The organism is Labilibaculum sp. K2S (assembly GCF_030372765.1).
GTDB lineage: Bacteria > Bacteroidota > Bacteroidia > Bacteroidales > Marinifilaceae > Labilibaculum.
Genome location: NZ_JAUCMW010000002.1, coordinates 186,299 through 301,641 on the forward strand (window position 1 = coordinate 186,299; position 115,343 = coordinate 301,641).

Here is a 115,343-nt window from a genome sequence, read left to right on the forward strand (position 1 = left end):
AACGTTTTTTATAATTATCTTTAACCTTTATACACAATAAAAATAGCAACCAATGAGCACTTTCGAAATTATTGGAGGTAAATCGTTAAAGGGAGAATTAACCCCGCAAGGGGCAAAAAATGAAGCCCTTCAGATTTTATGCGCCACTCTTTTAACTGAAGAAAAGGTAACCATCCACAACATACCAAACATACTCGATGTTAATAAGTTAATCGAATTGCTGTCGGAACTTGGAGTTAACGTTAGTCAGGAATCTAAAAACACTTATTCTTTCGAAGCAAAAAATATTAATCTTGACTATCTAAATTCTCCTGAATTCGCAAGCAAGGGATCGTCATTAAGAGGGTCAATAATGATTATCGGCCCTTTATTGGCACGATTTGGCAAAGGATATATTCCTCGCCCGGGAGGAGACAAAATCGGAAGACGACGTCTGGACACACACTTTTTAGGCTTTGAAAAATTAGGTGCCAAATTCAATTTTAATCAGGATGAAAATTTCTATCGTGTTGAAGCCAAAGAATTAAAAGGCTGCTATTTACTCCTCGACGAAGCCTCAGTTACCGGAACTGCAAACATTATTATGGCTGCAGTAATGGCCAAAGGCACAACAACAATATACAACGCGGCCTGTGAACCTTACATACAGCAATTGTGTAAAATGCTGATATCGATGGGTGCAAAAATAAACGGTGTTGGTTCGAATCTTTTATCGATTGAAGGAGTTACCTCTTTATGTGGATGTGAGCATAGAATTCTTCCGGATATGATTGAAATAGGCAGTTTTATTGGACTTGCGGTAATGACTAAATCCGAAATTACAATAAAAGATGTTGCCTACCACGAACTAGGGATGATTCCTGGTGCATTTAAACGCTTAGGTGTGAAAATGGAATTAAGAGGCGACGATATTTACATTCCAAAGCAGGAAAATTATCAAATTGAAACCTTTATCGACGGTTCAATTCTTACGATTGCAGATGCTCCCTGGCCAGGGCTTACTCCGGATTTACTAAGTGTATTTCTTGTTGTAGCAACCCAAGCAAAAGGGAGTGTATTAATTCATCAAAAAATGTTCGAAAGTCGTTTGTTCTTTACGGATAAACTAATCGACATGGGAGCTCAGATCATTCTTTGCGATCCGCACAGAGCTACTGTTATTGGTTTAAATCAAAGACAGGGTTTACGACCAACAACCATGGTTTCTCCGGATATCAGAGCAGGTGTTGCCCTTCTTATTGCTGCACTTTCTGCCGATGGAAAAAGTACAATTCATAATATAGATCAGATAGACAGAGGTTACGAAAACATTGACCTGCGATTGAATGCAATTGGTGCCAGCATAAAAAGAATCAGTAATTAACTATTTATTAACATTTTAAATAAGGATATCTAATTAATTTAGAGGAATAGAAATTGTTAGTTACAGTTAAAATTATGAATTATGAAAAAAATAAAATTAAGCTTGATATTATTCTCCTTTCTTTTTTCTTTATCCGCATTTGCTGGGACGTTAAAATCTGCTGAAGGAAAAAATATAAAAGAAGGCTATGAAATTGGTGATAAATTACCGGATATTACAGCAAAATCAATCGCTGGAAACGACATAAAATTAAGTTCATTGGAAGGCAAATTGGTTTTAGTTGATTTTTGGGCTTCATGGTGTCCTCCCTGTCGTGCAGAAAACCCTAGAATTGTAGACGCATACAATAAATTTAAAGACGCCAGTTTTAAAAATGGAAAAGGCTTTACAATTTATAGTTTTTCTCTTGATACCAAACAAGCAAACTGGAAAGCGGCAGTAGCTAAAGATAAACTTGACTGGGATTATCACGTTAGTGAACTTAAGGGGTGGCACTCTCCTACATCCAACAAATTTGGCATTAACTCAATCCCGTCCAATTTTTTAATTGATGGGAATGGAATTATACTAGCGAAAAACCTAAGAGGTGAAAAATTAGAATTAATTCTTCAATACTATCAAAAAAAGTAATAATCTCTATGATATATAATGCGCCATTCATGAATTTGAATGGCGTTTTTTAATCCTGATATGTCATTAAAAACATCTTAATCTCTTCAACACAGAAGCCTTTACTTTCAATCCACTTAATAGCTTTATCCTCCCGACTAAATACATGTGTCTTTAAATTTGTATCCCTTAAATAAAAAGAAAAGACATACGCTCTTACAATTTGTCCAAACTTAGGACTAACAATCACTGCATTATACTTATACTTTAATTTACAGGTGAGCTTACGAATTGCATTATTTATTATTAAAGCTATTTCAGGTGATGATATAATTATATCGCTCAAATCGCAAACAGACGCCAGGTCTTTGTAAGAATACTCTTCCAACATTTGATCAATTGCACTGGAAAAAAAATAAGCAGCCTCCACGTCCTGCATTCCCATAACCTTAAGATACGCTACATTAGAGTATACTCGAATACAAAAATCATCATTATCAATTACAATTTTCATCCTGGCAAATTTTCGGTTATTATCGCACTCTTATTTAACAGCCTAAAACCTAAATATAAGATTTCCGAAAGAATTTCGAACAATTTATTTGAATAATGCTACATTTTGGAGTAGTAGGACACAAAACTCCCAACATAGGCTTATCGATTAATAATCACAACATACAATAAGGCACCCTCATTTTGCAAAAAAAATAAAAATGAAAACTTATAATTACAAATTCTATCTTTGTGCCAATTTGTCGGAAGGCAGCACATTGGCAGACTATTTGTATTTATTGCCGGGTAATAAAAACTAAAACGATAAAAATCATTGAAAAATGACAAAAGATAAAAGCAAATCAAACAAAGAAGAATTGAAAGACAAAGATATAGAAACTACTGAAAACCAAACAGTAGAAGAGACCTTCGAAAAGGAAGAGTCAAAGATTGAAGAAAATAAGGAAACCAAGAAAACCAAGAAATCTGCGAAAGAAAAAAAAACAGATGAACTTGCTGAATTAACAATCCAACTTCAGGATATTAGTGACAAGTATGTACGTTTGTCAGCTGAATTTGACAACTATCGTAAAAGAACTTTAAAAGAGAAGATGGAACTGACCAAATCGGGCGGAGAAAAAATTCTTATCAACATTCTTCCTGTAATGGATAACTTTGAACGCGCCTTGCAATCAATCGATGCAGCAAAAGACATCGATGCGATAAAAGATGGTGTTCATTTAATTTATGGCAATTTCAGAGAATTTGTCACTCAAAATGGAGTGAAAGAAATTGAAGCAGTAAATCAGGCTTTTGATACCGACATCCACGAAGCAATTACTAAAATCCCTGCTCCAACCAAGGAGCTGAAAGGAAAAGTTGTTGACTGTGTTGAAAAAGGATATTTCCTTCACGACAAGGTAATTCGTTTTGCCAAAGTTGTTGTAGGAGAATAAGGAAATTCAAAATATAAGCGGAGAAAAGATGTCAAAAAGAGATTATTATGAAGTGTTGGGAGTTTCCAAGTCAGCCTCGGAAGCCGAATTAAAAAAAGCATACCGTAAAAAAGCCATTCAGTTTCACCCGGATAAAAATCCGGATAACAAAGAAGCTGAAGAAAGTTTTAAAGAAGCAGCTGAAGCCTATGAAGTTTTAAGTAATCCTGAAAAACGTCAGCGATACGACCAATTTGGTCATTCGGGAATGAGCGGTTCAGCCGGAGGTGGTTTCGGTGGTGGTGGAATGAACATGGAAGATATTTTCTCTCATTTTGGCGACATCTTTGGTGGCGGTGGCGGCTCTTTCTTTGGCGGTGGATTTGGCGGTGGCGGCCGTAGCTCAAGAAGAGTAAACCGTGGCAGTAACCTGAGAGTAAAGGTTAAGCTGACATTAAAGGAAATTGCAGAAGGTGTTGAAAAGAAAATAAAGGTTAAAAAGCAGGTTGAATGTAAATCCTGTAAAGGTTCAGGAGCAAAAGACGGATCGTCATTTTCTACTTGTTCTACCTGTCATGGTTCTGGTCAGGTAACCCGAATTCAGAATACAATTTTGGGTCAGATGCAAACAGCTTCAACTTGTCCGACTTGTGGTGGTGAAGGAAAAATTATCACCAATAAGTGTACCCGTTGTGCCGGAGAAGGAATTGTACAGGATGAAGAGGTAATCACAATCAATATTCCTGCCGGAGTAGCCGAAGGAATGCAGCTGTCGGTTAGCGGAAGAGGAAATGCTGCCCGCCGGGGTGGAGTAAATGGTGATTTATTAATTCTTGTTCATGAAGAAGAGCATCCGGAATTAATTCGGGATGAAAACGATCTTTTATACAATCTGTTTATTAGTATTCCTGACTCGATATTAGGCACTGCTGTTGAGATTCCTACAATTGAAAACAAGGTGAAAGTGAAAATTGATGCAGGTACTCAATCTGGAAAAATTCTTCGATTAAGAGGCAAAGGTTTGCCTGATATTAATGGATACGGTAGAGGAGATTTACTGGTTAAAATTAATGTTTGGATACCGAACTCCATTTCCAAAGACGAAAAGAAAATTTTAGAGAAATTGCAAACCTCTGAAAGTTTTACGCCTAAGCCTACGGCTCATGAAAAAAGCTTTTTCAAAAAAGTGAAGAACTTTTTCGATTAAGAATTAAGATATAGAATCCATAAAGAAAGAGATCATCCAATACCAGGTGATCTCTTTTTTCATCTACCCAAATTGCAAACCCGAAGAGCAAATTCATGAACAAAACAGCAAACTTTCTGCTTCAGGTTGCGGGAATCCTGTTTCGAGAGTTCAGCGCCACTCTTTCCTCAGCAATCATTCTATATGATAAGGCATGCATTCTGTCTGGAGAGGCAAGTTTCTCCAAATCAGTAGCATGATTCCCTCTCAGTGTGGGAATATTCCTTTCGCCATAGGCAAGTTGCTGTGTTAAAAGAAGAAATTTCCCTCTAAAAGTGAGAACCATCCTTAATCAACGGGAAAAATTCCTATCCGAAAAGGGAAATTTATGAGTTAAACACAACCAAATCATATCCGAATATTTATCTGACTTTGATCAAAGCAATCAGTTATAAATTACATCGTACAAAACCAAATTAAAAACCTGTCCAATCTTCTTTACATCGATTTTATATGTTGGATTTCTCTAAATTGATTACTTTAGTTTCCAATTGAAATTTTAGTGTCACCAAACCAAAATATACATGGCATTTTTCGAAGCAAAAGACATCGTTAAACAGTACGCAGGGCACAAAGCTTTAAATAAAGTAAGTATCTCCGTTCCAAAAGGAAGTATTTTCGGTCTTCTGGGACCAAATGGTGCAGGAAAAACGACCTTAATCCGAATTATAAACCAAATAACCGGCCCCGACTCAGGAGTGGTTTTATTTAATGGGAATCCTTTAGTTCCCAATGATATTACCCGAATTGGATACCTTCCTGAAGAAAGAGGTTTGTATAAAAAAATGAAGGTTGGAGAACAGGCTGTTTACCTGGCTCAACTGAAAGGAATGAGCCAAAAGGAAGCGACAAAAAAGCTAAAGGTTTGGTTCGATAAGTTTGATATTCTTCAATGGTGGGATAAAAAAGTTGAAGAGCTCTCGAAAGGAATGCAACAAAAAATACAGTTTATTGTTACCATTCTGCATGAACCCGAATTACTGATCTTCGACGAACCATTTAGTGGTTTCGATCCTATCAACACCAATCTGCTTAAAAAAGAGATTCTGGAGCTTCGCGACAAGGGAGCAACCATCATCTTCTCTACACACAATATGGGATCTGTTGAAGAAATTTGTGACCACATTGCATTGATCAACAAATCGGAAAAAATACTGGACGGACCGGTTGACCAGATCAAAAAGAAGTATAGAACCAATACTTATGAACTAACTTATACCGGTGAATTTGACAAACTGGAGCAAGTTCTAAAATCGGATTTTGAAATTGTTGAGCAACAAAAAGGAGTTGAGCACAACACTCTTACCGTAAAATTAAATAATGGTTCTACATCCAATGAGTTATTGGCACAATTACTCCCCTATTTAAACATCGTTTCCTTTAGCGAAATCATTCCCAGTATGAATGACATCTTCATTCGCGTTGTGAATGAAAACAAAAAAATCTAACCCGAAACACCTTTAAAAATGAATAAAATTTTCATCATTATAAAAAGAGAATATCTTTCCCGAGTAAAGAAAAGATCATTCCTCATTTTAACCTTTTTAACCCCTGTGTTAATAGCCGGTATTTATGCATTCATGATTTGGATGATGCTTAAAGACGATACTGAGAGCAGAACTATTGCTGTGATTAATGAATCGCAATTAGTTGAACCGGTACAATCCAAGGACTTCACCACCTTCAAATACTTAAACAATACTAGTTTTGAAGATGCTAAAGCTCAAATGGAAGAGAAAGACTACTATGCAATTCTGCTGATTCCCGAAAATATTTTGGAGAGCAAAACGGCAGAATTATTCTCTTACAAACAGGTAACAATGGAGGTAAAATCGGAAGCAGGTTCACAACTTCGAGATCATATCGAGCAAATTAAACGATCAAAAATTATTGCTCAGGCTAATATGCCCGATTTAGAAGAGAAACTGGCTGCAACCAGAACTCCTATTTCCATGAAAACCATCAAATTTGGTGAAGGCGGAGAAGTAAAACAAAGCTCTACGGAAATTGCAATGGCCATTGGATTTATTTCCAGCTTCATTATATACATGTTCATCTTTCTGTATGGTGTGCAGGTAATGCGCGGGGTAATCGAAGAAAAAAGCAATCGAATTGTTGAGGTAATCATTTCATCGGTAAAACCATTTCAACTGATGATGGGAAAAATAGTTGGTGTTGCCATGGTTGGATTAACTCAATTCATTATGTGGGTAATTCTTTCCGGCATAATTATCACTATTGGTACTGCAGTAGTATTGCCAGGTGTTGATATGGATTCGTTACAGCAAGCTAAAACTCTTTCGGAATTGCCTCAGGGTGCCGCTTCATTAAATGCTGACCAATTAAAAATGGCTCAGGATTTACTGGGTACTTTTGACTTTGGATATGTTGCCGGAATTCTTGGTGCATTTGTCTTCTTTTTCCTTGGCGGCTATTTATTATATTCTGCACTTTTTGCCGCCGTTGGCAGTGCAGTTGATAATGAAACTGAAACACAGCAATTCATGCTTCCCATAACGATTCCTCTGATATTGGCTATGTATATCGGTTTTGCTGTTGCAAAAAATCCGGAAGGTAGTCTTGCCTTTTGGGGATCAATTATCCCATTAACCTCTCCGATAGTGATGCTTGTTAGAATTCCATATGGAGTTCCGGTATGGGAATTGTTACTCTCTATGGTAACACTAATCGGAACTTTCCTTTTTGTTACCTGGATTGCAGCAAAAATATATAGAACCGGAATTTTAATGTATGGAAAAAAAGTTTCCTACAAAGAAATTTGGAAATGGCTTCGCTATCATAATTAGAAAGAAACAAATAATGACCTTTGTAAATGCCTCATTTTATGAGGCATTTTTTACAAATAGATAACAGGCATGATCTTTGGAGAATCCTTAAACGTTAAAAAAACTTATTCATCGCAATAAGCCAATCAAAAATTGCAAGCCGAGAACAAAGTTTTTACTATCTTCGGTTTCAAATTGAATCTTGAAAAGTTAAATAGTTTTTTCAGGAAACACTAGCAAATCAGACAATTAACTCAACCAAATAGTAATTCATGCGAATTTCTGTAATAGATTTAGGAACGAATACATTTAATTTGCTTGTTGCAGAATGGGATGAAACCGGAATCCCAAAAATTCTGAACCGTTCAAAATACGCAACAAAAATAGGGAAAGGCGGCATCAACAATAATATAATTACTGATGAAGCAATTGAAAGAGCTAAAAATGCCTTTGATACGATAACAGAAATATCGAATCAATTTGAAGTATCAAAAACCCTTGCATTTGCCACCTCTGCAATTAGATCTGCCGAGAATGGTAACGAATTTGTAAAATTAATTGAAGAAAAATACCATGTCAATATCGAAATTATTTCGGGAGACAGAGAAGCCGATTTGATTTTTTCAGGAACAAAAAAAGCCATTGAATTAAATCATGAAGTTGTAGCAATTCTTGATATTGGTGGTGGCAGTAACGAGATTATAATTGCAAATAATGAAAAGATATTTTGGAAAAACAGTTATCCTTTAGGAATGACTCGTTTATTGGAGAAATTCAATCCTACAGATCCTATTAACAAAAATATGATAAGGGATATTGAAGAGTATCTCAAATCTCAGATGACTGATTTATTTGAAGCTCTGGACATCCACTCTGTAAAAACATTAATCGGTTCTTCCGGATCATTCGACACATTCAAACAAGTATTGGTAGCTAAGAGTCCTGAACTAAATGTCTTTCCAGCAACACATTTTGAAATTAAACTAAAAGATTTTTTCAAATTGCACCAATTATTTTTGGCTTCGAGTCTTGAAGAAAGAGAACAAATGCCGGGAATGGATCCTGTTCGTGTTGAGCTGATTGTTATCGCCAGTATCTTCATTAATTATCTGATTAAAGAATCAGGAATTAGTAAATTATTCCAATCTTCTTTTGCACTAAAAGAGGGTGCTCTTTTTGAGTTTATTGAAAAAAACAGCAGCCCTTCTGACGAAGACATAATTACAGAACAAAAAAAATAAGCATGTCAAAAATTCTGATCATCGACGACGAGAAAAGTATTCGTAACACTTTGAAAGAAATACTGAGTTACGAAGATTATGAAATAAGTCTTGCCGAAAATGGCCTTGAAGGAATTGAATTGGCTAAATCAGATGAATTTGATGTTGTTTTGTGCGACATAAAAATGCCACAAATGGATGGAATTGAAGTTCTTGAAAAAATACAAGAGCTTGGATTAGATATTCCTGTTATCATGATTTCGGGACATGGAAATATTGATACTGCAGTAGAATCCATTAAAAAAGGAGCTTTTGATTTTCTTGAGAAACCCTTGGATTTGAATCGTATTTTGATCACGATTCGAAATGCTATGGACAAATCAAAACTGATTACAGAAACCAAGGTTCTGAAGCGAAAAGTCAGTAAGAAATATGAAATGATTGGGTCTTCAGGAGTACTGGAATCAGTTAATAGTATGATTGACAAGGTTGCTCCAACCGATGCCAGAGTTCTGATTACCGGTTCAAACGGAACTGGCAAAGAATTGGTCGCTCACCGTATTCATGAACAAAGCAACCGTTCTAAATGTCCGTTTATTGAAGTGAACTGTGCGGCCATTCCTTCAGAATTAATAGAAAGAGAACTTTTCGGTCACGAAAAAGGATCATTTACTTCGGCAATTAAGCAACGTAAAGGTAAATTCGAATTGGCCGACGGCGGCACTCTTTTTTTAGATGAGATTGGTGATATGAGCTTATCTGCGCAAGCAAAAGTTCTACGTGCTTTACAGGAAAACAGAGTTACCCGCGTAGGTGGAGATAAAGAGATAAAGGTAAACGTTAGAGTTATTGCTGCCACAAATAAAAATTTAGCTGTAGAAATTGAGAACAACAATTTTCGGGAAGATTTATATCATCGATTGAGCGTTATCTTGATATCTGTGCCACCTTTAAACGACAGAACCGAAGATATACCGCTGCTGGCAAATCATTTTATTGAAACAATCTGCGACGAAATGGGTGTGCCTCAAAAAAGTATTGATGATGAAGCAATCAAAGAATTGCAAAAAATTAACTATACCGGAAACATACGTGAATTCAGAAATATAATTGAACGATTGATCATTCTAGGCCAGGAAAGAATTTCGGTAGAGGATGTAAAATCCTATACCAAATCTTCAAGCTGATCATGAGAACCGAATCTGATTTTATAGGACAAAGGGAAATTCCAAAAGATGCTCTTTGGGGAATTCATTCTCTTCGGGCCAAAGAAAATTTCCCCGACCAAACTGCTTTTCACAAAGAGTGGTTTATGGCCATTGGCATCGTAAAACAAGCTTGTTACAAAACTTATTCAAGCTTTTTAAAAGCGATACAGAACAAGTTTCCAAATGAGCAATTCCCCTTTCAATTGATCGAATCTCAATTAATTGAAGAATTAGAAAATGTCTCGATTGAAATTAATGAGGGAAAACATTTTGAACATTTTATAATCCCTGCAATTCAAGGGGGTGCCGGTACAAGCATCAACATGAATGTAAACGAAATAATTTCCAACCGGGCTCTTCAAAAAATGGGAAAACCTGCAGGATCATACCATGATATTGATCCTTTTGAACACGCCAACGTATTCCAGTCCACGAATGATGTTATTCCCACTTCTTTAAAAGTAGCGAGTATTCGTCTCTTACAAGAACTGGAAGAATCAATCAACACGCTTCGTATGGAAGTGGAAAAGACTGAAAGCAAACACCGAAATGTATTGCGACAAGCTTATACACAAATGCAAGCGGCAGTTCCTTCCTCTTACGATAAATTATTCAGCACTTATAACAATGCTCTTTCGAGAGATTGGTGGAGAGTTTCGAAATGCTTCGAACGGATAAAAGAAGTTAATTTAGGTGGCGGAGCCATTGGAACAGGCTTATCCATTCCACGATTTTTCATTATGGAAGTGGTTCCAAATCTTCAAAAATTAACAGGTCTACCTATTACCCGATCAGAGAATTTATCGGATGCGACCGCAAACCTGGATTCTTTTGTTGAAGTTCATGCTACGCTAAAAGCTCATGCTGTGAATTTGGAGAAAATGGTTTCCGATCTCCGTTTACTGGGATCTGATTTATTTGTGAACCGGGAAGTATATTTGCCACAAAAACAGGTCGGCAGTTCCATTATGCCCGGGAAAATAAATCCGGTAATTCCTGAATTTGTGATCAGTGTTGCTCATAAAGTTTACGCTAACGATCTGATGATTAGTAATCTTTCAGGACAGGGCTGTCTGGAATTAAATGCTTATTTACCTTCAATTGGTCATGCTTTACTTGACAGCATTAAACTACTGATTGCAGCCAACAACAGTCTGGTCAGGAATTTGTTTCGGAAATTGGAAATAAAAACCAATCCTCTCGAAGAAAGTATCCTGAAAAATCCATCTATAGCAACAGCTTTATCACCTTACATTGGCTATCATCAGGCAACCAAGCTTGCCAAAGAAATGAAAACCAACCAAATATCAATTCGAGAAGCAAATACCAAACTAAATTTAGTTACGGAAGAATTACTGAACAAACTAATTCTGCCGGAAGAATTGCTAAAAATGGGATTTCGTATTGGAGAAACTCTGAACAGATAACCGATTACTGATAACTGAAAAACAATGGGAAGAGAAAGACGTCCTCATATTGGAATTTTTGGAAGAAGAAACAATGGGAAAAGTACTCTCATCAATTTTTTGGCCGGACAAGATATTGCAATTGTTTCGGATGTTGCAGGAACAACAACTGATCCGGTAAAAAAGTCTTTTGAAATTACCGGATTTGGCCCGGTTATTCTGATTGACACGGCAGGAATTGATGATACCGGTGAGTTGGGAGAAAAGCGGATCACAAAAACCAATCAGATCATAAAAATCATAGATCTTGCTGTTCTTGTAATCGCTCAAAATACTTTTGGTGATTTTGAACTGGGGCTTATCGATAAATTCAACAAACAAAATGTTCTGTTCATAGCGGTGCACAACAAAGAAGATATTGAGCTTTTGAATCAGCAAACAACTGATTTATTGAAACAGTACGGATCAAAGGACATTCTTCATTTTTCCAATTGCAAAGCCAATATCGAACCTATCGTTAAAAGTATAAAAACAACAATTCCTGAATCGGCTTATACGACCCCTTCTCTCTTAGGTGATTTGATCTCATACGGCGACATCATTCTTTTAATAACTCCAATTGATATTGAAGCCCCTGAAGGCAGATTGATTTTACCGCAAGTTCAGGCAATAAGAGATATTTTGGATAATGATGCCGTGTGTATTGTTTTAAAAGAGCGGGAAATAGACGCGTTTTTACGAAAAACAGGAATTAAACCAAAGCTGGTTGTCACCGATAGTCAGGTATTTTTAAAAGCCGGAGCTTCCATTCCTTCTGATATTCCATTAACAAGTTTCAGTATTATGCTGGCACATTTTAAAGGAAATTTTAATGCATACTTAAAAGGAACACCAAAAATATCCAAACTGGTTGATGGCGACAAAATTATATTACTGGAAAGCTGCACTCATCACAGCTCTTGTGACGATATTGGAAGAGTGAAAATTCCTCGTTGGATTTCTAACTTTACCGGTAAGAAACTGGAATTCGTGGTAATTGCAGGTTTGGATGAAATCCCGGGAGAAATATCGGATTACGCTCTTTTGATTCAATGTGGCGGATGTATGATTACCCCAAAACAATTGGGTAATCGTCTGCAACCTGCCATAGATGCCGGAATACCTGTCACAAATTACGGAATGGCAATCGCCTACGTTCAAGGAATTTACAATCGAGCAGTTGCTCCCTTTGCAAAAATTGAAGATTCAAACTCAGACTATTTATAGCGAATTTTAGATAAAGTGATTGTACTATGAAAAAATTATTTGTTACATTTTTATTCCTATCAATCAGTATTTTAAACACTTACTCTCAAGAAAAAGAATTTGTACTAACAGGAATGATAGGAGGAATTCAGAACGAAACTCTGTTTCTTTATCAGGAAACCGGAGAAAATGTAATTCTTCTTGACTCTGTAATTACAAAAAACGGTGAATTCCAATTTACAGGAAAAACGGATCACGCATTTGCTGGACAACTCGGATTATCTAAAAACAGACGGGCAAAAATTTTCATATCTCCATCCAAAATGAATCTATTGGTTCATAAAGATGAGTTTAAACATAATTTCCTGATCAAAAAACTCACTGGCTCCAAAGCTCAAAACCGATACGAAGATTTTCAAGATAAATTGCAGAAGAACAATCAGCAAAAATTAAAAATAGCCAATGATCTTGATTTACCGGAAGTAAATTCCGATTCAATTAAAAAGAAAATGCTGCTTGCAGAGTACAAAAGACTAAATAAATTCAAGAAAGAATATTTTCACAATTATGCATCTTCTCCTGTTGTATCCTATTTAATTTTTCAGGAATATTTTGGCGCCAAATGCAGTTTAGACGATGTGAAAAACTACTTAAAAACTCTTAACATAGCCAATCCAAACGGAATTTATGTGAGAAATTTAAACAAACGTGTTGAAACAATTGAGCAGATTTTCACCAGAAACGAATTCCCTGACTTTAGCTCCATTACACTTAAAGGGCAAAAATACAATTTTGCAGACCGGAAAGCTCAGTATTACTTATTTTATATCTGGAGAGCCTGGACTCCGGATAAAAATGAACCGAATTATCAGGCTTTGGATCAATTACAGGTCAACTGTAAAGAAAATGGGATTGAACTGGTAAGCCTTATTCGAAATTCATCTTACAATCTGCTTCCTGTTAAAGGAACAAAAAAATGGAAACAGTGGCGGCCTGCTGCTGATTCCTCACATGAATACATCGAAATAGAGAGCATAGACAACAGTGTTGACCTTATTAAGTATCTGGATCGCCAATTTCACGCATTTTTAGTCAATCGAGAAGGCAAAATTATTTATCATCAGGATATTTTTGATACTGACTTACTGATATCTGAACTGACTAAGTTTGTTTCAAAGCCTTAAAGAGTTTATTTTAATTCTGATTAACTATATTTATCTGCTTGCTAACAAAAATAAAGCTGGATACGATACCCTATAATTTACTGAATTAGAACAGATAGTCCGAAGGAAAACTGTTCGGATTAATTCAAACATGAAGATGTGAAGAGGAAGGATTTGAATTATTTACAGGCTTCAAAGACATGGGAAATATTCTCTTTGTATGTTTGTACAAAGAAATAAATAGTAAAGAATGGACGATTTTATTAAAGTTACTGATGATTTAGGAAGAGAAGTAAACATACCTTTTCCTCCCAAAAGAATTATTTCTACGGTTCCATCCACAACCGAATTCCTATTTGATTTAGGATTGGGAGACCGGGTTATTTCCAAAACAAAATTTTGTAAATATCCGAAAGATCAGATCGCTAAACTCCCAAATATCGGAGGAACAAAAGATTTATACTTTGATAAGATTAACTTACTCGATCCGGATATAATATTTGCCAACGAAGAGGAAAACAGTAAGAATCAGATTGAAGCCTTGATGGACAAATTCACAGTTTATGTATGTAAAGTCCGCAATTACGATGAAGCTCTTCAAAACATACTGAATACCGGTAAAATTGTAGGAGCCGAACCCAAAGCATTTGAAATTGCCAATCGTATTCATACCAGTTTCTCGCAGTTGCCAATCAAGCAGCATTCGCAAACTGTACTTTATCTAATTTGGAAAGATCCGTATATGGCAGCAGGAAAAGATACATTTATCAATTCGATGATTGATAAATGCGGATTTAAAAATGCAATTGAAGATGCAGGTTCAAGATATCCACAACTAACTCATGAAGAAATTCAGGCACTTAATCCTGATCTGATCTTTTTATCATCGGAACCATTTTCTTTTACTCAAAAACACATACCGGAAATTCAGAACTTATTGCCAAATACAAAAATTGAACTGGTTGATGGTGAAATGTTTTCCTGGTTTGAATCTCATCTGCTTAAAGCAGGAAAGTATTTTAAGGATTTAATTCTAAAAATAAACTCTTAACCAAAGCAAAAATCATTACGATAATTCTTACTATTTTTGTTTAGTATTTAAAATCTATTTAATGAAACACATTGCCATATTCCCGGGTTCATTCGACCCTTTTACAGTAGGCCACGAATCAATTGTGACCAGAGCTTTGCCTTTATTTGATAAAATCATTATATGTATCGGATACAATTCAGAAAAAAAACAATTTTTCCCTATTGAAAAGCGAATACAGTGGATAAAAGAGGCATTTGAGAACAATCCAAAGATTGAGGTAGAAACATTTAGCGGATTAACGGTAGAATATTGTCAATCTAAAAATGCAAAATTTATACTACGCGGACTTAGAACTGCCGCCGATTTTGAGTACGAAAGAGCCATTGCTCAGATCAATAAAAAAATGGTTTACGAATTGGAATCCATATTTCTTTTAACCACCCCTGAACATACTCCTATTACTTCCACCATTGTAAGAGATATCATCCGCCACGGTGGAAATGCCTTGCAATTTTTACCCAAAGTGAAAGATCCAGAAGCCTATCAATACAACAAATAGCCTTATGTCTAAATTCATTAAAATTCTTATCATTGTTTCAATCCTTGCAGGTGCATGGATGCTAATCGCTCCCAATTACCTTAGAACCAGTCTAATTTATTGGTATGCCAACATTGATGACTATACCATCTTTGAAAATAGAGAAGTATCGGTAGAAAATGGTAAAGACTGGCCGGAAGATGCAGATTATAACGAATATACGCTTGATTCCTCAGATCGAAATTATCTTGAAGACAATGAAACCGTTGCTTTTTTGGTTATTCAAAACGGCACTGTTTTATATGAAGAATATTGGGACGATTACGGTACAGAATCACTTTCCAATTTATTTTCCGCTACAAAAAGTATCGTTAGTTTACTAATTGGTATTGCTGTCGATCAAGGGAAAATTAATTCTATAAATGATCCTATTGGTAAATATCTTAAAGAGTTTTCGAAAGATGAACGTGGCAACATAACCATTAAAAATCTACTTACCATGAGCTCTGGATTGGATTGGGACGAAGCATACAGCAGTCCAACATCAATTACTACAAAAGCTTACTATGGCAAAAACTTAAGAGAAGTTTCCACCAATCAGCAACTGGTTGAAAAACCCGGTGTTCGTTTCAGATATCAAAGTGGAAACACCCAACTTTTATCGTTCATTGTAGAGGAAGCTACAGGCGAAACAATTTCAAAATACGCCGAACGCATGCTTTGGAAACCAATGCAGGCAACACAACCTGCTTTGTGGAGTTTGGATAAAAAAGAAGGAGATGAAAAAGCATTTTGCTGCTTCAATACAAACGCCAGAGATGCAGCCCGTTTCGGACAACTGGTTTTGAATAAAGGAAACTGGAATGGCGTACAACTGGTATCGGAAGAATATATTACAGAAGCAACTAAAGCCGCTTCATATCTCTTAAATGAAGAAAAAACGGAGCCATTAAATTTCTATGGATTTCAGTATTGGATTCTTCCTTACTCAAGGATGAATATTCCCTATATGAGAGGACATCTCGGTCAGTACATATATAGTATTGCTGAAAAAAATGCAGTTGTTGTTCGTTTAGGGAAGCAAAAGGACAAGATTAAGCAAGGTCAGATCACTTTAGATATTCCAAAGTATATAGACATTGCCCTGAAAATAATCAAGTAAAATCATCACAAAGCATTTGCCCCAATGAGAATTCTTTTATTATTGTTTTTATCGCTTATCTCAATTTCTGTCTCTTTGGCAGATACTGTGCGTATTCATGGTACAAATACAAGCTACGCAGGATCAAAAATTGAGATCAAGTATCATACCGATGTATTTACCTACTCAGAAAAAACAATAACAGAATTTACTGTTCTGGCTGATGGTTCCTTTTCGATCAATTTAGATCTCGATGAAGTTACGTTAGTATTTCTACCTCTTGGTATTTACAAAGGATTCCTCTATTTAGAACCTGGCAAAGAGTACGAAATCAAATTACCCCCTAAAAAAGATTTATCGCCCGTTCAAAAATTAAATCCGTTTTTTGAACAGGAAGAACTTCTCATAGGTGTTGCGAACGCCGATCTAAATGATATTAATGTACTGGTTCGCAAATTGGACGACAGAATTGATCCTTTTGTGAATCAGAACTTCAATAAGATTTACCGAAAAAAAGAGAATTCACCGGGAATTAAATTCTCAGAGGAATTAAAACTGGAATATAAAGATATAAACAATCCATTTTTTCAAGATTATTTGACCTATCGTTTGGGGTTTATCGAATACTTGGCCTACCCTGCTTCGTTTGCAAAAATTGAGGAAAAGTATTTCGAAAATCAGGAAATCAAGCTAAATAATTCTGCTTATACGAGTCTTTACAAAAAACAGTATGGCAATTTTCTAACCGGATATTTTAGTCAGTTAGAAAGTTCAGAACTTTCCAATGCTCTAAAATCAGAAAACACTTATCGTGATATTTATGAATTAATGCGGAATTATCCTGCTTATAAAAATATTCAATTTAGAGAATTGATTATTGCAACATCGGTATTTGATGCCTATACCCGAAAATTCTACAGCAGAAACAAAACGGTTGAGATACTATCACAATTAAAAGATCACAGCACAACCCAATACAATCAGGATTTGTGTGAAAATTTCATCAAAAAAATTACCCATTTACATACAAATTACCCCGCTCCTGATTTCTCTATTGGAAAATACCAATTGGCAAATTATAAGGGAAAATTCTTATATCTGAATTTCTGCAACACAGAAAGTTATCCTTGTTTGCAGGATTTTAAAGAAATGGCAAAGCTGAAAAAACAATTTGGTGAACATATCGAATTTTTAAGTATTGCCTGTGATTGGGACGTAAGTAAATATCTTGATTTTACATCAAAAAAGACTCTTGACTGGCCAATAATCCACATTGGAGACCAACAACATTTACTTGGAGAGTACAATGTGAAAGCCTTTCCAACTTACATTCTTATTAATCCCGAAGGTAAAATCGTTAAAGCTCCTGCTCAGGGTCCAAAGGAAAATATTCAATTGGAATTTATCAAGATTGCCAGAGATGCAACAAGAAAGGCTTATAAGAAATAAGCCTAAGGAATTACTCCTCACTCATCACTTCTAATATAGAGGCATAAGTATTTGTTTTGAATTCGTCCAGATTATCAGACGATAGCCACTTGGCTTCCTGTATGTCTTCTTCGGTTTGAGGGACCAAACTTTCTGCACCTGAGTAGCTCATTTTGTACCAGTAGGTTCGTTTTAGTATGTGTTTGCCTTTCATCCAGTAGGTGTGATAGGTAGAATTCAATTCTTTCTCTATTTTCAAATCAGTAATACCACACTCTTCCTCTACTTCACGAACTGCAGCCTCACGAACCAACTCACCTTTTTCTACTTTGCCTTTGGGCAAATCCCATTTTTCGAGTCGGTAAATTGCCAGAATCTGCTGATTGGAATTGAACACTTTTCCACCCGCCGCTTCGATGTATTTAAAACAAGCGGCAAAATGTTCAAAAAGCTGTTCTAAATCTTGCCCAACAATAAAAATCGCCTCCCTACTTTCCTCTTCATCAAACTGAAGAATGAGACCTTCTAAAGACTCCCCTTCGATCCAGGCATAAACCATTCCTTCAAAATTTACACTCTCGTCCTTATCTCCTAAAAAAATGATTCGATCTTTAAAAAATACTTTATACATTTGCGCTAGAAATTTAAAAAATGCTTTGCGAAATACAATCAACTGAATTTCCGCTTTTTGAATTCATTTAACAATCCATAAATCCATTGAAAGAATGCAAGATACTGCTAAACAAGTCGCTGAATATTTGTTGCAAATAAAAGCAATTAAACTAGAACCAACAAACCCATTTACATGGGCTTCGGGATGGAAATCGCCAATTTATTGTGATAATCGTAAAACACTTTCGTATCCGGAAGTTAGAACTTACATTAAAAAAGCTTTTGCTGAGGCAGTATTGGCAAAATATCCTGAGGTGGAAGTAATTGCCGGTGTAGCGACAGGAGCAATTGCACTAGGAGCTTTAGTGGCCGAAGAGATGAATTTACCAATGGTTTATATCCGTTCATCGGCGAAAGCCCATGGGATGACAAACCTAATTGAAGGTGAAATTAAAGCCGGACAAAAAGTTGTAGTTATTGAGGATTTAATTTCGACAGGCGGCAGTAGTTTAAAAGCTGTTGAAGCACTGCGTGAAGCAAATTGCGAAGTGTTGGGAATGTTAGCAATTTTCACTTACGGTTTTCAAACTGCGGTTGACAATTTCGCAGATGCAAAATGTAAATTAGACACATTAAGCAATTACAACGTAATGATTGATCGTGCTCAGGAAATTGGATACGTGAAAGCTGAAGATGTTGATCAGTTAAAAGAATGGAGAAAAGATCCGGCTAACTGGAGAAAATAACCGCCGCATTTTTATAAAAAATAATTGTCGAAAGAGAGTATTCCAATGCGAATACCCTCTTTTGCATTCTAAAGGAGGAACAGACAAATGTCGACAACAAAAATTATTAGTGAAGTAAAAAAGATTCCACATACTGTAAGTGATGTATATGGTTTCTTTTCTGATTTCAGAAAAATTGCCAAGCTATTCGAATTGGCTGCCAACAATCCTCAGATTCAGGAACAAATTGAAGCTCAGGCTAAGAAAAAAGTAAATTTCAAAGAATACGTTGAGCATTGGGAAGCTACCGAAAACAACTGCACTTTCGTGATCAAAGGTTTCGGTGAGGCTGGATTAGAGTTTGTGGAGAAAGAAGAAAATAAAGTATTGAAAATGACAGGATATGGTAGAAGTCCTTTCGAATTCTATATTTGGATTCAACTGGTTGAAAAAGATGCATATGACACACGAATAAGACTAACCGTTCATGCAGAATTGAATGCCATGATGAAAATGATGCTAAAAAAGAAATTGGAAAAAGGAATTGATCAGTTGGCCGAAGGTCTAACCCAAATTCCTTACAATATGCTTCAAAGTATTGAATAGGGATTTATCAATCTCATGAAAGCTGTTGAAAATCTCAACAGCTTTTTTTGTACATTTCGTTTTTTTAGATAGCTTTGCGTTGAATGATTCTAAATAAAAACCATAGAATTCTTGCATGGCTATTATCGATAGCCTTTGTTCTGCCAATTTTAATTAAGGCAGAACACATGATGTTCCCCAATCACGAACATCACAAATATTCGTGCGATCATAGCACATCAAGTATAGAAGATATTTGTGAGATTCAGGGATTCGACTATTTCTACTTTACTCCGGCAAGTATTATAAGTATTCCAACCATTGTGATTTTCAAATTTGAAGTCCCAATTGTAGAATCAACTAAAAAATCTTATAAAAAGTCCAAACTTCCCTATTGCCTAAGGGCTCCCCCATTTACTGTATGTTCAATTTGTTGATCTTATTTAAGAATAGATCAGAAGGTATAATGTCGATAGGTTCACGAAAACTCATCGATTATATCTATGTATTTCAAATTTTCCTACATCAATTAATATAACTCAGAGTTATCATGATACGATATATCTTGGCAATACTATTACTATTGCCCCAATACACCTATGCCTTAGGTGAAATAAAAAACAATAAAATTTCTGGAAAAATCACCGATTTTGATAATGGAACAGCTCTTCCCGGTGTAAGCATTTTCATTCCCGAACTGCAAAAAGGAACTGTTAGTGATTCTAATGGAAACTATGCCTTAGAAAACTTGCCCAATGGCAAAATTAAAGTGCAATTTTCATTTGTCGGTTACGAAAGTTCAATCAACACCATATCAATAACAAAAGAAAACACAGAACTAAATATTAGCATGCCATTCACTTCGGTCACTACCCAGGACATTGTTGTTTCGGGAGGTTTTCCTTCTGCGCAGCACGAAAATGCAATTAAAATTTCTGTACTTGCAAAAGAAGATCTGAAAAGGCTATCGACACCGTCCTTAGGTGAAAAATTAGCAACTATACCAGGTGTAGATGTGATTTCACGGAGCCCAGGAGTCAGCACTCCCGTAATTCGTGGTCTTTCCTTAAATAATATTCTTTTTTTAAACAATGGAGTGCGTTTGGAGAACTTTCAATTCTCAACTGATCATCCATTTTTAATTAATGAAGAAGGAGCTGATCATATCGAAGTAATTAAAGGTCCTGCATCTTTACTTTACGGATCGGATGCCATGGGAGGTGTAATAAATATTGTACGGGAGAAACCTGCACCTGCCAATAGTTTAAAGGCAGATATCTCAAGTGAATACCACAGCGTAACTCAGGGATTGGCAACAACTGTTGGAGTAAAAGCTTCTCAAAAAAATTGGTTCTGGATGCTGCGAGCCAACAAACAATCTCACAAAGACTACAAAGATGGCAATGGAGAATATGTTCCCAATACACGCTTCAATTCAAAGGGATTGCAGTTAGGTATGGGAATGGTTAAAGATTTTGGAAGTTTTAAAATTTACTACGATTACTTGCAGCCCAAACTTGGCATGACCAATGAGGAATCAATAAATTTAGTGAATGCAGGAAACCGAAAAAATAATCGTTGGTATCAAAACCTGACTCAACATTTAATTTCGTCGAGAAACAAATTGTTTTTGGGAAACTATAAATTAGAATTGAATGCCGCTTATCAATTCAACCAAAGAAGATTGAATGGAAACCCTGAATCAACTGTTTTCCGATTGGTAGATATGGATTTAAACACCTTTACCTATGATAGTAAATTATATTTCCCAAGCTCTGAAACAACCGAATTCCTTATCGGAATTCAGGGAATGCATCAATCCAATACCAATCACGAAGCACCAAATCATATCATCCCAAACGCTCAAATTGATGATTTCTCAACATTTGCTCTTTTAAAAAAGGAGATCAATACTGTGGGGATTCAATTAGGTCTAAGATATGATCATCGGTCATTGTATGTTCCGGAACAAAAAGCCGGCGGACATTCGCATGCTGAACCAGGAGTACATGATGACCATGAAGAAGAAACTGTTCACATCAACCGACAATTCGACAATCTAAATGCATCAGTTGGAGCAACATTTCATCTATCAGAAAAATTACTTATGCGAACAAACTTTGCAACCGGTTATCGGGTACCAAATTTGGCAGAATTAACGCAGCATGGCTTACACGGAAACCGTTTTGAGGAAGGAAATGCGGATCTTGATCCACAAAAAAGTTTGGAATCCGATTTGGGAATTCATTACCACACACGTAATTACAATATCGATTTTTCTGTTTTTTACAACAAGATTTACGACTATATGTATTTGGCTCCGACCGATGAAGTTGCGCCTGAAGGAAGCGGATTTGTTTATGCATACCAACAACAAGATGCCAAATTGTATGGTGGTGAACTTGCTGTTAATTTAGCACCAACATCTTTTCTAAAATTACATTCGGACTATGCTATGGTAATTGCAAAACAAAATGATGGTGGACATTTGCCTTTTATCCCTCAGCACAAGCTAAATACTTCTGCACGGTTATTTGCGAAAGGAAATCAAACATTTAAATCTCCTTTCATCGGCTTAAGCTGGAAACATGCCTTTGAACAAAATCATCCTTCACAATTTGAAAGTGAAACATCTGCTTACGATCTAATTGCCATTCAGGCAGGAAGCGATTTTCAATTAGCAAAGTATCAAACTAGTTTAGTTCTTAGTGTAAATAACCTTTTCAATGAAACATATATAGATCATTTATCCAGTTTAAAACCCTTAAATTTCTACAATCCAGGAAGAGACATTAGTCTTAAATTTTCTTTAAAATTCTAAACAACAACAAAGAGGTGGGCTAATTAATAAAGCTCACCTCTTTAAAATTGTAAATTCTCTCTATACCATCAGCTTTAATTCGCAACTGTCCGTATTCTGTAACACCAACAATTACCCCCGTGAACTCACCATTTTCGTCCGAGAAAAAGTGTTCTTCATTCATCCAATACATGGCATTTAAATAATCCTTTTCCAATTGGTCCGACTTCCGATCCACCAACTGAAAATAACGATTTTCAATGCAGGCTAACAATTTTGTCAGTTCTTCGTCCAAATTGTACTCTTTATTGGTACAAATTGCCAATGAAGTAGGATTTGGCGCATCGGATACGAATTCTAACTGATTAATATTTAAACCTAACCCACAAATACTATGACTCAAAGCTGATCCCATAATGGAATGTTCTATTAATATGCCGGCAATCTTCTCATTTCCAACATAAATATCATTAGGCCATTTTATAGAAACATTCTTTAAATATCCCCTCAAATAATCGTAAACACCTAGAGAAATAACCATGGAAATTTGGAATTGATGTGGTATTGGCAAAAATTCCGGCATAAGAATGATACTTATGGTAAGGTTTTTGCCTCCTTCACTTTCCCAAATATTTGCACGCTGTCCTCGGCCTTTTGTCTGACTTAATGTCAAAACGACAGTCCCAGCTGACGGTTTTTGAGTTTTTATCAATTCTAAAGCAAAATCATTTGTAGAATGTATTTCTTTTTTGCGGATTAATAATTGGGGAGAAAATAAACATCTATTCATGAATGAAAATTATTAGTTTCAACGAGATAAATCTGTTCTGTTAACAATTTATATTTTGGTAATCTTTGGTGAAATTAATCATTACCTTGCATAATGAAAGACAAATGTAAAACTTTGATTTCGCTTAATCACCCTTGCAAGCTTAGGATGAAAGAAAAATTTAATAAACATTACAATCAGTTAAATCGAAATAGGAAGCAAAAACAACAAGGATAAATAACTGATTTTTATGAAATTAAGCCTAAACCCAAAAAATTTAAAGCTTATTTAAATCAAATTGAAAAACAAATTTTATTCATTTGAAAAAAAATTATCTTTGTAATTAAAATAGTAAGAATGGCAGAAAAACAAGGAAATACAACAGAAGAACTCGTTGAGTCCTTAATTGAAGGATTGCAAAAAAATAAAGCAGTAGAAATTGTTAAGATTGACTTAAGAAATATTGATAGTTCGGTTTGCAAATATTTCCTTATTTGCCATGGAACATCATCCACTCATGTAAACGGAATCGCCGCATCGGCAGAAAAATATGTAAGAGAAAAAATCAATGAAAAATTATGGAGAATAGAAGGATATCAAAATTCTCAATGGATCTTATTGGATTATGCTGATGTCGTAGTTCATATTTTTCAAAAAGAATACAGGGATTTTTATCGACTTGAAAGTTTATGGGCAGATGCTACTGTTACTAAAATTCAGAACGCTTAGCCAATACAATAACCTTTAACTAAAAAGAATGACAGAAAATAATGATCAAAATAAATCTCCTTACCAAAAAGGAAAGAATGGCAACAGTATGCTTAAGCCTCCAAAATTTAACGCATACTGGGTTTACGGATTAATTGCCGTAGCGTTTATTGCTCTTAATCTTCTAAACATTGGCCAAAAACCTCAGGAAACCAGCTGGCAAAAGGTGAAAAATGACATGATTCACAACTCAGATGTTGAACGAATTGTTGTGATCCGTAATCTTCTTGCGGTGAATGTTTATCTTAAACAGGAAAGTCTGAACAAATACCCGGCTCTTTTCGAAAGTAATTTTGATTCTCCTTCAAAAGCAGGTCCGCACTACACCTTCCCTATTGGATCGATCGAACAATTTGCAGATCAATTAAGCGAAGCTCAGGAGAATGTATTAGAAATAAACCGAATTGAACCTGAGTATACAACTCAAGAAAATTATTTCGGTGATTTTATTGGATGGATACTTCCATTTGCCTTAATTATTGGTATTTGGTTTTATGTATTCCGACGAATGAGTAAAGGTGCCGGTGGTGGTGGCGGAGGTGGTAACATCTTTAATGTTGGTAAATCGAAAGCCAAAGTATTCGATAAAGAATCTAACATTAGCATCAATTTTAAAGATGTTGCAGGCTTAGCAGAAGCAAAACAGGAAGTGGAAGAAATTGTTGAATTTCTTAAACATCCGCAAAGATACACCAAATTGGGAGGTAAAATCCCCAAAGGAGCTCTACTTGTAGGACCTCCTGGAACTGGTAAAACCCTATTGGCTAAAGCTGTAGCCGGCGAAGCAAATGTTCCTTTCTTTAGCATGTCGGGTTCCGATTTTGTGGAAATGTTTGTTGGTGTTGGAGCAAGTCGTGTTCGTGATTTGTTTAAACAGGCAAAAGAAAAATCGCCTTGCATTGTATTTATCGATGAGATTGATGCAATTGGTAGAGCACGTGGTAAGAATCCTAACATGGGTTCGAACGACGAGCGTGAAAATACATTGAATCAGCTGCTGACTGAAATGGATGGTTTTGACACAAATTCAGGTGTAATTATTTTGGCAGCAACCAACCGCGCTGATATTTTGGATCGTGCCTTGATGCGTGCCGGTCGTTTCGATCGTCAGATTCATGTTGAGTTGCCGGATTTAAATGAACGCAGAGAAATTTTTGGTGTTCACTTGCGTCCTCTAAAATTAGATCCAAATCTTGATAAGGAATTTTTGTCCAAGCAAACTCCTGGATTCTCAGGTGCTGATATTGCAAATGTGTGTAATGAATCAGCTTTAATTGCAGCAAGAAAGAAAAAAGAATTTATTGAGAAACAAGATTTCTTAGATGCAATTGACCGTATTATTGGTGGATTGGAAAAGAAAAATAAAATCATATCACTTCAGGAAAAGAAGACCATTGCTTATCACGAAGCTGGTCATGCTACTATTTCATGGATACTGGAACATGCTCATCCTTTAGTGAAAGTAACAATTGTGCCGCGTGGAAAAGCCTTAGGTGCAGCTTGGTATTTACCCGAAGAAAGAAGCATTACAACCAAAGAACAAATGCTGGACGAAATGTGTTCTACATTGGGTGGACGTGCTGCGGAAGAAATTACTTTTGCAAAAATCTCAACTGGTGCTCAAAACGATTTGGAAAAGGTAACCAAGCAAGCAATGGCGATGGTTTCAATTTTCGGTATGAGTGAGAAAGTGGGAAATGTAAGTTATTACGACTCATCAGGACAATCGGATTATGGGTTTTCAAAACCATACAGTGAAAAAACTGCTGAACTAATTGATTCTGAGATTAAAATCTTAATCGACACAAGCTACAAAAGAGCCAAACAAGTTCTTTTAGACAATATGTCGAAACACAAAAAACTTGCAGAATTACTTTTGGAACGTGAAGTTATTTTCAGTGAAGATTTAGAAGCAATTTTTGGCAAAAGAAAATTTGGCGAGCCTCAAGGTTTTGGAGAAAAGAAAATCACCCCAACACCTGAAGTTGAAAACACAACTAAAGACAATGAAAGTCAGGCTGTTTAATCAGCTCTTACTGTTCTAAATTCACTTGCTAAATTATTGAGGAAACTCAATAATTTAGCTTTTTTTTAATCCTGTTTTTTCTTATCTCCTTAAAAAAGCTAAGCTCAAACAACCCGATTGTTATTAGTGCTGAAAAAATACTATTTTTGGAATCGAATAATTACAAAAGCAAAATCTGCTGGTTTAAATCAGATTCAACTATTAAAATATATCAAGTGGGGAACTTTATCAAGAGAACATTATCAGCTGCCATTTTTGCAATTGTTTTAATAGCGGGAATTACCCTGCACCCAATTGGCTTTTTAGCCGTTTTTCTTGGAATTACCCTGTTAGGTACTTTTGAATTTTACAAGTTGGCAAAGAAAGCCAATAGTTCTCCTCAATTTATAACTGGTATGCTTGCTGCAGGATTTTTATTCTTAGCCTGCTTTGCTGATTTGTACCTTAACATTACAAGTGTTTTCCTTCTGTTAACGGTAACCATTGTAATGCTGCCCATTATAGAATTGTACCGAAAAAAAGAAAATCCATTTGCGAATATCGCATTCACATTATTGGGCTTATTATATGTGGCACTTCCCTTCTCATTATTAAATTATATGGTTTTCCCATTTAATGATCAACAATTTCATTACGAGATTATTATGGGTGTTTTTGTGATGATTTGGGCGAATGATACAGGAGCCTATTTAGTTGGTGTAAATTTTGGAAAACACAGACTTTTTGAGCGGATTTCGCCTAAAAAATCATGGGAAGGAAGCATTGGTGGTGCAATTATAACATTAGGAGCCGCTTGGTTATACTCCAATTACTCAGACGATTTTACTCCGGTTCAATGGCTGTTAACCGGAGTAATTGTTGTTGTTTTCGGATCAATTGGTGATTTAGTTGAATCTCTTTTCAAGCGAAGTATTAACATTAAAGATTCAGGAAATATCCTGCCTGGACACGGCGGCATTCTTGATCGCTTTGATGCCATTTTACTAGTATCTCCTATGGTTTTTGTGTTCTTGCAAACAATCAAAGAATTTTTTCATTAAATTTGCCAAAAATTAAATTCAAAGTATGACCATTCACAAGGAAGGATTCGGAATTATCGCAGTATTTTTTATCGCTATTGCAGTTATAGATGCAATACTGTTTTTCACCATTGGTTTCGGACTTCTATTCAATATCTTCTTGGCGGTAAGCATCGCGTTTTTCTTGTTAGTCGTATCCTTTTTTAGGGTTCCTAAACGTACTCCTGTAGTTGGGGATAACTTGATTATTGCTCCTGCAGATGGAAAAGTGGTTGTGATAGAAGAAACTGAAGAATTGGAATATTTTAAAGACAGAAGACTTCAGGTTTCTATCTTTATGTCGCCCTTAAACGTTCATATTAACTGGTATCCTGTACAGGGATTGATAAAATATTTTAGACACCACAACGGCTTATTTTTAAAAGCATGGTTGCCTAAATCATCTACCGAAAACGAAAGAACTACAATCGTAATCGAGAAAGATGAAAACATTACCATTTTAATGAGACAAATTGCCGGTGCTGTTGCCCGTAGAATCGTGTCTTACTCGGTAGAAGGCGAAAAAGTTGACCAATCTCAGCAGGAAGGATTCATTAAATTTGGTTCGAGAGTTGATCTGTATCTTCCCTTAGGGACAAAAATTGATGTGAAATTAAACCAAAATGTAACTGGTTCTCAAACTATCATTGGTCGTTTCTCCGATTAAATTAACAGCAACATATCCTTATCGCGAATAATTTTTCAGGTCTGATCTGTAAAAAGTCGTAACTTCACATTTGCGAACTTTTAACCAATATATCATGACAAAAATTATTCGATTTATAGCCATTGCCTTAATTTGCATACAAAGCTCTGCAAGTTTTGGACAACAAACAGATGTTCCCGCATTTCTCAGCTCAGAACTTAAATTTGTTTGGGAAAGCGAAAACTCTCTTGAAGTACCTGAATCGGTATTTTTCGATGCTGACAATTCCTGCATATATGTTTCGAATATAAAAGGAACACCCGGCAATCAGGATGGTAATGGATACATTTCCAAGCTTAACCTAAAAGGGGAAATTACTACTCATAAATGGATTACCGGACTTGATGCTCCTAAAGGAATGGCCAAATACGGCAATTTCCTTTTTGTTAGTGATATTAATGATTTGGTTGTTATCGATATCCTTAAAGGAGAAATCACTAAAATATATCCTGCCCCGACAGCCATTTTTCTTAATGATGTTGCAGTAAATCCCAAAACCGGGACTGTTTATGTTTCCGATAATATGACAGGGAGTATTCACCGTTTAAAAAATGGAAATTTTACCGTCTGGTTAAAAGACGATCAACTCGATCATGTAAATGGCCTGACCTTTAAAGATGATTTTCTTTGTGCCGGTGTTCTCAACAAAATTCTAAAAATTGAGACAGACACTAAATTGATTACAACTCTTGCTGATAACACCGGAAGCATAGATGGATTGCTAAGTCTTGATGAAAACACCTGGGTAATATCAGATTGGGTCGGCAACATACAAATGATTGAATCGGGGAAAGCTAAAAAACTGCTAAGCTCGGCCGAACAGCAAATAAACGCAGCCGATTTAGGCTATATTCCCGAACAGAAAATCATTTTAGTTCCTACATTTCACAACAATAGGGTAATTGCCTATCAGTTAAAAAAATAATTTTATGGATTTACACATTAAGAATCAACTCTTTGTGGTTTGCGGTGCCACATCGGGATTTGGAAATGCCGTATTAAAAAATTTAGTCGCTGATGGTGCTAAAGTGATTGCCATTGCCCGCGGACAGGAAAAACTGGATGAATTGCAAAAAACCAATCCAGATCAAATAGAAAGCTTTTGCGGTGATATCACTCAATCGGAAACCATCCATCTGTTATTGGAAAAAATAGGCAGTAGAAAGCTCTCTGGAGCATTTATAAATGCAGGAGGGCCACCTGCAATGAAAACCATGGAAACAAAACTTGACGATTGGGATAATGCCTATCATCAGCTACTGCGATGGAAAGTAGAATTGACCCAGACTCTTGTTCCTTTGATGATAAAAGAAAGTTACGGAAGAATGGTTTTTTTGGAAAGTTCATCGGTAAAACAACCCATTGATAATTTGGTGTTGAGTACCTCGCTGCGTCTTTCGGTTGTTGGTTTTGTAAAAACCCTTTCGCAGGAAATTGCCGAATCGGGAGTAACACTAAACATTGTTGGACCAGGATATCATGAAACCCCAGCCATTAATAGATTATTAGAGAAAAAAGCTGAACAGGAAAATATCACTTCACAGGAAGCTAAAGATAAAATTGCCTCGGGCATCAGAATGAAACGAATGGGAAATCCCGAAGATTTAGGTCAGCTGGCAACTTGGTTGCTCTCTCCTTCGTCAGGCTATATCACCGGACAAACCATCAGCGTTGACGGGGGACAAATATTAGGAATTCACGGATAAAAACAAACCCCAAAGAATAAAGTTCTTTGGGGTTATTATTTTTCTTTCATATGTTATTTCCATATCCCCTACAGGGAAAATTTATTTACTGAAATATCTTACTGCTACCGGCTTAAATCACACGTAAAATTGTACGTTATTCACTTTACAGTGTGCCATCCCTCTTATTTTCCTCTGGATTCCAAAATCTCAAAATACCCGGAAGTATAGATGTAATTACTCTTGTCTGTCACCCAAAACTCCATTTCTTCGGCTGTTGATTTTTTTGTCTGATATCGAGAAGAATCATATTTTAATTTCTTTCGCATTTTCGGACATAAATATTCAATATCCATCTCCAGTGCGCAAGTATCTTTTTGATTTAAGACCACAAGTGGAGCCTCTTTTAATTGATCGGGATTCTCCAAATAAGAATAGTAGGCAAGTAACTTTTGAATGTTAGCATGATACTCTTCCAATTTCGACAGATCTATTTCTATTAACTTCTCACCGGATTGAGAATGTACATTCAAAAAATATTTGTCTCCCTCTTTCATCACCTGACCATAGTCGTAAGTAGAATCATCAACATCAGCAAACAACAAATAAGTTTGTTTCTCGGTCAGGTCAATGGTGTCTCCCACAACCGGATGAAGGATTACAACATGTTTTTGGGCAAATGCAGAAATACTGCCAATTAAAAACAGAATACTTACGATTAGATTTTTCATAACGCTTACTAGTTTACTGAGACTACCAATTTATTAACTACATGAATCTAATCAATTTAATCCTTATATGCACTTATAACATTTCAAATTATGATCATATACATTCAATTTAGAATGAAATAATATTCCAAAAAAAAATCAGGATAAGACATTTCCACAAACAACATACTGAATCCCAACACTTACATTTTCATTCGCTTGGCTTACATTCAAATTCCCAAAAGAAACATTTGAACTCCCTTTATCTACATTCAAATTCCCGGAAGCAACATTAGAAGTGTTTTGAGTTACATTTTTGCTCCCGAAAACTACAATCACATGCCCCACAGCTGCAATTCTTACTCATTCCTGCAAAATTGACACTGTGCGCGACGTATTAGGTCAGGTAAAATCTACATCTTACAATGTAGTTAGTAAAATTTATCTTATCTCTTTCTGCGAAACCACGACCGAACTTTCCTTTTCTGAATAGAAAGTTTCAGTTTGGTTATCTTAAAGTATTTATTTGTTCTTCCAGTTAATTTTTCTTTGAATGTTAAGCGTTCGGAGAGAATAAACTCATTCAGTATTTTAGAAAATTCAGGCGTGCGCAAATAACCATAGGATTTGTGAGGATTCGCGACTCCATTTATTTCATAGTTGTTTACTACTAAAAAATCGACTGGCTTTACACCATATTTATTCTCGGAAAAATCATCAGCCAATTCATGGTTTAAAGCTACATTATCCAAAATATCAGAAAAATTGTACCAATTGTTCTTAACACCTTCCGGCGTAATCATGAAACTTTGCCCGTTTAATTTTTGCCTTTGCTCTGCAGCAATTTTACTAACAACTATTGGCAAACCTAAAGGAGAACCAATAGTAATTAAAGTATGAATTTTAATTTGATCAGCTAAAAAAGTCAGAACATCGAAAGCCACAATCGACCCCATTGAATGCGCGATTAACATGATCTTATCATTCTTGTACTTTTCGAGTACTTTTAATAATCTCTCTCTTATCAGATCTTTCGTTTTGGCGGTGGATGTTGCTTCTACAGTAGTTTCTTCTTTGTAGTAGGTCTCTAAATCTGTAAAGTAATTACTTAAAATAGTGTCCGTTATAAAAGAATAATTTAAAGAGAAGTCGTCATTTAGAAAAATTCGGTTTAGTTGCCGGTTTAAAAAACCAATGATCCTTTTTCTTGTATCATGATTCTCCGGCAACAGTTCTTTGCTTGGCTTTGCATAAATTTCATCCAAATAATAAGGACTTCTTTTATCCTTTTCGAACTGGTTTAGTGGTTTATCATACAAAACGTCAGCCCAATAAACCATTTCATGTTTTGGCAGATCAATTTTGTAATTGTTCTTTTTTAAGCCTTCAATCATGGCTCGTTCCCACCAACGTTCCAATAAGTTTTTGGGTGGTTTGTTGCCTAAACCATGAATTTGGATAATAACATTTGCCATGCGTTATTGTGATTCTATTAAAATGATTGTAAATCTTGTCTAATCAAAAGCATAAGACAAGGAAAATACGTTGGAATATTTTGCAATTGACTGATCTCCAATATCCGTTAAGGCATAATCCAACCTAAAATTTTTATAACGAATCCCCAAACCTAAATTGGGTTGAAAAGTCCAGGACTTGCTTTGGTCGAAATCGGTCTCTTCCTGAAAATTACTTAGTCCGGCTCGAAGAAATACAAATTGTTTATAGGAAGCTTCCAAACCAATGTGCGGATCTATACTGATAGGATCTCCCTGAATCAAAACATTTCTCTGTCCATCAAAAGTCATATCCATATCGAGCTCGGTTAACAATGAAAATTGATCGGAAATGGAGAATTCTCTGCTCACAGCCAGTATTAATCTGGGCAGAGTAATTTCGGTGGAATTCTCTGGTATTTCGTTGCCTGTTAGTTCAAACACTTTTTCAAGATCTCCGGTTTTAAACACCCATGCATTAAAAGTACTTGTGGCATCTCTAAGAACTGCTCCCATCCGCCATTTCCCTTTTCGATATGTTCCTGCAATATCAAATCCAAAGCCGTAAGCCGAAGCAAAATCACCCGTGTGCCTATAAATCAGTTTCACATTTCCTCCTATGCTCAATCCTTCAATTCCTGTTTTTCGCGAATACGAAAAAAGAAATGCATAATCGGCCGCCGAGAAAGTTGTCACCAAATCGTAGCGGATGTTTCCATCTTTATCAATTAATTCAAGAGTATTCGGGATATCATCAACACCGTAGCGCAACAAACTTAAGCCAACCGCACTTTTCTCATTTATTTTCATGCCAAAGCCCAAATAATCGTATGCTGATAAGCCTCCGAAATATTCAGCATGCATTGCCGAAACATCAAACTTTGTTCTTAACTCTACTAAATTGGCCGGATTCCAATAAGACGATTCAACATCATTTTGAGAAGCGATGGTGGCATTTCCCATTCCAAAAGATCTTGCACCTACTCCTATAGACAGAAATTCATTACTATATATTGGAGCTGAAGTCTGGCCGAGCACTGCCCCTGCGAGACATAAGCAAATAAAAAATGCAATAATTCTGGACATATAGTTGATTTTCTTTGACAGGTAAAAATACTATGCTTTTTTTAAACTTATGCATCGAAGCAAAAGAAATCATAAGTTTCGAAAAAATCCATTATTTTTGTGGCGTACCATACAAAATCAAATTTCATGTCAGAAGCAAAAGGGATTATCAAACACATTCCAAATTCAATTACTTGTTTAAACTTACTATCAGGATGCACTGCGAGCCTTATGGCGATGGAAGGCTATTTAGTGAATGCCGCTTTCCTGATTCTTGTAGCTGCTGTTTTCGACTTTTTTGACGGTTTAGCTGCCCGGGTGCTAAAAGCTTATTCGCCTATGGGCAAAGAACTCGATTCACTTGCCGACATGGTTAGTTTTGGTTTTGCTCCGGGGGTTATTGCTTTAGCTTATTTAAAAAATGCTGTTTTAGGTAGTGCTTCCGCAGATTTTGTGCCTGCAGAATTAAGTTATCCACAAATTGCAATATTACTCTCGGCATTTATTATCCCAATATTTTCAGCTTTACGTTTGGCCAAATTTAATATTGACACCCGGCAAACTTCCTCATTTATTGGCGTACCAACTCCGGCAAATGCAATGTTTTGGGCTTCTCTCCCATTGGTGATGTTCTTTGGAGATTATCCGGTTATTAAAGAATGGCTATCCAATGAATTCATTCTTATTGGAGCTATCCTGATAACATCTTATTTATTGGTTACAGAAATTCCAATGTTTGCCCTTAAAGTAAAAAGCTTAGCCTGGAAAGAAAATAAAATTCGATACTTGTTTCTAATCACCTTATTGGTTTTAGCTGTACTTTTAAAATGGCTGGTGATTCCAATGATTCTGTTTGTTTACATTATCTTCTCGTTGATTAACAACATGATCAGTAAAAAATAAACGACCACTTTTTGCAGTTACAAGATAAAAAGAAGACTAAAATGATGATTTAATTTTAGTCTTTTTTCTTTGCCTATTCCACCAGTTTACTTTTACTAAAAAAATCCTCGAAATAGCGGTACGAACCCCAAAGAATCAGCGAAGCAACAACAAACAATCCTATTCGTTCAAGAATTCCTATGTCAAAAAGCTCGGCAAGATCGAACGAATCGCTATAACGAACCATCAAATAAAAGGCAATGCCATTGTTCAAAGCGTGAATGAGCATGCATAAAAACAACGATTTGGTTTTCCAATAGAGGTACCCAATAGCAATTCCCGCAATCATGGCGGTAATAAATTGCCATGGGTTTAAGTGTATCACTCCGAAAAATACCGAAGACCAAATAATGGCTTTCCAGGGCGAATAGTTGCGCAACAAACCATCCAGCACTATACCGCGCATCAAGAGTTCTTCCAAAATGGGTGCAGCTACCACAACAGTTAAAAATCCCCAGATATTTGGCTGCAGCATTTCTTTAAACATCTCCATCAGAATATCGGGCATGGGTAACCAGCTGCCAATTTCAGAATCGATAATAACAATTGCCAATGTCATAACAACTACTACAGGCAATAGTGCCGACGGAAAAGATCGAAGCTTGAAAACCTCAGTATTCCGAGGATTCTTTTTCCACCATCTTCCTGTGATAAAAATTAGAATAATAACAGGCACAGCATAATTTAACACAAAAAAAGGACCGTGCTGAATATCAATACCGAAAAGGCTAATCATCGTTAATGGAATAAAGTAAGCAAAGGTAATTGCTAAAAATAATCCAAGAATTCCCCATCCCTGTTTAATTGTTGGATAAGCCATTTCAGCTTCAAACTTCCCTTCGTCTTCTTCTGTTTCTGTTGTGATTTGATTCATTCTTTAGATATTTAGTTACTCCTTTTTATGACCACCTTCGATCCCATCATTTTACTCATCTGACTATAAAACTCGCGTAAATCGCCATAGTATTCTTTTGAAAACGATGTTGCATTTATAGAAAATGATGTTCGTATGCAAAGTTCTTTCCCAATGATCTGAGAATCGAGAGTATATTTCCCTGTTTCTCCTGACAAAATAATTTTCTTTCTTTTTGGGAAATCTTCAAACTGATAACCTTCAGGTAGAATAATCTTCACTATATATGATCGGGATCTTGGATAATTATAGTCGACTCTATATTGTCTCGATTCTTTTAAAAATGGATTTTTCAGATCCTTTTTATTAAATAAGTTAACGTATATGTAATCACTTTCCTGATCCAAACTATTCTCCAATTTAAGATCACACTGCATTTTCAATGAAAGATTTACATCGTCTCTATTCTGAAAATGGAGAGAATCTTTCTGAAAATCACACTTCTCCAAATCAAATAAACTCGTCATCCAGGACTCAGAGCCAGCTTCAGTCAATTCCTTGTGGCTTTTGGCAGCAAAATATCCGTTTTCCCTTACTCTAAGCTTACAAACAGGATTCTCTGAATTTGAATAATCATAGGTTATTAATACATCCTGATGGTTCTTTTCGTTTGGTTTTATTTCGGCCCAAAAAGGATTTCCTTTCTTCAATACAAATGCATGATAATTCAAATCCTTTTCTGCAATTAAATCAAAAGGGCGATAAGGGGATGTTGCATTTAAAAAAATTCTTTTCCCGTACAACTCAACAAAAGCAAGAACCTGATCGAACTGACTTAGCAATGGATAAGCCTTTTGAATTAATCCTCTGGTATTGGATCTGGCTAAGGCAGGATTGCAATCGAAACCTGCTTCCTGCAAGAGTAAAACGAGTAAATAATTTATTTCTGAATTTGTTCCGGATTTCTCGTCCAATACATTGGGTGGCGAATTTCCCGGATATATTCTATATTTTCCATTCCATTTTACATTGGTTCTTACAAAATCATAAATCTTCTGTAATTTCTCCCATTTGTTTTCGTTTCCATCCAGAATTGTTTCCAATTGCTTTTTCGCAAAATTTGTTCGTCCCAAAAAATTCACTTTTTCACTATACTCTTTTGCCAATTCTTCATAAGTGGTCATGGAATTTACAAATATCGGAGAACCGCTTAAAGTAGATTCATCCCGTGTAAAATAGCCGGCTAACTGAAAGCGCAGTTGTTCCACAAAATCATGATAATTATTAACATGAGATTCCTCTTTTATGGAAGGCATATTGGTCAGAGTCCATTGGTTATTCTTTGATTCGGGATACTTTGCTTGTATCTGACTCCCAAACATTACAATATTGTATCGAAATGATTCAGGCATATTCACCTTTAACGAACTATTTAAAGTCGGAATTTCATCTTGAAAATACCATGTATCCAAATAAGAGTAAAAGTGTGAATTAGTTGTGTATTTGTATTCAATTATGGATCCAACCTTTACATCAGGCATAGTAAACCGAACTTCACCATAATTTTCATCAACATCCACATCAAATATTAAACTGTTTGCGATCTCTGCAACCTCTTGCTTTCCCTGTTCATTCAAATTAATTGTATGCGCTTTTACACCGGAAATATTTTCTATATTATTATTTCTATAGTATGCCAATTTAATATTGGCTTGATCAATTCCCTCCTCCTTCAATATTTTTATCCGTACATGATAAAAATAACGAATTATAGAGTAACTCAAATCAACAGAGCATGTTCTGCTAAGAATAACTGCAGACGCATCCTTTTCATAAGGACACTCTTTTAAAGCAAACTCATCTTTAGATACATTTCCAAACTTTATTCCCTTTGCGTTTGAATTACTAACAATACTCAAAATAAATATGATGAGTAACAAGAATTGTTTTATATATTTCATAAACTTTGAATTAGGTGCTTCAAATTAACAAAATATATTTATATCGTATAATTAAATTTTCCATTTTTACTCAATTTTACACATTGATATTACTTATATAGATTTATTTTAAAGAATAGCATGCTTATCTCCAACAAAAAAAGGCTAAGATGTTTATCACATTCTTAGCCTTTTCTTATTTTTTTGATTGGTACTATTTTCGATTCATTACCTCATTTTGTTTTAAAATGGCTTCCTTATGAATCATTCGCAACAATTGCGCAACGAATGGCTCTGATAAGCCCAAGGATTTTCCCAATTCAATTCCTTTTTCACGAACCTTCTCCCATCGTTGAAGCTGAAGAATTGTCATATTCTTTTCTGCTTTGTATTCACCAATTCCCTCAACAATATTCATCCGTTGCGCAAGTAATTCTATCAACTGCGAATCCACAGAATCTATTTGATCCCGATACTTTTCAAGTCGGTTTTCTGCAACATCATCAACGGAAGGTAATCGGCAAACCAAACTCCTTACTATCTGATCTAAATCTGCAGGTGTTAATTGTTGTTCCTGATCATTGATTACTTCTGCTGCATTAAAATGGCTTTCTATCATCAAACCATCCATATTCAGATCCATTGCCTTTTGTGCCATTTCCTGCACATATCTGTTTGCTCCGGCAATATGACTGGGATCACAAATAATGGGAAGATTATGAAATCGTGATTTCAATTCGATAGGAATTTCCCATTTAGGAATGTTACGAAGCCTCGTTTTCTCGAAAGGATAAAATCCTCTGTGAATTGCAGCTAATCTGGAAATACCAGCTTTATTGATGGTTTCCAAAGCCTCAATCCACAAATTAATATCAGGATTTATTGGATTTTTTACCATAACAGGGACACTCATTCCTTGAAGAGCACTAGCCAATTCCTGAACCGAAAATGGGTTGGATGTAGTTCTGGAACCAATCCACAATATATCAACATTATGCCTTAAGCACATTTCAACATGTTTCGGAGAGGCCACTTCAACCATTGTCAGCAATCCGGTTTCCTGCTTAACTTGATTCAGCCATTGCAAAATATCCAAACCACGATCACCAAAAGACTTAGCAGTAGTCTGTGGTTTCCATGCTCCGGCTTTAAAAATTTTTACCTGTTCTACTTTTTTTAATTCTCTGGCAGTATTCAATAATTGTTCCTCCGACTCTACTATTGAGGGGCCACTTATCACTATTGGTCTTGTATCCAACTTCTTAAACCAAGTATTCATTGGTTTACAATTCTCCAATCCGCTCATATCTTCATTTTAAGACTGTCTAATACCAAAGCTGATATTACTCGCACAAAAATACACTTTTAAATGACATCGGGAAATGTGTGCAATTAGAATTGGCATCCTGTTTTAGGATGCCAATCAAATAATTATTATTCTTTTTCTATTTGAGCTTTTAGTTTCTTAAGTGCAAACCGAATGGTTTTGTAACAAATAAAAATCAAAAGCGGCCAGGTTAACAGCCATATTATAGATGATGTATACATGTCTTACGATTTAAATTAATACAAATGATCTTCCGAACTGATTTCCTGAGCATCAATCTTTTTACTATTCATAGCTCTCCATGCCCAAACAATATAGGCTATAACAAAAGGAACCATAAGGGAAACGTAACTCATCGCTGTTAATGTATAATGCGATGATGATGCATTCTGAATAGTTAAAGAGGATTGCAAATCAGCCAGTGAAGGATAAAATGAAGTGTTATTTAATCCTGCTAAAAGAAATAGAGAGAAAACAACTAAAATTGTTCCTCCACCGGTAAACCAGATTCCTTTTGTGTATTTGTCAAGCAAATATGATTTTGCCAATCCAAACAATACACCTACTACACCTACTAAAAATAAAACAGCCACAACAGGCATAGCTATAAGATTATGAAGATATTTAAAGGACTCCATTCTTACGATACTTGTTTGTGAATCGACAGCAAATCCATCCATTATCAACAACCGAATGGTGAAAAACAGAAAAAATACCAGAAATGGAATTCCTGAAACCAGCAATTGCTTTTTTGACCGGGCAAATATTTGATCATTTTCTATGCTGTTCATGAAATAAAGACTTCCCAATACTCTTGCTAAAAAGAAGACTGTTAATCCCAAGGCTACATTGTGAAAATTAAGAACTGCCTCCAATCCACCGTAAGGTGTTGCCCATTTGGATTGATTAAAATCATTAACTGTAAATTCCGCTCCGTTGAAAAAGGTTCCTACGGCAGTTCCAATAAGTATGGTTCCCAATAATCCGTTGATAAACAAGAAAGCCTCGAAAGTTTTAGCACCCCAAACATTACCGGGTTTACTTCTAAATTCGTAAGCTACGGCCTGAATGATAAAACAAAAAAGAATTGCCATCCAAACCCAATAGGCACCTCCAAATGAGGTAGAATAAAACAAAGGGAAAGATGCAAACATGGCACCTCCAAAGGTTACCAAAGTTGTAAAAGTGAATTCCCATTTCCGACCCAGTGCATTAACTACCATGGTTCTTTCCAATTCTGATTTTCCAATTTGATAGATTAGCGTCTGACCTCCCTGAACAAACATCAGAAATACAAGCAAACTGCCTAGTAATGAATCAATAATCCACCAATACTGCTGCAATGCTAAATGCGATAAATTTTCAAACATGATTAGTTTCCTCCGTGATTAGGTCCGATTTTAATTTGCTTTAACATGATTTTGATCTCTGCAATCAATAGTCCGGTAAATACAACCAAGAAAAGAAAGAATGTAATTATCACAGACATGCTATCGATACTTGAAACTGCAGCCATTGTAGGCATCAAATCCTGAATTACCCATGGCTGGCGACCCATTTCGGCAAGAATCCACCCACACTCAGAAGCCAGGTATGCCAGCGGAATACTCCAGATTGCCATACGTAAAAACCATTTTTTATTACCTACACTTCCTTTATAGATATATACCAAACTCAATACAAACAGCAAAATAAAATACATTCCCAGTCCAACCATAATATGGAAACTGTAAAAGGATATTGAAACCGGAGGAACCACTTCATACGGATCAGAAAAATAACCGTAACCAAAATATTTAAAATTAGCTTTCAGCTCTTTTTCTGCTTCTTTTGCACCAACTGTGTCATCAGTTTTCTTAGCCGCTTTATACGCTTTTAACGCAGCAATGGCTTTGCGCCCCATTTCCATCTTCTCAGTTACAGGCGGATGAATTTCACCATCGTTATCGGTATATCCTTTAATGATATCATTAACTCCGGGAACAAAAGCATTTCCATCCAAATAAGCCATATAAGAAAGCATGTTTGGAATTTCAATCTTAAAATTAAAATCCTTCATATTCTCATTGGTTCCATCTCCTTCACTTGTTGACATGATTCCCAATGCAACCAAACCAGCTCCTCTAGATCCATTGTACAAGCCCTCAAAGGCAGCAAATTTCATTGGTTGATCGCGCACAATTTCTCTCGCCGAATTATCACCGGTCATAACCGTAAATATTGAGGCAAGCAATCCAAAAACAGCCGCCACAACAATACTTCTTTTTGCAAAAACCACATTCGTTTTTTTCAAAATATACCAGGCACTTACACCAATTACGAAAACCGCTGCAAGAATATAAGCTGAAGAAATTGTATGTAAAAATTTATTAACCGCGGTTGGTGAAAATAAGACATCCCAAAAACTATCCATTTCGTTGCGTGCCGTGTCCGGATTAAATTTCATTCCAACAGGATTCTGCATCCAGCCATTGGCAACTAAAATCCACAAAGCAGATAGATTGGAACCAATTGCAACAAGCCAGGTAGAAATTAAGTGGAACTTTTTACTTACTTTATTCCAACCAAAAAACATCACCGCAATAAATGTAGATTCCATAAAAAAGGCCATGATCCCTTCTATCGCAAGAGGTGCTCCAAATATATCTCCCACGAACCATGAATAATTAGACCAGTTGGTACCAAACTCAAATTCAAGAATAATTCCTGTTGCAACACCAATTGCAAAATTGATTCCGAAAAGAGTCATCCAGAACTTGGTAATCTTTTTCCATGCCGGATCATTGGTTTTCACATAGATGGTTTCCATGATAGCAATAATGAAAGCCATACCTAACGTTAAGGGGACAAAAATCCAGTGATACATCGCAGTAAGTGCAAACTGCGCCCTGGACCAATCCACTACAGAAAGATCAAAATTTTCGATCATTTTATTAATTTTTAGGGTTAGTTAATTGATCAATCACATAATCACTGCGCTCTTGATCGTTGTCATATTTTGTTTTTAAGAAATTGGGAAAGAATAGCAACTTTAAAATAAAAAACATAACAAATAGCTTTATCAAAATAATAAGCCAAAGCTGACGGCTCCATTTACTTTGATTTCGAAAACCTTCGTAATAAAATTCCCAAATAGTTTTTGGCAATTTCACTAATTTGTTGAGTGTATTATTCATTGTAATAAAGAACTACTGTATTTTTATTCCACATACTTTATCTTGATAAAATAAAAGACATCCAAGTCCGATTTTGCTTATCAAAATACATAACAAATGTAAAATTATTTAGGAAACAGGAGTCAAATTCCCCATAGATAGATTTTATATAGTCATATAGAAAATCAATAAATATTTAATTAACAATTAGTTGAAATACCAATTACCAAACAGAACAGCTTCAAACCCACTGATTTTAAAGGTATCCATTAATTTACTACCTCTTATAATAAATTCCCGTGTTTTATCTCACTAAACATTAAAAACTTAAAAAGCATATTTTAAAATTCATATTATCAAGACATTACCCTAAAATAACTCTAAAGATTGATGAAAATTCATTAAAATCAGCTTATTCGTTTCTCTGTTTGATACGTCTTTACAAATGGAAATATTTATTTATATTTGAGTTAGTTCGTAATCGTTTGTAAAGCATAATACAATTTAAAAAACATAGGCTAAAAGCCATATACATAAGAAATTGACTTTCTTATTTAGAATTATTTTAAAAAGTGTTTTCAGCTCTTATTTCAATTACTACCATTTGATAAAATGGACGTACTTAAACAGAAAACTAACCTAATTGCATAATGAAAGAAGAAACATCAAACAACAGCAGACGAAAGTTCCTTAAAAGTGTAGGAATTACAGTAAGTGCTGCCGGTGTTGTTAGTGGATTTTCTCTTCTTGGAGCGGCAAAAGCGGCAGCACAAGAACCTGGAGAAACAGTAAATCTTTTAACACAAGATGGGCAACTAGTTCAAGTTGATAAAAATCAATTGCGCCCAACAGTAACTGGACCACTTACCGAATTGCAGAAAAGAGGACGTGAAGGTATTGCCGGGAAGTCGTTTGTGATGGTTATTGACCTTAGTAAATGTAGAAATGCCCGAAAATGTATGGTTGCATGTCAAAATCATCACCAGCTAAGGCCGGATCAACACCATATTAATGTTCTTCAAATGCAGGATGCTGAACATACGGCTCCTTATTTTATGCCCAAACCTTGTCAGCATTGCGACAATCCTCCGTGCACCAAAGTTTGTCCGGTAGATGCAACTTTCAAACGTCAGGATGGAATTGTACTAATTGATAATGAAAGATGTATTGGTTGTCGGTTTTGTATAGCAGCCTGTCCTTACTCTGCACGTATTTTCCAATGGACAGAACCTAAGGATGCGGAAAAATACAAAAATCTCACTTACAATATCGAAGCTAACGTTCCTCAAAAGAAAGGTACAGTAAGTAAATGTTTATTTAGTGCCGACAGACTTCGCGAAAACAAACTTCCTTCTTGCGTTTCTTCCTGTCCGAATGGTGTTTACTATTTTGGAGATCAAAATGAAGATGCTGTTACCAATGGTACAACTCACGAAACTGTTCGTTTTTCGAAGTTAATTGAAGAAAATGCCGGATATACTTTAATGCCGGAATTAGGAACGAAACCCCGCGTTTATTACCTGCCTCCTAAAAACAGAGCTTTCAAATTTAACGGCGATCTTTTAAACGAAGAAAATCTTCATTAAAACATTGTTTCAGCTATCAATAAAAGAATAATAAACAGATTTTATTTGCCCTAAATAATTTAATCTTATGAATGACTTACCAGAACAGAAAGAAACGACTCTTTCGTTTGAGAAAATTAAAAAAGACATTCTTCGTCCAATGCAAAACCACAAAGGCTTAGAACTTTGGATTGCCTTCCTGGTAACCGTGATAAGTGTTTGCGCCTGGGCCTACTACGTACAGTTACGAGACGGATTAGGAGTTACAGGAATGCGCGATTACGTATCCTGGGGACTTTACATTGCCAACTTTGTGTTTTTTGTTGCCGTTAGTTTAGTTGGAATGCTTATTTCGTCCATTCTGGGTTTGCTCCGAATCGATTGGATAACACCAATATCCAGAATTGCTGAGATAATAGCAGTTGCCTTTGTTGCAGTAGCTGGTTTGGTAATTATTATGGATATGGGACGCCCCGACAGAGTAGTTAATGTGCTTATCCATGGTCGTTTTCAATCTCCAATTCTTTGGGATATAACCGTAGTAACAACCTACCTGACAATAAGTCTTCTATTACTGATTTTACCAATGATTCCCGATTTGGCAATCTGCAAAAATGAATTGAAAAAAGCTTCTCCTTTTCTGAAAAGACTGTACAATCTTCTATCATTTGGGTACATCAACACTCCCAGTCAGTACAAGCATTTACACAAAATGATCCGGACATTAATGGTTCTTATTGTTCCGGTAGGTTTGGCAATTCATACCGTAACATCGTGGTTGTTTGCTGCAACCCTGCGAAATGGTTGGGATACTACAATTTTTGGCCCCTACTTCGTTGCAGGAGCATTTGTTGCAGGTTCGGCAGGATTAATCGTAGCCATGTATTTTTTCCGCGTTAGTTATAAACTGAAGGATTACATTACCGATGTTCAGTTCGATAATATGGGAAAACTGATGGTGGCTGTATGTTTGGTATATTTATATTTCAATTTAAATGAGTTTTTAGTTCCCGGGTACAAGATGAAAACCGGAGATGATGTTCATTTAACGGAATTATTCGCCGGCCATTGGGCAATCATGTTCTGGTCGTCTCAATTGTTGGGTAATGTGATTCCAATTATGCTTTTGGTTACCAAGAAATTCAGAAAGCCTTTTCCTATCATGGTTATTTCCCTATTCATTTTAGCAGGAGCCTGGATCAAAAGATATGTAATTGTGATTCCAACATTGCTTCATCCTCATTTACCAATTCAGAATGTACCACAAAACTTTGTACACTACTATCCTACTGCGATAGAAATTTCTGTAACCGTTTTAAGTTTTGCTTTAGCACTCTTAATCATCACCGTTTTATCAAAAATATTCCCGGTGGTTCCTATATGTGAAATTGCCGAACAAAAAGGAATTGAAGTGAAAATTGAAGCTTAAAAACATACAAACAATGAAAAATGCTATCAAAATAATTGCCAGCCTGTTTCTACTTTTTGCATTCTCTGCGACCGTAACAATGGCCCAAAAGTGGTCGGCTCCTGCATCTGCAAAAAAGAAGCAAAACCCATACGAGGCCAGCACTAAAAATATAAGTTCCGGCAAAAAGATTTATAACATTAACTGTAAATCCTGCCATGGTGATGCTACCATGGGAAACATGCTGCCGCTTCAGCCGGTTGCTCCTTCCGATTTAGGATCTCAGGCATTTTTAATGCAGACTGATGGAGAAATCTATTACAAAGTAAACAAAGGCAACGGCGCAATGCCGACCTTCGAAAAAACCTTAAGCGACGAGGACAAATGGATGGTTATTACCTATCTGCGCTCTTTCGATCAAAATAAGAAGGCAAGCAAGAAAATTGCAGAGGTAATAAACCCTGAAGTAAGCGATGTTAGAATTCTTTTGGACATTAATAAAGAGGACAAAAGGATTATTGCAAACCTGTCGGGACTTACAAAAAAGGGAGACCGCGTTGCTTTGCAAGGCATTGAACTAAGCGTAAAAGTGAAGAGAAACTTTGGCTATTTAGATATCTCGGGCGACGATGCATACACAAACGAAAAAGGGGAAGTCAGTGTTCAATTTCCGAAAGACTTACCCGCCGATCGTGAAGGACATGTGAACCTTTTAGTTAAAGTTACCGATGATGCCTACTATGGAGAAGTAATTGTTGATCGGATTGCCAGCCTTGGCATACCGACCAACCCGGTAAATCCTTTGGATGAAAGAGCCATGTGGGGAACCAGAGCAAATGCTCCAATATGGATTATTTTAAGCTATGTTGGTGGAGTAATCTGTATTTGGGGAGTTATCTTTCTGGTACTATTTCAACTAATTCAGCTACCTAAGCTCGCAAAAAACAAAGAATAAAAACTACTTGGAATCATTCTCTTTCTTCTTTTTTGATGGTCCACCTAACTTATACAAGAGGTATCCCATCCCCACTAAAAAGTGAAGAGCTGTAATTCCAGCTATAATGTAAACAAGAGTTGAATCAGATTTCATATCAAATAATCTAAGACTGTAAGGTCTGCAAGTTGGTGAAAATGCAGGAAGAAACAAAAAAACACATTTGTGTACACTGTGGCGACGACTGTGGTTCACATCCCGTTATTTGGGATGAAAAGCCGTTTTGCTGCAATGGTTGTTCTACTGTATATCAGATTTTGCACGAAAATGAACTTTGTACCTACTACGATTTTGAATCAAACCCGGGAATTAAAATTGAGGCTGGAAAATACAAAGAGAAATTTGCCTTTTTAGATGACAACGAAATTGCAGAGCAACTTTATGAATTCGCAGAAGGAAATATCAGGAAAATAACTCTTTATATCCCAAGCATACATTGCAGTTCTTGTATTTGGTTGTTGGAACATCTCAATATTTTAAATCAGGGAGTTATTAAGTCGATGGTTAATTTCGTTAAGAAAGAAGTGGCTATTACTTTCAATTCCGATGAAATCTCAATTAGAGAATTGGCTGAATTACTTTCTTCCATTCATTATATCCCTGAAATTACTCTTGATAAATTACAATTAAAACAAAATGAAGAAGTAAACAAAAGTCTTCTTTACAAAATCGGTATTGCCGGATTTTGCTTTGGAAACATCATGCTTTTGAGCTTGCCCGAATACGTTCCGGGTCATGAGTATTTGGAAACTCATTTCAAAGAATTTTTTGGCATGATGAATTTCTTTCTCGTTTTACCAGTTTTCTTTTACAGCGGAAGCGACTATTTGCTATCCGCAATTAAAGCAATAAAACACAAATTCATTAATATTGATGTTCCTATTTCGATGGGAATACTAATGCTCTTTATTCAAAGTAGTATTGAGATTTTCAGCGGTTCGGGAGCTGGTTATATGGATTCCCTTACGGGATTAATCTTCTTTCTGTTAATAGGAAAGTGGTATCAAAACAGAACTTACCAGGCACTCTCGTTCGAAAGGGATTACCGTTCCTATTTTCCGGTTGCAGTTAGTAAATTGGAAAAAGGAATTGAGATAAGTACTCCTATTGAGAAACTGCAAAAAGGCGATATCATATTAATCCGAAATCAGGAATTGATTCCTGCCGATGGTATTTTAATGAAGGGAGAAGCCCAGATTGATTACAGTTTTGTTACCGGTGAATCGAAACCTGTATTTAAAGAAAGTGGCGACGCCGTTTTTGCAGGGGGAAAACAGATAGGAAGTGCCATTGAACTAACCATCGAAAAAGATGTAATTCAAAGTCGACTGACTCAATTGTGGAATCAATTTGAAGGTGAGGATTCTTCAAACACCAAACTAAACTCATTAATCGATCAGATCAGCAAATATTTCACCATTGTAATTATCGCAATTGGACTGTTTGCAGGAATCTACTGGCTGTTGAATGATTCAAGCAAAGCTGTTTTTGCCTTTACTTCGGTTCTGATTGTTGCTTGTCCCTGCGCCCTGGCTCTCTCTGCTCCTTTCGCTCTGGGAAACACCATGCGATTGATGGGAAGAATGGGAATCTATCTAAAAAGCTCGGCTGTGGTCGAAAAATTGAATTCAATCACCGCCATCGTTTTTGACAAAACAGGGACAATAACACAAGCCGACGAGGTAAAGGTTAATTTTCATGGAGATGCATTAAGCGATGATGACAAAATCGCCATAAAATCATTAACCAGACATTCCACTCATACACTAAGTGCCACTTTGTATGAATATTACAAAAGTATTCCGCCCGAAACGGTTGTTGACTATACTGAATTGCCATCAATGGGAATTTCGGGTACAATTAATGGCCGGAAAATTAAATTAGGCTCGGCTAAATTTATTCATGAAGGAAAAACAGAAACCAGTTCTTTAAACACAGAAGTTTACCTTTCGGTAGATGGAAAAATAAAGGGACATTTTTCTATGAGTAATCAATACAGAACCGGTTTGTCAGAACTAATAAACGGACTCGCTCCTAAATACGATTTGCACATTTTGTCGGGTGATAATGATTCGGAAATGGAAAATCTGAAACAGATATTTCCAACAACATCAATTATCCGGTTCAATCAGTCGCCAAATGACAAATTGGAATACATCAACAATTTAAAGAAACAAAACAAATACGTTTTAATGATTGGTGATGGCTTAAACGATGCCGGGGCATTAAAAACCAGCGATGTTGGTATTTCAATTGCCGATGATATTTACCATTTCTCGCCTGCGTGCGATGCTATTTTGGAAGCTTCAAAATTTCAAGAATTAAAGTACTTCCTAAAAATATCAGCAAAAAGTGTTTGGATCGTAAAACTAAGTTTCATACTCTCCTTTCTTTACAATTTATTTGGATTGTATTTCGCAGTACAAGGAATTCTATCGCCTATTGTTGCGGCTCTGTTAATGCCAATCAGTTCCATTTCGGTAGTGGCTTTTGCAACTTTTACAACCAATTACATTGCTAAATCGAAAGAGACAAATAATAAAACCGAATCGAATATGAAAGAAGCAAAAACATCTGTTTTTCTAAAAAAATCGGTTCAACTAAATTAAATAGTAAATGAGTGTATTGTTCGTTTTAATAGGTGTTAGCATGTTTGTAGCAGGAGGATTTCTTATCGCATTCCTTTGGGCCGTAAAGAAAGGACAATATGATGATTCTTATTCCCCATCTGTTCGAATTCTATTCGACGATCAGGAATATGAAGCACAAAAAGAAGAAAAAAAACAACAAATAGAAAAGGAAACAACTAAGAAAAACCATAAATCTTAATTTAATGGAGACACAACATTTTTCGTACGATAACAAAATCGTGAAATTTTTCGCCTACGCAACCATTCTTTGGGGAGTAGTTGGAATGCTGGTAGGGCTTTTGGCAGCACTGCAATTGGCATTCCCGATTTTTAATTTCAATCTGGCTTATACCTCTTTTGGTAGAATTCGTCCAATTCACACCAATGCAGTAATTTTTGCATTTGTTGGAAATGGAATATTTACAGCAGTTTATTATTCACTTCAGCGCTTGCTTAAAGCCAGAATGTTTAATGACAGACTTAGTTGGATCCATTTCTGGGGCTGGCAGGCCATAATTGTTTCGGCTGCTGTCACTTTTGTTTTAGGAATCACTACCAGTAAAGAATATGCAGAACTGGAATGGCCGATCGATATTGCCATTACCATTATTTGGGTTGTGTTTGGCTGGAACATGTTTGGTACCATCCTAAGGAGAAGAGCCGATCACCTTTATGTTGCCATATGGTTTTATATTGCAACTTTTGTAACGGTTGCCGTTCTTCACATTGGGAATTCAATTTCCCTGCCTTACAGCTGGATTCAGTCATATCCTGTTTATGCAGGTGTTCAGGATGCTTTGGTGCAGTGGTGGTACGGACATAATGCTGTTGCATTTTTCCTGACCACTCCATATTTAGGATTGATGTACTATTTCTTGCCGAAAGCTGCCAATCGTCCGATATATTCGTATCGCTTATCGATCATTCACTTCTGGGCATTGGTTTTTCTGTATATCTGGGCTGGTCCTCATCACTTGCTATATACTTCTTTACCGGATTGGGCACAATCCTTAGGTGTTGTTTTCTCAATCATGTTACTTGCTCCATCGTGGGGAGGTATGTTTAACGGATTATTAACACTTCGCGGTGCCTGGGATAAAGTTCGTGACAGTGCAACTCTAAAATTTATGGTGGTTGCTGTTACCTGTTACGGAATGTCAACCTTCGAGGGGCCAATGATGTCTCTTAAATGGGTAAACTCATTAACCCACTATACCGACTGGACAATCGCTCACGTTCACATTGGAGCATTGGGCTGGAACGGATTCCTTACTTTTGGAATGTTGTACTACTTGTTCCCAAAAATGTGGAATACAAAATTGTATTCTGAAAAATTAGCCAATGCACACTTCTGGGTTGGAACATTAGGTATTATTTTTTATGCGTTGCCATTGTATTGGGGTGCCATTGTTCAAACCTTGATGTGGAAAGAATTTACTCCGGACGGATTATTAGCTTATCCTAATTTCTTAGAAACCGTTACTCAGATTTTGCCAATGTATCACGTCAGAGTTTTTGGAGGACTTCTTTACTTCTCCGGACTGTTCTTAATGGTTTATAATCTATTGAAAACCGCCGCTTTAGGTAAATGTATAGACAATGAAGAAGCTTCGGCTCCTGCAATTGTTACCGATACAAAACGCAGCAAGAATGAAGGTTTACACCGTTGGTTAGAAAGAAAACCTGTTCAGTTTATGATTTTGGCTACAGTTGCAATCTTAATTGGTGGTGCATTCGAAATTATCCCAACGTACCTGATCAAATCAAACATTCCGACTATCGAAAGTGTAAAACCTTATACTCCACTTGAGTTGCAGGGTAGAGATATTTATATCCGGGAAGGCTGTAATACTTGTCACTCCCAAATGGTCCGCCCTTTCCGTTCGGAAACAGAACGATATGGTGAGTATTCAAAAGCCGGCGAATCAGTTTACGATCATCCGCACTTGTGGGGATCGAAACGAACAGGACCGGATTTGGCCCGCGAAGGTGTTCCCGGTGGAAAAATGTACAAAACTAATGTTTGGCATTTTAACCATATGCTGGATCCACAAAAAATGAATGCTCAATCTATTATGCCTAAATATCCCTGGCTGATAAAAGACGTATTGGATACTTCATCAACTCCTGCAAAAATTCGCGCGATGACCACTTTAGGTGTGCCATATGCTGAAGGATACGATCTAATTGCCAATGACGATTTGAGGAAACAAGCAGAAGAAATTGCTGCCGACCTTAAAAATTCGGGTGTTGAAGTAGCTAGTGATAAAGAAATATTAGCTGTAATTGCTTACCTGCAACGTTTGGGTAGAGATATTTCGGTGCAAAAATAGATATCAGATATTAGGTGTGAGAAATGAGGAAAATACTTTTACAGCGGTTTTAACTCATATCTCTCATCTAGAACTAATAAATATAAACAGATGAAACGTCCATATATAAAGCTTTCTACACACAGGAAGATGGTTGCAATTTGGGTGTTCCATGTGACAAATAAAAATCAAATTATAAACACATGAAAATAGTCAGTCATTACTTGCAGGGCATTGCTGATGTTGGTTTTTTTCCAAGCATCTCATTACTCATTTTCTTCCTGTTCTTTGCAGGAATGCTTTGGTGGACCTTCAAAAAAAGCAACAAAGAATTCTTTACGGAAATGGAAAGTTATGCCCTTGACGAGGATGGTGTAAATTCATCATCGGAAGCGAAAGAATAAACAGGTTCCAAAATCAAGATAAAATGGAGAAAAAAGATAAATTCTTAGAAGAAAACGAGCATCTAATGAGCGATCATGATTATGATGGAATTAGAGAATTAAACAACCCAATGCCAACTTGGTGGCGTTACTTGTTCTACATCACAATTATTTTTGCCGCAGTTTACATGTTCCGTTACCATGTTTTTGGTGACGATCTTCAAATTGCAGAATACAATAAAGAAATGGCTCTTGCCGAAGCAAATAAACCCAAAACTGCTTTTGATGAGAATGCTCTCGTTTTAATGACAGCATCGGCAGATTTGGACAATGGAAAAGCCATCTACGATAAAAACTGTATTGCTTGTCACGGATCATTGGGAGAAGGCAATGCAATTGGACCAAACCTTACCGATAAGTATTGGTTGAACGGTGGCAGCCTTAAAGATGTATACCAAATCATTAAAGTAGGAAAACCTATGAAGGGTATGTTAGCATGGCAAAATCAATTGGCGCCGGAGCAGATGCTGCAGGTGGCCAGTTATATAATGGGGCTTCAGGGAACAAATCCTCCTAATGCAAAAGATCCTCAGGGAGAATTGGTTGAATAAAAAAACATCTAACCACAAAGGTTAACAAAGTACAACACAAAGTTGCACAAAGGATTATTAATAATGTGCAACTTCAGTTTTTGTTTATACTGTGGGAAACTAAATTAACAAACACCAGCGAGTTCATTTGTAAAATAGAATTTCACACAAAACGTACTTCGTGTTCTTCGTGAAATACCTTTGAGCTTTCTTTGTAATTGAAAAATATGGCTCCTAAAAACCCATATACCGGCTATCGTGACCAGCTTGCTACTCTTAATGAGACGGGAAAACGTAGATGGGTATACGCACAAAAACCGAAAGGGAAACTATATAACTATCGGAATATTGTTAGCTATTCCTTACTATTTTTGCTTTTTACAATTCCATTTGTGAAGCTAAATGGTGAGCCATTTTTGATGTTGAATATTTTAGAGCGAAAATTCATTTTATTTGGCATTCATTTCTGGCCTCAGGATTTTCATCTCTTTCTGTATTCCATGATTACTCTTTTTGTATTTGTGGTACTATTTACCGTTAGCTATGGTCGAATATGGTGTGGCTGGACTTGTCCGCAAACTGTCTTTTTAGAATTTATTTTCAGAAGAATTGAGTACTTAATTGAAGGAAATCCCAGCCAACAACGAAAATTGGATTCCCAACCAATGAATTTCACTAAATTCTGGAAAAAGAGCTTGAAAATCATTCTTTTTTATGCAATCTGTTTTTTAATTACGAACACCTTTTTATCCTACATTATTGGAATTGACCAGTTGTTGGAAATAATGAAGGCTCCAATATCCGAACATAGCGTTGGATTTACTGTGGCAGTTTTGTTTTCGGGCGTTATGTTTTTTGTCTTTACAAAATTACGAGAGCAGGTATGCTCGATGATTTGCCCTTATGGGAGATTGCAAGGTGTACTATTAGACTCCAATTCGATAGTAGTTGCTTACGATTACAAACGAGGCGAAGAAAGAGCTCCGCTGGAGGCTGGCGAAGACCGAAAAAAAGATGGTAAAGGAGATTGTATTGACTGTTATCAGTGTGTTGATGTTTGTCCAACCGGAATTGATGTTCGTGATGGTACTCAATTGGAATGCATCAACTGTACTGCATGTATTGATGAATGCAATTCTGTAATGGAGTGGATAGGAAAACCTAAAGGCTTAATTCGATTCGATTCTGAAAAAAATATCGCCGAAGGCAAAAAGCAAAAATGGCCTGCCCGTAAAATTGCTTACACCGTAGTTCTGTGCATTCTACTAGGAATTGTAGCTGTTTTGTTTGCTTCGAGAAGCGATTTGGAAGCCACTATCTTACGAACTCCGGGCTTAATGTATCAACCTCAGGAAGGTGGAATTAGTAATATGTACAGCTTTAAAGTTGTTAACAAAACGGTTGCCGAGGTTCCTATTCATTTTAAAATAATGAATCACGAAGGTGTAATTAAAGTAATTGGAGAGGAATTAAAAGCGAAAGCCAGTTCAATAAAGGAAGGTGTATTCTTCGCCATTTTACCACAAAAAGAAATTACAAGCGATAACATTCCAATTACCATTGGTGTGTATGCGGATAAACGATTAATAGAAGAAGTTAAACTAACTTTTGTAGGACCAAACTAAAAAAGATCCGTTTTGAAGTAAACAGTGATTACTAATAAAAACGTACAAATAACTGATAATTGAAGTATGAAAAAGATGAGTTGGGGGACAAAACTAGCAATAGGAGCTTCGATATATGTTATCGGGATTCTTTCTTTTGTTGCATTTAGCACAACACAAAAAATCAATTTGGTATCGAAAGATTACTATCCTAAAGAGGTGGAATATCAGCAACAAATTGATAAATTAAATAATGCCAAAAAATTAAATGAGACGATCCTTATATCGCAGGAAAACGGGAAATTACAATTTCAATTTCCTGCCAATATGCACGATCAGGTAAAAGGCGAAATCGTATTTTATCGTCCTGCCGATTATGAATCAGATTTCAAAACTTCAATTGATCTGAACGAAAACGGATTGCAGGAACTTAATACAGATCATCTTTTAAAAGGCATGTACACCATCAAAATAGATTGGGAACACAACAATATAGGGTATTATAAAGAAGAGGCTGTTTACTTGAATAAATAAGACCTCATCCCCTATCCCCTTCTCCTAAAAGAGAAGGGAGAACAATATATACAAGTTTCCCTCTCCTGAAGGAGAGAGATTAAGGGTGAGGCGTACAAATATAAAATTGATACTATGGTATATCTATCAGCATTAATACTGGGACTTATGGGCAGTTTTCACTGTGTGGGAATGTGTGGTCCTATTGCACTGGCAATTCCTTTAAAAACAACATCATGGCTGGCAAGAATTTCGGGCGGTGTAATTTACAACATTGGCCGTGCTCTTACCTATGCCATTATGGGTGCATTTTTTGGTCTTTTGGGGCGAGGTTTGGTCATGAGTGGATTTCAGCAATGGGTTTCCGTTATCATGGGTGCTGTCATGATTCTATCGGTTATCACTCCTTCCATCTATAAGAATCGTTTTAACGCTGAAAAAGGTGTGTTCTCATTTGTTGGCAAAGTAAAACTTTCGCTCGGTAAATTATTTACTCAACGTAGTTATGGTTCTCTTTTTTTAATTGGATTATTAAATGGATTGCTTCCGTGCGGATTGGTTTATGTTGCTATCGTGGCCGCAATTGCCACAGGATCATCGGTTGGCGGCGGACTTTTCATGTTCATTTTTGGCTTGGGAACACTTCCCATGATGTTGGCCATTTCGCTAATTGGCAACTTAATTACATTAGAATTGAGAAAGAAAATTACCCGGTTGATTCCTTATGCCATTGTATTTATCGGCATTCTGTTCGTACTTCGCGGATTGAGTTTAGGAATTCCTTTCTTAAGTCCACCCGAAAAAGCTATGCATGTTCCAACCGAACAAGTGGATGTAAACAAACCAAAACCGGATTGCTGTCATTAAATTTATTTATTGCTTTAATTATTTTGGCTTGATTATTGTTTATCAACAACAACAATTTTAGCTCTCTCTTCAACTAATTAAACTATGAATAAAACAATTGCTATTTTCCTGTTCCTGCTATGTTATCTGAATACATACAGCATAAAAAAAATTGAAGTTTCAAATGATAAACGAGACCAGTTTTTCTACGATAAAATGCCCGAAAACTGTAAGAAATTTGGGTTAGAGGATTTAAGAAATAGTACCGATTCGCTGAGAATTAGAATTTGGAGCAGTAATTCAACGATTGAAATCAAACAACAAAATGGAGTTAAAGCACAACTAACACAATGGGTGAGATGGTCAGATCCGATTATTAAAAAAGTAGAATTCGAATCTGAAATTTCCAAACAGTTACTGGATTCTCTCCTCGCCTATGATATTACAACAATTCCAGATGATACGAAATGGGGAATTGATGGCAGTTACGTTAATATTGAGGTCTCAACCCCAGAAAACTATCGTACTTACACCTATTGGAGTCCTTCTGTGAATGAAACTGAAAATAGATATAAAGTTGCAAAAATTGAACATTTAGCTAACACAATTCTAAATAGAAATAAATTTTTCAACGAATTTATTGAAACTATTCCTCCTGGAGGATATGGTTTATCCTCAGGACATATTGATCGCTTTTTACCTGAAGGGTCAATGGAATCATCGTTATATAAGGAAGTAAAAAGAAGAATTGGATTAGAATTAGGGATAACTGAAAAAACTAGTCACACAAAATTCCCATTCTTCATTATTGACCAGAAACCATCCTACATGGCAGGACTTAACAAGTACAAATTATCAGAAGTCAAAGAGATTAAGATTATCACTAAGAATGATGAAGAATCAAGACTTTATGGAATGATGGCAGCAAATGGTTTAATATTGATTGAAACTATAAAATAACACACGCCAATATTTACCAGAATCCTTCCTGATTTTACTATAAAAAGAGGCTAAATCCAATTTGAATTTAGCCTCTTAACTGATTTACAGATTCGAATATCGATCTCCAATAAATTTTATTTGATTTGAGCTTTTAACTCTTCAATTGTTTTAGCCATTACAATTCCAGGAATTTCTACCGGAGCTCCAACTTGTGCTAAAAAAGTACCTTTTACTTCACCTTTTTTATAAGTTGTAAACCCAATTCGATACAATCCCACAGTTAAGGCTTTCAAAGGATTACCAACTTCACTTTTATATCTTAACAATGAATTGTATTTTGTTCCTCTTGGTGTTTTTGGCATCTCGCTGCTATCATCATTTTTTGCCAATGAGAACCATTTTGCACTTTTTACTCCTTCAGCAGAAATTTTATCAGCACTAACAATATCCGAACGTTCCAAAGTGATATAAGTATCAAAATAGTCTTCCGATTCAGCATTTGCAGTATAATCATCAGAAACTATCGCATCTTTTACCGTAGTTTTTCCAACTGGAGACATCATTCGAACACCTAATTCAGGAGCTACTGCAGGAACCCATAAATAAATAAAATAAAACTTCTTACCATCAATCACTTCATCTTCAGTATCTTTAGCAGCATACCCCAAATACGAAACAACATCTGTGTAAGGCACTTTAATTGTTTTTGGTCCAATTTTCTTTTCAGTTAAACCACCGAATTTACCTAGTTTTTGTGCTTGCGAAGGAGCTACAACGGCTAAGGCTAATGCCAAAATCAAAATTAATCTCTTCATTTATTTTATTTTATTTAATTAACAAAACAAAGTTATACTATTTAATTAAGCTCACAAAACCGAAATTTAATAATTTATTATAATTATTATTTAACCTTCACCCACAATCCAATATATAATGCTGACCATCTTTAATTTAAACCAAACAACAAATGACATACAGAACCAATCAATTAACTTATTATTGCAATAATAACAACAGAAACTTAACATTACAACCCACAGCATAATGATTTTATTAATCCTAGTTGGTTGCTTTTCACCGTAATAAGATTTTGTAACCAGACGTTTTCATGTCTTTCCAAAATATACACACGAGAACTTATTTTAATTGTTTCCAATCAGGATATCTTGTAAATTAAGAGGAGCCTAATTTTAACGAAAGATATTCTAACACTATGAAAAAAATCCTTAACAATTTGTTGACTTTTTTCAACACTACCGAAGAAGATTCCTTTTACTATGTAAGAATTGAACGAAATGACAAATGCTTTTGCAATAGCGGTAAAAAATACAAAGCTTGTCATTACCCAGATCATCAGAAGAAAAGTAAGGTTGCTGTTAAAAAAATTAGTGAAACAACCGGAGAAGAACAAATTAAAGTTTTAAGTGTAAAACGCCTTCGCAAAGAATATTATCGTGTAAAATCGAATGTACATTAACAGATCTGCGCTTTTGGCTCATGGCTCAATCTATCCCTTACCTCAAATACCATAGCCAAAAGCTCATTTATCTTTCCGCAGCCTTAACCTGTTCCAAAGTAACCTGACCGTAATTGTTTCCCCAGGAATTCAAAATGTAATTAAACACAACAGCCAATTCCTTATCTGTTAAACCAGACGCGGGCATTAAACTATTGTATTTTACGCCGTTCACTTTAATGGGTTTATTGCTTCCGAACTTTACCATCTTTATGGCATCTTCCGTATGTTTCTTCAAGTAATCGGAATTAGCCAAAGGCGGATAAAATTTCTCAATACCACTACCCGTCTTCATATGACAATTCATGCACTTGGTTCTATATAATTGAGCACCTTTTTCCATTTCAGATGCTGGTATTTCGGCACTCACAACTTCTTTCTTTGCCGTTTTCTTATCCGATCCTACGCAAGAAGTTAATAAAAACACAATTATCAAAAATATTACGTTCAATTTATTCATACTCCTTATTCTTTTTTAGATCCAGTAAAAATAGCGAACACACAGTGAATAATCAAAATTATTCTACTTTCTAAATAGCTAACTACCGCAAAAAAAGCCAATTAACCATAAGAACCCATCAAATATTTTTATATATTTATATAGATCAGAGTAATGATTACCATATAATTACCCCATTTATCTCCTTAACCCTAAACCATGGAGGACTATTTATGAAAAAAAAACTTACCGTTTGTTTTCTACTAATTTTGATTGCTTCATTGTCCTTTAGCCAAGGTGCCAAAGATTTGTATTACGACATGGAAGTTGGAGTTATAGAAAATCTTAACGACACCGTTCCTCAGGACATACAATTAACCAACGAAGCTGGTGAATTGGTCTTTTTAAAAGATCAGATTGATAAACCTACAGCAATTGTATTTGTCTATTTCCGTTGCCCGGGAATCTGCAGTCCTCTTATGGACGGTTTGGCTGATGTCATTCAAAAAAGTGATTTGGAAATCGCCAAAGATTATCAAGTCATCACAATTAGTTTTGATCCTACAGAAACTTATGATTTGGCAGTTAAAAAGAAAAACAACTACAAGTCCTTAATTAAAGGTAAAAACACCCAAGAGGGCTGGAAATTCTATACCGGCGACAGTTTAAATATTGCGAAGGCAACAAAAGCATTGGGCTTTAGATATAAAAAGGTTGGCAACGAATACACACACGCAGCTACAGTTATCGTAACAAGTCCCGATGGAAAAATCACCCGCTATTTAAATGGCACCTACTTTTTGCCGTTTGAGTTTAAACTGGCTATGATGGAAGCTTCGAAAGGACAGGCAGGACCAACCATCAACAAAATACTTCAATATTGCTATTCCTACGATCCGGTAGGACAAGCCTACGTTTTAAATATTACCAAAATAACCGGAGTCATTATATTGATAATGGGACTGATTGTTTTTCTATTATTGGTGTTTGTGAAAACAAAAAGGAAACAACAATAATACAAACCACAAATCCTCAGATTAACACAAATGCGATCTGTCAGAATTTGTGAAATCTGTGGTGCTGATTAAGATAATAATTAACACGATGCATATGTCTGATACCGTAATTCAAAACCATGAACCAAATTACCTTGAATATCAGGGACGATACAAAGGGATATTTGCATGGATTTTCTCAACAGATCACAAACGAATTGGCTTGTTGTATTTATACAGTATGCTGGTGCTTTTTAGTGCAGCCGCTATTCTGGGTCTGTTAATGAAAATAGAGCTGATTGCACCTGGGAAAACCATAATGGATGCCCAGACTTACAACAGCTTTTTTACCCTTCACGGGATAACCATGATTTTTTTAATTGTAGTTCCGGGTTTGCCCGCTGTGTTTGGAAATTTCTTTCTGCCTCTGATGATTGGGGCAAAAGATGTGGCATTTCCCAAGCTCAACCTTTTATCGTGGTGGATCTACATTGCGGGTGCTGCAATTGTTCTTTCGTCTCAGTTTTTTGGAGATGGACCTCCGGATACCGGCTGGACATTTTATGCACCCTACAGTTTTAGAACCGGAACAAATATGCTGCCGGCCGTGACTGGTGCATTTATTTTAGGGTTCTCTTCCATAGCAACCGGAATCAACTTTATTGTAACCATGCATAGAATGAGAGCTCCCGGAATGACTTGGATGAAAATGCCTCTATTCCCATGGGCTTTATACGGAACAAGCTGGATTCAAGTACTGGCAACACCAATTGTTGGCATTACTTTATTAATGATTGTACTGGAACGTACCCTGCAAATCGGCTTTTTCGATCCTGCTTTGGGTGGCGATCCAATCTTATATCAGCATTTATTCTGGATTTACTCCCACCCTGCTGTTTACATCATGATATTGCCGGCAATGGGTGTGATCTCGGAGATTATTCCAACATTCGCGCGAAAAACCATATTTGGATACAAGGCAATTGTAGTATCCACACTGGCAATTGCATTTGTGGGTTACTTTGTTTGGGGACATCACATGTTTACATCAGGAATGAGTGGAACGGCCCTGTATACATTTTCGATTCTTACATTTTTGGTTGCCATTCCCAGTGCTATTAAAATATTCAATTGGGTGGCAACTCTTCATAAAGCCTCCATCGATATTCAAACACCTTTCTTGTGGGCACTTTGCTTCCTCTTTGTTTTCATGATCGGAGGATTATCCGGAATGGTACTGGGTGCTTTATCGGCCAACGTTCATTTGCACGATACTGCATTTGTTGTTGCACACTTTCACTTTATTGTTTTTGGGGGTACCGGATATGCATTTTTTGGAGCTTTGCATTATTGGTATCCTAAAATGTTCGGCAGAATGTACGACAAAGGTTGGGCAAACATAGGTTTAGCAGTATTCTTCACTGGCTTTAACACGCTTTATCTTCCCATGTTTTATTTAGGAATGATTGGAATGCCCCGCAGGTATTACGACTATGTTGAAGAATTTCACGGGCCAAATATTGTATCCTCGTTTGGAGCCATGCTGATGATTTCCGGCTTGGTAATCATCATTACCAATTTGGTTCGCTCGGCCCGCAAAGGAGAGATTGCAGAAGCCGATCCCTGGAAAGGAAAAACACTTGAATGGACAGTTGCCAGTCCTCCGCCTTTAGAGAATTTTGCGGAAATCCCAGTAGTAACGAAACGACCATACGACTATGAGTAATCACGCACACATTGATGAACACCGGGACGATGAAGGCGCGAAAACAGGAATGTGGATCTTCATATTTACTGAACTGATCCTTTTTGGCGGACTGTTTATTGTCTATTCGGTATACCGTTACTTAAACCCTGCTGCTTTTCATTTGGCGGCCGAAGAGCTGGATACTTTTATTGGCACAGTAAATACTGTTATTCTACTTACAAGCAGTATGACAATCGCGATGTCTGTCAGTGCCATACAATATCAGAATAAAAAACTTACGTTGATATTAATGGGCGTTACCATTTTACTGGCTGTGGTATTCATGGTGAATAAATATTTTGAGTGGAGTGGGAAAATTGCGCATGGAATTTATCCCGGCAGCCCAACACTGATGGAAGCCAGCCAGGGAGAAATCCTGTTTTTTGGTTTGTACTACGCCATGACCGGTCTTCACGCAATACACATTATTATTGGTGTCGCTTTTATTGCCTATGTAATGAGGTTGGTTGTAAAAGATGAGGTTCAGCACGACAATTTCACAATACTTGAAAACAGTGGATTGTATTGGCATTTAGTCGATTTAATCTGGATTTTCCTTTTCCCCTTATTCTACCTAATTACCTAATTGTACTGTTATGGAAAAAGAACAACATACCCACATTGTAAAATACAAAACCTATGTATTTGTTTTGATTGCTTTGCTTCTCATGACTTTTACATCAGTTGCCATAACGAGTCTGAATTTAGGGCCGTACACGGTTTCGGCAGCCTTACTGCTGGCTGGTAGTAAATCGTTGTTGGTATTACTGATTTTCATGCATCTTAAATTCGATAAAAAGTTCTATTCCATAATGGTAGGCGGAGTATTTCTACTATTTGCCTCTGTTATTTTTATTACATTCTTAGACTACTTATACCGATAGCTTATGACTTCTAAAGCAATACCCGATGCTTCTAATTTTGTGAAAGGTGTAGATACTTCTTTCGAGGTGATATTGGGAATTATTTTCTTTTTCCTCATCGCCATCACAGCTACCATGATATACTTTGTGTTTCGATATCGCAAAGAAAGAAATCCGGTAGCCACTCAAATCCACGGAAGTGTTCCCCTTGAAATTTTGTGGACGGTTATTCCCACCCTATTGGTGATGGTGATGTTCTATTACGGATGGATGGGCTACAAGCCAATGAAAGAAGTTCCTGACGATGCTTTTGTAATTAAAAGTGTTGGCAGAATGTGGAATTGGCAGTTCGAATACGAAAACGGCAAAAAAACAGATACGCTGTATGTTCCTTTGAATCGTGCCGTAAAGTTGGATTTGATTGCTCTCGACGTAATACATAGTTTGTACATTCCTTCGTTTAGACTAAAGCAGGATCTTGTTCCCGGAAAAAAACAAATGATGTGGTTCATACCCGGACGCGAAGGTGAATTCGATATATTTTGCACCGAATATTGTGGGTTGAGACATTCCTCTATGCAAACATCTGTGATTGTAATGCCGCAGGATAAATTCGACAGCTGGTATATTGATACAACCAAAACCGTTCCTCTTATTACGGATAAACCCGGTGCTTTGGGCTTAATCATTGTTAAGAAGAATGGTTGTCTGGCCTGTCACTCGCTCGATGGATCGAAGTTGGTGGGTCCAAGCTGGAAAGCTTTGTTTGGCAAAACAGAAACGGTTGTTACTAACGGACAAACAAGAGAGATAATTGTCGATACCGCCTATGTAATCAACTCCGTTTACAATCCTAACGATGATGTTGTAAAGGGATTTAATAAAGGATTGATGCTATCCTATAAAAATGAATTGACAGAAGATGATATCGGCGAAATAATTGAATTTATGAAGACACTTAAATAATTCATCTACCTATGCATATCTCCTCGAAAATATCCACGCTCTCTGAATTGGGAAAAATTAAAATCGCTGTTCCAATAGCCATTTCCTGCTTCACCGGATATTTACTGTATGCTCCGGAATTCTCTGTAGATATGGCTTATGTAGTGTTTGGTATTTTTTTGATTGTGGCAGGAGCTTCGGCCTTAAATCACATTCAGGAGCACAAAAAAGATGCATTAATGAACCGCACCAGGTTCCGTCCCATTCCATCCGGGAAAATCAGCATTTCGGAAGCAGTAAAATGGAGTGTTTTCTTTTTACTTTCGGGCTGCGGTTTACTAGCCTTAGGAGGCACTACTGAAAGTTTATGGCTGGCCATTTTTTCTATCTTTTGGTACAATCTGGTTTATACTCCCTTAAAACAGATTTCGGCATTTGCCGTTGTTCCCGGAGCATTAAGCGGTGCATTTCCTCCAATGATTGGTTACGTAGCCGCAGGCGGTAATTTTCTGGATTGGCCAATTTTAGCCCTTTCGTTTTTCTTCTTTATTGGTCAAATTCCGCACTTTTGGCTCTTACTGCTGCTCTATGGCGAAGATTATAAAAAAGGAGGCTTTAAAGTACTGACTGATGTGTTTAGCGTGAAACAAATTCACAACATCACATTAATATGGATGCTGGCAACAATAATGGTCGCTTTGCTGCTTCCCATCTTTGATGTTCTCTCATCAAAAATTTTGATATGGTCTTTACTGGCCCTATCCTTATGGATTATTCCGAACAGTTTTATCCTTTTAAAAAATTACGACAGAATAAGCGTGCGAAAATTGTTCCTGCGCCTAAATCTTTATTTCCTGATGATCATGATCCTAATTAGTATTGATAAACTTTACTTTTAGAGCTGTTCTATTATTATCACAACCAATAAACTGGACATTTATACCAATCCTTTTTATATTTACACTTCAACTAAACCAAAATGACATGAAACGTCCATGACTGGTAATTGTAACACACAGAGGGATGATTATTCCAGTATGGTAAGTTCCATATCACAAAAACATAAAATTATAAACATATGAAACAGATTTTAATCGTAGTATTCGCAATTGCTTGCTTGGCCGCCTGTCAGTCGAATACTAAAAAAGCAGAGAGTAATTCAAAAGCAGAAACAACACAAGTGGTTGACTATGAAACAATGGAATTTACCGTGACTGGAATGACCTGCACCGGCTGCGAAAACACAATTAAAAATGGGTTGAAACAAATTGATGGTGTTGTTGAAGTGGAAGCTTCCCATACAAACAATAAAGTAAGCATTAAGGTGGAAAAGGATAAGGTTAATCGGGATGAAATTGCCCAGCAAATTGAAGCCATTGGTTACAATGTAGAGAAGTAAAATAAGATCCTGCGAAGCTGCATTACAAAGAGGCTGTCCCAAAAGTATCGTTCTATTGTCATTCTGAGCTTGTCGAAGAATCTTTCACTTGAAATACAGATGTTTCGACTTCGCTCAACATGACAATCCGATACAAAATATTACTTTTTGGACATCTTTCTTTTCCTTTCTATGAATTAAGCCAAAGCCAGACTTTGGCTGCGAATTTGCACCCAATGCAAAATGATACCGATATATATGAGAATCAATATCCAGCTGGCGCAGATAGGGATTATTTGACTTCGTCGATTTTCAATTCAAATACGAATCGGTATTAGACTGGAAAAAAACAGGCAGTCTTTACCCATCAATAAGCAGTGCCGGCGAGCTGGAGGCTGCGAAAGTAAGCTCGGCTTCAATTAAAAATGCAGGTGTTAATTACCGTGCCAACAGTCGCATTATAAAAGCAGTAAACGACGCTGGATTTAACAAAATTTGATCTTTTCAGAAAACCACGTGTGGTTTCGATGCAAACCACACGTGGTTTCATCCAAAAGCACGTGTGGTTTTGAGTAATACCACACGTGGTTTTGACCAAAAGCACGTGTGGTTTCGAGTAAAATCACTGCTGCATGCTAAAAGCGTGAAGAAAGATTTGGCTTCGGCCAACAAGTTGAAGCAAGATTGCTCTTGTTTTGAGGCAACTGATAACAGGAAATATAAAGGCTTGAAGGAGTGAAATGAAGCGAATGCAAAACATTTATTGCTGTTGCTTTTAAGCAACTGATCAAATGATGCTAAAGCAAAACATGAACAATATTTTAATTTCAGTTGGCTAAAGCCAAACTGCAATAGATAAAAAAATACAAAGCTTTTGCTGATTAAAAGAGAAAAGTTCAGCATCTATTGCTTTGCTTTGCTTTTTTCAAATTCAACTCTGACAGGACCTTCGGACTCTGTCAGGATTTCATTTACTTAAAATAACCTGTCAGAGTCGATAGACCTGACAGAGTTTCAGGCAACTGATAATTGAAAATACAAATGATTGAAGAAGTGAAATCAAACAAATGCAAAACATCTATTGCTGTTGCTTTTAAGCAACTGATATTATAAAAGTAATAAACAGGCTTTAGCCACATAAAATAAATAATACCGCAAGATGCTGAAACAACACAAAGCAAATAGGAAAAAGCAGTTCCCTTTTTGATTCTCGCCCAGATAAAAAAGCCTTTTTTTTGGCAATTATCCGCAGGCCTGCAAGTTGGCAACTTTGACAGCTTGAATCATCAGTTCGATTTACTACTTTAGTGAGGTTTTTACCAATAAGATGTATTAAGTGTATGTTTTAAGATCGATAAAAGAAATATAAATGCACAAGCATTATAAGCCATTTAAAAGAAGAAAATGAATGAAATAACAGTAGACGAATTAAGAGATATTATTGCGAAAATAATTTCAAGGACTATTGATTTTCATCGTGAATCCAAAAGTTTAATCAATGAATCATATGTTAAGATTACAGGAAATCCAACGGAAGATGAAATAGATGATTTTATTGTTAGTAATGTACTATATGACCCCGAATTAATGGAGCAACTTTTAGACCCTGGATTACTCGGTTTTCAATTTAAAAAAGCAAAAGTAGATACTGCTTGGCTTAAAGAATTTGAAGAAAATACAGTTGACTGGAGTAATAATCAAACTTGGCTAGCATCAGATGAACCGTGGTTAATAACAATACCAAATCGAGAACCAGAAGAATCATTAATATGGAAACCAGATAGTATAATTAAACCAAACTGGCTATCAAATTCACCTTCTTACTTATTGTTAGCTGAAGATTTAATAAGAAAAGGAAAATTATTAAGCCAAATGAATTGGCGGGATTTCGAAAAATTGATTGCATATTTATTAGAACAAGATGGTTGGGATATTGAATTGACAAAAGCCACTAGGGATGGAGGTGTTGATGTTATTGCCATTAGAAATGATGAAAATATAGGATTAATAAAATCTGTTTGGCAAGCAAAGAAATATGGATTGAATAATAAGGTTAAACTTCATGAAATAAGAGAATTATCTACAGTACGAAATGATGAATTTGCATCCAAAGCTCTTATTGTAACTACAAATTATTTGACAAAAGACGCTATTGATTATATAAAAAGAGATAAGTTTCGACTTGGATACAAAGATAATGACCAAATGATTGAGTGGATATTAAAAGGGAAAAACGGCTTATAACAACTAAGCGTTCGTGTGGCAGGAACTGCCCCGCTAGTGCGCGATTGTATCGCGTTCCGTTAGACTGGAAAAGAAGACAACCATTACCCCGCTATTTAAACACTTAATTGAGCAGTTTTATAAGTTTTTAGACAGACTGACATTGGCAACAAGCACAAAACGAATTATGAAACAACTAATTATAATTATTTTATTTATTGGAATATCAGGAAAGATATACTCTCAAGATAAATATTTATCTTATTTACAGGAAAATGATTCTAGTCCCATACAATATCTTGAAAATGTTTTTGAAAAGAAGGACCTTGTTGTATTATGTGAGAGAATGCATCCAGAAATGACACAATACGAATTGATTCAGGAAATTATTTCACAAGAATGGTTTATTAATAGAGTAGGTAATTTAATCCTAGAAGTGTCAACCCGTTCTATTCAAAGCGAATTAGATGATCTTTTAATGTCGGAAAACTTGGATGAAGAAGAGCTCCAAAAACGTTTAATTCATATTTGCAGAAACAATTCAATACATACTCTTTGGTCTTGTACTAATTTTCACACACTTGTTAAATACATTTATACATTAAATCAAAACTTAAGTAGTACCAAGAAAGTTCGATTAATAGGGGCAGATATAGCATTTAGTTGGAAAAATATTAAAAATAGGAAGGATTTAAGAAAATTTAAAAAATCGAAAGAGTTTTTAGATCGGGACTTATATATGGGGAATTTTGTGATTGATTGGTATAAATCCAATAAAAATCATAAAGCTCTAATCGTAATGAATACTCGTCACAGTTATAAAATTATGCACTCAACGGCAAGTGTTATCATGAAAGTTTTTCCAGAGCAAACAACTAATGTTTTTCTCAACGAAACAACAGTAAATAGACAATTGATTCATGGAGGTAAATGGGACAAAGCCTTTAAAGCGAATAATAATAAATCAATTGCATTTGCATTTAAAGGTTCACCATTCGGACAAGATGTTTTTGATCATTACCCTTGGACAAATTGGAAAGCACTTAATATTCATTATTCCGATATTTTCGATCATATGATTTTTTATAATCCGCTTGAAAAGATGTATGTGTCAAATGGAGTTGATGGTTTAATAACTCCTGATTTTGAGAAGGAATTAGCAAGAAGACATAAATACAGATGGTTTAGGAAACCAAAAACATATTTTCAAAGAAAATTAAGAAAAAGCAAATATCAATCTATCAGAGTATCGTATTATAAATTAAGATAGACCAATAAACTGCCAGTTGCCAGTCGAGTAAGCTAGGGGAATTTCACCCCTAACTTCTCACAGAACCGTACGTGAATCTCTCAATTGGCTTCGCCGAACTTCGTTTCATACGGCTCTTATTATGCAGTCAATTCAATTTTAGGTTAACTGATAGCCTAATGTCCAATGATAAAATAGATTGGGATAACAATTACAGATACGCCTTAACCATCTCACAGCTTTCACTTTGCTGCGTCTAAAGTGTTTGTACTGGTTAAGTATCCTTAAAACCACTATATTTAAAATTCAATTGAGCAGTTTGATCAGTTTTTAGACAGACTGACGTTGGCGGTCATTGGGGTATAACGACATACAATAGAACAAAATGGACAAAGTAAAATTTAAAATTAGACCTTGGGAAATATCAGACCTAAAAAGTTTAGTTAAGCATGCGAACAATTTAAATATAGCAAAAAACTTGACAACCAAATTTCCTTATCCATACACTGAAACAGATGGAAAAGCATTTATTGAGTTTGCTATAAAGGACAATCCAATTCACATATTCACAATTGACATTAATGGAGAAGCTGTTGGTGGAATTGGAATACACCCTCAAACTGACATTTTTATAAAAAATGCAGAACTCGGATATTGGTTAGGAGAACCATTTTGGGGACAAGGGATAATAAGTAATGCAATTAAACAAATTATTGATTTTGCCTTTACACATTATGATATAGACAGAATTTTTGCAAGAACTTTTGGGACAAATATTGCTTCACAAAAGGTACTTGAAAAAAATAATTTCATTTTGGAAGGTAGTTTTAAGAAAGTGCTTTTTAAAAATGGAGAATATTTAGACGAACTAGTTTACGCAATAAGACGAAAAAAAATAAATGAATAAACAACGAACCGCCAGAAGTGTGTAAAGGCTATTCCTAGGCTTAGACTTTAGTTAAGCCTGACCCTTTTCTTCAAATTTCACGATAACTCATAAGGGGCACGCCCTACTTTTGTCCTTGCAGATCAACTTTTATGTACTCAATAATTTTCCATCTGTCGGCTTGCTTAACCTGAGCTCCATGAGCACCCATAACCCCAAAACCAACGGTTATTACATGAAAAATCTCACCGCGGGGAGTTGTTTTCATCACATCAGTAACCAAACTTCTGGGCTGAAATGGATATTTGCCACTCGTGAACAGATATCCTTTTCCATCTCCATTTTCACCATGGCAATGGATGCAATAGATCCCGAAAAGTTTCTTCCCTCTCTGCACATCGGCGACGGTCATTTCGTTGGGATTAAAAATATTTTTGCCTGCCCAAATCCGTTCTTCGGGTGTTTTTTCAAAATGGTAAGGAATCATTTCTCTGGGAATTGTTCCCTCTGCAGGCAAACGCAAACTCGACCCGTCTTCGAAATTAGGGTTCGCAGAATATGGTTCAAAAGCACGCGATTGAACCATATCCGGAAAATAGGAATAGCCCGGATGGTTGCGATCTTTATCGCAGGATGCCAACAAAACCACAGCTACCAACAAAGCACTACAATAGAATACGAATTTTTGCATAACAATTTCTTTTTGGGGTCATGAATCAGGTTTCGTAATGAAAACTCTCCTCAAGTAAAGGATCATTTTTACTCAACAGTGGCGCTTTAGCCAAAGAGGTTAAGACAACAAACAAGAAGCCGGCCAGATACAAGCACACAAATCCAATTTCGGTTGCTCCAATTTGCGCCGATTTCCCGATTGTTCCCGGAATTACCAGTAAATAAATATTCAACCATTGACCAATCAACACAACCACCGCCATAAGCGATAACCATTTTAAATTTCGTTTTGAATCACGGGTCATTAATCCCAGAAATGGAATTACAAAATTAAGAACCAAAATGGTGAAAAACAGAATGGTATGATCGTGTAGTCTGGGTGCAAAATAGGCCGTTTCTTCAGGAATGTGACTGTACCAAATCAACAGATATTGAGAGAACCACAAATACATCCAAAAAATACTGAATGCAAACAGGTATTTTCCCATGTCGTGAATGTGTTCTTTGTTGATGAATTCCAAATGGCCTTTCCATTTCAGGAAAGTGATAAAAAGAATAATGGCTGCAATGCCAATCTCAAAAAGACCAATAAAAATAAACCATCCGTAAAGGGTGCTGTACCAATGTGCATCAATAGACATTAACCAATCCCAGCTCATGGTAGAACTAGATACGGCAAAGAAAACCATGAATAAAGCACCCAGTAACTTTCCCTTTTTATAGTATTTGATATCTGTAGATAAATCCTGCTGCAAGGAATTTTTTCGTAACAAGCGCGTTAACCAAATCCAAACACCAAAATAAACCGCCATTCGGATAAAAAAGAACGGAATATTTAAATAGGCCGCTTTCCCTTCCAATACAGGATCGTGTAACCCCTCGTGCGACCAATGATAGATATCATGCATACCAAAGTACAAAAGGAACATTAAAATTGCTGATACCGGCAGAAATGATGCAAAAGCTTCGGGAATACGCTGCAATGCGGTATGCCATCCTGAATAAGCTATTTTATGCAATGCCTGAAACACGCCTCCAAACAAAGCTATAAATAGAAAAAACAGGTTGTTAATTAAAATATTTGTCCAAAATCGCTGACCGTTGGGGGCTTCTATTAAATACCCCAGCAGCAGCAATAGAATTCCGAATCCTCCTGCTGCAAGCAGTGCAATTTGCGTTTTTCGGGAAAATGTATAATTCTTGTCCATCACCATATGGTTTATGCGGTTTACAATTCAATCTCCTTAACCTGTATGTTCATTGCATCTTCTTTTTCAAGAATCCCTTTCACAACATCATCCTGGTTTCCATCCTCATCCAGATCTACAATAATCACAAAACGATCGTTGGTACTTCGTTCGTCATGAATCACATTCCTGGCTCCCGGTCCGAGTTTCGAACGAATAAAAAAAGCGATTGCCATTCCAAAAGAGGCAAACAAAACCGTCAGTTCAAAAGTGATCGGGATAAAGGAAGGAATCGCAAAATGTGGCTTTCCTCCAATAAACAATGGATAGTCGACCGTAAAAGCCCAGGTTTGAAAACCAAAAGCTACGGCCAGACCTATTCCCCCACAAATAAATGCGACGGTTGGTAAATTGGATCGTTTGTAGCCCAACGCAGTATCCAATCCATGAACCGGAAAAGGAGTCAAAACATCCTGAATGGACACATCCTGAGCCCGCAATTCCTTGGCAGCACGAAGAAGATTCTCTTCATCTTCAAAATAGGCTGAAATATATCTTTTCATCTGTTTATAATTTTTATGCAGTTGTCAGATGGAACTTACCATACAATCATCTCTCTGTGTGTAGAAAGCTTTATAAATGGACGTTTCATCTGTTTATAATTTTTATGCAGTTGTCAGATGGAACTTACCATACAATCATCTCCCTGTGTGTAGAAAGCTTTATAAATGGACGTTTCATCTGTTTATAATTTTAAGTTTTTGCCACATGGAACTCGCCAAATAGTCATTCTCTTGCGTGAGAACTTTTCTCATGCTCGTTTCATGATAATTCGTTTTCATCCTTATTTGTAAATTTCTCTCCGGAACTTTTCATGACCGCCTTCACCTCGGCGATGGCAATAACCGGGAACACCCGAATAAACAATAGGAAACAAGTAAAAAACAAACCTAATGTTCCGATAAATATTCCCACCTCTACAATGGTTGGACTGTACATCGACCAACTTGACGGCAGGTAATCGCGGTGCAAAGAGGTTACAATAATTACAAATCGTTCGAACCACATTCCAATGTTGATGAAAATGGAAAGAACAAAGGTAAATGCAAGATTTCGTCTCAGTTTTTTGAACCACAGCAATTGCGGCGAAATCACATTGCAGGTCATCATGATTGCATAAGCCCACCAATATGGTCCGGTTGCCCGATTCAGAAATGCATATTGCTCATATTCCACGCCCGAATACCACGCAATAAACAGTTCGGTGATGTAGGCAATGCCAACAATCGAACCTGTTGCAATAATAATTTTATTCATCGATTCAACATGGCCAACCGTAATGTAGCTTTCCAGATTTAGTACTTTCCGCGTAATAATTAACAGAGTCAGCACCATCGCAAAGCCAGAAAATATGGCTCCGGAAACAAAATAGGGTGGGAAAATTGTTGTGTGCCATCCCGGAATTACCGAAGTGGCAAAATCGGCACTTACAATACTGTGAACCGAAAGTACAAGCGGCGCAGCCAATCCTGCCAATACCAAACTCATGGTTTCGTGCCTGCTCCAGTGTCTGGCAGATCCTGTCCATCCAAAACTTAAAAATCCGTAAACCGCTTTCTTAAATTTTGATTTCACTTTGTCGCGAATGGTTCCAATATCAGGTATTAAACCAACATACCAAAATAGAAGCGAAACACTAAAATAAGTACTGATGGCAAATACATCCCACAGCAGTGGTGAGTTGAAATTTACCCAAAGACCACGCGTATTTGGATAAGGAAACACAAAGAATGCAAGTAGTGGACGTCCCATATGAATTAAGGGAAACAAACCGGCACACATTACAGCAAAAAGAGTCATTGCCTCGGCCGATCGATTGATACTCGTTCTCCATTTCTGACGAAACAGCAGTAATATGGCCGAAATAAATGTACCTGCATGACCGATTCCTACCCACCACACAAAGTTGGTAATTCCCCAACCCCATCCTATGGTTTTGTTCAATCCCCATGTTCCGATTCCCTGCCAAATTGTCCAGCCCATCATGGCCAAACCAAAAAACAATGCGGCTATCGTAATTGTTATTCCAACGTACCAGGCTTTTCCCGCTTTCCCCTCAATTGGAGCAGAAATCTCATCGGTGATCTGTTGATACGTTTTTTTTCCCGTGATTAATGGTTCACGAATTGGCGACACATACATAAGCGTGGTTTTATGAATTGTTCGTTTCTTTATTTCTAATCTTTGTTAGATAACTTACCGATGGCAGCGTATGAATCTCTTCCAACAAATAGTAATTCCGCTTGCCCGAAGTTTCTTTTACTACCTGACTGTCCTTATCATTTAAATCTCCGAATATGATTGCTCCGGCAGGACAGGCTTGCTGACAAGCTGTTTTTATTTCGCCGTCCCGAGGCCTTCTTCCATCAATTTTAGCGTTCAATTTCCCTTCCTGAATTCGCTGCACGCACATAGAGCATTTCTCAATCACTCCTTTGGCCCGAACCGTAACGTCCGGATTCAAAACCATTCGTTTTAAATCGATCGTCATTTCAGCCACATCGTGCAGGTTATTCGGAATAGAATCTGCTTTTGTGAAATCGAACCAATTGAAACGACGCACTTTATACGGACAGTTATTTCCGCAGTAACGAGTTCCGATGCAACGGTTATAGATCATTTGATTCAGGCCTTCACTACTATGAGTGGTAGCCGCTACCGGACAAACATTCTCGCAGGGTGCATTGTCGCAATGCTGACACATTACCGGTTGAAAGGAAACATCCGGATTAAATTCACTGCCTGAAAAATATCTGTCAATTCGAATCCATGACATTTCATGTGCCCGAATCACCTCTTTTTTACCAACTACAGGCACATTATTTTCTGCCTGACAGGCAATGGAACAGGCACCGCAACCAACACAGGAATTTAAATCGACAACCAATCCCCAATGATGATTTGGAAAATTTGGTTTTTTGTAAATACCTGCATTCTCATATTCCTGATGCGATTCATTTCCGGCCGCCGGATCTTTTAAATATTCTCGCAAAGAAGCTTCACGAACAATGGCTCTTCCCTCCATGGAATGATGAGTTTGAGTCATTGCCAATTCATACTTCTCTTCTGTTTTTGTTATTTCAACACCAATTGAAGAATCAACACGGGAATCATTTTTAAACTGAGATAGTTTTGAAACATTAACACCCACATTCTTTCCAACTACTCCGCAATTTGTTCTTCCATAACCCAAAGCAACTGCAGCAGTATTGTATGCTTGTCCCGGTAAAATATATACGGGTAACTTTATGCCTGAATTTAACTCCACCACATCACCTGTTTCTAAAAGCATTTCTTCCGCTTGTTTTGGCGATACGGTGAGGTAATTGTCCCAACAAATTTTCGTTACCGGATCGGGAAGTTCCTGAATCCATGGATTGTTTGCCATTTTTCCATCGCCCATGGCTGAGCTTTCATATACCTGAAGCTCAAAACCAGAAGATTTTGGTGCATTTGCTATGTTATCAATCAATTCGCCAATGCCATCCAACTTAAATTTGGTGTCGAAAACCGATTTTGTTTTGGGTTCAAATATTCCTTGTTGCAGGCTGTTGTTCCAAAAACCGGTGAAATTTGGATAGGCCGTTTGAATTGGATATAATTTCTCTTCCCAGTAATTTTTTATAAATTTTAAATAGTCCGTTTCCTGACCAATCCATGCAAGCAAAGTAGATTGAAATTGCCGGGTATTGAATAATGGACGAATTCCCGGTTGCATCAAACTGTAGCGACTTGTTTTAGGTTCCAGATCATTCCAGCTTTCAATAAAATGATTATCGGGAGCTACATATTTAAACCGACTACTGGTTTCACTTGGAGCCATATCCAGTGACACAGAAAATGGCACTTTATCTATTGCTTTTGCAAATTCCTCTCCCTTTAAATAATCGTATACCGGATTAACACCGTAAGAGAACAAAGCTTTTATCTTACCCGAATTTAGATCAGTAAGCAATTGTTCCATATCCGAATCAATCGCTTGTTTGGTCAGTATTTGTTTATCAATCCGTAAGGTTGTTCCGTAATTTTCCAACTCGTAATTAATCCCATTAATTAAGATCTGAATACTCAAATCATTTTCTCCTGCAACAACCAATGATTTCCCTTTATTTTCCCAAAGCTCTTTGGCCAATTCACGGATGTCTTCTGAAGTATCATTCAAAGAATAGGATTCCAGACCTTTCAATTTGAGTATTTCATTGTACAATTGAGCAACAAGCAAAGCTTGTTCGGAAGGTTTTACCGGAATCCGATAATCAGCATTACTGCCGGTTAAAGACAAACGCGATTCAAACTGAATGTGTCGCGACATATTTGTATTTCCATCGCTCAGTTTGCGTTTTTTGGTGTACTGACGAATGTGTTCAACTGGCATCAGCCAATTCCCTAAAAAATCTGCATCGAAACTCACTATTACATCTGCAAAATCGAAACGGTAATCGCAAATTCCTGCTTTCCCAAAACACATTTCATTCGCCTTTATTAATGCTGATGCCGATCGATTATCGTACTGTACCCACTTCACATTGGGATAAGATTTTAAAAACATCTCTATCACAGCCTTTGTTGATGGACTGTATATTGTCGGAGTCAAAAGAACGACTCTCTCTTTACTTTCTTTTAATTGATTTAATTGCTGAATAATGCTTTGATCCAATTCATTCCATGAAATTTTGGTATCGCCTTTCAGCGGATTTTTATAACGGCTGGTATCGTACAATCCCAAAATGGAAGCCTGGACTCTTGCACTTGTGCCTCCATAAGTAACCGACGACAAATCGTTGCCTTCAATTTTTATTGGGCGGCCTTCTCTGGTTTTAATCAGAATACTGCAGTATTCACTGCCATTTACATAGGATGAGGCATAGTAATTCGCTTTCCCCGGAGTAATTTCTTCGGGTTTAATCAAATACGGAATGGCCTTTTGAACAGAATTTTCGCAACTGGCCAACACGGTACTTATTGCCAGACTGTATCCGCAAAGCTTCAGAAAATCACGACGGTTCGATTGTGATTTTTCATTCCCGTTATCAAATATATCGAGTATCTGTTCCAGATTTCCCTTAGGCAAATTTTGCTTTTCGGGAGTTTCTGATCCATTTTTACGTTCGGCAAGACTTTTCCAATGTTTCTTCATAGATAAACGATTATCAATAGGTAAAATACAATGCAACTGGGCAATAATTGGCTTTTACAATTCTAATAATGACATCGGGCACATTCCCGTCCTCCAATATCTGTAACTCTTACACTGTCAATAACTCCTGCTGCCAAATCTTCGTGCAGCTTTTTAAATCCATTGGAATAGTATCCATTGGACTGAAAATCAACAGCAGTTTTATCGTGACAATCCAAACACCAGCCCATCGACAAATCTTCAACTTGCTTAATTACATCCATCTCTTCAACAGGGCCATGACATTCCTGACATTCTCTTTTTCCCACATTAGCATGCTGAGCGTGACTGAAAAAAACATGATCGGGCAACTGATGAATCCGAACCCATTCCACCGAAGTATTATTTTCTATTGCCTTGATAATTTTGTTGATTTCGAATTTCCCTGAATTAGGTCCTTCCCTTACAATAACATGGCAGTTCATACAAAGATTTACATGAGGAATTCCTGCAGATTTACTTTCATCGGCAGTGGTATGACAATATCTGCAATCAATTTTATTACCGGTAGCATGAATTTTATGAGAAAACTTAATGGGCTGTGCCGGTTGGTAATTTTGTTTGCGTCCCAGGGCCATAGCTCCATCAGCCAACATGTTTATCTGATAACCAAAAGCAAGTACAAAAATTAGTATGGGTATAAATTTATATTTGATTTTTTTTGTGAAAAACAAATCGATTAAGGCCATAGTAATTAAGGCACCCAAAAAGAAAAAAACAATCAGGTTATTTACCTTAGGTTTGGCTTCATGGAGAGTATCCTCTTTTAATTGAATGAGATATGATTTTATATATCCCAGTTCCTCATCCGAATAAGTATACCCTACATGCGATGCCTCCATTTTTTTCCCCAACGGGCTCATCAATACAGACTTGAATTCTGCAATTGATTTATCGGCAAATGTTCCGGCAATATCCAACGCAGAAGGATTCCAATTCAGCGTATCGATGTATTCAATATTGTGACAGGAAACACAGGATGTTACATCCGTTTTAATTCTGGTTAAGCCTTTAAAAAGACGTTCTCCCCTTTTCTCAGAATTTAAAAAATAGTTGAAGTGATGATTATCATTTTCAGCAACATGAGTGCTGTCGGCTTCAATTGCGAGAAGCGCAGGAGGACTAAACAACAGAAAAAGTATAATCAGGGCATAAAAAAATCCGTAGGGTCTACTCATAGGTAATGTATTTGGTACAGATTAGGGTTATATAATAGCCAATAATGAAAATACAAATCAAAATACGAAACCTTTATCTGTCAAATCCAACTACAATCGAACCATTCTATACTAAGGCAGCTGAGCTCACTTTCTTCGTAACTTCCTCGCTCTCTACCAAATATAATAATTTAAACGAATAAATCATATTCATTCACATAATGAAATACAAGTAGAAACAACAATAGATACAGACTTAAATGTCTTTTATTAATGTTTCCCAATGGTACATGAATTTTGAAAAAAAACGGAATTGGTCTAATTCAGAAATAAATTGAAAATGAATGAAATTTTGCCGCTTTTATACTAAAACCCAAAATGGAATACAGAGCCGTTCTAATTTCAGAACACCTTTAACTCGACAATAAATCAGCTGACAAATAAACATTGCAATTAATTATTTCAATAACTACATCGCGCTTATAGTATCATGTAATTATTTTTCATAAATTTGATTTTTATTAAAAATATAGTTTATACTATTAACTACCAGAATGATTTTCATTAAAAAAAATGTCAGAAAAATTAAATAATTTACAACAGTTTGTTCAAAATGCTGCTGATACAGCCTGGAGAGCAAGCCAGAACAATTCACAATATGACCCTAATCCAATAGGATTTGATCAACATCTTGAATTTACATTACAAGCAAGAAGCGGTGAGTTAGCTAAACTTTTAAACGAAATTGCAGAAGATGAACTAAGTCAGGTAGACAGATCACCTGAACCTATCGATTTTACGAAATTCGTTCGGATTTCTGATCGTGAATTTAATCACAAAGAGGTATTTGTAGGTGATAAATGGGTTTTGATTCCTTCAGATGCCAGTATCAATTTTGAAGCAAGAACAGACAGTTATGCTGGAAATTTGCAAGCTTCCTTTACCGTAACTATTAGCCACGGTGGAAATACTGCTACTTACACCTCAAGTGAAACCTATCAGCAATTCCAAAACAACAAACCACTTGTAGACAACGAACAACTATTGGTTAAAGGTAAAAACCTAAGACTAAATGATGGAGAACTGGATTGGATGCGTTTAGGTGGACAAATCTATGGTATCACAGATAAAAGCGCGAACAACCTAAACAATTCGAGAGTTATCTTCAATCACACCCCAAATGAATTCAAGAGAACTTATTCTTACAAACTATCTAAACTTGCAAAAAATGTTGGCAAACCTGCTAAATCAGGAAAAATATTTCAAGGAACACAAAAATTAGCAAAAAATGCTAAATTCTTAGGTCCTTTAGGTAACATTCTTACAATTGGCACGATAGGTTATGAATATAGAACGGACAGTTGGGATGCTCATACTTTTGTGAATGGAGCGATACTAGTAGTAGGACTTATCGCTGCACCATTTGGGGCAGGAGTTATTCTAACAGGAATTGCAATTTATGGATTACTAGATCTTGTTTTTGATGTAGGTGATGGTATTGATGATCTTATGGGTAGAGATTCTGGCTTTTGGGACAATAGACCAATCAATTTTTTCCCGATAGATGCAAATCCAATATTTAAAATTGACAATACTTATGTAGCACCCCAACTGATTATGCCCTTAAAATAAAAAAACCGATGATGAAATTTCTATTTAAATATTTGTTATCCGCAAACTACAGTTTTGCCAAAAGATGGGTCAATAAAAAAATGGCTCACAGTATGATATTTAATTCAACATACATTTTCTTAACTCCATTTGCATTCCTTTTTGCAGGTTTATCTTGTGTTGCATTAAACTATATTGATTATCAGTTTAAATTTCCTGAAATTATTCTTATGATGACTGCTGGAATTGTGTATTTGGGATTCTGGCAAGCTACTAAAAAAGCAATTTACAAGTGGGGTATTGAAAAAGCCTACAAGAATTTGAGTAAAGAACAACGCTCCAAAAGAAATACTTTTGCTTTTCTATTCTTTTGGGTAGGAATTATCCTTTTCTTTTACTTGGGGGCAAAATATTTAGGAGGGTATTCGCTAAGATAAAGAACAAATAATGAAAATTCTATTTAAACCATTACTCGCCGCCAATTATTGTGCTGCCAAATGGATCGTTAATAAAAATTTACCAAAACGAGTAATTCCTACTGCTCTTCATACCTTTACAACTCCTTTTGCTTTTATATCTGCAGGCTTATACTGCACTATTATGGGCACAATTGATTATAAATTTAAAACTTTCCTGCCTATATTTATTGGATTAGGAATTGTAATGCTTAGCATTTCCTTTTTTATAGAAAAAGAAGCAAAAAAAGCATTTTACAAATGGGATATAGAGAAAGAATATCAATTTTTAAACAAAAGCCAGCGTTCCAATAGAAATACTTTTGCATTTCTATTCTTTTGGGCAGGCTTTGCTTTGTTTTTTTATTTAGCAGTAACTTTTACAGAAGGATATTTAGTTAAATGATGAAATTTCTATTTAAACCATTACTTGCCGTCAATTATTTCACGATAATAACCTGAATAACAACACAAAGAAACAAGTGAAAGACAACAGAAAACAAAACTCATAAAATAATAACATTTTTTTCGAACCCATTATAAAAAACAAGAAATATGGCATTTGGTTTTCCACCTACCTACACCGAGAACTTTCAAGTTGATCAATTGGATAATGACCAATTTTTGCTATTTACTATTGAAGCTGCCAAAAAACTAAATTGGGATGTAAGTTTTATTAGTGAGAATGGATTTATTGCCTACACCAAATTTTCAATGGTATCGTGGAGCGAAGAGGTACATATAAATATTTCAGAAAACACGGTTACTATTAAAAGTGCATGCACTAGCATTCAAGTTTTAGACTGGGGGAAGAATAAAAAAAATACACAACTCTTTATTTCCACTTTCGAAGAAACAAAAAACACAATGCCACAGGAAGATATTAATTCTAAATTTTAAGAGAATATTGCGAACTTAGAATAAAAAGTTATGAATTTGTATGTAAATCTATTGAAGAAGATACTGATGCATATGAAATTGCAATAGATGACTGCAACAAAAAAATGGAAAAAATAATCTCAACCTTGACAAATTTGCAATAGAAAAACATTCCAAAATAGAATCTTAATGACATCTAAAAAGGGCATTCTCCCAAAAGAATGCCCTTTTATATTTTCAATATTTCTCTAGTGTAAACTCTCAACTAATCTATCAAACTCAAGTTGATTGCCTTTATTTGCTTCTAACTGAACAGCAACCTGACCTGTTACAATTTTAATATGATACTCAATATCTTCAACAGTAAGCAATTCTGTCATATTTTCCATTCCTTTAAGAGTGTTCTGTAATCGTAGTACATACCTGCCATCACTACTATTTTTAAATATCCATCCCTCACGTGTAAGGAAGTTGTTCTGACTAGTCAGTTTTGATAATGGTAAAAGTCTTATGGAGTTTACATCTTTCCAGTAAACCAATACAATACCATTTTCGTATACATCTTCGTTTAGAGCAGGAAAGTCAATATCATCAATAATCGTTTTTGTAAAACTAGTAGCGATATTGCTATACACAGTCCAATTAGAAACACTGGCAGTATATTTAAATGTTTTTACATTGGCATTTCCATCGGCACCTTTCAATTCTAAACCAGCTCCCCAGGTTGTATCGCCTTCCTCATCGGTTACTGCCGGGCCATAAAGCAAACAAGTTGCTTTGTCAAGGTAAAAATCACCTGTGTTTCCGATAGTATTACCGGGAGCACCTTCGCCGGAAAGTATTTTTGAACCATTTGTACCGTTCGTTCCATTTGTACCTTTTAAAGAGAATCCATTGGTATCAGTCCAGTTATCAGCGTTTACTTTAGGACCATACAACATTCCTGTAGCAACATCCAAATAATAATCGCTTGTTGTTCCAACTGTAGCTGCTGGCTCGCCTTCACCGCTATAAATAATGCTGCCATCGGTTCCAGCTGGTCCAACTTCTCCTGCTACACCTTGTTCTCCTTTATCACCTTTAGGACCTAATAATCCGGCCTCACCATCATCGCCACTACAAGAAACCATCGAAATACTTAGCGCCATAAAAGCAACTGCGAAAAAATAAAGTTTACTCGTTTTCATTTTTTTTGTAAATTTGAAATGATTAATAATTTGGAATTAAAGAGATCTCACGTGATGTTTAATTCCTTTTAATTGTATTCTTCCGGAGGCTGTAACCTCCGGATTTTTTTTTAATATGTACTTAAGCCTGCTGAAAGTAGAACTGCTCCAATCACGAAAGAGACCAAAACGGACATTCCAATTACTAAAATCAGACTAACAATAAAGTAGCTGGTCTTTTTTTCCTCACTTACCTTTGTTATCGGAACAAAACCGATATATAAAATATACAAACTGTAAATGCCAGCCAGTAAAGCCAGAATGGTAAGACTTGGAAGAATGTAAAAAACTCCTGCAAGCCAGATTGGCGTATAAGAATAGGCTACCAGTTTAATTGCATTGGCAAAGCTTATTTGAGTATCGAAAGCAGGAGCCAGCTTATGAATGCAGAAAGCACTTAGGAAAACACCTAAAAATGCGCCTAAAAAAGCCAGAATAGCCTGATGAAGTCCCCAGCTAAAAGAAGCAACTTTAAAATAACTCCCCAGGCCAATCAATCCGTAACCAATAAAAGAGGCTATGGTAGGAATCAAAACCAAAGGAAGTACGTAGGATAGCAAGAAATCCTTCAGGTCTATTTGCTCGTCACTAATCTTCGTCCATGCTTCTTTCGGTTGAACGGTAACCAGTTTTACTCTGTCGATTAAATATTCAATATTTATCATGATTTCAGGATTTTAATTATGATTCCAATAGACTCTGTAAAATCCCGTTACTACCTTCTTTTCGACTATTGGAACCTCCTGTTGATAATTGATTAATTAATTTACTAATCGGCATGGATTGCAGCCACACTTTTCCTGTTCCCTGAAGAGTTGCCAGAAATAAACCTTCCCCTCCAAAAACCATCGATTTTAAATTCCCTGCCTGTTGAATACTAAAGCCGATGCCTTCCTGAAAACCAACAACACAACCTGTATCAACCCGCAAAGTTTCGCCATTCAACTCATGCTCAATTAATGTACCTCCTGCATGGATAAAAGCATTTCCGTCTCCTTGCAATTTCTGGAGAATAAAGCCTTCGCCTCCAAAAAAACCTGCACCCAATTTCTTATTAAAATGCATGCTTATTTTTGTTCCTAATGCGGCACACAAAAAGGCATCACGCTGTACAATCACGGTTCCTCCTAATTGGTCCAAATCGATAGGAACAATAGTTCCTGGATAGGGTGCAGCAAAAGCAACCTGACTTTTTCCTGTTCCCCGGTGCGTAAAATGAGTTATAAATATTGACTCTCCGGTAATTTTCCTGGATGCCGCCGAGAGTAATTTTCCGAAAATTCCTTTATCCGGCTCTGATCCATCACCCATCTTAGCTTGAAATTCAATTCCTTCTTTCATATATAACATTGCTCCAGCTTCGGCAATGACTGTTTCATTTGGATCCAATTCAATCTCTACCAACTGAATATCGTGCCCTATAATCTTGTAATCTATTTCGTGTGATTTCATGATTTATGTATTTATAATTTGGTGATATTAATTATCTAATTCTTTTCTATTTCAATTCCTTGAGCCTATAAACAAGGCTAAAACAAACAATCCTATTTTCTTAACAAATTGCCATAACATCAGGAATCCAATTAAACAAAAAAGTAAGGGTCCGTAAGTAATCAAATAAGTAAAAAAATTGGGTCCGGGTTCAAGCAAGGAAGCATCAGGCAGTTCCGGATCATAATAAACTGTAACCGAACTTCCCTCTGAATATTTCTGAATATCTTTTTTTGCACTTGATGCACTGCTGCTGCTTCCATCAACAGTAGAAATTCGGGTTCCTGAATACTCCTTACCCTCAACAACATATTTGTAAACAATGTTGGAAGCATACATTTTCGTTCCATCACTTATCGATGTGCTAATATCTGCTAAAGTAACAGTGCCTTCAACGGCAGGCCATGACTTCGAAGCATTCGCCTCTCCTACAATATTTTGGCTGATATTTTTGTAAAAAAACCAACCTCCGATAATAAATGCTACGGCAAAAACCAGTGCAGCAACAGATGAACTTTGCTTATTTTCCATAGTCTATCTTTTTTAAAAATTAAAAGCATCCATTAGTTGAAGCATCTCTGGTTTAGTCTGAACAGAGCTGGATACAAGTATAATGTATGTATCGTAATTTGGAATTTCGATGATTAAAGAAATGCCCTCATCTCCTTCCATTTTGCCATACATACACTTTTTCCCACTGTGAGTGAAAACTTCAAGATTTCCTTCTTGTTCAAGGTTGCCATTTTTACGAGAAGTCGCCGCAACTCCCAAACTACCATTCATTCCTTTCATAAACATGGCACTATAGGTTCCCTCCATATTCATTACCATCATTTTTCGGTAATTATTGAAGCTAAAACCATTTGCTATTTTCTGAAACTTCTCATAAGGATACTTTACAGGAACTAAATTCATTGCTTCATCATCGCCATCACTATCATCATTAAAAGCATCACTCATACCTCCAAATATTTCTTGCTGATATTGATCCTGATCTTCGTATTTAATGTTGGCAGAAGGAGTAAATTTTGAGGCAGACACAGAAATATTTTTGTCAAATCGGACAGCTGTTTCGATCGCTTCAATACCTAATATTTTTGCTTCTGATTTTAAAGTAACACCTTCGTAAATCCAACATTTAGCGCCCATTAATTTTACAATTTCACACTCATTCCCCAAAACATCTTCATTGCCAACAATCTCGCCGCCAAAAGCTTCCAAAAGATCTTTCCCCATCTTCTTCTTTTCTGCATCGGTCATATTTTCAGTAATATCCTGAAAAGGAACAGTTCCTTTCTGTCCTTTATTTTCAATTAAATTGGCAGACCAAAATTTGCCATCTTTAATAATCGAGATATCATGTGTTTTGGTTTCACTCTTAATTCCAAACATTTTAGTTACACTTACCGATTTGGTTTCCGTAAAAGATGAATTCCCATAGTTGTCCCACCAAACAGATTTGGTGCCAGTCGTATTTCCGCTGAGCTGATACTCAACATGCCCCGATTTGATGGCATATATTTGACTCTTTTGTTGAGCAGTAGCAACAAAGGTCATTAGTAAATAGGTTACGATCAGAATTATTTGTTTCATATGATTATAATTTGTTTTTTAATTGCCATATGGAACTTACCATGCTGGAATAATCATCCCCATGTGTGTCAAAATCACTTCGGCATGGACGTTTCATCGGTTAATGGATTTGAATTAAATGTTCGGGCCTATTTGTAAGCTGTAAGAAAAATGTTGAAAGAAATTTAATCAGAAAGACTTCCTGTCCGGGACTTTTTTATTATGGTTGAATGGTTGTAAAGTGAATTGGTTGATTGCCCAAACAGGAAGTACTAACTAATGTATGCCGTTAAATAAACTCTAGAAATGGTATAACAATCCTATTCCTGCTGACAAGTAGTTGGCATTGCCAATGGTATACTTCAAATCTGCATTAAAATACATTTTATCGGAAATAGCAAAACGACTACCCACACCAATATTTACTCCAACATCGCTTCCTGAAGCATCTAAATCGGATGCAAAACCTCCAATTAAATCAGCATATTCACCATACTCTTCACCTAATGAATCAGCACCATCCATTTTAAATTTCCAAAAGGTTACATTCAAACCTCCAATGGCATAAAATGTATTTTTATCATCTGCAGAAAAAACATAATGTGCATCGAAATCTAATGTAGACCAGTTCACATTATTTTTCTTAAGATAATAAGTGAATGCAGGAGCAATTTCCCATGTATCACTTGCTAAATAAACACCTTTAGCTTCAATACCCAAAGTACTGATGTCGGTTGCATACTTAAGACCAGCTCCGGCCAAAACTTTTGAGTCTTGTGCTTGTGTTGTAAGGCTAAAACATACGGTAAGCACGGTTGCGAATAATAAAATTACTTTGTTTTTCATTTTTTTACTTTTACTAGTTATTAATAATTTATTTAGGATTATAAAACTTTCACCTCTACATCTACTAAAGCTGTTGTTTCAATATTGAAACTAACCGACTTTTCAGTAACTGTTCCTGAGATTATCATTTTTAGATTTTTGCTTTGTAACAATTCATTTGCAATTGCATCCAATTGCTCTGTAGTGAAGTTCACAACAAGAGGCTGGTTTTCGGAAACTGTTGGAATGTCAAAATCGAAATTCAAATCCGGCACGCTTAGGTTTAATGAATTTACCTCTCCAGCCGATAGGTCTGTAATTTTACAAGTCACGGAAGTAACATCTACAGCCTCCAACTTGTTCAGGTATTCCTTTACGTCATTCAAATCGTTAAAATCGAGACTAATTGTTTGAGAAAAAGGATGATTCTCTGCAATCTTAACCGCAGCACTTTTATCCGAATTTACGGTAACAAGTGTTTTTTTCGATAATTTAAGATCATAAAAATCTTTTGTCTTCAAGTCATTAATCTTATCGCACGAAGCGAAACCAATTAGGATCGAAAATAAAATACAAAGTGTCTTTTTCATAGCTTAATTGTTTGTTATTATGTTCTTCAATTCATAAATATAGTAATGACCAAACATGCCATCTTTGTCTTCAATTATCTTGGCATAAATTCCAGGTTTATCATTAATCATCCATAGTTTATATTTCTCTTCGGAAGTGCCAACAGACTCAATTACGGTACAATCGAAAGTGCCCGATGGTGTTGTTAGTTTTTCTTGCCCAGCCACCCGAAACGAATTCTCTTTTAATGGATACAGGCGATTATAATAATTGAAATCCAAAATATTCGGAGGTAATTGAGTATCATCAGGCAAATTGTATCTGTCGTATCCGTAAAAAATAAAATCGATACTTACACTTTGTTCATCTTTATCGGTCTTAACATCGGCGGTCAGTTTTTTAGTTTCAAAAACTTTTGTCCCTTCTACTAATGTTGAAAAATTATATTCCAATTGACTCGTATTTACTAAAGACATCAGCATTTCAAAAGGATCAGTCCAAGGCAATTTTCCTTCCTCACTATCATACTTATAATCACCATTCTCATCGAAAAAATCATCTCCCGTAAAGTTCAATCTTTCGATCTTTTGGGAACTATCATCTGATTTACGAATGATTATCTCCACTCCTGCATTCTCTAAAACCAATTCTTTTTTACTGATTGTAAGGATTCTGTTTTTACCTCGAACCTGCTCAATTCTACCAATCAACAAAAGACTTTTCTCCTCCTGATTGTAAATCCACATTCCACCAGTTCTACTTTCCATTCCCGGCTCTTTCTCGATAAAAGTAAAACTGTCCGGAGCTTCAAAGGTCAATACTCTTGTTGAATCATCATTTGCATCATCAGCAAACTTCCATGATCCAATGAGACCTGATTCAGAATTAATCTTAGCTATTTCATCCATATTTAATCTGGACAAAAACCATTTCTGATCACCCTTTTCAAAGTTTAGCTCTTTCTCGTTCAAATTTATAATCTTACAATCTCCGACAAAATCTTTATCCATATCCGAGGTCATAATCAATTTCTCTTCTTTCTGATTATGCGACCACGATCCAACATCAATTCCCTGAGTTATAATAGATCCATTTGCACTGTAATCGATAACAAATAATGGTTCATCAACTTGATCGCCCACCACAATTTTCGTAACCAGCCAGCTCCCACTTATTTTTGAATCCTGAGCATTTGTCACTTTTATCAGCGACAGCAATACGATAAGAATAATTGTTGCTTTTTTCATTTTTATTTGGATTTAAATGGGTTACCTAACACTTTCATAACTTCATTATAAGCATCTCTAATTTCACTCTCGCTCAAATCAGGCTTCCTTTGTTTGGCTCTTTTTCTAAAATCATCGTAAGACATGAAATTTGATTGCTTTTGGAGCTTTTCAAATTCCTTTTCGGCTTCTTTCAGCATTCTTTCCAGTTCGGGCTTGGCTTCATCGAACTGCTTTTCAGCCTTTTTCAGTTCCTGATCCAATTGGCTTTCCTGCACTGGTTTCTTTGGTCTTTCGCCTTCTTTTCCAATGGACTTATCTGCATTGATGTATGCATTAATGAATTGAAAAGCATCCTCTTTCGTCAGACCACTCTGATCATTTTTCACCTCATCCATAATTCCCATCTGATTCAACATCTGATCGAAATCACTTTGATTGGGCGCCTTTAGGCTATCTTTCTCATCATACTTCAAGAAAAAATCAATCATGGGTTTGGTCGAATCAATCATATTTTTGTTTGCCTTCATGTAGGTTTCCAGCATCACATCTACGCCTTCTTTTTCCACTTTCCCCTGAGCCAACAAGGTCGAATTGGCGACAAAACAGAGCACTATGACTAAAATTTGTTTCATATGATTATAATTTTTTTTTTAGTTACCATATGGAACTTACCAAGCAGGAATAATCATCCCCTTGTGTGTCAAAATTGCTTTGGCATGGACGTTTCATATCTATATTTTTTGTGATAATGAATACAAATACTCTCGTATTACTTGATAATCTGTTTACAAATCAGAAATGTCCTTATGAGGAAAATTAGGAAGCTCGAAATAGCTGTCAGCAACCGAAACTTCAAATTTGACACTTGTTGCTTCCTTTATTACGGTAATTCCTGCCATATGAGAAACTACTTTAAGGGTTACCCCTTTGTAAATCCACTCCTTAACGCCAAGAAGATCCCATACTTCACAATCGCAACCCAAAATTTTTTCATTATCCAGTTGCATTCCTCCCATACTTACCATTGTCTCCTTCGCTGCTTCCAATGCATCTAAATTATTCTGGCGCATGTAATCAATTAGAGGATCTTCTTTGGTATAAATTATACTGTTTTTATAATCAACCGAATAAAGTTTCTCATTATCAATTTTATAGGCACTACGGGCATTCGTAGTTGTCGATTCTTCTACTCCATTAACATTAACGATGGTAATTGTTTCCGATTTATCCTCAAAACTCATCTCCAGAGCACCCCATTTTTTGAAATACAAATCTTCTGTGCCTGATCCATTCACATATGGGCCGAATATTGAAGTTTCGTAATGCACAATACCTGATTCCACGTTATAACGCTTAATGTCCTTACTCTGTAAATCATCGTCCTTATCGCAAGAAAACAATGCGATACTAAATACAACTAGTGTTAAGTACTTTACTATATTTTTCATAATTCAAATTGGTATTTATTTGGTTCGTTTTTAAAAATTCTAATTAGTTCGGAACTACATAAAAGCCTGTATTTTCCAATTGTTCAATTTTCGCCTCTTTGGCTGTTGGTCGGTTCAACCAAAAATCTTCTTCTGAGCTGATCAAATCTTCAGTTTTTCCTTTATCTAAATCGCACGTATAGGATCCGCCTATTTCCAAATGATCAGATTTACTATGTACCGAACCATTATCATTATAGGTAACATATCTAACGGTAAGCTTATAATTGTCACTTTCATCAACATCCAGAACTTCCATTTTACCAAGATACCCGTCAGACGTACCATAAATTATTGTAGTTCCATTTTGCAAAACAACTCCTGATTGATTCGCTACTTCAATACTCCCACTTTGCAGGCTGTTCATTTTTGTGTCAATTGCATTTCGATCCAAAGAATCAAAAATTGAATTGCCTGATGTTTTTGGATTGCCAGCTGCTGCAATTCCTTCCACTTTCACAAACTCTACTCTACGGTTATTTGCTTTTCCTTCGGGAGTGCTGTTGTTATCCAATGGCTTGCTTTCTCCATAGCCTGCATAACTCAATCGGTTCGATGAGATGCCCATCTGAATCAATTTCTCCATCACCACTTTAGCTCTGGCTTCCGACAAACTTTTGTTTGAAGCATCATCGCCATCGCTATCGGTATGACCTTCAATACTGAAATTTAGATCCGGCTGTTTTTGTAAGAGTTGGAATATTTCATTGATTGGCCCCATCGATTCAGGCTTTAAACTTGCCTTGTTTACATCGAAGCGGATACCGTTGCAGATAATTTTACCATTTTGTAATACTCTGTCGTAATATTTCACTCCTCCTTTTGCAATGCGAACATTCTTCACATAATATGCTTTATCGGCAGAGAGTTCAGCCCAATAAGCCTGCAGACAGATTCCCGTCGGATTTGCTTCATAATGCGGAATATTTATCAATCGAGTGTCATCCATATACACTTTCAACTTGCCTTTTGTGTAGGCTATCGATACATGTATCCATCGGGCTTTATCATTCCAGGTATAATCCAAATTCGGGTGTTCTCCGGAAACGTTACTATTTTCAACAGAAATATGTTTGTAGCCTATTTCAATTTCCTGACCACTATTCCTCTGATTTTTTATATCATATAAGTATACCGAAAATCTATTGCCGTGTACCGGCTTGTAAAAATCAAATTCTACAGTAAAAACTTCCGGCAGATAATCTTCACTTGCATTCTTCAGATATGGAACAACAGCTGGCGTTCCATCCATAAACATCATCACATTTTCGCCATTCACACTTGCTATTTCAACCTGCCCTTTCACCAAATCCCAGCGACTAGGGAATTCACCGTTCTCTTCCGTAATTGCAGGACCATCTTCAAAGATTACAACATCACCGGGAACAAAGTCAAATTTATTCCAAACCACGTCAGGCTTTTTAGCAACTTGCTTTTCTGCTCCCTCGTTACTATTATTCCCGTCATTTCTATTTGGGTCTTCATTGTTTCCTGAAGTAATTTTTGACTCTTCATTCGCAGCTTTCTTTTTCTTCTTCTTTTTACCGAATAAACTTCCAATACCTTCTTCCAGTTTATCGAAGCCTTTATCTACACCTCTTTCTATTTTATTATTAGCACGACGTGTACCTTGCTTCTTAACTACTTTTTCCGGCTCCACTACTTGTCCATTTACAAGAGCAAAACAAAATGTGAACAAAAGCGTAATAAATATTCCTTTTTTCATGACCTCTATTTTTTGGTTTCGAATACAATGTAAATGTATGCCGTAAACCAAACCTCCAATAGGAAGCATGTTCCAAAAACAAAGATGAATGTTCAAAATATTTAATATCAGATATTTACATGAATTTTATTTATCTGTATAAATAAATTACAATTACATAACATTCACACAAATGGAAGACAGAAGGGATGCTGATCAGACACAATCATGCAATAAAATCCGATCAGTTTAAACATCAATTACCTCTTGGATATGAGACTTTTAGTGACATTTCACGTCTGATCCTTTTTTCTAAAATGTTTGTGGATTAACAGAGAAAAATAGAAAAGAAAGAAATTGGAGTATTACAAATGTTCCAGATGGCAAAACAAATGTTCCAAAACAATACAACTAATTGAAATATAGCTGATTGATACAAGATTTAAATTAACCATCCAAACAAGTATCGTAAAATAAATTGGCTCTGGTTTTAAGAAAACATCATTTTTGAGCCGATAACAATTAAAATGAGTTGGTAAATTAACAAACACAGGAGCAATAACCCGTATGTGTTTCGTGTAAGGCAACACGAATATCCTCAACAAAAAAGATTCTATAAAATTAAATGAACTAAGTTTTGATGTTTACTTGGCAAGAGACCAAATAACAAATTGCCTACCTGCTAATCATCAGGTAAGCAACAAGCGATTTTGTTCTCTTTATCTTTTTAATTTTTAATGTACATCAAACTTTATTTTGATGTACATTAAGATAAAGTTTGATGTACATTAAAAATAATTATTACCTAGATAAAACAAATAGATTTACCTGTACACATTAAGAAATACTACTTAAGAATGTATCACAATAAGCTTACTTAAAAAGTTTTAATTGGAATGTTCCTTTATATACTCCGAGGGAGTACAACCTTGAATCTCTTTAAAGCATTTGGAAAAATACGAAGTGTCGTTAAATCCGGTAGAAAAACAAACATCACTAATATTCACATCCGGTTTCAATAAAATTTCCGATGCCATTTTTATTCTTTGCGTTCTGATGAATGCAGTAGCCGACAGTCCGGTTAATGCTTTTAACTTACGATGAAGTTGTGTTCGGCTCATTAAAGTCTCCTCGCAAAACTGATCGACAGTAAAATCGGGATTGTGTAAATGCGCTTCCAGAACTTTCTGCAATGTTCTGGCAAATTTCTCTTCTTCTGATGGAAACACAATATTTAAAGGACTGATAACTATTTCATTTTGATACTTTTTCTGCATCTCTTTTCTTGTGGCAATTAGTCTTTCAACCTTAACAATTAAAGCCTGAGCATTAAATGGTTTTACAATGTAATCATCTGCACCGGATTTAAGACCATCCAATTCATTGTCATCACCAACTTTGGCAGTCAATAAAATAATTGGTATGTGATTGGTTTTTACATCTGCTTTTAAGCAGGAACAAAGTTCAACACCACCAACTTTTGGCATCATTACATCCGAAATAATCAAATCAGGAATATATTCAATTGCCATCCTAACACCAATTTCCCCGTCTTCAGCTTCTAAAATTTTGTATTTATGAATAAAGTAAGTCTTGATGTATTTCCGCATATCTAAATTATCCTCAACAAGCAATAATACGGGCAAATCTTCAATTTTCATCTCATTTTCTTCTTCCGGGTTCAAATCTGAATTTACTTCATAAAACTGCTCCTCTTTTTTTGCCAGAGGTAAAAGCGACAATTCATTTGCCTTAAAATGCTCTTTAGACGTAGGCAACAACAATTCAAATTGGATAATTTGACTATTGGAACAACTAACCTTTATAGGTGCGCGGTAAAGAGCACATAATTCCTTCACTAAAGAGAGTCCGATACCGGTTCCCTGTGTTTCGTTTTCGCCTGCACGATAAAATCGATCAAAAATATGAGCCAATTGCTCTTTGGTTAATGTGCAGCCCGAATTACTTACAATGATTTTAATATGATCATTAAACGCGTCAAGCTTCATTTCTACATTCCCATTTCCAGGAACAAACTTAAATGCATTGGATAATAAATTGGTAATGATTATTTCGACAATATTCGTATCGAACCAAACATCTCCTGATTCATTTATTTCCAATTGATAATTTATCTTTTTCTCAGATGCCTGGTAAATAAACGAATTTGAGATTCCTTTTAGTAATGTTGACAAATCGCCTTCCTGTGCCGAGATAGCAAAATGGCCTGCATCAATTTTAGAGAGGTTTAACAGTTGATCGACCAATGCAAGTAATCTATTGGTATTACGCAGAATCAGTTTCATTTCATCTTGCTCCTCATTACTATGAGGCCGGGCTAAATGCTTTTCTACCGGACCTGTTATTAATGTTAAAGGGGTTCTAAATTCATGGGAAATACTACTGAAGAATTTCGATTTCATCTGATTGACTATCTGTAACTCTCTTGAAACCTTTTGTTTGTTCTTGTATAAATAATAAAAAAAAGCAGCCAATCCTCCAAAGAGCAATAGCAGAACTCCAAACTGATTTCTCTGCATTTTTTTAGACTCCCCAATTAATTGATTTCTGGTATTTAGCAATTCGATCTGATGTGTTTTATTTTCCGATTGATATTTAAATTCCAAATCATTCATTACACGTACAGTTTCGCTGTTGTATAACGAATCGGTATAATTCTTAGTCAGTAACAGCGCATCACTTGCCTCTCGAAATCTTCCCGTAGCATAATAAATCTCGTACAACACCTGATTGGCAAACATCAAATTATCAATAGAATGAATTTTTTTTGATAATTCTCTACCTTCCAATAAATTCTTTTCAGCTTCTTTGTATCTCTTTAATTTTGAACAAACATTTCCGTGTCGAATTAAAATGGTACTCAAATATCGCTGATCATTTTTTTTCCGTTGTAAATCAAGCGCTTTCTCATAATACTCATACGCTTTTTCATACTCATTCTGAAACATTTTCACCTGCCCCAACAGCTGATAACAAATTCCTTCGCCAATAGGATTGCCACGAAAGTTTGCCAATTCTAATGATTTGTTCACGTAATAAATCGCAGAATCAGGTTCATGAAGATCAAGATAGACTTCGCCCAAATTGCCATAACTGATCTCTAAATGATATTTATTCTCACTACTCAATCCATACTTTAAAGATTCCCGAAAATAAGATAAAGCCTTTTTATATTCTTTTTGTACCAAATAGATATTTCCAATTCCATTTTCAGCAATTGCCTTGCCATATAAATTGTTAGTAAATTTTGTTGTACTTATTGATGAAACAAAATAATTAAGAGCCTCTTCGTTCCGATCCGTTTTTCGACAAACAACCCCCAACTCATTGTATATTCGCCCTAATTTGTAATAATCTTTTATTTTATGAGCAAAAGGCAATGATTTTTGATAGTAATATTTAGCAGAATCGTAGCCATGCGTATATCGATGGTTTACCCCTATCCGATAATATATTTCTGCCAGGCCAGTAGTATCCTCATCTGTTTTAACTTTATTCAAAAGCAGATGTAAATAGGACGAATATTCATCTTTTAAGATTTTCCTGTTATCAGATACAAGGCCGATTACGCTATCAGAATTTTTCATTTTTCCCTCAACCATAATCAGCTCGTTTATGGCTGCTTTCAAGCTATCTAAATCATGAAACCGGACTTTCTTATAATCATCCTTAGAATAAGCTTCAGTAATTAGTATCGCGAAAAGAAAGAAAAGAAAGAATTTTTTTATCATATTAACAATTATAAATCTTCTTACATAAACAGCTAAAAAACACACGTTAAATATAACACCAATCCTCAATAAGTTGCCAAACTCTGTAAAAAATTACCACAAACATTCTGAATGAGTGAATTTAAGACAAAAAAAATGCGCATACAAATATATGATCAGAACTTAACAAAACAATAATCTTAGCTCAAATTTTAAACCCAAAATATTCTAAATTCATCAAACATTAATCCGAATTAATTATTTGCCATACTACTTTACTAAAATTGATTGAAAACCTTATACTGCAACTTATATTATAAGTTCAGCATTTATCGGTTATCCGAAGCTACTCTCCCATCAAAATCTCCAAAATTTGGAATATTTATTAGTATCTTTACCGTCCTTTACATACACATTTACCCGCCTTTTATTTAGCAAGGCAAAAGGATTTTACAATGGATTTTGAAAGCATAAAAAAGAAACTGGAGCAATACAAAACCGAAGGAAAGACGATGTTTACCACATCCTCTTTTCAGTCGCACAGTCTTGTTTTACTTCATATTATCAGCCGAATAGACAATACCATACCTGTATATTTTATCAATACCGGATTTCTATTCCCTGAGACCATTCAGTTTAAAGATCAAATCGCCAAAGAATTTGGATTGAAAATTATAGATGCAAAATCTTCAGTGCCAAAAGCACAACAAAAAGATGCAAAGGGAAATTTTCTTTTCACCTCTGATCCTGACTACTGTTGTTTCCTAAATAAAGTACAACCTCTGGATGCTGTTTTGGCTGATCACGATGTTTGGATCAATGGTGTTCGGGCAGATCAGTCGGCTGTTCGAAAAGCGATGAACATTGAACAAGATGCTCCTCATGGTGTCATCCGGTTTCACCCGATGTTAGACTGGAGCAAGCAGGAAATTTACAAGTACATTAAAGAATACAATCTTCCCCGTCATCCGCTCGAAGCAAAAGGTTACGACAGCATTGGATGTGAGCCTTGTACACGAAAAATGACTCTGGGAGATGACCGGTCGGCACGATGGTTTGGAATGAAAAAAACCGAATGTGGCTTAAATACCGATTTGGTGATTAAAAAAGATAAGTAATAATTACAGCTAATAGTCCGAAATTAAAACACAGATACAATGAGAGTATTAATTACAGGTGGTGCCGGTTACATTGGCACCGAATTATGCATAAAATTGAATCAGAACCCTGATGTAAAAGAGATTATTGTATTGGATAATCTGCATCAAGCCAACTTCAATCTGTTTTTACACTCCCAAATAAAACCTGGTAAACTAACTTTTGTTAGAGGTGAACTTTTGGATTCAAGAACTCTCGATAAAATTATAAAAGATGTAGATGTAGTTTATCATCTTGCTGCTGAAAATTCGGACAACGATAAGCTCCATCATCTTCATGAGCAGGTTAATAACTGGGGAACCGCTGAGTTGGTTTATGCCATCGAAGAAAGCAATGTAAAACAATTGATATACGTTAGTTCAACCGCTGTTTACGGTTATTCTGATAATGAATTTGATGTTTACTCAATTCCTGAACCAACCACTTCATTGGGAAGTTCTACTTTAAGAGGCGAACAACATGTTGAGCGAATCATGTCGAAAATAAACACTCAAATTATTCGTTTGGGAAATGTTTTTGGTTACGGCGTAAGCATGAATATGAAAGGAATTCTAAACAGTTTATTTTTCGATTCACATTTTGTGGGGCGTATTTCAATCCACGGAAGTGGAAACCAAAAACGTCCGTTTATTTCTCTGGAAAAAACCAGCAGTATTTTAGCCAATCTTTTAGGTGGAAAATTAGATTCAGGAGTTTATAATTTGGTGGAATACAACAAATCAATTATGGATTTAGTGGAAGTTATGCAAGTGCAAAATCCAGACATGGAAATGATTTTTACCAACCAACATCTTGAATTGCCTCAGCAATTGGTTGCTGTTGATGAGCGAATTATGAAATTGTACAAAGGAGAAAAATCAGGCTTTGAAGAAGAATTAAAAATACTAAAAGATCATTTTGAGGCTTCAAGCATATAAAAGCTATTGGTTATACATTTGCTGCCAGATACAAAAAAGCTTGATTCGAGAATGAATCAAGCTTTTTTTGTTGTTCTAACACTGGTTGCTATTTTATTCTTTTGTAAAATACTGTAGACTTTAATGGATCTGAAGTTCCAGAACCTAATCCTAGTGTATTCTCATCAATAAACTCAAGCTTAAATTCCTCACTCGTATCTAATCCATAAATAGAAAATAACCCGGCTCCAATTTTCTTTTCTGTCAATCGAAACTGAAAGTTTGAAGACCTTTTAATACTACTCACGAGAACATCTCCTGGTTCCAAAAATAAGTTCACGTATTTATTTGAGTTAATATCCAGAACCTTACCTACAAAATCACCATTTTCGGTACGCTCTATAGATACTTTGATTCCATCCAACATCGAACGTCCTTTCAACTCCCAAACTCCAATAAACTTATCATCCGATACTTTTTTCATGTTTTCAGTATCGCAATTCGTAAAAAACAGAGCAAAGAATACCAGTAAAATATTTTTTAAAAATATGCGGTAACATTTCATTCTTAACTTAAGAATTAATTCATTAATAATTACTTATATTTTCTCCGTTAATTTCTTTACAAACCGGTATTTGTTGAAAAACTCTTTTGCGATAACACGCAGAATTGTGTAAGATGGTATTGCCAGCATCATTCCTAAAATACCTGCCATACTACCTGCCATGATAATCACAATAAAAATCTCGAGAGGATGAGCATTTACGCTATTGGAATAAATTAAGGGCTGAAACAAAATATTATCGATCATCTGAACCGTTGCAAATACAATTGCCATATATCCTAAAAGAGGAACAATTCCTGTATAAAAATCGACATCTAAATTGGTCGCAATTCCAATAATCATCCCAAAACAGGCTCCAATGATTGGCCCAATGTAAGGAATCACATTCATAATACCTGCAAACAGACCAATTACAACTGCGGTACTAAAAGGCAAACCAACAATGGTAAGACCAATGGTTACCATAAAGCCAACCAGTATTACTTCAAAAAACAGTCCTACAAAATAACGCATTAACAGTTTTTTTATCGAATCCAATACATGACGAACACCTTCTTCGCTGCGGGCCGGAACCAAAACCACAACTCCCTCGGTAAACAAACTGCTATCCTTCAAAAAGAAAAAAGTAATGAAAGAGATCGAAAACAAAGCAATAAATGCATTTCCCAAAGTACCAACAAGAGAACCAAAAATATCAGAAACATCAGATATTTTCACGAATGATGAAATATTTTTAACCAGAACTGCTTTCAGGTCAAAAGTCTCGCCATTGGAAGAATACTTCACCACAAAAGCTTCTATTTTTTGCATTGGTTCTTCAAGGCTTTGAACCGCGGCATTCACATCTATACTTGACAGATCCTGCGCCTGCGATGCGATCATTGGAATGAAAATGCGGAAGAACATGATCATGACCATCCACAAAAGAATGAGTGTTATCCCCGCCGACAGAACTGTAGGAAATTTCCATTTCTTAATTTTTAAACCATTTAAAAAGTCGACAACCGGACGTCCGATGAAAGAAAGAACAACCGAAATTAAAACGTAGGTTACTATGTTACTGAAATACCAAAACAATAGCCCTAACAAGATTAAACCAAGAACTACAATAAAATATTTTCCTTTTTCATTCATAGGTAGACGATAATTTTTGTCTGTTGAGTATCTCAAATAAGAATAATTAATTGCACAACAGTTTAAAAGTAAGAAATTTTATGGTATAAAGAATCCGAAACAAAAAAAGGCTTTCTTTCGAAAGCCTTTCCCAATTTACGCCAAATTAAAATTTTATGGGATTATCTACCTTCTGTTTCATCAAGGCAATATCCAAAACTTCCATAATCTCATCAACAAAGTGGAATTTCAGACCTTTTAAATAAATATCCTTAATTTCCTCAATGTCTTTTTTATTCTGATTGCAAAGAATGATCTCCTTAATTCCAGCTCTCTTGGCTGCAAGAATCTTTTCTTTAATTCCGCCTACCGGCAACACTTTTCCACGAAGTGTAATTTCACCAGTCATAGCCAGGTGTTTTTTTACTTTACGTTGTGTGAAAATTGAAGCCATAGCAGTCACCATAGTAACACCAGCCGAAGGTCCGTCTTTTGGGATTGCTCCTTCAGGTACGTGAACATGAAGATTCCACTCATCAAAAGTTTCCTTTTTAATGCCCAATGCACCACAGTGTGCCCTCAAATATTCTTGTGCCAGCAATGCTGACTCTTTCATTACATCGCCCAAATTACCGGTTAGAGTTAATTTCCCTTTACCAGCCGATAAACTCGATTCGATGAACAAAATTTCACCGCCAACCGAAGTCCACGCCAAACCTGTTACAACACCTGCGTATTCATTTCCTTGATATTTATCTCTGCTAAAGATTGGAGCGCCCAAAAATTCTTTAAGATCTTCAATCTTTACATTAATATCATATTCCTCTTCCATTGCTACCTTACGGGCAACACGTCGCATCACTTTGGCAATACGCTGATCCAATGCTCTTACGCCGGACTCTCGAGTATATTTATCGATGATTTCAGCAATTACTTCTTTCGAGATTTTAATATTCCCGGCAGTAATTCCATGATTATCCATCTGCTTTGGAATCAAATGACTCTTGGCAATCTGTACTTTTTCTTCCTGAATGTAACCACTTACATCAATCATTTCCATACGATCGCGAAGAGGTGCCGAAATCGCCCCCACGTTATTAGCTGTAGCTACAAACATCACATTCGATAAATCGTAATCTACATCCAAAAAGTTATCATGAAATGCACTATTCTGTTCAGGATCGAGAACCTCCAATAAAGCAGAAGATGGATCTCCTCTAAAATCATTACTCACTTTATCAATCTCGTCTAAAATAAAAACAGGATTGGATGAACCGGCTTTTTTCATACCCTGAATAATTCTTCCTGGCATTGCACCTATATATGTCTTTCTGTGTCCGCGGATTTCTGACTCATCATGCAATCCACCTAGAGACATTCTGGCATATTTCCGATCCAAAGCTCTCGCAATAGATTTTCCCAAAGATGTTTTACCAACTCCCGGAGGTCCATACAAACATAAAATCGGTGATTTTAAATCTCCTTTTAGTTTTAATACAGCCAAATGCTCAATAATTCTGTCTTTTACTATTTCCAAACCGAAATGATCCTGATCCAGAATTTTCTGAGCTCTTTTCAAATTGAAATTATCTTTGGTGCATTCACTCCATGGTAAATCAAGCAACTCCTCAAGGTAATTTAACTGCACCGAATATTCTGCTGAAGCAGGATTCAAACGTTGAAGTTTATTCAATTCTTTTTCAAAAACAGCAGCAACTTCGTCGGTCCATTTTTTAGTTTGTGCCCTTTCTTCCAACTCTTCTACATCCTGTTCGTTTGGACCTCCGCCCAACTCATCCTGAATGGTTTTCATTTGCTGATGCAGCAAGTACTCTCTTTGCTGCTGATCCATATCAGTTTTTACTTTGGTCTGAATATCATCTTTCAGCTCCAAAACCTGCACTTCACGAACCAATAACTCCAAAAGCTTCATTGCTCTGCCGGCAATTTCCTCAATCTCCAGCAACTTTTGTTTCTGATTGTGCTTTATTTCAGAATTACTTGAAATGAAGTTGATTAGAAACGAAGACCCTTCGATATTCTTGATCGCAAAACTAGCCTCATTAGGAATGTGAGGCGACAATTTAATCACCTTAACAGCCATATCCTTAACCGAAGATATAAGAGCTTTAAACTCATTATCCTCCTCCTCTGGACGAATATCTTTCAGTGTTTTAATCTTAGCAATATGGTAAGGTTCCTCTGAAATCATTTCCTGCAACTCAAATCTCTTTTTACCTTGTAAAATAACTGTGGTAGAACCATCAGGCATTTCCAAAATTTTGATAATTTGAGCAACCGTTCCAATTTTATAAATATCATCAAAATGCGGATCTTCAACACTCAAATCTATTTGAGTGGCGGCTCCCAACATCCCCTTCTTGCTGTATACTTCACGAACTAATTTCAAGGATTTCTCTCTTCCTACCGAAATAGGGATTACTACGCCAGGAAATAAAACCGTGTTCCGAAGAGGCAAAATTGGCAAACTGTCAGGAACAACTAGTTCGTCCAGCGCATTTTCATCCTCATCGGTTATAATTGGAATAAAATCTGAATCTTCATCCATCATATTCGTCAATGCGATATCACTTATATTGATTTCAATCTTTCTACTCATTATTTCGCTTGTCATGTTCTCATTACTCACTATAAAGAAAACAAACTTATGTCCTGTAAAAAGTGACAAAATGTCTGTTTCCACCAAAATTAATTGGTCACTATTTACTTGGCAATAGCTATGCCAAAATAAAAAATGAGTTCTATCAGTTAACAGAAAGAACTCATATTAATATAATAAGGATTTGTGCTAAAATGATTTCCGATACTCTTTTGTCATTTCAAATACATTTGTCAAGATATTTTTCTCCACCTCATTAAATTCCAAACCTCTGCGCTGCATTACCAAGTCAGCAACTTCGAAAGTTGCTTTTAAGCGATATTCCTTAAAACCATGATTGCCGCCCATTGCAAAAGATGGAATGAAATTACGGGGAAAGCCGGCCCCAAACACATTGGCACTCACACCAATAACAGTCCCGGTATTCAACATGGTATTAATTCCGCATTTGGAATGATCACCCATGATCGTACCACAAAACTGCAAGCCTGTTTTTTCAAAACTTTCACTTGAGTAGCTCCACAACTTCACTTCCGAATAATTGTTTTTTAAATTTGAATTATTCGTGTCAGCACCAATATTACACCATTCGCCCAATACTGCATTTCCTAAAAAACCATCATGAGCTTTGCTCGAATAACCAAACAATACCACATTATTTAGTTCGCCGCCACATTTGCAGTAGGGTCCTAAAGTAGTTGCTCCATATACCTTGGCTCCCATTTTTAGTTCCGCGTGCTCGCACATGGCCAAAGGACCACGCACCAAACATCCTTCCATAATAACTGCATCTTTTCCAATATAAATTGGACCATCAGCAGCATTAAGACTTGCGAATTCTACTTTTGCTCCTTCTTCAAGGAATACATTCTCTTTTCCAAGAACATTTACCGTATCGCTTATCTTCTGAGATTTTCTTCCTTTGGTCAGCAATTCAAAATCGGCACGAAGAGCCTTGTCATTGCTTTCAAATATATCGTAAGGCATTGCTATTCGATCAACAGCCTGCTCATACACAACTTTAACTTTTGCTTCAATTTCTTCCCTGTTCACCAACTCAACATCAGCAGCCAAAAAATTAGCAGCCAAAATAACTCCTTCCCTTGCAAGATACTCTCCCACTTTTAAGTTCAAAATTGCATCTTTCAACTTCTCATCAGGAAGTACAGAACCATTAATCAATACATTTTGTTCCTGAACTAAAATTGGATATTTTACAGATAAATAATCCTGCGTAGAATGACTTAAGCTGGCGGCAAGATATTTCTCCCATTTTTCACGAATGCTTAAAATGCCAACCCGAATCTCAGATACCGGACGAGTAAATGTGAGTGGACGCAGATCATTCCATGTCCCATCATCAAAAAGAATATAATTCATTGTAGTAGTAATTTAAATCCGAAGGATTTTTATGCATGATCAAAAATAAAAAAAAGCCTCGAATAATCGAGGCTTTTTCTTAATATGGTAGATTTTTTAATCTTACTTCTTGTTACCGTCCATGTGTTTCTTGTAACGATTCATGAACTTATCAACACGACCAGCAGTATCTACTAATGTCATCTTACCTGTATAGAAAGGGTGAGATGTATTAGAGATCTCAAGCTTAATAACTGGGTACTCAATACCTTCGAACTCAATAGTTTCTTTAGTTCTAGCAGTCGACTTAGCAATAAAAACAGTTTCGTTTGACATGTCTTTAAAAGCTACAAGACGGTAATTTTCCGGATGTATTCCTTGTTTCATTTTAATATCCTTTAGTTTCTTATAATCTACTTCCAATAGGCTGCAAAGGTAAATATTGTAATCTGTTTTGCAAAAGAATAAATAAATTATTCTTCACTTTCCATTACTTTTTTCTCTTTAGCCTTACTTCCCCTGTTTTCCAGAGGGATAATAGGTGTCCGTTTAAAGGGTTTATTAGGGTCAAAAAGCAAACGATAGGTATAATGCGTTTTCATTTTCACACCACCAACCGACTCATAAATGGAAACCATCTTCGGATTAAAGTCTCCCACCCACGAAAGTTCCACTTCTTTATAGTTCGGTTTTCTCTTCATCACTTTATCCATGTGCCAGAAAATTGCAGACTCAACACCAAATCTTTGATATTTAGGAACAACACCCATTATTGAGATTCGAGCGCGGGTAATTGTTTTCTTTTTTAAATGATATAAAAATTTTAGTTTGTTCCATAAATTAAATTTACCATCCATCTTTATCAATATCTGATTGATATCCGGCATCATCACAAAAAATGCAATTGGATTTTCTTCATGATAAGCAAACCAAATAAATTCTTCCTCAACTACTCCTTTTCCATCACGAGCCATTTTACGAATATCTTCAGGATCTATCGGCGAGAAATTATCATGAAATTTCCATGCTTCATTATAAATTGCAATTAAATCTTGAATGTATTTTTCCGATTTTGTATATGAAAAATGCTCAAAAGTAAATCCCGGCTTTTTAGCAACCCACTCAGCAATTTTCCAGAATCGCTCCGGGAAAGGTTTTTTTAAATCAAGATGATAGCTATACTGCTCAAAGAACACCTTAAAGCCATACTCCTCGAAAAATGCCTTGTAATATTTCTGATGATATGGCATTCCGAATCCCTGAGGCATAAAACCATCAACCAAAAGGCCCCAATGATTATCATTCTCGCCAAAATTCACCGGACCATCCATGGCTTCCATGCCACGATTCTTTAACCATTCCTTGGTTGTGTCAAACAATAAAAATGCTGCCTTTTTGTCATTTACACATTCAAAAAAACCACATCCGCCTGTCGGCTGATCAAAAGAAAAAGCTTTATTGGTGTTGATAAACGCAGCTATTCGTCCAATAACTTTTCCTTCATCGTTTTGCAATATCCATCGGCTTGCCTCACCATGCTTAAAGAATGAATTTTCTTTCGGATCAAATATACCTTCAATCTCAGCATCCAACGGACAAGCATAATTGGAATCATCCTTGTAAATGATTCTGGCAATATCTAAAAAATCTTTTTGATGCGTCTGATCTAAAACTTCAACTATCCTCACTCGATTCACTTTATTTAAGTTCTGTAATTTAGAAACTGTTTAAAATTTATCCTTCTTTTTTTATATGAAGAAATAAAATTTAACCCGTTTCTTTGGGTTTCAATGCAGATTTATCGTCTGGCCAATTTCGAGAGCAATCTCAACAATTCAACATACAACCAAACCAATGTTACCATTAGCCCAAATGCACCATACCACTCCATGTATTTTGGAGCTCCAGATTGCGCACCCTTTTCAATAAAATCGAAATCTAAAACTAAATTAAGTGCAGCTATAACAACAATAAACAGGCTAATTCCAATACTTAGTAAACCAGAACCATTTGCGATGTTTAAGCCAATGCCAAACATGCCTAAAATCCAGTTCAACATGTAAAATATAAATATTCCACCCGTTGCGGCAATCACACCAGTTTTAAATTTCTCAGTTGCTTTTATCAATCCGGTTTTATAAGCAAAAAGCATTGCAAACAAAGTGGCAAATGTTAAACCAACAGCCTGTACCACAATACCTGGATAGGTTGAATTCATCATTGCCGACAATCCGCCCAGCATAAGCCCTTCGGCTAAAGCGTAAAACGGAGCCGTATAAGGCGACCAAACCGGCTTAAAAGCAGTAGCAACGGCAAGAATTAAGCCTACAATTGCCCCACCGATTAACCATGGAATGATCACTGATGAATCCATAGAGTCATTGTACAATCCCCATGTGTAACTTGCTGCTGCTACCAGAAAAAACAGTAACAAACCAACTTTATTTACGGTTCCGCTTACCGTCATTGCTTCGCTGTACGATCCACTTCTTGATGCGTAAAAAATCTTTTCGCTCAGAACAGGATTAGAACTTTTTGTATATCCCATATGTGTTAACTCTTAATCTTTAAAATCTATTCTTAATTTTTTACAAAATATAGCTCAAATTTACTTTGTTTAATTTTCTTTTCCTAGATGTGAATGCCATATCACATCTTAAAATATCTTAAAAAACTTACAAATTAAGTTCATATTGAAGATCACCCCAAATCTCCTTCCAGTCCTCATCCTCTCTTTTCAATTCGCAAACCAAAGCAACAAGCTTATTCACAACAACATCTCCTCTTCGGGCAATTTTACCCAAGGCTCTTTTTACCTGATTAAAAAAATAAGCATCCTCGAATTTCTTTGGAAGCAATTCTATAAAATCGATAAACAGCCTGTCACTCTCCTCCTTTTTATCCATTGCCAGGCGTCCAACAACCATTACTGCACACACCTGTTTTGCTGCAGTATCACTTTTCACCCACTCTTTAACAAGCTCCTTTATATTAGGTATATACTGAAATAAATTCATACTTACTTGCTCCAACAATTCATTTGAATCCATCTCGGCGAACCATCGCTCTAACTGCGCTTCTGTCACTTTTTCCGGTTCTTCGAGAAGGGTTGCCACAATTTTCGATTCGCGAAAGCCTTTTGTCCATAATTTATGCGCTAAAAGATGATCCTTCTGATAATCTTTCCCTATTTCCCGCAAATTTACAATTGTTGCTCCCAATGCTTTTGGGTAGTTCAATCCAAATTTTTTCATTTCATGATGTGTCTCACCATTACGAAGAATTTGAATTTTCTTGAAAATTTCCTGAAACAATTCTTCTGTTTCTTTTCTATCGATAAAAAAATCCATTTTACTAAAATTAGTTAACTGCCTGCAAAGGTAGAGTTTATAATCCTTTCAGAATATATTTTTGTATTTTTTTCATAAAACACTTGGATAATAATTAAAGATTTCTCTATATTTGCACCGCATTAGAGCAAAAATGGTGATTGTAGCTCAGTTGGTTAGAGCGCTGGATTGTGGTTCCAGAGGTCGCCGGTTCGAGACCGGTCTTTCACCCTAGATAAAAAGTCAATGAAAATGCGCCTTACGGCGCATTTTTTTATGGCTAAAATTATAGACCTACTACATACCGAATATACGATCGCATATATCGTGAGAAAATACACAAGACCTAGTATTTATCCAAAAATAGTGACTTCAAAGCCACTTTCATCATTTACTGAAGATGAAAAAAAAGCTATCCTGAAAAAATACAAACGCTGGTATGTTTACTATTCATTTGAACATCCAACGGCAAAAACAACAACTGGACAACCTAAAAAAGTTCCACAAACTCCCATCTATTTTAATGTAAATCAAGATTACAAAGACTTTGACGAACGATTAAAGTTTCTGAAAATGGTTCGAAACAGTATTGAGAAGCTTTTGAAAGATGGATTTTCCCCCTACGAAACAGGAGAAACAGCAAGCGAACACACCGCACTTTCGGCACTGGACTTTGCTTTGGAGATTAAAAGGCCGGAAGTAAAGGGAACTACCTTTTCAGGTTACGAAACTAAAATTAACCTGTTCAAAAAATACATCAAGAGTCAGGGATATTCTCATTTATCAATAAAGGATATCAATAAAAGTATTGTTACCCAATACCTGAGAACGATAAAAAACCCTACCAACAGAAACAATACAAAAGGGGCTTTAAGTGCTATTTTTACAGTTCTTTCCAGCGAAGATTTAATACCCGTTAACTTTATAAAAGAGATTCAGAACTCAAAAAAAGAAGAAAAACCCGTAAGAATCTATACCGAGGAAGACGTGACCGAAATATCAACACTCTTAAAACAGCACGACCAAACACTTTTGATGTTTATAAAATTTGTTTCGTTTATGTTTTGGCGGCCTATTGAAATCCTTCGTATCAGACTGGAAGACATCAATTTTGAAAGAAATACGATTTCGGTTGAAACCAAAACAAAATCAAGCAAAACCAAGATTATTCCCAAATTATTGATTGACGAACTAGCAGAATTTGCAAAGGGAAAAACAGGCTTTTTATTCAAACCTGATAAAATTGAGAACTGGGATTTGTCCGAAGAAGACAAACGAAAATATTTCACCAGAAGATTTTCCAGATTCAGAGAGAAATACAATATCAGCAAAGATTTTAAGCTGTATTCATTCCGACACACCTACATTACTAAAATCTATTTAGAACTACGTAAAACGCTTTCCAAGCACGAAACAATACAACAATTGAGCCTTATCACAGGACACGAAAGTAAAGCTATCTTCAATTACATTCGAGTTAATGATGTTGAATTACCAGAAGATTACAGTAGTTTTTTGGAATAGATTTAACGAATATCAATTCTGCTGTTTTTTTGAATATGTAATTATTAACTAATACTCACTTTTAAATATGTAACTTTTAAGTTACCTTTGGCGTATGGATAGAATAAGAGAGGTTATTGCTTACGAAAATCATTTCGAAGATTTTTTAAAGGAGCAACCTAGTAAGGTGCAAGATAAAATCTTTAAAATCATAGAGATTATTGAAACTTACGAAAGAGTTCCTGTACAATATCTAAAAGCAATAACAGACACCAACGGACTCTACGAAGCAAGAATAAAACTGGCTTCAAATATTTGGCGTGTATTCTGTTTTTTCGATAAAGGTAAACTGGTAATCCTTTTAAATGGTTTTCAAAAGAAAACACAAAAAACACCGAAAAAAGAGATAGACAAGGCTTTAAAATTAATGAACTCGTATTACGAAGAAAAAGCAAAAGAAGATGAACACTAAAAGCTGGGCAAACATTAAGGATAGCGTTTACGGTGCTAAAGGAACCGACCGAAGAGATGAGCTTGAAAGAGATTTTGAAGCTACTAAAATAGGATTCCTTTTACGTAAAGCTAGAGAAGATAAAAACATGACTCAAAATGAATTAGCTGAGCTTGTAGATAAAAAGCGCACCTACATTTCAAGAGTTGAGAACAATGGCAGTAATTTAACTCTAAAAACTCTTTTTGATATAGTTGAAAAAGGTTTGGGCGGTAAGGTTAAAATTCAAATTGAATTATAAAAAGATATCAATAACATTGGAAGCAATAAAAAAAGAAGCCGTATCCCATGAAGTGTGTAAGTAAAGTTATTCTGATTTTTTCGGAGCCCTTTTCTAGCTCAAGAAAAAAATTGGAAATAACTTTACGTTAGTCTCATATTAAAAGCACACTTATTATGGAACCAAAAGATTTATTGACCGATGAAATTTTAAAGCAATTCAAAACAGGAAAACAGCTAAATGACTTTCTGATGCAGGTTCAAAAGCGAGGCATTGAGAAAATGCTGGAAGGGGAACTTGATGATCATTTAGGTTATGAGAAGCACGAAAAGTCAATTGCCGAGAACTCCAGAAACGGCTATGGAACAAAGAAAGTGCGAACAAGTCTGGGAGAGTCTGAAATCAATGTACCCCGTGATCGGGATGCTAGTTTTAACCCGATGATTGTCCCCAAGCGTGGCAGTATGGTTGAAGGTCTGGAGAATATCATTGTATCGTTTTATGCCAAAGGAATGAGCAACAGTGACATTGAACAGCAAATTCGGGAACTCTACAACTTTGATGTTTCTGCCAGCACGATATCCCGTATTACCGATAAAGTAATTGGAGACATTGTGGCCTGGCAAAACCGCCCATTAGAACCGGTTTATCTAATCGTTTGGATGGATGGTATTGTCTTTAAGGTGAGGGAGAATTCTAAGATCATCAACAAAACCATCTACATTGCCGTAGGACTCCGAAGAGATGGACTTAAGGAAGTCTTGGGACTATGGCTGGGTAAAAATGAATCCTCGGCTTATTGGTTGAGTGTTTTAACAGACATGAAAGCTCGTGGACTTGAGGACATACTAATTACCGCAACAGATAATTTAAACGGATTCACAGATACCATTCGTAACGTATTCCCACTGGCAACAACTCAAATCTGTGTGGTTCATCAAATCCGAAACACCTGCAGATACGTTGTATGGAAAGATAAGAAGGAGTTTACAATGGATCTAAAACTCATTTATGGTGCTCCTACTAAAAATGCAGCAGAGGCTGCCTTAGAGGATTTTGCCAACAAATGGAATTCAAAGTATTCCTATGCAGTAAAGAGCTGGCGGGAGAATTGGGAAGAACTGACTGCTTTTTTTGAATTTCCTCTGGAGATCAGAAAAATCATTTACACCACCAATTTAATCGAAAATCTGAATGGTAAAATCAGAAAGTACACAAAGAACAAATTGTCCTTTCCTTCTGATGATGCAGTAATGAAATCGGCCTATCTGGCCACAAGGGAAGCGACCAGAAAATGGACGATGCCAATTCAAAACTGGGGAGTGATACTCAATCAGTTTTTAGCTATATTTGAAGAAAGGGTCAGACTTAACTAAAGTCTAACCCTGGAAATATCACTTACACACTTTGCGGGACAGTGTCAAAAAAGAGAGCCGTTAAGCTCTCTTTTGTCGTTTATGGGTTTCTTTCTTTATAATCCTGCATTAATTCATCAAAAGTTGCAAGGGCATTTTTCCAGTATTTGTAAATGATAACTTTGGAATAATCGAACTGTTCTTCATCTAAAGGAATATAAACCTTTATTACTCCCCATGTAACCATATAGTTCGACTGTGGTTTAATATTCGGGCTTGCTGATATTGTAACATTTACTGTCTGAATCTCTTCAATGTGGTTCATGTTAGTACCCATATGAATGTAACAATACTTTCCTTTTACAGGGGTGTATGAACCGCTAAAAGTTTTAATACTCCCATAGAGTGTTTCTTTTGGCAGTACAGAACCATCGGGCAAACCATCCCAAATCGCTCTGGTAATCTTGATTGTTCTGTCTCCGCCAATAGGAACACCAGCAAAGTTAAGAGCGTTGTTCGTTTTATTGTAGCTGATTTTAAAGTCAAAATCAAAATCCTGCAAATAGCGTAGATTGTAATAGGTCGGATTCATTGAGCCAATCGAGGTAATTTGTTTTAAACCATTACTCTCTATGTATTCAGCCCCGTAACCATCGACCGGAGTTTCACCAAATGTTTCCAATAATGCCGTTTCCCAATACCGCCACATCGTTACAAATTCTTCTCTCCATCCGTCTGTGTTTACTGGTAGCTTTGCCCTTATCTGAGCAATACAGATTTTTTGATCTGTTTGTTTTGGTTGCAGTTTAATGGGTGAGCCGTCAGCCTCTATAATATATTCACAAGCAACTTTAGGAGCCTGATCACTTTCAACTTTTGCCATGATACCGAAATGAACCATTTCAGGCGAACCTGCAAAAGCATTGACAGGCAAATCAACGGTTCCCAATTGGAGTGCGTAAATTGCCCCTGTACTGGAAATTTCAATCGGAATTTGAAGAAAACCGTTTTCATCTGCACCCCTTGGCGTTACACGAATAAAATTCTTATCATCGAAATTCAAATCAAGCTGAAAGTTTTTCCGTATGGTGTAATTGTGCCGGATCGGATTCAATGAAGCTGGAACGGTTAACACCTCCCCGTTTTTCTCAATGGTGTAATTGTCAATTTCCACCGCTTCCGGTGCTGTTGGTTTTATTCTTTCTTCTGCCGGTGCAAGTGCTTTTTTCCAGTACTTATGAATGACAAAATCTTTAGCCTTTGGCGCAGTTCCATTTGCCGGAACGAATACAGATACCTGCATGATTGGAATTTGAGCATCGGTGGACTTTGGTTTAACCAAAACAGGAGAGCCTTGATCATTGAATGAAAAAACCATGTAAGTACTCAAAATGTCTGTGTCCGAAACATTCGCATCCACTACCCAATGAACACGCTTTCCCTTTCCTTTGTTATCGAAAACCGAAAAACTTAGTTTTTGATTCAAGATGGAAAGGTATTTTATCACGCCGTCATAAGCTATCTTTATCGTACGGGCACCACCCAAAGGAGTCAATTGCATGTCTTTGCCGTCAAAAGACAAATCAAAGTCAAAATCCTCTAAAATTCTCATATTTGTTCGCATAGCAAACATCGCTTCGGGAACACTTAGGTTATTTACGGTTTTGAAAATTGAATAGTCATCGGTATTGATAATAGTAGGTTTGGGAATTATCGGCTGTACCTCTTTTTCCAGCAAATCAAACCAATTGCTTTCCTTACTAAATTTATAGATCGCCCAACCGATTTTAACCTTGGGATCGCCCGAAGCGTCCAAAACTTTTACCTCTTGGCCGTCCTCCATTTTTTCAGAAGCCTGATCTCTTAATGCTATGTTTTTATAAATTTCATAGCTTGATTCTCCGGTAGTTGATGGTTTAGATATTCTCATTTTTCACTAATTTTTTATTGAATACATTATAAACTAAATCACAGGTATTGTAGCGGTTTTTCTCGCATTCGGCAAAACCGCCTTTTGCAACCTGAATCACAATGGAACTGTCATATTCGCTCATGATTCCACCCCGTACTGTTCCATTTGTGGTACTTTGGAAAATCACCAGCCAAATCACCTTAGGGTATTTTTCGATTAACCGACCGAAATCGGATTGATTCAGATTGTCGAGTTTTCCCCATGAATCAATGGCAATCACATCATACTGCTTTGCGTATTTTTCCAGTTGTTCCAGATCACTTTCAGCACTTACACTTACATTTTTGAGTGTTTTTTTCTCGATGTAAGAAATGTAGTTTCCGAATAACTCTGATTGCGGCGACACTTCCAGAGAAAGAAACAATGACTTCAGATTCCTGCCGGCAAACAAATTGATCAGCTGACAAAGCAAACGGGTTTTGCCGGCTCCCTTCTCCCCTCTGAGAACCACCGAAAATCGATTCCGCTCAAAGCCTCCAATAAATTTACCCAGTGCCCCGCCAAGAGCTGTTATTTGGGTGTTTGCTTTCCACTTAGCAAGATTAATCACCGTTTTATCTGCTGTTTTGGTTTGGGTATGGCCTAATAAAGTGAGCTGTTTGGCCTGTGGTTTTGACTGTGGCTTGGTCTGCTTTTTTGCTGTTTTTTCCACCGTCTTTTTTTCCTGAGTATCCGAAGCCCTTTTGCGCATGGAATCAGGAACCAATTTTTCAAGATCAATATCTTTTAAAAGGTATTCCGCTGCATCACTGGCAAAAGAGTACGCTTCCAGCAAAGAATGATCTACATTTTTAGTGCCTTTCAACCAGCCTTTTAAATACACCAGTGAATTCTGACGGTTGTATTGTAAGCCCAATTCCTCACAAATGATCATTGCCCCCATTTCTGCAACCAATTCTTCATTGGCATAACCAAGACTTTTCCCTCTCCCCAATCGTTTCGGGTTTTGAGTCGAGTGAGTGATTTCATGGAACAAAACAGAATAGTAGGATTCAATCTTTTTGAACGTATCAATCTTTACCATGTGAATGGATTCTATATTGTAGTCCATCAATGAATGTTTGTAATGGCAACTATCCGCCTGATCGTAGTAGAGTTTTGGAATCCGCTTTCTTTTCACCAGTTCTTTGATGAAATTTTCAACGTATTGATTCAATTCCAGCTTTTCAAAATGCTGAATTTTTAGTGCCGGTTTTTTAATTCCGCTTACATATTCAAGGTTAATTGCCCTGTGGTATTTAGGGAGAAAGTAATCTGCCGGCCTTGGCGTTTTGTTTGCCTTATCTTTCCACATGGGAACATAGGAAACAACCTGCACCGTTTTGCTTTTATCTTCTATGGTTCCACCATCTGCCGTCAGTTTTTTAAGGGTAATGAAAAACGGGTTTTTATTACTGTTTAAAGCCAGAGAAAGAATGTTGGAAAGGTTTTTATACACTCGTCCGCTAATGTTCCTGAATCCGGAAAGAAGCTTTCCCGATTCATCAAAAATCAAACCTGCTTTCCAAGGCTTTTCCCATTTTGTAAACAGGAAATCCTTGATATCATTTAGAAGCTCAGTTTTAAACTTCTCTTTGTCTTCGCTCCATCCTTCGAGCGAAACGTCAAGTATCCCCTTTAATATACCACTAAGGCTAAGCTTTTGGGATTGCTTAGCCTTAGTTTTTGGTTCTGTATTGAATAATCCTAACATACTTAATTGAATAAACGGTTGAAGAATCCTTGTTTCTTTTCAGGGGTTTTATTTTCCTGATCCTGATCGGTTTTTGTGTCAATCTCAATGGAACCGCCTTTTTTGGTTTTGATATCCTTGATCTCGATACGGGTCTGCTGAGCCGGAATTTGATTTTTTCCGTATTTGTATCCGATTGCCGTTCCAAAGCCTAAGCCCGTGGTGAGCAAAAGAATTGCTGATAGTATGGTAATTTTTCTTTTGAGCATGATGTTTGAATTTTAGTAGGTTTTTGCTGATGTACTTACAAATTGTTCCGAGGCGACTGAGCCGATACATGCACAGGTAAGTATGACCAGTTGCTGAATGTATTCAATGGGAATTTTAGTGATCGTTCCAATAAGTATAAAAACAATTAAGACCAGGGAAATCTGCCTTTTGAAACTCGGATTTCCTTTTACGTCCTGAAAGGTCTTTTTCAGCCAGTAACTCTGCGTTGTCTTGTTTTCCATTGTTGATTTTGTAGGTAATGATTTTGATATCCGCTTTGATTTCGGCCTGTTGCAGTAATATGGTTCTTAGTGTTGTATCGGTTTTGTACAACCAGATAAAACAAAAACATATTAAAAACACAATCAAGCTATGTTCTTTAGAGAAAAACCCTTTGATTTCTGTTGTTGTCATTTGCTTTTTTTATTGGTTAAAAAAAAACAGTCAAACCAACTAAAGCAAGCAATCCAAAAGAAACACCCGCCGTACTCAAATGAGATTTCAGGTAGGCAATCCGGTTCAGCCAGCCTCTTTTAAACTGCGGTTGTTGCTGAGCCAGTCTGTTAATGAAATTTTCCCGCTCAATCAATAAATTTCCTGCGATATCATCCTGATTGAAACGAGCCATTGCCGTTAGTGTCTTTTCTCCTACAATTCCATCCACCTGAAGGAATGCACCCAAACGATTCAGGACTGTTTGCAAATCTTTCACGGCTTTGCTTTTGCCGGAATTCACTGCATAATCAAAAAGCTGATTGGCTACCACCTGAGACATAAAACCACATTTCAGAGGTGACCAGAACTGTGCTTTGTAAAACTGCATAACTGACATGCTCAAATAGGAGAAAAAAGAATTTGTTTTGATGGGTTTTGCCTGTTTATCCAGAAACGCCCATCCTTTCCAGTCGGGAAAGGATACTCTTGAAATTCCTGCATAGGTTTCCCCGCCTTTGTCAAGTGGATTGTTTGAGTAGCCTCCCTCCATTTGTTCTGTAATGTGATAACTTATTCCAAATTGTGCCATGTATTTAAATTGTTACTCCGATTTTACTTAGTATTTCTCTTACTTTTCCCATTTCTCCTGTGTTCAGTTCATAGCTTAACTCAGAGGCTAAGTTTCTGCGCCTTGGCATTCCGTATTCTCTGGATACCAGTAACCAATCCGAACTGTTTTTCAAAAGCTTCAAACTGGCGTAAACTGCGCTTTCGTCCGTTCCTTCATCCCAGAGGTTTTGTGACCATTCCGGCTGAGTGTTTAAAAAAGCCTGAAACAAGCTGTTTGCGATGTTCTTGGCTGACATTTTGGACAGGCTCGGATTTTGCTTCTGATCTCTTAAGGCATCACTGATATCTGCCCTTTCCTTGCTTTCTTCTGCTTTGCGCTCTTCGTTCCATTTCTGACCGGTAACACTTTTGAACATATCGCCCATGCCGGAAACCATTTTATAACCCAAAAACAAAGCTCCAAAAGCTCCAAGAGCCATAGCAATATTTACTGCTGTTTTGCTTTTTGAATCCAAAGAGGAATAAGCTTGTTTCCCCTTTTTGGCGGTTTGGATTGCTTTTACGGGTAGTCCTAGCATAATCTACGGTGTTTGTGAGCTAGTTTTAAAAGCTTATTCATATCCTTACCTGAACCTTGAAAGAATTCAATAATCCGCAAGGACTGATCGTTTAGGGACTTTCCGAAGCTTTCTAAAAGTTCGGCTTTCTCTTTTTTATTGAATGTTTTTTTTTCCTCTGCCATGTTTATTTGTTTTGAACAATTACTGTATTTCTACTTACTCTTTCTGCCTCAGAAAGCGGGGTCTGAGAAATCAGGAACAAGCCTTCGTTCTCAATGATTTCCGTATCCTCAATCAAAACATAGAAGTCCGTTTCCTCTGTGATATCCTGAACCTCCAAGCTTTCTTTCTTTTCCAGCGGATAACCTATTTTGCTGGATGAATTCGTATAAAGTATTACAGGGGCTTTGGTTTTGTTGGTTACTATTAAAGATTTGGAAGCCGGCACACTTACTTTTTGTTTTGTGCCGGCTCCCACAATTTTCTGTATGTCTGCAAAAAGTCTCATACTTACTCTTTTTCCAAGGTGAATACTAAAGCTCCTTTTATCGCTGTACCAGTGGTAAAAGAAGTGGCAATCCGAATGGAATTGTTCGAAATCGGCTGTTCCAGAATCATTTCTTCACGTCCTGAACCGATTTTGTAATATTCCAAGGGAACACTTTCAACGATGGATGATTTGCCGTCATGGGTTTTTAGTTCCAAATCCAGACTTCCCCCGTTTTCGCCTATCCATGAAACTGCTTTCAGGTGACTGTAATCATCAAAACTAACCACCTCGTTTGAGGTTGTTGTTGGATCACCAGCTACTTTATTAATGTTGTAAACAAATCTTTTCATTAGTTATTATTTTCTGGTAAAAATTCACCACCGCAAACAGGGTGGTGAATCTTAATGACTATTAATAAATGTTTTAACGGCTTCTGCTAAGCGTGGTTTTCAGTGATTTTGTACCCAACAAAAGCAACTTCAATCACAAGGTCTTCCGTGTCTGCACAAGGAGCGTTGAAGATGTTCAATTCAGGCAAAATGGTTTGATTCGGAGCAATGATAAACGGGCTCACTTCATATGCCATATCAACTGCTTTGTCATCACCTGCCAGCTCAGGAGACATATGACGTAAAACGGCTTTCATTTTCTCTTTGTTGGCTACCTTGATCGATAACTCATTGTTGTAAAACACTGGATTTCTTGCAGTAGAACCAACTGCAAAAGTTTGAGCTGAAATGTCGCTTTCATCTTTTAATACTGTTCTTGAACTTGCAGTCGAAATTAAAATACCTGTAACAAGGAAAGCTGTACCACCTGTCAATCGGGCTGAATCGATGTTTCGAACTCCGTCTTTTTCTACATCCTGAGGTTTCATTAATTGCTGAATTCCTGTTTTTCCTGACAATGCTCTGCGGAAAAACAAAACATCTTTTTCAATTTGTGCTCCGTCAGTATCAAAAGTGATCTGCTTGTTTGATTTTGCAATCGCTCTTACGTTTGCTTTTTCTTCTAAAACTTTTACTAATTCCATACTATTTAATCTTTTTCTGTTTGTGTCCTGTGATATTTATTTACTGATAATCTGTTTGTTACAGACGGGTTTAGTTTACCTCGCTTAATTCCTCATAGCTTGCATCTTCGTAGTTACCTTCCAAGGCTTCCAAAGCGTTTAACTCGTCTCTGTCTTCCTCGTCCAACATATCCTCTGCCGAGTTCAATTCGATGCTCATGTCATCCTCGTTGTAGTTGTCCAATTCTGCCATTCCTATACCTCCGTGAAGGGCAGGAATAAAGCCTCCTTCTTCCTTGGCAAAGGGAGTCATTGCTGAAAGGGCTCCGGCGGTTGCGATACCGGCACAAATACTTTTGTACTGATTGGGTGCTTTGATGGCTCCGAAGGCGCCGACTGCTGTTACACCCAAACCGATGCCGATTTCTTTGATTTTCTTTTTCTTGGGGTCTGCTTCCTGATCAACTTTCAGTGCTTTTTTACCCATTACAACCGCATAACGTCCAACCATTACACCGCCTACTGTTTTTAACAGCTCTGTGCCTACTACGGCCACTTTTGAATTACTCATTTACTTACTTTTTAGTTTGATTTGACTTTTTCTTATTTCTTCCCCACAGCAAACCACCGCCAATCAGAATCAAGGCTCCGATTGCAAAGGGGTTCATTCCGGCCTGCCGTTTGTTTTGGCTGGTCATTGACTGCATTGAATCTGCATTGTCCGCACCGCTTTCTGCATTGGCCGGATAGGTAACAGGTGCTATGTTCCTTGGTGATGGCAGTACATTGCTGTCCGGCGTTGGATTTGGTTTTTTCGCCACATTGTTGAAAATGGCCAGATTGTTTTCCGCTCTGGCTTTCTTTGCTTCCAATGCCTGTCTTTTTACAGGGTCAGGCTCGTTGGCAATCCGCTCACTCAGGTTTTCAATTCGCTTTTCTTTCAGCTTGGTAATCATTTTACCCAATCCCAATGATTTTAAAATCTTTAGTATGGGTGCAAGGATTAAAGCAACTTTTGCAGCAATTGCACCTGCGGCGGCCATTGTGACAACTCCCAGTTCCTGCTTTGCGATATCGCTGTGAACCAGTTTTAAAAATTCAAGCCGTTCCTTTTCGTAGGCTGACATTGGTTTTTCGGTACTGACTGGTTTCCTTGCTGTTGTTTTCCCTGCCTTTTTTCTGCTTGCAAGCAGTTGCTGTGCTTTCGCCTGAGCTTTGCGTCTTTTACGTCTTCGTCTCCTTCGGCCTTCCAATTGCCCCAAATCTCCCGAAAGGTTCATGGACGGCATGTTTGCTTTTTTAGTTGCCTTCTGCCATGCCGAGATTAGAACCTTTCTCAGCTTGCTTTCTTTTCCTCCTAAAAATTTGTACTTCTTGGCGAATTTGGCATAAGCCTGTTTTGATTTTTTCCAGCTTTCGGCATCAACACCCAGTTGCTTTGCTTGTGCTTCGCTTAGTAAACCGTAGCCCATTTTAATCGCTAAATCTTTTTTATTTTTGCTGATTTTGGAACGAAGAACCGCACGAATGGCAATGTTGATCGGATTGATTTTCATCAGGAATTTGCCAACTTTTGAAAATCCTTTGGCTACAAATTTGGCGGCCTTTTTGATTCCCTTGCCTACTGACTTAACGGCTTT

Annotated in this window: 111 protein-coding genes and 1 tRNA gene (1 of these 112 cut by a window edge); 59 read left to right on the plus strand and 53 right to left on the minus strand. The window is 36.4% G+C overall.

Annotated elements, in window-relative coordinates; genetic code table 11:
- The first annotated feature begins 52 nt into the window (after positions 1 to 52).
- Together murA and QUH73_RS03795 are read left to right on the plus strand one after the other, a co-directional pair.
- Positions 53 to 1,363 (plus strand): UDP-N-acetylglucosamine 1-carboxyvinyltransferase, encoded by a 1,311-nt coding sequence (murA, locus tag QUH73_RS03790; protein ID WP_289529130.1) that lies wholly within the window; start codon positions 53 to 55, stop codon positions 1,361 to 1,363.
- A gap of 81 nt (positions 1,364 to 1,444) precedes the next feature.
- Entirely contained in the window at positions 1,445 to 1,993 is a 549-nt protein-coding gene (locus QUH73_RS03795) for a peroxiredoxin family protein (protein WP_289529131.1), read from the plus strand.
- A 49-nt stretch (positions 1,994 to 2,042) separates the two neighbouring features.
- Here QUH73_RS03795 and QUH73_RS03800 read toward each other — a convergent pair whose 3' ends face one another.
- The gene (locus QUH73_RS03800) at positions 2,043 to 2,486 is read right to left on the minus strand and encodes a hypothetical protein (protein ID WP_289529132.1); all 444 of its coding nucleotides are present in this window, start codon (positions 2,484 to 2,486) and stop codon (positions 2,043 to 2,045) included.
- Positions 2,487 to 2,805: 319 nt separating this feature from the next.
- Between QUH73_RS03800 and QUH73_RS03805 the strand changes: the two genes are divergently transcribed.
- The 13 genes from QUH73_RS03805 (at position 2,806) to QUH73_RS03865 (ending at position 17,834) form a co-directional block, all read left to right on the plus strand.
- Positions 2,806 to 3,420 (plus strand): nucleotide exchange factor GrpE, encoded by a 615-nt coding sequence (locus QUH73_RS03805; RefSeq protein ID WP_289529133.1) that lies wholly within the window; start codon positions 2,806 to 2,808, stop codon positions 3,418 to 3,420.
- A gap of 28 nt (positions 3,421 to 3,448) precedes the next feature.
- Complete coding sequence (dnaJ, locus tag QUH73_RS03810; RefSeq protein WP_289529134.1) at positions 3,449 to 4,606, plus strand: molecular chaperone DnaJ; 1,158 nt, start codon at positions 3,449 to 3,451, stop codon at positions 4,604 to 4,606.
- Positions 4,607 to 5,169: 563 nt separating this feature from the next.
- Entirely contained in the window at positions 5,170 to 6,093 is a 924-nt protein-coding gene (locus tag QUH73_RS03815; RefSeq protein ID WP_289529135.1) for an ABC transporter ATP-binding protein, read from the plus strand.
- Between the two features lie 18 nt (positions 6,094 to 6,111).
- Complete coding sequence (locus QUH73_RS03820; RefSeq protein WP_289529136.1) at positions 6,112 to 7,452, plus strand: ABC transporter permease; 1,341 nt, start codon at positions 6,112 to 6,114, stop codon at positions 7,450 to 7,452.
- Positions 7,453 to 7,703: 251 nt separating this feature from the next.
- Positions 7,704 to 8,672, plus strand: a complete 969-nt coding sequence (locus tag QUH73_RS03825) for a Ppx/GppA phosphatase family protein (protein ID WP_289529137.1) — start codon at positions 7,704 to 7,706, stop codon at positions 8,670 to 8,672.
- Between the two features lie 2 nt (positions 8,673 to 8,674).
- Positions 8,675 to 9,838, plus strand: coding sequence for a sigma-54-dependent transcriptional regulator (locus QUH73_RS03830; protein ID WP_289529138.1), 1,164 nt, complete (start codon positions 8,675 to 8,677; stop codon positions 9,836 to 9,838).
- Positions 9,839 to 9,840: 2 nt separating this feature from the next.
- Complete coding sequence (locus QUH73_RS03835; RefSeq protein ID WP_289529139.1) at positions 9,841 to 11,286, plus strand: lyase family protein; 1,446 nt, start codon at positions 9,841 to 9,843, stop codon at positions 11,284 to 11,286.
- 24 nt (positions 11,287 to 11,310) lie between these two features.
- Positions 11,311 to 12,531 (plus strand): [FeFe] hydrogenase H-cluster maturation GTPase HydF, encoded by a 1,221-nt coding sequence (gene hydF / locus QUH73_RS03840; RefSeq protein ID WP_289529140.1) that lies wholly within the window; start codon positions 11,311 to 11,313, stop codon positions 12,529 to 12,531.
- Between the two features lie 26 nt (positions 12,532 to 12,557).
- Positions 12,558 to 13,694: a DUF4369 domain-containing protein gene (locus QUH73_RS03845; RefSeq protein ID WP_289529141.1), complete on the plus strand. Its 1,137-nt coding sequence runs from the start codon at positions 12,558 to 12,560 to the stop codon at positions 13,692 to 13,694.
- 229 nt (positions 13,695 to 13,923) lie between these two features.
- Positions 13,924 to 14,724 carry an ABC transporter substrate-binding protein gene (locus QUH73_RS03850; RefSeq protein WP_289529142.1) on the plus strand — a complete coding sequence of 267 codons (801 nt, stop codon included), beginning with the start codon at positions 13,924 to 13,926 and terminating at the stop codon, positions 14,722 to 14,724.
- Positions 14,725 to 14,785: 61 nt separating this feature from the next.
- On the plus strand, positions 14,786 to 15,265 hold the full coding sequence (gene coaD, locus QUH73_RS03855) for a pantetheine-phosphate adenylyltransferase (protein WP_289529143.1): 480 nt from the start codon (positions 14,786 to 14,788) through the stop codon (positions 15,263 to 15,265).
- Between the two features lie 4 nt (positions 15,266 to 15,269).
- On the plus strand, positions 15,270 to 16,406 hold the full coding sequence (locus tag QUH73_RS03860; RefSeq protein ID WP_289529144.1) for a serine hydrolase domain-containing protein: 1,137 nt from the start codon (positions 15,270 to 15,272) through the stop codon (positions 16,404 to 16,406).
- 24 nt (positions 16,407 to 16,430) lie between these two features.
- Positions 16,431 to 17,834 (plus strand): TlpA family protein disulfide reductase, encoded by a 1,404-nt coding sequence (locus tag QUH73_RS03865; protein WP_289529145.1) that lies wholly within the window; start codon positions 16,431 to 16,433, stop codon positions 17,832 to 17,834.
- 10 nt (positions 17,835 to 17,844) lie between these two features.
- On the opposite strand, the gene QUH73_RS03870 is transcribed toward QUH73_RS03865, so the two are convergent.
- Complete coding sequence (locus tag QUH73_RS03870) at positions 17,845 to 18,444, minus strand: NUDIX domain-containing protein (RefSeq protein WP_289529146.1); 600 nt, start codon at positions 18,442 to 18,444, stop codon at positions 17,845 to 17,847.
- Positions 18,445 to 18,538: 94 nt separating this feature from the next.
- On the opposite strand from QUH73_RS03870, the gene pyrE reads away from it, so the two are divergent.
- From pyrE to QUH73_RS03885, 3 genes are all read left to right on the plus strand, one after another.
- Positions 18,539 to 19,171 carry an orotate phosphoribosyltransferase gene (gene pyrE, locus QUH73_RS03875; RefSeq protein WP_289529147.1) on the plus strand — a complete coding sequence of 211 codons (633 nt, stop codon included), beginning with the start codon at positions 18,539 to 18,541 and terminating at the stop codon, positions 19,169 to 19,171.
- Between the two features lie 87 nt (positions 19,172 to 19,258).
- Positions 19,259 to 19,756 (plus strand): hypothetical protein, encoded by a 498-nt coding sequence (locus QUH73_RS03880; protein WP_289529148.1) that lies wholly within the window; start codon positions 19,259 to 19,261, stop codon positions 19,754 to 19,756.
- A 529-nt stretch (positions 19,757 to 20,285) separates the two neighbouring features.
- Complete coding sequence (locus QUH73_RS03885; protein WP_289529149.1) at positions 20,286 to 22,556, plus strand: TonB-dependent receptor; 2,271 nt, start codon at positions 20,286 to 20,288, stop codon at positions 22,554 to 22,556.
- 19 nt (positions 22,557 to 22,575) lie between these two features.
- Here the strand turns inward: QUH73_RS03885 and QUH73_RS03890 are convergent, their stop codons facing one another.
- Positions 22,576 to 23,325 carry a biotin--[acetyl-CoA-carboxylase] ligase gene (locus QUH73_RS03890; protein WP_289529150.1) on the minus strand — a complete coding sequence of 250 codons (750 nt, stop codon included), beginning with the start codon at positions 23,323 to 23,325 and terminating at the stop codon, positions 22,576 to 22,578.
- 336 nt (positions 23,326 to 23,661) lie between these two features.
- On the opposite strand from QUH73_RS03890, the gene rsfS reads away from it, so the two are divergent.
- The 6 genes from rsfS (at position 23,662) to QUH73_RS03920 (ending at position 29,568) form a co-directional block, all read left to right on the plus strand.
- Positions 23,662 to 24,033, plus strand: a complete 372-nt coding sequence (gene rsfS / locus QUH73_RS03895; RefSeq protein ID WP_289529151.1) for a ribosome silencing factor — start codon at positions 23,662 to 23,664, stop codon at positions 24,031 to 24,033.
- A 28-nt stretch (positions 24,034 to 24,061) separates the two neighbouring features.
- The gene (gene ftsH / locus QUH73_RS03900; RefSeq protein WP_289529152.1) at positions 24,062 to 26,098 is read left to right on the plus strand and encodes an ATP-dependent zinc metalloprotease FtsH; all 2,037 of its coding nucleotides are present in this window, start codon (positions 24,062 to 24,064) and stop codon (positions 26,096 to 26,098) included.
- 215 nt (positions 26,099 to 26,313) lie between these two features.
- Positions 26,314 to 27,138, plus strand: coding sequence for a phosphatidate cytidylyltransferase (locus tag QUH73_RS03905; RefSeq protein WP_289529153.1), 825 nt, complete (start codon positions 26,314 to 26,316; stop codon positions 27,136 to 27,138).
- A 25-nt stretch (positions 27,139 to 27,163) separates the two neighbouring features.
- Positions 27,164 to 27,823 carry a phosphatidylserine decarboxylase family protein gene (locus QUH73_RS03910; RefSeq protein WP_289529154.1) on the plus strand — a complete coding sequence of 220 codons (660 nt, stop codon included), beginning with the start codon at positions 27,164 to 27,166 and terminating at the stop codon, positions 27,821 to 27,823.
- 94 nt (positions 27,824 to 27,917) lie between these two features.
- Entirely contained in the window at positions 27,918 to 28,787 is an 870-nt protein-coding gene (locus tag QUH73_RS03915) for an SMP-30/gluconolactonase/LRE family protein (protein ID WP_289529155.1), read from the plus strand.
- Between the two features lie 4 nt (positions 28,788 to 28,791).
- Positions 28,792 to 29,568 carry an SDR family oxidoreductase gene (locus QUH73_RS03920; RefSeq protein WP_289529156.1) on the plus strand — a complete coding sequence of 259 codons (777 nt, stop codon included), beginning with the start codon at positions 28,792 to 28,794 and terminating at the stop codon, positions 29,566 to 29,568.
- Positions 29,569 to 29,732: 164 nt separating this feature from the next.
- Here the strand turns inward: QUH73_RS03920 and QUH73_RS03925 are convergent, their stop codons facing one another.
- From QUH73_RS03925 to QUH73_RS03935, 3 genes are all read right to left on the minus strand, one after another.
- A complete protein-coding gene (locus tag QUH73_RS03925) occupies positions 29,733 to 30,278 on the minus strand; it encodes a hypothetical protein (protein ID WP_289529157.1) in 546 nt (181 codons plus the stop codon).
- 425 nt (positions 30,279 to 30,703) lie between these two features.
- Positions 30,704 to 31,732 carry an esterase/lipase family protein gene (locus tag QUH73_RS03930; RefSeq protein WP_289529158.1) on the minus strand — a complete coding sequence of 343 codons (1,029 nt, stop codon included), beginning with the start codon at positions 31,730 to 31,732 and terminating at the stop codon, positions 30,704 to 30,706.
- A 39-nt stretch (positions 31,733 to 31,771) separates the two neighbouring features.
- Entirely contained in the window at positions 31,772 to 32,836 is a 1,065-nt protein-coding gene (locus QUH73_RS03935; RefSeq protein ID WP_289529159.1) for a PorV/PorQ family protein, read from the minus strand.
- Between the two features lie 126 nt (positions 32,837 to 32,962).
- Here QUH73_RS03935 and pssA point away from each other — a divergent pair, with 126 nt between their 5' ends.
- Complete coding sequence (gene pssA / locus QUH73_RS03940) at positions 32,963 to 33,718, plus strand: CDP-diacylglycerol--serine O-phosphatidyltransferase (protein WP_289529160.1); 756 nt, start codon at positions 32,963 to 32,965, stop codon at positions 33,716 to 33,718.
- Positions 33,719 to 33,791: 73 nt separating this feature from the next.
- On the opposite strand, the gene QUH73_RS03945 is transcribed toward pssA, so the two are convergent.
- The 6 genes from QUH73_RS03945 to QUH73_RS03970 all read right to left on the minus strand — a co-directional run bounded on the left by QUH73_RS03945 (position 33,792) and on the right by QUH73_RS03970 (position 41,053).
- On the minus strand, positions 33,792 to 34,631 hold the full coding sequence (locus QUH73_RS03945; protein WP_289529161.1) for a CPBP family intramembrane glutamic endopeptidase: 840 nt from the start codon (positions 34,629 to 34,631) through the stop codon (positions 33,792 to 33,794).
- An 11-nt stretch (positions 34,632 to 34,642) separates the two neighbouring features.
- Positions 34,643 to 36,571, minus strand: coding sequence for a DUF3857 and transglutaminase domain-containing protein (locus QUH73_RS03950; RefSeq protein WP_289529162.1), 1,929 nt, complete (start codon positions 36,569 to 36,571; stop codon positions 34,643 to 34,645).
- A 193-nt stretch (positions 36,572 to 36,764) separates the two neighbouring features.
- Complete coding sequence (locus QUH73_RS03955) at positions 36,765 to 37,856, minus strand: chorismate mutase (RefSeq protein WP_289529163.1); 1,092 nt, start codon at positions 37,854 to 37,856, stop codon at positions 36,765 to 36,767.
- A gap of 257 nt (positions 37,857 to 38,113) precedes the next feature.
- Positions 38,114 to 39,247, minus strand: coding sequence for a cytochrome d ubiquinol oxidase subunit II (cydB, locus tag QUH73_RS03960; RefSeq protein ID WP_289529164.1), 1,134 nt, complete (start codon positions 39,245 to 39,247; stop codon positions 38,114 to 38,116).
- A gap of 2 nt (positions 39,248 to 39,249) precedes the next feature.
- The gene (locus QUH73_RS03965) at positions 39,250 to 40,806 is read right to left on the minus strand and encodes a cytochrome ubiquinol oxidase subunit I (RefSeq protein ID WP_289529165.1); all 1,557 of its coding nucleotides are present in this window, start codon (positions 40,804 to 40,806) and stop codon (positions 39,250 to 39,252) included.
- A 4-nt stretch (positions 40,807 to 40,810) separates the two neighbouring features.
- Positions 40,811 to 41,053, minus strand: coding sequence for a DUF4492 domain-containing protein (locus QUH73_RS03970; RefSeq protein ID WP_289529166.1), 243 nt, complete (start codon positions 41,051 to 41,053; stop codon positions 40,811 to 40,813).
- A gap of 629 nt (positions 41,054 to 41,682) precedes the next feature.
- Between QUH73_RS03970 and QUH73_RS03975 the strand changes: the two genes are divergently transcribed.
- From QUH73_RS03975 to QUH73_RS03985, 3 genes are all read left to right on the plus strand, one after another.
- Positions 41,683 to 42,618 (plus strand): 4Fe-4S dicluster domain-containing protein, encoded by a 936-nt coding sequence (locus tag QUH73_RS03975; RefSeq protein ID WP_289529167.1) that lies wholly within the window; start codon positions 41,683 to 41,685, stop codon positions 42,616 to 42,618.
- Positions 42,619 to 42,685: 67 nt separating this feature from the next.
- Entirely contained in the window at positions 42,686 to 44,026 is a 1,341-nt protein-coding gene (gene nrfD / locus QUH73_RS03980) for an NrfD/PsrC family molybdoenzyme membrane anchor subunit (RefSeq protein ID WP_289529168.1), read from the plus strand.
- Between the two features lie 13 nt (positions 44,027 to 44,039).
- Positions 44,040 to 44,960 carry a c-type cytochrome gene (locus QUH73_RS03985; RefSeq protein ID WP_289529169.1) on the plus strand — a complete coding sequence of 307 codons (921 nt, stop codon included), beginning with the start codon at positions 44,040 to 44,042 and terminating at the stop codon, positions 44,958 to 44,960.
- Positions 44,961 to 44,963: 3 nt separating this feature from the next.
- On the opposite strand, the gene QUH73_RS03990 is transcribed toward QUH73_RS03985, so the two are convergent.
- The gene (locus QUH73_RS03990) at positions 44,964 to 45,095 is read right to left on the minus strand and encodes a hypothetical protein (RefSeq protein WP_289529170.1); all 132 of its coding nucleotides are present in this window, start codon (positions 45,093 to 45,095) and stop codon (positions 44,964 to 44,966) included.
- Between the two features lie 41 nt (positions 45,096 to 45,136).
- Between QUH73_RS03990 and QUH73_RS03995 the strand changes: the two genes are divergently transcribed.
- The 9 genes from QUH73_RS03995 (at position 45,137) to QUH73_RS04035 (ending at position 54,837) form a co-directional block, all read left to right on the plus strand.
- The gene (locus QUH73_RS03995) at positions 45,137 to 47,608 is read left to right on the plus strand and encodes a heavy metal translocating P-type ATPase (RefSeq protein WP_289529171.1); all 2,472 of its coding nucleotides are present in this window, start codon (positions 45,137 to 45,139) and stop codon (positions 47,606 to 47,608) included.
- 7 nt (positions 47,609 to 47,615) lie between these two features.
- Positions 47,616 to 47,828: a cbb3-type cytochrome oxidase assembly protein CcoS gene (ccoS, locus tag QUH73_RS04000; RefSeq protein ID WP_289529172.1), complete on the plus strand. Its 213-nt coding sequence runs from the start codon at positions 47,616 to 47,618 to the stop codon at positions 47,826 to 47,828.
- A 4-nt stretch (positions 47,829 to 47,832) separates the two neighbouring features.
- Complete coding sequence (gene ccoN / locus QUH73_RS04005; protein ID WP_289529173.1) at positions 47,833 to 49,962, plus strand: cytochrome-c oxidase, cbb3-type subunit I; 2,130 nt, start codon at positions 47,833 to 47,835, stop codon at positions 49,960 to 49,962.
- 182 nt (positions 49,963 to 50,144) lie between these two features.
- Complete coding sequence (locus QUH73_RS04010) at positions 50,145 to 50,345, plus strand: cbb3-type cytochrome oxidase subunit 3 (protein ID WP_289529174.1); 201 nt, start codon at positions 50,145 to 50,147, stop codon at positions 50,343 to 50,345.
- A 23-nt stretch (positions 50,346 to 50,368) separates the two neighbouring features.
- Positions 50,369 to 50,935 (plus strand): cbb3-type cytochrome c oxidase N-terminal domain-containing protein, encoded by a 567-nt coding sequence (locus QUH73_RS04015; protein ID WP_289529175.1) that lies wholly within the window; start codon positions 50,369 to 50,371, stop codon positions 50,933 to 50,935.
- Between the two features lie 206 nt (positions 50,936 to 51,141).
- On the plus strand, positions 51,142 to 52,539 hold the full coding sequence (gene ccoG / locus QUH73_RS04020; protein ID WP_289529176.1) for a cytochrome c oxidase accessory protein CcoG: 1,398 nt from the start codon (positions 51,142 to 51,144) through the stop codon (positions 52,537 to 52,539).
- A gap of 66 nt (positions 52,540 to 52,605) precedes the next feature.
- Entirely contained in the window at positions 52,606 to 53,052 is a 447-nt protein-coding gene (locus QUH73_RS04025; RefSeq protein ID WP_289529177.1) for a FixH family protein, read from the plus strand.
- A 114-nt stretch (positions 53,053 to 53,166) separates the two neighbouring features.
- The gene (locus QUH73_RS04030) at positions 53,167 to 53,898 is read left to right on the plus strand and encodes a sulfite exporter TauE/SafE family protein (RefSeq protein ID WP_289529178.1); all 732 of its coding nucleotides are present in this window, start codon (positions 53,167 to 53,169) and stop codon (positions 53,896 to 53,898) included.
- Between the two features lie 84 nt (positions 53,899 to 53,982).
- Positions 53,983 to 54,837: a hypothetical protein gene (locus tag QUH73_RS04035; RefSeq protein ID WP_289529179.1), complete on the plus strand. Its 855-nt coding sequence runs from the start codon at positions 53,983 to 53,985 to the stop codon at positions 54,835 to 54,837.
- Positions 54,838 to 54,953: 116 nt separating this feature from the next.
- Here QUH73_RS04035 and QUH73_RS04040 read toward each other — a convergent pair whose 3' ends face one another.
- Positions 54,954 to 55,634 carry a Lipl32 family lipoprotein gene (locus tag QUH73_RS04040; RefSeq protein WP_289529180.1) on the minus strand — a complete coding sequence of 227 codons (681 nt, stop codon included), beginning with the start codon at positions 55,632 to 55,634 and terminating at the stop codon, positions 54,954 to 54,956.
- Between the two features lie 398 nt (positions 55,635 to 56,032).
- Here QUH73_RS04040 and QUH73_RS04045 point away from each other — a divergent pair, with 398 nt between their 5' ends.
- Positions 56,033 to 56,296, plus strand: coding sequence for an SEC-C metal-binding domain-containing protein (locus QUH73_RS04045; protein WP_289529181.1), 264 nt, complete (start codon positions 56,033 to 56,035; stop codon positions 56,294 to 56,296).
- Between the two features lie 67 nt (positions 56,297 to 56,363).
- Here QUH73_RS04045 and QUH73_RS04050 read toward each other — a convergent pair whose 3' ends face one another.
- Positions 56,364 to 56,795: a c-type cytochrome gene (locus QUH73_RS04050; protein ID WP_289529182.1), complete on the minus strand. Its 432-nt coding sequence runs from the start codon at positions 56,793 to 56,795 to the stop codon at positions 56,364 to 56,366.
- 212 nt (positions 56,796 to 57,007) lie between these two features.
- Here QUH73_RS04050 and QUH73_RS04055 point away from each other — a divergent pair, with 212 nt between their 5' ends.
- From QUH73_RS04055 to QUH73_RS04100, 10 genes are all read left to right on the plus strand, one after another.
- Positions 57,008 to 57,790: an SCO family protein gene (locus tag QUH73_RS04055; protein WP_289529183.1), complete on the plus strand. Its 783-nt coding sequence runs from the start codon at positions 57,008 to 57,010 to the stop codon at positions 57,788 to 57,790.
- A 94-nt stretch (positions 57,791 to 57,884) separates the two neighbouring features.
- Positions 57,885 to 59,495, plus strand: a complete 1,611-nt coding sequence (locus QUH73_RS04060; RefSeq protein WP_289529184.1) for a cytochrome c oxidase subunit I — start codon at positions 57,885 to 57,887, stop codon at positions 59,493 to 59,495.
- Positions 59,488 to 60,102: a cytochrome c oxidase subunit 3 family protein gene (locus QUH73_RS04065; protein ID WP_289529185.1), complete on the plus strand. Its 615-nt coding sequence runs from the start codon at positions 59,488 to 59,490 to the stop codon at positions 60,100 to 60,102. Before QUH73_RS04060 ends, QUH73_RS04065 begins: the two co-directional genes overlap by 8 nt.
- Positions 60,103 to 60,112: 10 nt before the next feature.
- Positions 60,113 to 60,400, plus strand: coding sequence for a cytochrome C oxidase subunit IV family protein (locus QUH73_RS04070; RefSeq protein WP_289529186.1), 288 nt, complete (start codon positions 60,113 to 60,115; stop codon positions 60,398 to 60,400).
- Positions 60,401 to 60,403: 3 nt separating this feature from the next.
- Positions 60,404 to 61,345 (plus strand): cytochrome c oxidase subunit II, encoded by a 942-nt coding sequence (gene coxB / locus QUH73_RS04075; RefSeq protein ID WP_289529187.1) that lies wholly within the window; start codon positions 60,404 to 60,406, stop codon positions 61,343 to 61,345.
- 11 nt (positions 61,346 to 61,356) lie between these two features.
- The gene (locus QUH73_RS04080; protein WP_289529188.1) at positions 61,357 to 62,223 is read left to right on the plus strand and encodes a protoheme IX farnesyltransferase; all 867 of its coding nucleotides are present in this window, start codon (positions 61,357 to 61,359) and stop codon (positions 62,221 to 62,223) included.
- A 179-nt stretch (positions 62,224 to 62,402) separates the two neighbouring features.
- Entirely contained in the window at positions 62,403 to 62,723 is a 321-nt protein-coding gene (locus QUH73_RS04085; RefSeq protein WP_289529189.1) for a cation transporter, read from the plus strand.
- A 1,383-nt stretch (positions 62,724 to 64,106) separates the two neighbouring features.
- Positions 64,107 to 64,946, plus strand: coding sequence for a restriction endonuclease (locus QUH73_RS04090; RefSeq protein WP_289529190.1), 840 nt, complete (start codon positions 64,107 to 64,109; stop codon positions 64,944 to 64,946).
- Between the two features lie 166 nt (positions 64,947 to 65,112).
- Positions 65,113 to 66,195 carry a hypothetical protein gene (locus tag QUH73_RS04095; protein WP_289529191.1) on the plus strand — a complete coding sequence of 361 codons (1,083 nt, stop codon included), beginning with the start codon at positions 65,113 to 65,115 and terminating at the stop codon, positions 66,193 to 66,195.
- Between the two features lie 364 nt (positions 66,196 to 66,559).
- A complete protein-coding gene (locus tag QUH73_RS04100) occupies positions 66,560 to 67,081 on the plus strand; it encodes a GNAT family N-acetyltransferase (RefSeq protein ID WP_289529192.1) in 522 nt (173 codons plus the stop codon).
- A 103-nt stretch (positions 67,082 to 67,184) separates the two neighbouring features.
- Here the strand turns inward: QUH73_RS04100 and QUH73_RS04105 are convergent, their stop codons facing one another.
- From QUH73_RS04105 to QUH73_RS04130, 6 genes are all read right to left on the minus strand, one after another.
- Positions 67,185 to 67,751 (minus strand): c-type cytochrome, encoded by a 567-nt coding sequence (locus QUH73_RS04105; protein WP_289529193.1) that lies wholly within the window; start codon positions 67,749 to 67,751, stop codon positions 67,185 to 67,187.
- A gap of 25 nt (positions 67,752 to 67,776) precedes the next feature.
- Complete coding sequence (locus QUH73_RS04110) at positions 67,777 to 68,940, minus strand: hypothetical protein (protein ID WP_289529194.1); 1,164 nt, start codon at positions 68,938 to 68,940, stop codon at positions 67,777 to 67,779.
- 20 nt (positions 68,941 to 68,960) lie between these two features.
- Positions 68,961 to 69,482, minus strand: a complete 522-nt coding sequence (locus tag QUH73_RS04115; RefSeq protein WP_156194408.1) for a DUF3341 domain-containing protein — start codon at positions 69,480 to 69,482, stop codon at positions 68,961 to 68,963.
- Between the two features lie 259 nt (positions 69,483 to 69,741).
- Positions 69,742 to 71,121, minus strand: a complete 1,380-nt coding sequence (nrfD, locus tag QUH73_RS04120) for an NrfD/PsrC family molybdoenzyme membrane anchor subunit (protein WP_289529195.1) — start codon at positions 71,119 to 71,121, stop codon at positions 69,742 to 69,744.
- Positions 71,122 to 71,131: 10 nt separating this feature from the next.
- Positions 71,132 to 74,116 (minus strand): Fe-S-cluster-containing hydrogenase, encoded by a 2,985-nt coding sequence (locus QUH73_RS04125; RefSeq protein WP_289529196.1) that lies wholly within the window; start codon positions 74,114 to 74,116, stop codon positions 71,132 to 71,134.
- A gap of 62 nt (positions 74,117 to 74,178) precedes the next feature.
- Positions 74,179 to 75,333, minus strand: coding sequence for a cytochrome c3 family protein (locus tag QUH73_RS04130; RefSeq protein WP_289529197.1), 1,155 nt, complete (start codon positions 75,331 to 75,333; stop codon positions 74,179 to 74,181).
- Positions 75,334 to 75,885: 552 nt separating this feature from the next.
- On the opposite strand from QUH73_RS04130, the gene QUH73_RS04135 reads away from it, so the two are divergent.
- The 4 genes from QUH73_RS04135 (at position 75,886) to QUH73_RS04150 (ending at position 78,278) form a co-directional block, all read left to right on the plus strand.
- Positions 75,886 to 76,944 (plus strand): hypothetical protein, encoded by a 1,059-nt coding sequence (locus tag QUH73_RS04135; protein ID WP_289529198.1) that lies wholly within the window; start codon positions 75,886 to 75,888, stop codon positions 76,942 to 76,944.
- 11 nt (positions 76,945 to 76,955) lie between these two features.
- On the plus strand, positions 76,956 to 77,360 hold the full coding sequence (locus tag QUH73_RS04140) for a hypothetical protein (protein ID WP_289529199.1): 405 nt from the start codon (positions 76,956 to 76,958) through the stop codon (positions 77,358 to 77,360).
- A gap of 10 nt (positions 77,361 to 77,370) precedes the next feature.
- The gene (locus tag QUH73_RS04145; RefSeq protein WP_289529200.1) at positions 77,371 to 77,784 is read left to right on the plus strand and encodes a hypothetical protein; all 414 of its coding nucleotides are present in this window, start codon (positions 77,371 to 77,373) and stop codon (positions 77,782 to 77,784) included.
- 149 nt (positions 77,785 to 77,933) lie between these two features.
- The gene (locus QUH73_RS04150) at positions 77,934 to 78,278 is read left to right on the plus strand and encodes a hypothetical protein (RefSeq protein WP_289529201.1); all 345 of its coding nucleotides are present in this window, start codon (positions 77,934 to 77,936) and stop codon (positions 78,276 to 78,278) included.
- 227 nt (positions 78,279 to 78,505) lie between these two features.
- Here the strand turns inward: QUH73_RS04150 and QUH73_RS04155 are convergent, their stop codons facing one another.
- From QUH73_RS04155 to QUH73_RS04210, 12 genes are all read right to left on the minus strand, one after another.
- Positions 78,506 to 79,444, minus strand: coding sequence for a hypothetical protein (locus QUH73_RS04155; protein ID WP_289529202.1), 939 nt, complete (start codon positions 79,442 to 79,444; stop codon positions 78,506 to 78,508).
- Positions 79,445 to 79,554: 110 nt separating this feature from the next.
- Positions 79,555 to 80,148, minus strand: coding sequence for a Yip1 family protein (locus QUH73_RS04160; protein WP_289529203.1), 594 nt, complete (start codon positions 80,146 to 80,148; stop codon positions 79,555 to 79,557).
- A 16-nt stretch (positions 80,149 to 80,164) separates the two neighbouring features.
- Positions 80,165 to 80,935, minus strand: a complete 771-nt coding sequence (locus QUH73_RS04165) for a TIGR00266 family protein (RefSeq protein WP_289529204.1) — start codon at positions 80,933 to 80,935, stop codon at positions 80,165 to 80,167.
- 51 nt (positions 80,936 to 80,986) lie between these two features.
- Positions 80,987 to 81,505 (minus strand): DUF3592 domain-containing protein, encoded by a 519-nt coding sequence (locus tag QUH73_RS04170; protein WP_289529205.1) that lies wholly within the window; start codon positions 81,503 to 81,505, stop codon positions 80,987 to 80,989.
- A gap of 12 nt (positions 81,506 to 81,517) precedes the next feature.
- A complete protein-coding gene (locus tag QUH73_RS04175) occupies positions 81,518 to 82,567 on the minus strand; it encodes a hypothetical protein (RefSeq protein ID WP_289529206.1) in 1,050 nt (349 codons plus the stop codon).
- A gap of 279 nt (positions 82,568 to 82,846) precedes the next feature.
- Positions 82,847 to 83,392, minus strand: a complete 546-nt coding sequence (locus QUH73_RS04180) for an outer membrane beta-barrel protein (RefSeq protein WP_289529207.1) — start codon at positions 83,390 to 83,392, stop codon at positions 82,847 to 82,849.
- A gap of 38 nt (positions 83,393 to 83,430) precedes the next feature.
- On the minus strand, positions 83,431 to 83,961 hold the full coding sequence (locus tag QUH73_RS04185; protein ID WP_289529208.1) for a hypothetical protein: 531 nt from the start codon (positions 83,959 to 83,961) through the stop codon (positions 83,431 to 83,433).
- Between the two features lie 3 nt (positions 83,962 to 83,964).
- Positions 83,965 to 85,188, minus strand: a complete 1,224-nt coding sequence (locus tag QUH73_RS04190; protein ID WP_289529209.1) for a hypothetical protein — start codon at positions 85,186 to 85,188, stop codon at positions 83,965 to 83,967.
- A gap of 2 nt (positions 85,189 to 85,190) precedes the next feature.
- A complete protein-coding gene (locus QUH73_RS04195; protein ID WP_289529210.1) occupies positions 85,191 to 85,802 on the minus strand; it encodes a hypothetical protein in 612 nt (203 codons plus the stop codon).
- 153 nt (positions 85,803 to 85,955) lie between these two features.
- The gene (locus tag QUH73_RS04200; protein ID WP_289529211.1) at positions 85,956 to 86,618 is read right to left on the minus strand and encodes a hypothetical protein; all 663 of its coding nucleotides are present in this window, start codon (positions 86,616 to 86,618) and stop codon (positions 85,956 to 85,958) included.
- A 43-nt stretch (positions 86,619 to 86,661) separates the two neighbouring features.
- Entirely contained in the window at positions 86,662 to 88,383 is a 1,722-nt protein-coding gene (locus QUH73_RS04205; protein ID WP_289529212.1) for an OmpA family protein, read from the minus strand.
- A gap of 866 nt (positions 88,384 to 89,249) precedes the next feature.
- Positions 89,250 to 92,114 carry a tetratricopeptide repeat protein gene (locus QUH73_RS04210; RefSeq protein WP_289529213.1) on the minus strand — a complete coding sequence of 955 codons (2,865 nt, stop codon included), beginning with the start codon at positions 92,112 to 92,114 and terminating at the stop codon, positions 89,250 to 89,252.
- A gap of 434 nt (positions 92,115 to 92,548) precedes the next feature.
- On the opposite strand from QUH73_RS04210, the gene QUH73_RS04215 reads away from it, so the two are divergent.
- Both QUH73_RS04215 and QUH73_RS04220 read left to right on the plus strand, forming a co-directional pair.
- On the plus strand, positions 92,549 to 93,211 hold the full coding sequence (locus QUH73_RS04215; RefSeq protein ID WP_289529214.1) for a phosphoadenylyl-sulfate reductase: 663 nt from the start codon (positions 92,549 to 92,551) through the stop codon (positions 93,209 to 93,211).
- Positions 93,212 to 93,250: 39 nt separating this feature from the next.
- On the plus strand, positions 93,251 to 94,168 hold the full coding sequence (locus QUH73_RS04220; protein WP_289529215.1) for an NAD-dependent epimerase/dehydratase family protein: 918 nt from the start codon (positions 93,251 to 93,253) through the stop codon (positions 94,166 to 94,168).
- 88 nt (positions 94,169 to 94,256) lie between these two features.
- On the opposite strand, the gene QUH73_RS04225 is transcribed toward QUH73_RS04220, so the two are convergent.
- The 8 genes from QUH73_RS04225 to QUH73_RS04260 form a co-directional block, all read right to left on the minus strand.
- Entirely contained in the window at positions 94,257 to 94,631 is a 375-nt protein-coding gene (locus QUH73_RS04225) for a hypothetical protein (protein ID WP_289529216.1), read from the minus strand.
- A gap of 114 nt (positions 94,632 to 94,745) precedes the next feature.
- Entirely contained in the window at positions 94,746 to 95,846 is a 1,101-nt protein-coding gene (locus tag QUH73_RS04230; RefSeq protein WP_289529217.1) for an AI-2E family transporter, read from the minus strand.
- Positions 95,847 to 95,991: 145 nt separating this feature from the next.
- Entirely contained in the window at positions 95,992 to 98,445 is a 2,454-nt protein-coding gene (gene lon, locus QUH73_RS04235) for an endopeptidase La (RefSeq protein ID WP_289529218.1), read from the minus strand.
- 189 nt (positions 98,446 to 98,634) lie between these two features.
- The gene (locus QUH73_RS04240) at positions 98,635 to 99,825 is read right to left on the minus strand and encodes a GlmU family protein (RefSeq protein ID WP_289529219.1); all 1,191 of its coding nucleotides are present in this window, start codon (positions 99,823 to 99,825) and stop codon (positions 98,635 to 98,637) included.
- Between the two features lie 102 nt (positions 99,826 to 99,927).
- Positions 99,928 to 100,191 carry a type B 50S ribosomal protein L31 gene (locus tag QUH73_RS04245; RefSeq protein WP_101308277.1) on the minus strand — a complete coding sequence of 88 codons (264 nt, stop codon included), beginning with the start codon at positions 100,189 to 100,191 and terminating at the stop codon, positions 99,928 to 99,930.
- Positions 100,192 to 100,277: 86 nt separating this feature from the next.
- On the minus strand, positions 100,278 to 101,492 hold the full coding sequence (locus QUH73_RS04250) for a GNAT family N-acetyltransferase (protein ID WP_289529220.1): 1,215 nt from the start codon (positions 101,490 to 101,492) through the stop codon (positions 100,278 to 100,280).
- Between the two features lie 110 nt (positions 101,493 to 101,602).
- Entirely contained in the window at positions 101,603 to 102,352 is a 750-nt protein-coding gene (locus QUH73_RS04255; protein ID WP_289529221.1) for a Bax inhibitor-1/YccA family protein, read from the minus strand.
- A gap of 127 nt (positions 102,353 to 102,479) precedes the next feature.
- The gene (locus QUH73_RS04260; RefSeq protein WP_289529222.1) at positions 102,480 to 103,154 is read right to left on the minus strand and encodes a DNA alkylation repair protein; all 675 of its coding nucleotides are present in this window, start codon (positions 103,152 to 103,154) and stop codon (positions 102,480 to 102,482) included.
- A 135-nt stretch (positions 103,155 to 103,289) separates the two neighbouring features.
- Here QUH73_RS04260 and QUH73_RS04265 point away from each other — a divergent pair.
- From QUH73_RS04265 to QUH73_RS04285, 5 genes are all read left to right on the plus strand, one after another.
- Positions 103,290 to 103,365 (plus strand) — tRNA-His (locus tag QUH73_RS04265).
- 14 nt (positions 103,366 to 103,379) lie between these two features.
- Positions 103,380 to 104,657 carry a tyrosine-type recombinase/integrase gene (locus QUH73_RS04270; RefSeq protein ID WP_289529223.1) on the plus strand — a complete coding sequence of 426 codons (1,278 nt, stop codon included), beginning with the start codon at positions 103,380 to 103,382 and terminating at the stop codon, positions 104,655 to 104,657.
- Positions 104,658 to 104,751: 94 nt separating this feature from the next.
- On the plus strand, positions 104,752 to 105,108 hold the full coding sequence (locus QUH73_RS04275) for a type II toxin-antitoxin system RelE/ParE family toxin (RefSeq protein ID WP_289529224.1): 357 nt from the start codon (positions 104,752 to 104,754) through the stop codon (positions 105,106 to 105,108).
- Positions 105,098 to 105,388, plus strand: a complete 291-nt coding sequence (locus QUH73_RS04280) for a helix-turn-helix domain-containing protein (RefSeq protein WP_289529225.1) — start codon at positions 105,098 to 105,100, stop codon at positions 105,386 to 105,388. The genes QUH73_RS04275 and QUH73_RS04280 overlap by 11 nt, the downstream gene beginning before the upstream one ends.
- Positions 105,389 to 105,543: 155 nt before the next feature.
- Positions 105,544 to 106,743, plus strand: a complete 1,200-nt coding sequence (locus tag QUH73_RS04285; RefSeq protein WP_289529226.1) for an IS256 family transposase — start codon at positions 105,544 to 105,546, stop codon at positions 106,741 to 106,743.
- Positions 106,744 to 106,822: 79 nt separating this feature from the next.
- Here QUH73_RS04285 and QUH73_RS04290 read toward each other — a convergent pair whose 3' ends face one another.
- The 12 genes from QUH73_RS04290 to QUH73_RS04345 all read right to left on the minus strand — a co-directional run.
- Entirely contained in the window at positions 106,823 to 108,652 is a 1,830-nt protein-coding gene (locus tag QUH73_RS04290) for a hypothetical protein (RefSeq protein WP_289529227.1), read from the minus strand.
- Positions 108,639 to 110,387: a zincin-like metallopeptidase domain-containing protein gene (locus tag QUH73_RS04295; protein ID WP_289529228.1), complete on the minus strand. Its 1,749-nt coding sequence runs from the start codon at positions 110,385 to 110,387 to the stop codon at positions 108,639 to 108,641. The genes QUH73_RS04290 and QUH73_RS04295 overlap by 14 nt, the downstream gene beginning before the upstream one ends.
- Before the next feature lie 2 nt (positions 110,388 to 110,389).
- On the minus strand, positions 110,390 to 110,635 hold the full coding sequence (locus QUH73_RS04300; RefSeq protein WP_289529229.1) for a hypothetical protein: 246 nt from the start codon (positions 110,633 to 110,635) through the stop codon (positions 110,390 to 110,392).
- Positions 110,636 to 110,750: 115 nt separating this feature from the next.
- Positions 110,751 to 111,050 (minus strand): hypothetical protein, encoded by a 300-nt coding sequence (locus QUH73_RS04305; protein WP_289529230.1) that lies wholly within the window; start codon positions 111,048 to 111,050, stop codon positions 110,751 to 110,753.
- 16 nt (positions 111,051 to 111,066) lie between these two features.
- Positions 111,067 to 111,660: a glycoside hydrolase family 108 protein gene (locus tag QUH73_RS04310; RefSeq protein WP_289529231.1), complete on the minus strand. Its 594-nt coding sequence runs from the start codon at positions 111,658 to 111,660 to the stop codon at positions 111,067 to 111,069.
- 4 nt (positions 111,661 to 111,664) lie between these two features.
- Positions 111,665 to 112,219 (minus strand): hypothetical protein, encoded by a 555-nt coding sequence (locus tag QUH73_RS04315; protein ID WP_289529232.1) that lies wholly within the window; start codon positions 112,217 to 112,219, stop codon positions 111,665 to 111,667.
- Entirely contained in the window at positions 112,213 to 112,383 is a 171-nt protein-coding gene (locus tag QUH73_RS04320) for a hypothetical protein (RefSeq protein WP_289529233.1), read from the minus strand. Before QUH73_RS04320 ends, QUH73_RS04315 begins: the two co-directional genes overlap by 7 nt.
- A gap of 2 nt (positions 112,384 to 112,385) precedes the next feature.
- Positions 112,386 to 112,709, minus strand: a complete 324-nt coding sequence (locus QUH73_RS04325) for a hypothetical protein (protein ID WP_289529234.1) — start codon at positions 112,707 to 112,709, stop codon at positions 112,386 to 112,388.
- A gap of 2 nt (positions 112,710 to 112,711) precedes the next feature.
- Positions 112,712 to 113,041, minus strand: a complete 330-nt coding sequence (locus QUH73_RS04330; protein ID WP_289529235.1) for a hypothetical protein — start codon at positions 113,039 to 113,041, stop codon at positions 112,712 to 112,714.
- Between the two features lie 86 nt (positions 113,042 to 113,127).
- Positions 113,128 to 113,724: a hypothetical protein gene (locus QUH73_RS04335; protein WP_289529236.1), complete on the minus strand. Its 597-nt coding sequence runs from the start codon at positions 113,722 to 113,724 to the stop codon at positions 113,128 to 113,130.
- A 70-nt stretch (positions 113,725 to 113,794) separates the two neighbouring features.
- A complete protein-coding gene (locus QUH73_RS04340; protein ID WP_289529237.1) occupies positions 113,795 to 114,259 on the minus strand; it encodes a hypothetical protein in 465 nt (154 codons plus the stop codon).
- A gap of 19 nt (positions 114,260 to 114,278) precedes the next feature.
- Positions 114,279 to 115,343 carry the 3' portion of a hypothetical protein gene (locus tag QUH73_RS04345; RefSeq protein ID WP_289529238.1) on the minus strand. Its footprint extends 1,050 nt past the window's final position, so 1,065 of the gene's 2,115 nt are visible here — the last part of the coding sequence; its start codon lies beyond the right edge, outside the window; the stop codon is at positions 114,279 to 114,281.

Excerpts from the sequence above, each read along its gene's own strand:
- murA (WP_289529130.1), top strand. The coding sequence starts at position 53 with ATGAGCACTTTCGAAATTATTGGAGGTAAATCGTTAAAGGGAGAATTA.
- QUH73_RS03795 (WP_289529131.1), top strand. The coding sequence starts at position 1,445 with ATGAAAAAAATAAAATTAAGCTTGATATTATTCTCCTTTCTTTTTTCT.
- QUH73_RS03800 (WP_289529132.1), bottom strand. The coding sequence starts at position 2,486 with ATGAAAATTGTAATTGATAATGATGATTTTTGTATTCGAGTATACTCT.
- QUH73_RS03805 (WP_289529133.1), top strand. The coding sequence starts at position 2,806 with ATGACAAAAGATAAAAGCAAATCAAACAAAGAAGAATTGAAAGACAAA.
- dnaJ (WP_289529134.1), top strand. The coding sequence starts at position 3,449 with ATGTCAAAAAGAGATTATTATGAAGTGTTGGGAGTTTCCAAGTCAGCC.
- QUH73_RS03815 (WP_289529135.1), top strand. The coding sequence starts at position 5,170 with ATGGCATTTTTCGAAGCAAAAGACATCGTTAAACAGTACGCAGGGCAC.
- QUH73_RS03820 (WP_289529136.1), top strand. The coding sequence starts at position 6,112 with ATGAATAAAATTTTCATCATTATAAAAAGAGAATATCTTTCCCGAGTA.
- QUH73_RS03825 (WP_289529137.1), top strand. The coding sequence starts at position 7,704 with ATGCGAATTTCTGTAATAGATTTAGGAACGAATACATTTAATTTGCTT.
- QUH73_RS03830 (WP_289529138.1), top strand. The coding sequence starts at position 8,675 with ATGTCAAAAATTCTGATCATCGACGACGAGAAAAGTATTCGTAACACT.
- QUH73_RS03835 (WP_289529139.1), top strand. The coding sequence starts at position 9,841 with ATGAGAACCGAATCTGATTTTATAGGACAAAGGGAAATTCCAAAAGAT.
- hydF (WP_289529140.1), top strand. The coding sequence starts at position 11,311 with ATGGGAAGAGAAAGACGTCCTCATATTGGAATTTTTGGAAGAAGAAAC.
- QUH73_RS03845 (WP_289529141.1), top strand. The coding sequence starts at position 12,558 with ATGAAAAAATTATTTGTTACATTTTTATTCCTATCAATCAGTATTTTA.
- QUH73_RS03850 (WP_289529142.1), top strand. The coding sequence starts at position 13,924 with ATGGACGATTTTATTAAAGTTACTGATGATTTAGGAAGAGAAGTAAAC.
- coaD (WP_289529143.1), top strand. The coding sequence starts at position 14,786 with ATGAAACACATTGCCATATTCCCGGGTTCATTCGACCCTTTTACAGTA.
- QUH73_RS03860 (WP_289529144.1), top strand. The coding sequence starts at position 15,270 with ATGTCTAAATTCATTAAAATTCTTATCATTGTTTCAATCCTTGCAGGT.
- QUH73_RS03865 (WP_289529145.1), top strand. The coding sequence starts at position 16,431 with ATGAGAATTCTTTTATTATTGTTTTTATCGCTTATCTCAATTTCTGTC.
- QUH73_RS03870 (WP_289529146.1), bottom strand. The coding sequence starts at position 18,444 with ATGTATAAAGTATTTTTTAAAGATCGAATCATTTTTTTAGGAGATAAG.
- pyrE (WP_289529147.1), top strand. The coding sequence starts at position 18,539 with ATGCAAGATACTGCTAAACAAGTCGCTGAATATTTGTTGCAAATAAAA.
- QUH73_RS03880 (WP_289529148.1), top strand. The coding sequence starts at position 19,259 with ATGTCGACAACAAAAATTATTAGTGAAGTAAAAAAGATTCCACATACT.
- QUH73_RS03885 (WP_289529149.1), top strand. The coding sequence starts at position 20,286 with ATGATACGATATATCTTGGCAATACTATTACTATTGCCCCAATACACC.
- QUH73_RS03890 (WP_289529150.1), bottom strand. The coding sequence starts at position 23,325 with ATGAATAGATGTTTATTTTCTCCCCAATTATTAATCCGCAAAAAAGAA.
- rsfS (WP_289529151.1), top strand. The coding sequence starts at position 23,662 with ATGGCAGAAAAACAAGGAAATACAACAGAAGAACTCGTTGAGTCCTTA.
- ftsH (WP_289529152.1), top strand. The coding sequence starts at position 24,062 with ATGACAGAAAATAATGATCAAAATAAATCTCCTTACCAAAAAGGAAAG.
- QUH73_RS03910 (WP_289529154.1), top strand. The coding sequence starts at position 27,164 with ATGACCATTCACAAGGAAGGATTCGGAATTATCGCAGTATTTTTTATC.
- QUH73_RS03915 (WP_289529155.1), top strand. The coding sequence starts at position 27,918 with ATGACAAAAATTATTCGATTTATAGCCATTGCCTTAATTTGCATACAA.
- QUH73_RS03920 (WP_289529156.1), top strand. The coding sequence starts at position 28,792 with ATGGATTTACACATTAAGAATCAACTCTTTGTGGTTTGCGGTGCCACA.
- QUH73_RS03925 (WP_289529157.1), bottom strand. The coding sequence starts at position 30,278 with ATGAAAAATCTAATCGTAAGTATTCTGTTTTTAATTGGCAGTATTTCT.
- QUH73_RS03930 (WP_289529158.1), bottom strand. The coding sequence starts at position 31,732 with ATGGCAAATGTTATTATCCAAATTCATGGTTTAGGCAACAAACCACCC.
- QUH73_RS03935 (WP_289529159.1), bottom strand. The coding sequence starts at position 32,836 with ATGTCCAGAATTATTGCATTTTTTATTTGCTTATGTCTCGCAGGGGCA.
- pssA (WP_289529160.1), top strand. The coding sequence starts at position 32,963 with ATGTCAGAAGCAAAAGGGATTATCAAACACATTCCAAATTCAATTACT.
- QUH73_RS03945 (WP_289529161.1), bottom strand. The coding sequence starts at position 34,631 with ATGAATCAAATCACAACAGAAACAGAAGAAGACGAAGGGAAGTTTGAA.
- QUH73_RS03950 (WP_289529162.1), bottom strand. The coding sequence starts at position 36,571 with ATGAAATATATAAAACAATTCTTGTTACTCATCATATTTATTTTGAGT.
- QUH73_RS03955 (WP_289529163.1), bottom strand. The coding sequence starts at position 37,856 with ATGAGCGGATTGGAGAATTGTAAACCAATGAATACTTGGTTTAAGAAG.
- cydB (WP_289529164.1), bottom strand. The coding sequence starts at position 39,247 with ATGTTTGAAAATTTATCGCATTTAGCATTGCAGCAGTATTGGTGGATT.
- QUH73_RS03965 (WP_289529165.1), bottom strand. The coding sequence starts at position 40,806 with ATGATCGAAAATTTTGATCTTTCTGTAGTGGATTGGTCCAGGGCGCAG.
- QUH73_RS03970 (WP_289529166.1), bottom strand. The coding sequence starts at position 41,053 with ATGAATAATACACTCAACAAATTAGTGAAATTGCCAAAAACTATTTGG.
- QUH73_RS03975 (WP_289529167.1), top strand. The coding sequence starts at position 41,683 with ATGAAAGAAGAAACATCAAACAACAGCAGACGAAAGTTCCTTAAAAGT.
- nrfD (WP_289529168.1), top strand. The coding sequence starts at position 42,686 with ATGAATGACTTACCAGAACAGAAAGAAACGACTCTTTCGTTTGAGAAA.
- QUH73_RS03985 (WP_289529169.1), top strand. The coding sequence starts at position 44,040 with ATGAAAAATGCTATCAAAATAATTGCCAGCCTGTTTCTACTTTTTGCA.
- QUH73_RS03990 (WP_289529170.1), bottom strand. The coding sequence starts at position 45,095 with ATGAAATCTGATTCAACTCTTGTTTACATTATAGCTGGAATTACAGCT.
- QUH73_RS03995 (WP_289529171.1), top strand. The coding sequence starts at position 45,137 with ATGCAGGAAGAAACAAAAAAACACATTTGTGTACACTGTGGCGACGAC.
- ccoS (WP_289529172.1), top strand. The coding sequence starts at position 47,616 with ATGAGTGTATTGTTCGTTTTAATAGGTGTTAGCATGTTTGTAGCAGGA.
- ccoN (WP_289529173.1), top strand. The coding sequence starts at position 47,833 with ATGGAGACACAACATTTTTCGTACGATAACAAAATCGTGAAATTTTTC.
- QUH73_RS04010 (WP_289529174.1), top strand. The coding sequence starts at position 50,145 with ATGAAAATAGTCAGTCATTACTTGCAGGGCATTGCTGATGTTGGTTTT.
- QUH73_RS04015 (WP_289529175.1), top strand. The coding sequence starts at position 50,369 with ATGGAGAAAAAAGATAAATTCTTAGAAGAAAACGAGCATCTAATGAGC.
- ccoG (WP_289529176.1), top strand. The coding sequence starts at position 51,142 with ATGGCTCCTAAAAACCCATATACCGGCTATCGTGACCAGCTTGCTACT.
- QUH73_RS04025 (WP_289529177.1), top strand. The coding sequence starts at position 52,606 with ATGAAAAAGATGAGTTGGGGGACAAAACTAGCAATAGGAGCTTCGATA.
- QUH73_RS04030 (WP_289529178.1), top strand. The coding sequence starts at position 53,167 with ATGGTATATCTATCAGCATTAATACTGGGACTTATGGGCAGTTTTCAC.
- QUH73_RS04035 (WP_289529179.1), top strand. The coding sequence starts at position 53,983 with ATGAATAAAACAATTGCTATTTTCCTGTTCCTGCTATGTTATCTGAAT.
- QUH73_RS04040 (WP_289529180.1), bottom strand. The coding sequence starts at position 55,634 with ATGAAGAGATTAATTTTGATTTTGGCATTAGCCTTAGCCGTTGTAGCT.
- QUH73_RS04045 (WP_289529181.1), top strand. The coding sequence starts at position 56,033 with ATGAAAAAAATCCTTAACAATTTGTTGACTTTTTTCAACACTACCGAA.
- QUH73_RS04050 (WP_289529182.1), bottom strand. The coding sequence starts at position 56,795 with ATGAATAAATTGAACGTAATATTTTTGATAATTGTGTTTTTATTAACT.
- QUH73_RS04055 (WP_289529183.1), top strand. The coding sequence starts at position 57,008 with ATGAAAAAAAAACTTACCGTTTGTTTTCTACTAATTTTGATTGCTTCA.
- QUH73_RS04060 (WP_289529184.1), top strand. The coding sequence starts at position 57,885 with ATGTCTGATACCGTAATTCAAAACCATGAACCAAATTACCTTGAATAT.
- QUH73_RS04065 (WP_289529185.1), top strand. The coding sequence starts at position 59,488 with ATGAGTAATCACGCACACATTGATGAACACCGGGACGATGAAGGCGCG.
- QUH73_RS04070 (WP_289529186.1), top strand. The coding sequence starts at position 60,113 with ATGGAAAAAGAACAACATACCCACATTGTAAAATACAAAACCTATGTA.
- coxB (WP_289529187.1), top strand. The coding sequence starts at position 60,404 with ATGACTTCTAAAGCAATACCCGATGCTTCTAATTTTGTGAAAGGTGTA.
- QUH73_RS04080 (WP_289529188.1), top strand. The coding sequence starts at position 61,357 with ATGCATATCTCCTCGAAAATATCCACGCTCTCTGAATTGGGAAAAATT.
- QUH73_RS04085 (WP_289529189.1), top strand. The coding sequence starts at position 62,403 with ATGAAACAGATTTTAATCGTAGTATTCGCAATTGCTTGCTTGGCCGCC.
- QUH73_RS04090 (WP_289529190.1), top strand. The coding sequence starts at position 64,107 with ATGAATGAAATAACAGTAGACGAATTAAGAGATATTATTGCGAAAATA.
- QUH73_RS04095 (WP_289529191.1), top strand. The coding sequence starts at position 65,113 with ATGAAACAACTAATTATAATTATTTTATTTATTGGAATATCAGGAAAG.
- QUH73_RS04100 (WP_289529192.1), top strand. The coding sequence starts at position 66,560 with ATGGACAAAGTAAAATTTAAAATTAGACCTTGGGAAATATCAGACCTA.
- QUH73_RS04105 (WP_289529193.1), bottom strand. The coding sequence starts at position 67,751 with ATGCAAAAATTCGTATTCTATTGTAGTGCTTTGTTGGTAGCTGTGGTT.
- QUH73_RS04110 (WP_289529194.1), bottom strand. The coding sequence starts at position 68,940 with ATGGACAAGAATTATACATTTTCCCGAAAAACGCAAATTGCACTGCTT.
- QUH73_RS04115 (WP_156194408.1), bottom strand. The coding sequence starts at position 69,482 with ATGAAAAGATATATTTCAGCCTATTTTGAAGATGAAGAGAATCTTCTT.
- nrfD (WP_289529195.1), bottom strand. The coding sequence starts at position 71,121 with ATGTATGTGTCGCCAATTCGTGAACCATTAATCACGGGAAAAAAAACG.
- QUH73_RS04125 (WP_289529196.1), bottom strand. The coding sequence starts at position 74,116 with ATGAAGAAACATTGGAAAAGTCTTGCCGAACGTAAAAATGGATCAGAA.
- QUH73_RS04130 (WP_289529197.1), bottom strand. The coding sequence starts at position 75,333 with ATGAGTAGACCCTACGGATTTTTTTATGCCCTGATTATACTTTTTCTG.
- QUH73_RS04135 (WP_289529198.1), top strand. The coding sequence starts at position 75,886 with ATGTCAGAAAAATTAAATAATTTACAACAGTTTGTTCAAAATGCTGCT.
- QUH73_RS04140 (WP_289529199.1), top strand. The coding sequence starts at position 76,956 with ATGAAATTTCTATTTAAATATTTGTTATCCGCAAACTACAGTTTTGCC.
- QUH73_RS04145 (WP_289529200.1), top strand. The coding sequence starts at position 77,371 with ATGAAAATTCTATTTAAACCATTACTCGCCGCCAATTATTGTGCTGCC.
- QUH73_RS04150 (WP_289529201.1), top strand. The coding sequence starts at position 77,934 with ATGGCATTTGGTTTTCCACCTACCTACACCGAGAACTTTCAAGTTGAT.
- QUH73_RS04155 (WP_289529202.1), bottom strand. The coding sequence starts at position 79,444 with ATGAAAACGAGTAAACTTTATTTTTTCGCAGTTGCTTTTATGGCGCTA.
- QUH73_RS04160 (WP_289529203.1), bottom strand. The coding sequence starts at position 80,148 with ATGATAAATATTGAATATTTAATCGACAGAGTAAAACTGGTTACCGTT.
- QUH73_RS04165 (WP_289529204.1), bottom strand. The coding sequence starts at position 80,935 with ATGAAATCACACGAAATAGATTACAAGATTATAGGGCACGATATTCAG.
- QUH73_RS04170 (WP_289529205.1), bottom strand. The coding sequence starts at position 81,505 with ATGGAAAATAAGCAAAGTTCATCTGTTGCTGCACTGGTTTTTGCCGTA.
- QUH73_RS04175 (WP_289529206.1), bottom strand. The coding sequence starts at position 82,567 with ATGAAACAAATAATTCTGATCGTAACCTATTTACTAATGACCTTTGTT.
- QUH73_RS04180 (WP_289529207.1), bottom strand. The coding sequence starts at position 83,392 with ATGAAAAACAAAGTAATTTTATTATTCGCAACCGTGCTTACCGTATGT.
- QUH73_RS04185 (WP_289529208.1), bottom strand. The coding sequence starts at position 83,961 with ATGAAAAAGACACTTTGTATTTTATTTTCGATCCTAATTGGTTTCGCT.
- QUH73_RS04190 (WP_289529209.1), bottom strand. The coding sequence starts at position 85,188 with ATGAAAAAAGCAACAATTATTCTTATCGTATTGCTGTCGCTGATAAAA.
- QUH73_RS04195 (WP_289529210.1), bottom strand. The coding sequence starts at position 85,802 with ATGAAACAAATTTTAGTCATAGTGCTCTGTTTTGTCGCCAATTCGACC.
- QUH73_RS04200 (WP_289529211.1), bottom strand. The coding sequence starts at position 86,618 with ATGAAAAATATAGTAAAGTACTTAACACTAGTTGTATTTAGTATCGCA.
- QUH73_RS04205 (WP_289529212.1), bottom strand. The coding sequence starts at position 88,383 with ATGAAAAAAGGAATATTTATTACGCTTTTGTTCACATTTTGTTTTGCT.
- QUH73_RS04210 (WP_289529213.1), bottom strand. The coding sequence starts at position 92,114 with ATGATAAAAAAATTCTTTCTTTTCTTTCTTTTCGCGATACTAATTACT.
- QUH73_RS04215 (WP_289529214.1), top strand. The coding sequence starts at position 92,549 with ATGGATTTTGAAAGCATAAAAAAGAAACTGGAGCAATACAAAACCGAA.
- QUH73_RS04220 (WP_289529215.1), top strand. The coding sequence starts at position 93,251 with ATGAGAGTATTAATTACAGGTGGTGCCGGTTACATTGGCACCGAATTA.
- QUH73_RS04225 (WP_289529216.1), bottom strand. The coding sequence starts at position 94,631 with ATGAAAAAAGTATCGGATGATAAGTTTATTGGAGTTTGGGAGTTGAAA.
- QUH73_RS04230 (WP_289529217.1), bottom strand. The coding sequence starts at position 95,846 with ATGAATGAAAAAGGAAAATATTTTATTGTAGTTCTTGGTTTAATCTTG.
- lon (WP_289529218.1), bottom strand. The coding sequence starts at position 98,445 with ATGAGTAGAAAGATTGAAATCAATATAAGTGATATCGCATTGACGAAT.
- QUH73_RS04240 (WP_289529219.1), bottom strand. The coding sequence starts at position 99,825 with ATGAATTATATTCTTTTTGATGATGGGACATGGAATGATCTGCGTCCA.
- QUH73_RS04245 (WP_101308277.1), bottom strand. The coding sequence starts at position 100,191 with ATGAAACAAGGAATACATCCGGAAAATTACCGTCTTGTAGCTTTTAAA.
- QUH73_RS04255 (WP_289529221.1), bottom strand. The coding sequence starts at position 102,352 with ATGGGATATACAAAAAGTTCTAATCCTGTTCTGAGCGAAAAGATTTTT.
- QUH73_RS04260 (WP_289529222.1), bottom strand. The coding sequence starts at position 103,154 with ATGGATTTTTTTATCGATAGAAAAGAAACAGAAGAATTGTTTCAGGAA.
- QUH73_RS04270 (WP_289529223.1), top strand. The coding sequence starts at position 103,380 with ATGAAAATGCGCCTTACGGCGCATTTTTTTATGGCTAAAATTATAGAC.
- QUH73_RS04275 (WP_289529224.1), top strand. The coding sequence starts at position 104,752 with ATGGATAGAATAAGAGAGGTTATTGCTTACGAAAATCATTTCGAAGAT.
- QUH73_RS04280 (WP_289529225.1), top strand. The coding sequence starts at position 105,098 with ATGAACACTAAAAGCTGGGCAAACATTAAGGATAGCGTTTACGGTGCT.
- QUH73_RS04285 (WP_289529226.1), top strand. The coding sequence starts at position 105,544 with ATGGAACCAAAAGATTTATTGACCGATGAAATTTTAAAGCAATTCAAA.
- QUH73_RS04290 (WP_289529227.1), bottom strand. The coding sequence starts at position 108,652 with ATGAGAATATCTAAACCATCAACTACCGGAGAATCAAGCTATGAAATT.
- QUH73_RS04295 (WP_289529228.1), bottom strand. The coding sequence starts at position 110,387 with ATGTTAGGATTATTCAATACAGAACCAAAAACTAAGGCTAAGCAATCC.
- QUH73_RS04300 (WP_289529229.1), bottom strand. The coding sequence starts at position 110,635 with ATGCTCAAAAGAAAAATTACCATACTATCAGCAATTCTTTTGCTCACC.
- QUH73_RS04305 (WP_289529230.1), bottom strand. The coding sequence starts at position 111,050 with ATGACAACAACAGAAATCAAAGGGTTTTTCTCTAAAGAACATAGCTTG.
- QUH73_RS04310 (WP_289529231.1), bottom strand. The coding sequence starts at position 111,660 with ATGGCACAATTTGGAATAAGTTATCACATTACAGAACAAATGGAGGGA.
- QUH73_RS04315 (WP_289529232.1), bottom strand. The coding sequence starts at position 112,219 with ATGCTAGGACTACCCGTAAAAGCAATCCAAACCGCCAAAAAGGGGAAA.
- QUH73_RS04320 (WP_289529233.1), bottom strand. The coding sequence starts at position 112,383 with ATGGCAGAGGAAAAAAAAACATTCAATAAAAAAGAGAAAGCCGAACTT.
- QUH73_RS04325 (WP_289529234.1), bottom strand. The coding sequence starts at position 112,709 with ATGAGACTTTTTGCAGACATACAGAAAATTGTGGGAGCCGGCACAAAA.
- QUH73_RS04330 (WP_289529235.1), bottom strand. The coding sequence starts at position 113,041 with ATGAAAAGATTTGTTTACAACATTAATAAAGTAGCTGGTGATCCAACA.
- QUH73_RS04335 (WP_289529236.1), bottom strand. The coding sequence starts at position 113,724 with ATGGAATTAGTAAAAGTTTTAGAAGAAAAAGCAAACGTAAGAGCGATT.